Annotated in this window: 115 protein-coding genes (2 of these 115 running past the window's edge); 65 read left to right on the top strand and 50 right to left on the bottom strand. The window is 62.5% G+C overall.

Features of this window, described 5'->3' with window-relative positions; all coding sequences use genetic code 11:
* On the bottom strand, positions 1-378 hold the 5' portion of the coding sequence (locus tag NKI37_RS01745; RefSeq protein WP_023669128.1) for an alpha/beta hydrolase. Its footprint begins 297 nt before the window's first position; the window shows 378 of its 675 coding nt (coding positions 1-378); it begins with the start codon at positions 376-378; its stop codon lies beyond the left edge, outside the window.
* 255 nt (positions 379-633) lie between these two features.
* Here NKI37_RS01745 and NKI37_RS01740 point away from each other — a divergent pair, with 255 nt between their 5' ends.
* The 9 genes from NKI37_RS01740 to sufA all read left to right on the top strand — a co-directional run bounded on the left by NKI37_RS01740 (position 634) and on the right by sufA (position 8,588).
* A complete protein-coding gene (locus NKI37_RS01740; protein ID WP_027049529.1) occupies positions 634-1,797 on the top strand; it encodes a cysteine desulfurase family protein in 1,164 nt (387 codons plus the stop codon).
* A 185-nt stretch (positions 1,798-1,982) separates the two neighbouring features.
* Positions 1,983-3,500 carry a Fe-S cluster assembly protein SufB gene (gene sufB, locus NKI37_RS01735; RefSeq protein WP_023684859.1) on the top strand — a complete coding sequence of 506 codons (1,518 nt, stop codon included), beginning with the start codon at positions 1,983-1,985 and terminating at the stop codon, positions 3,498-3,500.
* A gap of 306 nt (positions 3,501-3,806) precedes the next feature.
* Positions 3,807-3,971 carry a hypothetical protein gene (locus tag NKI37_RS01730; protein WP_156033695.1) on the top strand — a complete coding sequence of 55 codons (165 nt, stop codon included), beginning with the start codon at positions 3,807-3,809 and terminating at the stop codon, positions 3,969-3,971.
* 4 nt (positions 3,972-3,975) lie between these two features.
* Entirely contained in the window at positions 3,976-4,263 is a 288-nt protein-coding gene (locus NKI37_RS01725; RefSeq protein WP_155929798.1) for a hypothetical protein, read from the top strand.
* On the top strand, positions 4,256-5,011 hold the full coding sequence (gene sufC, locus NKI37_RS01720) for a Fe-S cluster assembly ATPase SufC (RefSeq protein ID WP_023684862.1): 756 nt from the start codon (positions 4,256-4,258) through the stop codon (positions 5,009-5,011). The genes NKI37_RS01725 and sufC overlap by 8 nt, the downstream gene beginning before the upstream one ends.
* A gap of 40 nt (positions 5,012-5,051) precedes the next feature.
* The gene (gene sufD / locus NKI37_RS01715; protein ID WP_352788259.1) at positions 5,052-6,320 is read left to right on the top strand and encodes a Fe-S cluster assembly protein SufD; all 1,269 of its coding nucleotides are present in this window, start codon (positions 5,052-5,054) and stop codon (positions 6,318-6,320) included.
* 132 nt (positions 6,321-6,452) lie between these two features.
* Positions 6,453-7,694 carry a cysteine desulfurase gene (locus NKI37_RS01710; RefSeq protein ID WP_023684864.1) on the top strand — a complete coding sequence of 414 codons (1,242 nt, stop codon included), beginning with the start codon at positions 6,453-6,455 and terminating at the stop codon, positions 7,692-7,694.
* 21 nt (positions 7,695-7,715) lie between these two features.
* Positions 7,716-8,102, top strand: coding sequence for an SUF system Fe-S cluster assembly protein (locus tag NKI37_RS01705; protein WP_023684865.1), 387 nt, complete (start codon positions 7,716-7,718; stop codon positions 8,100-8,102).
* A 105-nt stretch (positions 8,103-8,207) separates the two neighbouring features.
* Positions 8,208-8,588 carry a Fe-S cluster assembly scaffold SufA gene (gene sufA / locus NKI37_RS01700; protein WP_013532156.1) on the top strand — a complete coding sequence of 127 codons (381 nt, stop codon included), beginning with the start codon at positions 8,208-8,210 and terminating at the stop codon, positions 8,586-8,588.
* 144 nt (positions 8,589-8,732) lie between these two features.
* Here the strand turns inward: sufA and NKI37_RS01695 are convergent, their stop codons facing one another.
* Entirely contained in the window at positions 8,733-9,230 is a 498-nt protein-coding gene (locus NKI37_RS01695) for a GFA family protein (protein ID WP_023669121.1), read from the bottom strand.
* 80 nt (positions 9,231-9,310) lie between these two features.
* On the opposite strand from NKI37_RS01695, the gene NKI37_RS01690 reads away from it, so the two are divergent.
* The gene (locus tag NKI37_RS01690; protein ID WP_023669120.1) at positions 9,311-9,634 is read left to right on the top strand and encodes a TfoX/Sxy family protein; all 324 of its coding nucleotides are present in this window, start codon (positions 9,311-9,313) and stop codon (positions 9,632-9,634) included.
* Positions 9,635-9,837: 203 nt separating this feature from the next.
* Here NKI37_RS01690 and NKI37_RS01685 read toward each other — a convergent pair whose 3' ends face one another.
* Complete coding sequence (locus NKI37_RS01685) at positions 9,838-10,755, bottom strand: pseudouridine-5'-phosphate glycosidase (RefSeq protein WP_023684866.1); 918 nt, start codon at positions 10,753-10,755, stop codon at positions 9,838-9,840.
* Between the two features lie 70 nt (positions 10,756-10,825).
* Positions 10,826-11,770, bottom strand: coding sequence for a carbohydrate kinase family protein (locus NKI37_RS01680; protein ID WP_023684867.1), 945 nt, complete (start codon positions 11,768-11,770; stop codon positions 10,826-10,828).
* Positions 11,771-11,956: 186 nt separating this feature from the next.
* Between NKI37_RS01680 and NKI37_RS01675 the strand changes: the two genes are divergently transcribed.
* Positions 11,957-12,832: an IS1595 family transposase gene (locus tag NKI37_RS01675; protein WP_352788264.1), complete on the top strand. Its 876-nt coding sequence runs from the start codon at positions 11,957-11,959 to the stop codon at positions 12,830-12,832.
* Between the two features lie 61 nt (positions 12,833-12,893).
* Here NKI37_RS01675 and NKI37_RS01670 read toward each other — a convergent pair whose 3' ends face one another.
* A complete protein-coding gene (locus tag NKI37_RS01670) occupies positions 12,894-13,382 on the bottom strand; it encodes a hypothetical protein (protein ID WP_352788266.1) in 489 nt (162 codons plus the stop codon).
* Positions 13,369-14,235, bottom strand: coding sequence for a DUF6731 family protein (locus NKI37_RS01665; protein ID WP_352788268.1), 867 nt, complete (start codon positions 14,233-14,235; stop codon positions 13,369-13,371). Before NKI37_RS01665 ends, NKI37_RS01670 begins: the two co-directional genes overlap by 14 nt.
* Positions 14,236-14,331: 96 nt before the next feature.
* On the opposite strand from NKI37_RS01665, the gene NKI37_RS01660 reads away from it, so the two are divergent.
* The 3 genes from NKI37_RS01660 (at position 14,332) to alaS (ending at position 18,934) form a co-directional block, all read left to right on the top strand.
* Positions 14,332-14,559 (top strand): hypothetical protein, encoded by a 228-nt coding sequence (locus NKI37_RS01660; protein ID WP_352788271.1) that lies wholly within the window; start codon positions 14,332-14,334, stop codon positions 14,557-14,559.
* Between the two features lie 333 nt (positions 14,560-14,892).
* Positions 14,893-15,996 (top strand): recombinase RecA, encoded by a 1,104-nt coding sequence (recA, locus tag NKI37_RS01655; protein WP_023684868.1) that lies wholly within the window; start codon positions 14,893-14,895, stop codon positions 15,994-15,996.
* A 271-nt stretch (positions 15,997-16,267) separates the two neighbouring features.
* Positions 16,268-18,934: an alanine--tRNA ligase gene (gene alaS, locus NKI37_RS01650; RefSeq protein WP_352511283.1), complete on the top strand. Its 2,667-nt coding sequence runs from the start codon at positions 16,268-16,270 to the stop codon at positions 18,932-18,934.
* 117 nt (positions 18,935-19,051) lie between these two features.
* On the opposite strand, the gene NKI37_RS01645 is transcribed toward alaS, so the two are convergent.
* The 4 genes from NKI37_RS01645 to NKI37_RS01630 all read right to left on the bottom strand — a co-directional run bounded on the left by NKI37_RS01645 (position 19,052) and on the right by NKI37_RS01630 (position 22,654).
* Positions 19,052-19,633 (bottom strand): demethoxyubiquinone hydroxylase family protein, encoded by a 582-nt coding sequence (locus NKI37_RS01645; RefSeq protein ID WP_023716003.1) that lies wholly within the window; start codon positions 19,631-19,633, stop codon positions 19,052-19,054.
* A 14-nt stretch (positions 19,634-19,647) separates the two neighbouring features.
* The gene (locus NKI37_RS01640; protein ID WP_023716002.1) at positions 19,648-20,262 is read right to left on the bottom strand and encodes a glutathione S-transferase family protein; all 615 of its coding nucleotides are present in this window, start codon (positions 20,260-20,262) and stop codon (positions 19,648-19,650) included.
* A gap of 10 nt (positions 20,263-20,272) precedes the next feature.
* On the bottom strand, positions 20,273-21,484 hold the full coding sequence (locus NKI37_RS01635; protein WP_023669114.1) for an NADP-dependent isocitrate dehydrogenase: 1,212 nt from the start codon (positions 21,482-21,484) through the stop codon (positions 20,273-20,275).
* A gap of 213 nt (positions 21,485-21,697) precedes the next feature.
* Positions 21,698-22,654 carry a right-handed parallel beta-helix repeat-containing protein gene (locus NKI37_RS01630; protein WP_352765001.1) on the bottom strand — a complete coding sequence of 319 codons (957 nt, stop codon included), beginning with the start codon at positions 22,652-22,654 and terminating at the stop codon, positions 21,698-21,700.
* A gap of 1,408 nt (positions 22,655-24,062) precedes the next feature.
* Between NKI37_RS01630 and NKI37_RS01625 the strand changes: the two genes are divergently transcribed.
* The 3 genes from NKI37_RS01625 (at position 24,063) to murI (ending at position 26,527) form a co-directional block, all read left to right on the top strand.
* Positions 24,063-24,902, top strand: coding sequence for an RNA methyltransferase (locus NKI37_RS01625; protein ID WP_352788273.1), 840 nt, complete (start codon positions 24,063-24,065; stop codon positions 24,900-24,902).
* An 81-nt stretch (positions 24,903-24,983) separates the two neighbouring features.
* Complete coding sequence (locus NKI37_RS01620; protein ID WP_023669112.1) at positions 24,984-25,592, top strand: DUF805 domain-containing protein; 609 nt, start codon at positions 24,984-24,986, stop codon at positions 25,590-25,592.
* Positions 25,593-25,738: 146 nt separating this feature from the next.
* The gene (murI, locus tag NKI37_RS01615; RefSeq protein ID WP_352535384.1) at positions 25,739-26,527 is read left to right on the top strand and encodes a glutamate racemase; all 789 of its coding nucleotides are present in this window, start codon (positions 25,739-25,741) and stop codon (positions 26,525-26,527) included.
* A gap of 83 nt (positions 26,528-26,610) precedes the next feature.
* Here the strand turns inward: murI and NKI37_RS01610 are convergent, their stop codons facing one another.
* On the bottom strand, positions 26,611-27,993 hold the full coding sequence (locus NKI37_RS01610; protein WP_023669110.1) for an RNB domain-containing ribonuclease: 1,383 nt from the start codon (positions 27,991-27,993) through the stop codon (positions 26,611-26,613).
* A 160-nt stretch (positions 27,994-28,153) separates the two neighbouring features.
* On the opposite strand from NKI37_RS01610, the gene NKI37_RS01605 reads away from it, so the two are divergent.
* A complete protein-coding gene (locus NKI37_RS01605; protein ID WP_023684876.1) occupies positions 28,154-28,342 on the top strand; it encodes a DUF3008 family protein in 189 nt (62 codons plus the stop codon).
* A gap of 83 nt (positions 28,343-28,425) precedes the next feature.
* On the opposite strand, the gene NKI37_RS01600 is transcribed toward NKI37_RS01605, so the two are convergent.
* Positions 28,426-28,626, bottom strand: a complete 201-nt coding sequence (locus NKI37_RS01600) for a hypothetical protein (protein ID WP_023690200.1) — start codon at positions 28,624-28,626, stop codon at positions 28,426-28,428.
* Positions 28,627-29,012: 386 nt separating this feature from the next.
* Here NKI37_RS01600 and rpsD point away from each other — a divergent pair, with 386 nt between their 5' ends.
* The 4 genes from rpsD to NKI37_RS31910 all read left to right on the top strand — a co-directional run bounded on the left by rpsD (position 29,013) and on the right by NKI37_RS31910 (position 31,937).
* Complete coding sequence (gene rpsD / locus NKI37_RS01595; RefSeq protein ID WP_023669107.1) at positions 29,013-29,630, top strand: 30S ribosomal protein S4; 618 nt, start codon at positions 29,013-29,015, stop codon at positions 29,628-29,630.
* A 106-nt stretch (positions 29,631-29,736) separates the two neighbouring features.
* The gene (ttcA, locus tag NKI37_RS01590) at positions 29,737-30,624 is read left to right on the top strand and encodes a tRNA 2-thiocytidine(32) synthetase TtcA (protein ID WP_352788278.1); all 888 of its coding nucleotides are present in this window, start codon (positions 29,737-29,739) and stop codon (positions 30,622-30,624) included.
* Positions 30,614-31,441 carry an inositol monophosphatase family protein gene (locus tag NKI37_RS01585; protein WP_023684879.1) on the top strand — a complete coding sequence of 276 codons (828 nt, stop codon included), beginning with the start codon at positions 30,614-30,616 and terminating at the stop codon, positions 31,439-31,441. Before ttcA ends, NKI37_RS01585 begins: the two co-directional genes overlap by 11 nt.
* 85 nt (positions 31,442-31,526) lie before the next feature.
* The gene (locus NKI37_RS31910) at positions 31,527-31,937 is read left to right on the top strand and encodes a UCP034077 family protein (RefSeq protein WP_023669104.1); all 411 of its coding nucleotides are present in this window, start codon (positions 31,527-31,529) and stop codon (positions 31,935-31,937) included.
* Between the two features lie 63 nt (positions 31,938-32,000).
* Here the strand turns inward: NKI37_RS31910 and NKI37_RS01575 are convergent, their stop codons facing one another.
* Together NKI37_RS01575 and grxD are read right to left on the bottom strand one after the other, a co-directional pair.
* Entirely contained in the window at positions 32,001-33,269 is a 1,269-nt protein-coding gene (locus tag NKI37_RS01575) for a multidrug effflux MFS transporter (protein WP_023684881.1), read from the bottom strand.
* 118 nt (positions 33,270-33,387) lie between these two features.
* Positions 33,388-33,723, bottom strand: coding sequence for a Grx4 family monothiol glutaredoxin (grxD, locus tag NKI37_RS01570; RefSeq protein ID WP_023669102.1), 336 nt, complete (start codon positions 33,721-33,723; stop codon positions 33,388-33,390).
* A 160-nt stretch (positions 33,724-33,883) separates the two neighbouring features.
* Here grxD and NKI37_RS01565 point away from each other — a divergent pair, with 160 nt between their 5' ends.
* On the top strand, positions 33,884-34,693 hold the full coding sequence (locus tag NKI37_RS01565; protein WP_023739391.1) for a phosphodiester glycosidase family protein: 810 nt from the start codon (positions 33,884-33,886) through the stop codon (positions 34,691-34,693).
* A 12-nt stretch (positions 34,694-34,705) separates the two neighbouring features.
* Here the strand turns inward: NKI37_RS01565 and NKI37_RS01560 are convergent, their stop codons facing one another.
* The 3 genes from NKI37_RS01560 to purL all read right to left on the bottom strand — a co-directional run bounded on the left by NKI37_RS01560 (position 34,706) and on the right by purL (position 37,791).
* Complete coding sequence (locus NKI37_RS01560; RefSeq protein WP_010909092.1) at positions 34,706-34,939, bottom strand: BolA/IbaG family iron-sulfur metabolism protein; 234 nt, start codon at positions 34,937-34,939, stop codon at positions 34,706-34,708.
* A 99-nt stretch (positions 34,940-35,038) separates the two neighbouring features.
* Positions 35,039-35,563: a hypothetical protein gene (locus NKI37_RS01555; RefSeq protein ID WP_023669100.1), complete on the bottom strand. Its 525-nt coding sequence runs from the start codon at positions 35,561-35,563 to the stop codon at positions 35,039-35,041.
* Positions 35,560-37,791, bottom strand: a complete 2,232-nt coding sequence (purL, locus tag NKI37_RS01550; RefSeq protein WP_023829948.1) for a phosphoribosylformylglycinamidine synthase subunit PurL — start codon at positions 37,789-37,791, stop codon at positions 35,560-35,562. The genes NKI37_RS01555 and purL overlap by 4 nt, the downstream gene beginning before the upstream one ends.
* Positions 37,792-37,980: 189 nt before the next feature.
* On the opposite strand from purL, the gene NKI37_RS01545 reads away from it, so the two are divergent.
* A complete protein-coding gene (locus NKI37_RS01545) occupies positions 37,981-38,145 on the top strand; it encodes a hypothetical protein (protein WP_023669098.1) in 165 nt (54 codons plus the stop codon).
* 42 nt (positions 38,146-38,187) lie between these two features.
* On the opposite strand, the gene NKI37_RS01540 is transcribed toward NKI37_RS01545, so the two are convergent.
* A complete protein-coding gene (locus tag NKI37_RS01540; protein WP_352788283.1) occupies positions 38,188-39,600 on the bottom strand; it encodes an aminotransferase-like domain-containing protein in 1,413 nt (470 codons plus the stop codon).
* 93 nt (positions 39,601-39,693) lie between these two features.
* On the opposite strand from NKI37_RS01540, the gene NKI37_RS01535 reads away from it, so the two are divergent.
* The gene (locus NKI37_RS01535) at positions 39,694-39,933 is read left to right on the top strand and encodes a DUF1127 domain-containing protein (RefSeq protein WP_023706460.1); all 240 of its coding nucleotides are present in this window, start codon (positions 39,694-39,696) and stop codon (positions 39,931-39,933) included.
* Positions 39,934-39,948: 15 nt separating this feature from the next.
* Here NKI37_RS01535 and NKI37_RS01530 read toward each other — a convergent pair whose 3' ends face one another.
* From NKI37_RS01530 to purC, 5 genes are all read right to left on the bottom strand, one after another.
* The gene (locus NKI37_RS01530) at positions 39,949-40,593 is read right to left on the bottom strand and encodes a Pr6Pr family membrane protein (protein ID WP_023669095.1); all 645 of its coding nucleotides are present in this window, start codon (positions 40,591-40,593) and stop codon (positions 39,949-39,951) included.
* Positions 40,594-40,597: 4 nt separating this feature from the next.
* On the bottom strand, positions 40,598-41,008 hold the full coding sequence (locus tag NKI37_RS01525) for a hypothetical protein (RefSeq protein ID WP_023669094.1): 411 nt from the start codon (positions 41,006-41,008) through the stop codon (positions 40,598-40,600).
* A gap of 39 nt (positions 41,009-41,047) precedes the next feature.
* Positions 41,048-41,716, bottom strand: coding sequence for a phosphoribosylformylglycinamidine synthase subunit PurQ (gene purQ / locus NKI37_RS01520; protein ID WP_023724198.1), 669 nt, complete (start codon positions 41,714-41,716; stop codon positions 41,048-41,050).
* A gap of 1 nt (position 41,717) precedes the next feature.
* Positions 41,718-41,960 (bottom strand): phosphoribosylformylglycinamidine synthase subunit PurS, encoded by a 243-nt coding sequence (gene purS / locus NKI37_RS01515; RefSeq protein ID WP_023669092.1) that lies wholly within the window; start codon positions 41,958-41,960, stop codon positions 41,718-41,720.
* Positions 41,961-42,048: 88 nt separating this feature from the next.
* Positions 42,049-42,843, bottom strand: coding sequence for a phosphoribosylaminoimidazolesuccinocarboxamide synthase (gene purC / locus NKI37_RS01510; protein WP_013532127.1), 795 nt, complete (start codon positions 42,841-42,843; stop codon positions 42,049-42,051).
* Positions 42,844-43,118: 275 nt separating this feature from the next.
* Between purC and NKI37_RS01505 the strand changes: the two genes are divergently transcribed.
* Positions 43,119-43,439, top strand: a complete 321-nt coding sequence (locus NKI37_RS01505) for a DUF1476 domain-containing protein (protein WP_023834165.1) — start codon at positions 43,119-43,121, stop codon at positions 43,437-43,439.
* A 127-nt stretch (positions 43,440-43,566) separates the two neighbouring features.
* Positions 43,567-44,340 carry an HpcH/HpaI aldolase family protein gene (locus NKI37_RS01500; RefSeq protein WP_023715987.1) on the top strand — a complete coding sequence of 258 codons (774 nt, stop codon included), beginning with the start codon at positions 43,567-43,569 and terminating at the stop codon, positions 44,338-44,340.
* A gap of 19 nt (positions 44,341-44,359) precedes the next feature.
* On the opposite strand, the gene NKI37_RS01495 is transcribed toward NKI37_RS01500, so the two are convergent.
* Positions 44,360-44,914, bottom strand: coding sequence for an RBBP9/YdeN family alpha/beta hydrolase (locus NKI37_RS01495; protein ID WP_023690188.1), 555 nt, complete (start codon positions 44,912-44,914; stop codon positions 44,360-44,362).
* A 193-nt stretch (positions 44,915-45,107) separates the two neighbouring features.
* Here NKI37_RS01495 and NKI37_RS01490 point away from each other — a divergent pair, with 193 nt between their 5' ends.
* A complete protein-coding gene (locus NKI37_RS01490; RefSeq protein ID WP_023697576.1) occupies positions 45,108-45,923 on the top strand; it encodes a VOC family protein in 816 nt (271 codons plus the stop codon).
* Positions 45,924-45,938: 15 nt separating this feature from the next.
* Here the strand turns inward: NKI37_RS01490 and NKI37_RS01485 are convergent, their stop codons facing one another.
* From NKI37_RS01485 to NKI37_RS01470, 5 genes are all read right to left on the bottom strand, one after another.
* A complete protein-coding gene (locus NKI37_RS01485) occupies positions 45,939-46,493 on the bottom strand; it encodes a metallophosphoesterase family protein (protein WP_502896327.1) in 555 nt (184 codons plus the stop codon).
* 39 nt (positions 46,494-46,532) lie between these two features.
* Complete coding sequence (locus NKI37_RS31905; protein ID WP_502896328.1) at positions 46,533-46,667, bottom strand: metallophosphoesterase family protein; 135 nt, start codon at positions 46,665-46,667, stop codon at positions 46,533-46,535.
* Positions 46,668-46,675: 8 nt separating this feature from the next.
* Positions 46,676-47,977, bottom strand: coding sequence for an adenylosuccinate lyase (gene purB / locus NKI37_RS01480; RefSeq protein ID WP_023690185.1), 1,302 nt, complete (start codon positions 47,975-47,977; stop codon positions 46,676-46,678).
* Between the two features lie 59 nt (positions 47,978-48,036).
* Positions 48,037-48,456 carry a hypothetical protein gene (locus NKI37_RS01475; RefSeq protein ID WP_245261354.1) on the bottom strand — a complete coding sequence of 140 codons (420 nt, stop codon included), beginning with the start codon at positions 48,454-48,456 and terminating at the stop codon, positions 48,037-48,039.
* Between the two features lie 101 nt (positions 48,457-48,557).
* Positions 48,558-49,283, bottom strand: a complete 726-nt coding sequence (locus tag NKI37_RS01470; RefSeq protein ID WP_023690183.1) for a DUF2259 domain-containing protein — start codon at positions 49,281-49,283, stop codon at positions 48,558-48,560.
* 137 nt (positions 49,284-49,420) lie between these two features.
* Here NKI37_RS01470 and NKI37_RS01465 point away from each other — a divergent pair, with 137 nt between their 5' ends.
* The gene (locus NKI37_RS01465; RefSeq protein ID WP_023690182.1) at positions 49,421-49,675 is read left to right on the top strand and encodes a DUF2171 domain-containing protein; all 255 of its coding nucleotides are present in this window, start codon (positions 49,421-49,423) and stop codon (positions 49,673-49,675) included.
* A 7-nt stretch (positions 49,676-49,682) separates the two neighbouring features.
* Here NKI37_RS01465 and NKI37_RS01460 read toward each other — a convergent pair whose 3' ends face one another.
* Both NKI37_RS01460 and NKI37_RS01455 read right to left on the bottom strand, forming a co-directional pair.
* The gene (locus tag NKI37_RS01460; protein ID WP_352788288.1) at positions 49,683-50,702 is read right to left on the bottom strand and encodes a P1 family peptidase; all 1,020 of its coding nucleotides are present in this window, start codon (positions 50,700-50,702) and stop codon (positions 49,683-49,685) included.
* A complete protein-coding gene (locus tag NKI37_RS01455) occupies positions 50,702-51,772 on the bottom strand; it encodes a branched-chain amino acid ABC transporter substrate-binding protein (protein WP_352788290.1) in 1,071 nt (356 codons plus the stop codon). Before NKI37_RS01455 ends, NKI37_RS01460 begins: the two co-directional genes overlap by 1 nt.
* Positions 51,773-51,952: 180 nt before the next feature.
* Here NKI37_RS01455 and NKI37_RS01450 point away from each other — a divergent pair, with 180 nt between their 5' ends.
* From NKI37_RS01450 to NKI37_RS01415, 8 genes are all read left to right on the top strand, one after another.
* Positions 51,953-52,480 carry a flavin reductase gene (locus tag NKI37_RS01450; protein ID WP_352788292.1) on the top strand — a complete coding sequence of 176 codons (528 nt, stop codon included), beginning with the start codon at positions 51,953-51,955 and terminating at the stop codon, positions 52,478-52,480.
* Positions 52,477-53,406, top strand: a complete 930-nt coding sequence (locus NKI37_RS01445; protein ID WP_023700847.1) for an AAA family ATPase — start codon at positions 52,477-52,479, stop codon at positions 53,404-53,406. Before NKI37_RS01450 ends, NKI37_RS01445 begins: the two co-directional genes overlap by 4 nt.
* A gap of 4 nt (positions 53,407-53,410) precedes the next feature.
* On the top strand, positions 53,411-54,676 hold the full coding sequence (locus tag NKI37_RS01440) for a vWA domain-containing protein (protein WP_352788294.1): 1,266 nt from the start codon (positions 53,411-53,413) through the stop codon (positions 54,674-54,676).
* A 58-nt stretch (positions 54,677-54,734) separates the two neighbouring features.
* Positions 54,735-55,073 carry an XdhC family protein gene (locus NKI37_RS01435; RefSeq protein ID WP_023734542.1) on the top strand — a complete coding sequence of 113 codons (339 nt, stop codon included), beginning with the start codon at positions 54,735-54,737 and terminating at the stop codon, positions 55,071-55,073.
* Between the two features lie 2 nt (positions 55,074-55,075).
* On the top strand, positions 55,076-55,780 hold the full coding sequence (locus NKI37_RS01430) for an XdhC family protein (RefSeq protein WP_352788296.1): 705 nt from the start codon (positions 55,076-55,078) through the stop codon (positions 55,778-55,780).
* Positions 55,777-57,387, top strand: a complete 1,611-nt coding sequence (locus tag NKI37_RS01425; RefSeq protein ID WP_352788299.1) for an NTP transferase domain-containing protein — start codon at positions 55,777-55,779, stop codon at positions 57,385-57,387. Before NKI37_RS01430 ends, NKI37_RS01425 begins: the two co-directional genes overlap by 4 nt.
* 185 nt (positions 57,388-57,572) lie before the next feature.
* Positions 57,573-58,490, top strand: coding sequence for an alpha/beta hydrolase family protein (locus NKI37_RS01420; protein ID WP_352788301.1), 918 nt, complete (start codon positions 57,573-57,575; stop codon positions 58,488-58,490).
* 74 nt (positions 58,491-58,564) lie between these two features.
* Positions 58,565-59,770: an epoxide hydrolase family protein gene (locus tag NKI37_RS01415; protein ID WP_023816550.1), complete on the top strand. Its 1,206-nt coding sequence runs from the start codon at positions 58,565-58,567 to the stop codon at positions 59,768-59,770.
* A gap of 36 nt (positions 59,771-59,806) precedes the next feature.
* Here the strand turns inward: NKI37_RS01415 and NKI37_RS01410 are convergent, their stop codons facing one another.
* Complete coding sequence (locus NKI37_RS01410; protein ID WP_023816551.1) at positions 59,807-60,865, bottom strand: DUF1176 domain-containing protein; 1,059 nt, start codon at positions 60,863-60,865, stop codon at positions 59,807-59,809.
* 124 nt (positions 60,866-60,989) lie between these two features.
* On the opposite strand from NKI37_RS01410, the gene NKI37_RS01405 reads away from it, so the two are divergent.
* On the top strand, positions 60,990-61,496 hold the full coding sequence (locus NKI37_RS01405) for a DUF1993 domain-containing protein (protein ID WP_023669071.1): 507 nt from the start codon (positions 60,990-60,992) through the stop codon (positions 61,494-61,496).
* Between the two features lie 75 nt (positions 61,497-61,571).
* On the opposite strand, the gene NKI37_RS01400 is transcribed toward NKI37_RS01405, so the two are convergent.
* On the bottom strand, positions 61,572-61,736 hold the full coding sequence (locus NKI37_RS01400) for a hypothetical protein (protein WP_023731181.1): 165 nt from the start codon (positions 61,734-61,736) through the stop codon (positions 61,572-61,574).
* A gap of 330 nt (positions 61,737-62,066) precedes the next feature.
* Between NKI37_RS01400 and NKI37_RS01395 the strand changes: the two genes are divergently transcribed.
* The 4 genes from NKI37_RS01395 (at position 62,067) to NKI37_RS01380 (ending at position 65,487) form a co-directional block, all read left to right on the top strand.
* On the top strand, positions 62,067-62,609 hold the full coding sequence (locus NKI37_RS01395; protein WP_352788304.1) for a hypothetical protein: 543 nt from the start codon (positions 62,067-62,069) through the stop codon (positions 62,607-62,609).
* Positions 62,610-62,744: 135 nt separating this feature from the next.
* The gene (locus NKI37_RS01390) at positions 62,745-62,999 is read left to right on the top strand and encodes a hypothetical protein (RefSeq protein WP_352794347.1); all 255 of its coding nucleotides are present in this window, start codon (positions 62,745-62,747) and stop codon (positions 62,997-62,999) included.
* 105 nt (positions 63,000-63,104) lie between these two features.
* Positions 63,105-64,172: an aldo/keto reductase gene (locus tag NKI37_RS01385; RefSeq protein ID WP_352788307.1), complete on the top strand. Its 1,068-nt coding sequence runs from the start codon at positions 63,105-63,107 to the stop codon at positions 64,170-64,172.
* Positions 64,173-64,224: 52 nt separating this feature from the next.
* A complete protein-coding gene (locus NKI37_RS01380; protein WP_352788310.1) occupies positions 64,225-65,487 on the top strand; it encodes a cysteine desulfurase-like protein in 1,263 nt (420 codons plus the stop codon).
* 4 nt (positions 65,488-65,491) lie between these two features.
* On the opposite strand, the gene NKI37_RS01375 is transcribed toward NKI37_RS01380, so the two are convergent.
* From NKI37_RS01375 to NKI37_RS01355, 5 genes are all read right to left on the bottom strand, one after another.
* Entirely contained in the window at positions 65,492-66,520 is a 1,029-nt protein-coding gene (locus tag NKI37_RS01375) for a histone deacetylase family protein (protein ID WP_023708623.1), read from the bottom strand.
* Entirely contained in the window at positions 66,517-67,020 is a 504-nt protein-coding gene (locus NKI37_RS01370; protein WP_031196820.1) for a GNAT family N-acetyltransferase, read from the bottom strand. The genes NKI37_RS01375 and NKI37_RS01370 overlap by 4 nt, the downstream gene beginning before the upstream one ends.
* A 209-nt stretch (positions 67,021-67,229) precedes the next feature.
* Positions 67,230-68,159 carry a 3,5-dioxohexanoate:acetyl-CoA acetone transferase gene (gene kce, locus NKI37_RS01365; RefSeq protein WP_352596322.1) on the bottom strand — a complete coding sequence of 310 codons (930 nt, stop codon included), beginning with the start codon at positions 68,157-68,159 and terminating at the stop codon, positions 67,230-67,232.
* A 10-nt stretch (positions 68,160-68,169) separates the two neighbouring features.
* Positions 68,170-69,543 (bottom strand): aminotransferase family protein, encoded by a 1,374-nt coding sequence (locus tag NKI37_RS01360; RefSeq protein WP_023690163.1) that lies wholly within the window; start codon positions 69,541-69,543, stop codon positions 68,170-68,172.
* 1 nt (position 69,544) lies between these two features.
* Entirely contained in the window at positions 69,545-71,182 is a 1,638-nt protein-coding gene (locus tag NKI37_RS01355; RefSeq protein WP_352788313.1) for a N,N-dimethylformamidase beta subunit family domain-containing protein, read from the bottom strand.
* A gap of 169 nt (positions 71,183-71,351) precedes the next feature.
* Here NKI37_RS01355 and NKI37_RS01350 point away from each other — a divergent pair, with 169 nt between their 5' ends.
* From NKI37_RS01350 to NKI37_RS01325, 6 genes are all read left to right on the top strand, one after another.
* A complete protein-coding gene (locus NKI37_RS01350; protein ID WP_008875526.1) occupies positions 71,352-71,600 on the top strand; it encodes a ParB N-terminal domain-containing protein in 249 nt (82 codons plus the stop codon).
* 118 nt (positions 71,601-71,718) lie between these two features.
* Positions 71,719-72,675 (top strand): alpha/beta fold hydrolase, encoded by a 957-nt coding sequence (locus NKI37_RS01345; protein ID WP_352596331.1) that lies wholly within the window; start codon positions 71,719-71,721, stop codon positions 72,673-72,675.
* 187 nt (positions 72,676-72,862) lie between these two features.
* Positions 72,863-73,261 (top strand): GFA family protein, encoded by a 399-nt coding sequence (locus NKI37_RS01340; protein ID WP_023743108.1) that lies wholly within the window; start codon positions 72,863-72,865, stop codon positions 73,259-73,261.
* Between the two features lie 116 nt (positions 73,262-73,377).
* Positions 73,378-73,575: a hypothetical protein gene (locus tag NKI37_RS01335; protein WP_023711466.1), complete on the top strand. Its 198-nt coding sequence runs from the start codon at positions 73,378-73,380 to the stop codon at positions 73,573-73,575.
* 355 nt (positions 73,576-73,930) lie between these two features.
* The gene (locus tag NKI37_RS01330; RefSeq protein WP_352459414.1) at positions 73,931-74,995 is read left to right on the top strand and encodes a glycoside hydrolase family 25 protein; all 1,065 of its coding nucleotides are present in this window, start codon (positions 73,931-73,933) and stop codon (positions 74,993-74,995) included.
* Between the two features lie 152 nt (positions 74,996-75,147).
* Positions 75,148-75,654: a DUF2314 domain-containing protein gene (locus NKI37_RS01325; RefSeq protein ID WP_023711464.1), complete on the top strand. Its 507-nt coding sequence runs from the start codon at positions 75,148-75,150 to the stop codon at positions 75,652-75,654.
* Here the strand turns inward: NKI37_RS01325 and NKI37_RS01320 are convergent.
* Entirely contained in the window at positions 75,644-76,603 is a 960-nt protein-coding gene (locus NKI37_RS01320) for a LysR family transcriptional regulator (protein ID WP_023711463.1), read from the bottom strand. The genes NKI37_RS01325 and NKI37_RS01320 overlap by 11 nt on opposite strands.
* A 103-nt stretch (positions 76,604-76,706) precedes the next feature.
* Here NKI37_RS01320 and NKI37_RS01315 point away from each other — a divergent pair, with 103 nt between their 5' ends.
* The 3 genes from NKI37_RS01315 to NKI37_RS01305 are packed head-to-tail and all read left to right on the top strand — an operon-like array spanning position 76,707 to position 78,233.
* Positions 76,707-76,880: a hypothetical protein gene (locus NKI37_RS01315; RefSeq protein WP_023669054.1), complete on the top strand. Its 174-nt coding sequence runs from the start codon at positions 76,707-76,709 to the stop codon at positions 76,878-76,880.
* Positions 76,881-76,908: 28 nt separating this feature from the next.
* A complete protein-coding gene (locus NKI37_RS01310) occupies positions 76,909-77,517 on the top strand; it encodes a class I SAM-dependent DNA methyltransferase (protein ID WP_023669053.1) in 609 nt (202 codons plus the stop codon).
* On the top strand, positions 77,514-78,233 hold the full coding sequence (locus tag NKI37_RS01305) for a DMT family transporter (protein ID WP_352788315.1): 720 nt from the start codon (positions 77,514-77,516) through the stop codon (positions 78,231-78,233). Before NKI37_RS01310 ends, NKI37_RS01305 begins: the two co-directional genes overlap by 4 nt.
* Before the next feature lie 184 nt (positions 78,234-78,417).
* On the opposite strand, the gene NKI37_RS01300 is transcribed toward NKI37_RS01305, so the two are convergent.
* Positions 78,418-79,359 (bottom strand): phosphoribosylaminoimidazolesuccinocarboxamide synthase, encoded by a 942-nt coding sequence (locus NKI37_RS01300; protein WP_023669051.1) that lies wholly within the window; start codon positions 79,357-79,359, stop codon positions 78,418-78,420.
* Between the two features lie 163 nt (positions 79,360-79,522).
* Here NKI37_RS01300 and NKI37_RS01295 point away from each other — a divergent pair, with 163 nt between their 5' ends.
* From NKI37_RS01295 to NKI37_RS01285, 3 genes are read left to right on the top strand one after another with little or no spacing between them, the layout of a single operon-like run.
* Positions 79,523-80,494, top strand: coding sequence for a DUF3592 domain-containing protein (locus NKI37_RS01295; protein WP_023669050.1), 972 nt, complete (start codon positions 79,523-79,525; stop codon positions 80,492-80,494).
* Between the two features lie 13 nt (positions 80,495-80,507).
* Complete coding sequence (locus NKI37_RS01290) at positions 80,508-81,023, top strand: hypothetical protein (RefSeq protein WP_245272087.1); 516 nt, start codon at positions 80,508-80,510, stop codon at positions 81,021-81,023.
* 24 nt (positions 81,024-81,047) lie between these two features.
* Complete coding sequence (locus NKI37_RS01285) at positions 81,048-81,653, top strand: hypothetical protein (RefSeq protein ID WP_245272086.1); 606 nt, start codon at positions 81,048-81,050, stop codon at positions 81,651-81,653.
* A 24-nt stretch (positions 81,654-81,677) separates the two neighbouring features.
* On the opposite strand, the gene NKI37_RS01280 is transcribed toward NKI37_RS01285, so the two are convergent.
* The 3 genes from NKI37_RS01280 to NKI37_RS01270 are packed head-to-tail and all read right to left on the bottom strand — an operon-like array spanning position 81,678 to position 85,860.
* A complete protein-coding gene (locus tag NKI37_RS01280; RefSeq protein ID WP_023669048.1) occupies positions 81,678-81,884 on the bottom strand; it encodes a type II toxin-antitoxin system HicB family antitoxin in 207 nt (68 codons plus the stop codon).
* 4 nt (positions 81,885-81,888) lie between these two features.
* Positions 81,889-82,089, bottom strand: a complete 201-nt coding sequence (locus NKI37_RS01275) for a type II toxin-antitoxin system HicA family toxin (protein WP_023669047.1) — start codon at positions 82,087-82,089, stop codon at positions 81,889-81,891.
* A gap of 6 nt (positions 82,090-82,095) precedes the next feature.
* Complete coding sequence (locus tag NKI37_RS01270; protein WP_023711452.1) at positions 82,096-85,860, bottom strand: vitamin B12-dependent ribonucleotide reductase; 3,765 nt, start codon at positions 85,858-85,860, stop codon at positions 82,096-82,098.
* Between the two features lie 730 nt (positions 85,861-86,590).
* Between NKI37_RS01270 and gltX the strand changes: the two genes are divergently transcribed.
* Positions 86,591-87,964, top strand: coding sequence for a glutamate--tRNA ligase (gene gltX, locus NKI37_RS01265; protein WP_023684934.1), 1,374 nt, complete (start codon positions 86,591-86,593; stop codon positions 87,962-87,964).
* Here the strand turns inward: gltX and NKI37_RS01260 are convergent.
* Positions 87,882-89,078, bottom strand: a complete 1,197-nt coding sequence (locus NKI37_RS01260; RefSeq protein ID WP_023711450.1) for a DUF2865 domain-containing protein — start codon at positions 89,076-89,078, stop codon at positions 87,882-87,884. The two genes, gltX and NKI37_RS01260, sit on opposite strands and share 83 nt — an antisense overlap.
* A 203-nt stretch (positions 89,079-89,281) precedes the next feature.
* Here NKI37_RS01260 and NKI37_RS01255 point away from each other — a divergent pair, with 203 nt between their 5' ends.
* Positions 89,282-89,902 (top strand): DUF1287 domain-containing protein, encoded by a 621-nt coding sequence (locus tag NKI37_RS01255; protein ID WP_023711449.1) that lies wholly within the window; start codon positions 89,282-89,284, stop codon positions 89,900-89,902.
* Positions 89,903-89,907: 5 nt separating this feature from the next.
* On the opposite strand, the gene NKI37_RS01250 is transcribed toward NKI37_RS01255, so the two are convergent.
* Together NKI37_RS01250 and NKI37_RS01245 are read right to left on the bottom strand one after the other, a co-directional pair.
* Positions 89,908-92,232 carry an NADP-dependent malic enzyme gene (locus NKI37_RS01250; protein ID WP_023694169.1) on the bottom strand — a complete coding sequence of 775 codons (2,325 nt, stop codon included), beginning with the start codon at positions 92,230-92,232 and terminating at the stop codon, positions 89,908-89,910.
* 159 nt (positions 92,233-92,391) lie between these two features.
* On the bottom strand, positions 92,392-93,171 hold the full coding sequence (locus tag NKI37_RS01245) for an SDR family oxidoreductase (protein WP_023706506.1): 780 nt from the start codon (positions 93,169-93,171) through the stop codon (positions 92,392-92,394).
* A gap of 120 nt (positions 93,172-93,291) precedes the next feature.
* Between NKI37_RS01245 and NKI37_RS01240 the strand changes: the two genes are divergently transcribed.
* The gene (locus NKI37_RS01240; protein WP_023715971.1) at positions 93,292-94,107 is read left to right on the top strand and encodes a UDP-2,3-diacylglucosamine diphosphatase; all 816 of its coding nucleotides are present in this window, start codon (positions 93,292-93,294) and stop codon (positions 94,105-94,107) included.
* A 104-nt stretch (positions 94,108-94,211) separates the two neighbouring features.
* The gene (locus NKI37_RS01235) at positions 94,212-95,426 is read left to right on the top strand and encodes an MFS transporter (protein WP_023694172.1); all 1,215 of its coding nucleotides are present in this window, start codon (positions 94,212-94,214) and stop codon (positions 95,424-95,426) included.
* On the opposite strand, the gene dgcA is transcribed toward NKI37_RS01235, so the two are convergent.
* On the bottom strand, positions 95,397-96,380 hold the full coding sequence (gene dgcA, locus NKI37_RS01230; RefSeq protein ID WP_023690143.1) for an N-acetyl-D-Glu racemase DgcA: 984 nt from the start codon (positions 96,378-96,380) through the stop codon (positions 95,397-95,399). The two genes, NKI37_RS01235 and dgcA, sit on opposite strands and share 30 nt — an antisense overlap.
* Positions 96,381-96,457: 77 nt before the next feature.
* On the opposite strand from dgcA, the gene NKI37_RS01225 reads away from it, so the two are divergent.
* Genes NKI37_RS01225 through NKI37_RS01210 form a run of 4 tightly spaced genes read left to right on the top strand, consistent with a single transcriptional unit; the run spans position 96,458 to position 100,532 of the window.
* Positions 96,458-97,645, top strand: coding sequence for an MlaE family ABC transporter permease (locus tag NKI37_RS01225; RefSeq protein ID WP_352520279.1), 1,188 nt, complete (start codon positions 96,458-96,460; stop codon positions 97,643-97,645).
* Between the two features lies 1 nt (position 97,646).
* Positions 97,647-98,465 (top strand): ABC transporter ATP-binding protein, encoded by an 819-nt coding sequence (locus tag NKI37_RS01220; protein WP_023684944.1) that lies wholly within the window; start codon positions 97,647-97,649, stop codon positions 98,463-98,465.
* A gap of 14 nt (positions 98,466-98,479) precedes the next feature.
* Complete coding sequence (locus tag NKI37_RS01215) at positions 98,480-99,853, top strand: MlaD family protein (protein ID WP_352788321.1); 1,374 nt, start codon at positions 98,480-98,482, stop codon at positions 99,851-99,853.
* 37 nt (positions 99,854-99,890) lie between these two features.
* Positions 99,891-100,532: an ABC-type transport auxiliary lipoprotein family protein gene (locus NKI37_RS01210; RefSeq protein WP_460221856.1), complete on the top strand. Its 642-nt coding sequence runs from the start codon at positions 99,891-99,893 to the stop codon at positions 100,530-100,532.
* Between the two features lie 34 nt (positions 100,533-100,566).
* On the opposite strand, the gene NKI37_RS01205 is transcribed toward NKI37_RS01210, so the two are convergent.
* Together NKI37_RS01205 and NKI37_RS01200 are read right to left on the bottom strand one after the other, a co-directional pair.
* On the bottom strand, positions 100,567-101,319 hold the full coding sequence (locus NKI37_RS01205) for an RNA ligase family protein (RefSeq protein ID WP_245260146.1): 753 nt from the start codon (positions 101,317-101,319) through the stop codon (positions 100,567-100,569).
* A gap of 6 nt (positions 101,320-101,325) precedes the next feature.
* Positions 101,326-107,535: a kinesin gene (locus tag NKI37_RS01200; protein WP_352794345.1), complete on the bottom strand. Its 6,210-nt coding sequence runs from the start codon at positions 107,533-107,535 to the stop codon at positions 101,326-101,328.
* 313 nt (positions 107,536-107,848) lie between these two features.
* Here NKI37_RS01200 and NKI37_RS01195 point away from each other — a divergent pair, with 313 nt between their 5' ends.
* From NKI37_RS01195 to NKI37_RS01185, 3 genes are all read left to right on the top strand, one after another.
* The gene (locus NKI37_RS01195; RefSeq protein WP_023688665.1) at positions 107,849-108,187 is read left to right on the top strand and encodes an Hpt domain-containing protein; all 339 of its coding nucleotides are present in this window, start codon (positions 107,849-107,851) and stop codon (positions 108,185-108,187) included.
* 157 nt (positions 108,188-108,344) lie between these two features.
* Positions 108,345-108,665 carry a 2Fe-2S iron-sulfur cluster-binding protein gene (locus NKI37_RS01190; protein WP_023673507.1) on the top strand — a complete coding sequence of 107 codons (321 nt, stop codon included), beginning with the start codon at positions 108,345-108,347 and terminating at the stop codon, positions 108,663-108,665.
* Between the two features lie 104 nt (positions 108,666-108,769).
* Complete coding sequence (locus NKI37_RS01185) at positions 108,770-109,801, top strand: NAD(P)/FAD-dependent oxidoreductase (RefSeq protein WP_352444744.1); 1,032 nt, start codon at positions 108,770-108,772, stop codon at positions 109,799-109,801.
* A 20-nt stretch (positions 109,802-109,821) separates the two neighbouring features.
* Here NKI37_RS01185 and NKI37_RS01180 read toward each other — a convergent pair whose 3' ends face one another.
* Positions 109,822-109,824 carry the end of an MDR family MFS transporter gene (locus NKI37_RS01180; RefSeq protein WP_023673505.1) on the bottom strand. It continues 1,482 nt past the right edge of the window, so 3 of the gene's 1,485 nt are visible here — the last part of the coding sequence; its start codon lies beyond the right edge, outside the window; its stop codon occupies positions 109,822-109,824.

The raw sequence follows: 109,824 nt of genomic DNA, 5'->3' as shown, positions 1-109,824 counted from the left end.
GCCCTCGATCTCGGGCCGGCGCATCAGAAGCTGCATGCCGATCCAGGAGCCGAAGGAATAACCGGCCACCCAGCAGCTCTTGGAATCCGGATGCAGCGACTGCACCCAGTCGAGCGCTGCGGCGGCATCCGACAATTCGCCGGTGCCGTGGTCGAATTCGCCCTGGCTGCGGCCGATGCCGCGGAAGTTGAAGCGAAGCGTGGTGAAATCGCGCTTCTGGAACATGTAGAAGAGGTCATAGACGATCTTGTTGTTCATCGTGCCGCCGAATTGCGGATGCGGATGCAACACGATGGCAATCGGCGCGCTCTTCTCCTTGGAAGGCTGGTAGCGGCCCTCCAGGCGGCCGGCCGGACCGGTGAAAATGACCTCAGGCATGAAATACTCCAAATGGCATACGAATGCGCGGCGCCCGGAACAATTCTTACTCCAGCCCCAGCCCTTCCGGGCCTTGACGCAGGGCAAGCGTCTTCTTAGAAGCTAGTTTAGAATTGTTCAAAACTGGATAGCCAGCCGTGACGGCCCGGCCATCCTCGCCGCAAGCCGCGTAAATAGGACGTCTTGCCTTGCAATTTCAAGGAAATAACGCGCTATCCTTGCGGAAAGGGTCTTGACGGGATCGATTGGGTGAAAATGGCCGCAGCACGCGCCTATCTCGACTACAATGCCAGCGCGCCGCTCATTGCCGAGGCGCGCGAGGCGATGATTGCCGCGCTCGATCTCGTCGCCAATCCGTCGTCGGTGCATGCCGAGGGGCGCGCGGCGCGGCGCTTGATCGACACTGCCCGGCGCGATGTGGCAGCGCTTGTCGGCGCCAAGGCCGAGCATGTCGTCTTCACCTCCGGCGCGACGGAAGCCGCATCGACGCTGCTGACACCGGATTGGCGGATGGGCCGTGGCACGGCGCGCATGAGCCGGCTCTATGTCTGCGAGGCCGACCACCCTTGCCTGTTGAACGGCGGCCGCTTCCCGGCAACACAGGTTTCGCAGATCGGCGTCGACGCCGATGGCATCGCTGACCTCGCTCAGCTGACAGCCGCTCTGGCCGCGCATGACAAGGCCGAAGGCCTGCCGTTGGTCGCGATCCATGCGGCCAACAACGAGACCGGCGTCATCCAGCCGATCGAGGCAATCGCTGCAATCGTCAAGGCGGCGGGCGGCATTCTGGTGGTCGACGCGGTGCAGGCTGCGGGCCGCGTTCCCATCGATATGTCAGCGGCTTACGCCGACTATTTGATTCTGTCTTCGCACAAGATCGGCGGCCCCAAGGGTGTCGGCGCCGTCGTTGCGGCAGCCGATCTGATGATGCCGAAGCCGCTGATCAATGGCGGCGGCCAGGAAAAGGGCCATCGCGGCGGCACCGAAAACCTGGCGGCCATCGCCGGCTTTGGCGCCGCGGCGCGGCAGGCTTTGGCTGGACTGAAAGACGTCGAAGCGATCGCGCAACGCCGCGGCGAGGTCGAGAAAACACTCAAAACGCTGGTGCCGGACGCAGAAATCTTCGGAACCGGCGCGCCAAGGCTTGCCAATACGACATTCTTCGCTATTCCCGGCATCAAGGCCGAGACGGCGCAGATCGCTTTCGATCTGGCTGGCGTTGCGCTGTCGGCGGGATCGGCCTGTTCGTCGGGCAAGGTCGGGCCGAGCCATGTGCTGATGGCCATGGGTCATGGTGACAGCCTCGGGGCTTTGCGCGTGTCCATCGGTCGCGCAACGAGCGCCGGGGACATCGAACTGTTTCGTACGGCGCTGGCCGAAATCGCCCAGCGCCGGGCGGGCAGGGAACAAGCCGCCTGAAGGCTACAAAGAATTCAGGCCTCGCGGCCTGGTAGAGCCGTGCGTTTGCAACTGGCCGGGTGAATTCCCGGCCGAGACGCACTATATGAAACTTACGCCGCCTTCGGCGCCTCATGGGCAGCCCTCGGCGATGCCATAGTTTGAAAACTGTCGGGCCTTGACCCCGGCGTGGATGGAGAACGCTTATGCCTGCTGTGCAGGACACGATCGATCGGGTCCGAAAGATCGACGTCGACCAGTACAAATACGGATTCCAGACAGAGATCGCGATGGACAAGGCCCCCAAGGGCCTGAGCGAAGACATTATTCGCTTTATCTCGGCCAAGAAGGATGAACCGTCCTGGATGCTGGAATGGCGTCTGGAAGCCTATCGGCGCTGGCTGACGCTGGAAGAGCCGACCTGGGCGCGCGTCCATTATCCGAAGATCGACTTTCAGGACCTCTATTACTACGCGGCGCCCAAGAGCACGCCCGGCCCGACCTCGCTGAGCGACGTCGATCCCGAGTTGTTGAAGGTCTACGAGAAGCTCGGCATTCCGCTGCGGGAACAAGAAATCCTCGCTGGCGTGCAGAAGACCGACGTCTCCGATCTCGAGGAGCCCAGCGACAATGTCTACAAATCGGGCCGTGTCGCGGTCGACGCGGTGTTCGATTCCGTTTCCGTCGTCACCACGTTCAAGAAGGAGCTGGCGCAGGCCGGCGTCATCTTCTGCTCGATCTCGGAAGCCATCCGCGAGCATCCGGAGCTGGTGCAGAAATATCTCGGCTCGGTCGTGCCGACCTCCGACAATTTCTACGCCACGCTGAATTCGGCTGTCTTCACCGACGGCTCGTTCGTCTTCGTGCCCAAGGGCGTGCGCTGCCCGATGGAGCTGTCGACCTATTTCCGCATGAACGAGAAGAACACCGGCCAGTTCGAGCGCACGCTGATCATCGCCGAGGAGGGGGCTTACGTCTCCTATCTCGAAGGCTGCACGGCGCCGCAGCGCGACGAGAACCAGCTGCATGCCGCCGTCGTCGAACTGGTGGCGCTCGACGATGCCGAGATCAAATATTCGACGGTGCAGAACTGGTACCCCGGCGATGCCGAGGGCAAGGGCGGCATCTACAATTTCGTCACCAAGCGCGGCGACTGCCGCGGCGACCGTTCGAAGATCTCGTGGACGCAGGTCGAGACCGGTTCAGCGATCACCTGGAAATATCCCAGCTGCATCCTGCGCGGCGACGATTCCTCCGGCGAGTTCTATTCGATCGCCGTGTCGAACGGCTACCAGCAGGTCGACAGCGGCACCAAGATGATCCATCTCGGCAAGAACACGTCGAGCCGCATCATCTCCAAGGGCATCGCCGCCGGCTTCTCGCAGAACACCTATCGCGGCCAGGTTTCGGCGCACCGCAAGGCGACCAACGCCCGCAACTTCACCAATTGCGATAGTCTCCTGATCGGCGACCAGTGCGGCGCGCACACCGTGCCCTACATGGAAGCCAAGAATTCGACGGCGCAGTTCGAGCATGAGGCGACGACGTCGAAGATTTCGGAGGACCAGAAATTCTACGTCATGCAGCGCGGCATCCCCGAGGAAGAGGCGATCGCGCTGATCGTCAACGGCTTCGTCAAGGATGTCATCCAGCAGCTGCCGATGGAGTTCGCGGTCGAAGCGCAGAAGCTTATCGGCATCAGCCTTGAGGGTAGCGTGGGGTGACAAGGGCGCGCAAACGCGAATCCGTGGAAAAACATGTCTATCTGCGGGATCGAGTGGATAACTGGGAAGCGGGCCTGGGCCTTGCGTTCTGGTTTTGCGCGATAGGGATAGTGCTGCTCGGCGCGGCCTACTCGCCGGATGGCTTTTGGCGAGGACTTTGGCAAGCCCTGACGCAGATGTAGAATAACCGGGCGTAGGCGCTCGGATAGGCAATGCGATGGACACTGGAAGGATAGCGACCCGCCAAGCGTTCAGGACCGTGCACAAGGCATGGGATTGAAACTGAACGTTTGAAAGGAAGTTGAAATGATGGATACGGTTCCGATCGTTTTTTACGCTTTGGTGTGCGGCGCGCTCTGCGCTGTCGCGCCCTCTATCCAGTCGACGCCGCGCCGGATGGCGGCGGGCGCCGTGACCGGGCTGGTCTCGGCAATTATACTGCCGTTTCTGCGCCACTTGGTTGATGGCTGAAGAGATGACCATGACGCTGTCTCGCGACGAGATCTGGTTTGCGGTTCGCTGGCGGCGGCTGTGGGCGGTTCGTCGCGAGGGCAACATCGCCACGATGAAATACGCCGCGGCCGCAGTAGCCTCGGCCCTGGTAGGCGCCGTTTTGGCGGCGTTCGTCCATCCGATGGTCGGCCTTGCGGTTTTCGCGGTGGGGTTCGGCCTGTCCTTCTGGCGGTTCAAAACCCTGCAGCGCCGGCACACCGATTACACAGTCACCTACGACGATTATTTCAGAGAAAAGAACAATGCTTGAGATCAAGAACCTGCATGCCCGCATCGTCGATGACGGCACCGAGATCATCCGCGGCCTGAACCTGACGGTGAAAAACGGCGAGGTCGCCGCCATCATGGGGCCGAACGGCTCGGGCAAATCGACGCTGTCCTACATCCTCGCCGGCCGCGAGGATTATGAGGTCACCGAAGGCGACATCCTCTATAACGGCCAGTCGATCCTCGAAATGGATCCGGCCGAGCGCGCCACCGCGGGCATTTTTCTCGCCTTCCAGTATCCGATGGAGATACCTGGGGTCGCGACCATGGAATTCCTGAAAGTGGCGATGAACGAGCAGCGCAAGGCGCGCGGCGAGGAACCGCTGAAAATTCCGGAATTCCTGAAGCGGGTGAAGGAGGCGGCAGCCTCGCTCTCGATGGACATGGCGATGCTGAAGCGGCCGCTCAATGTCGGCTTCTCCGGCGGCGAGAAGAAGCGGGCCGAGATCCTGCAGATGAAGCTGCTGGAGCCGAAACTTTGCGTGCTCGACGAGACCGATTCCGGCCTCGATATCGATGCGCTGAAGATCGTCTCGGACGGCGTCAACGCGCTGCGCTCGCCCGACCGCGCCATCATCGTCATCACTCACTACCAGCGCCTGCTCGAGCACATCGTGCCCGATAGCGTGCACGTCCTATACAAGGGCCAGGTGATCAAGTCCGGCGACAAGTCGCTGGCGCTCGATCTCGAAGCCAATGGCTATGCCGGCGTGATCGGCGAAGCCGCGTGAGATGCCAGGTCATTTTGTACCAAAAGACAGGGCCAAGCTTATGAACATGCATTCGACACCCCAGCGCACCCAGGCTGAAACGGCGTTGATCGACGCTTTCGGCGAGCGGCTGTCGCTGCTGCCGGGCGACGGTGCGGTGATGCTGAAGCGCGACGACGCCATCGAGGCGATCAAGCACGGGCTGCCGACGCGGCGCATCGAATCCTGGCATTACACTGACCTGCGCCGGCTGTTGACCGCGGTGCCGGCATTCGATCCGACGGCCGCCGCTAAGGGGCTGGCGCCCATCGTCGAAGGTTCCGCCGTGCTGGCGGTTCTGAACGGCGTCTCGAGTGCGAAATTCCCTGCCATCGAAGGCGTGACCGTCCAGCGCCTGTCGGAAAAGCTGACCGACGGCTCGATTGCGCCCGGCCTCGACCCCTATGGCAGCGATGACGCCATCGGCGCGCTGAACACTGCTTTCGTCGCCGACGGCTATTTCGTCGACATCGCCGATGGCGCAGCACTGGAGAAGCCGATCGAATTGCAGAACCTGCAAGCCGGCGGACAGACCCATGTGCGCTTTCCCGTGCGTGTCGGCGCCGGCGCCAAGGCTGCGATCGTCGAGCGTCAGGCGGGCGAGGGCGCGGCTCTGGCCAGCTCCGTCAGCCAGCTGGTGTTGGGCGAGGGCGCCGAGGTGACCTGGCTGATCATCCAGGAACAGCCGGAAACGGCCACCCATCTGGCGCAGTTCAAGGCGCATCTCGGCAAGAATTCGAAGCTGACGCTGTTCTTCATGAATGCCGGCGGCAAGCTTGTGCGCCAGGAGATCGTGGTGAAGACCACGGGCGAAGGCGCCGACTTCAAACTGCGCGGCATCAACCTGCTCGCCGGCGACACCCACACCGACGTGACCATGGTGCTCGACCATGCCGTGCCGCATACGACATCGACGGAAGTGATCCGCAATGTCGTGACCGGCAAGGCGCGCGGCGTCTTCCAGGGCCGCATCAACGTCCACCAATACGCGCAGAAGACCAACGCCAAGATGGCCTGCAACACGCTGCTTTTGTCGGATGATGGCGAGTTCTCGACCAAGCCGGAGCTGGAAATCTTCGCCGACGACGTCATCTGCGGCCACGGCGCGACCGTTACCGAGATCGACCACAACCATCTGTTCTACCTGATGGCTCGCGGCATCGACGAGAAGAGCGCCCGTGGCCTGCTGGTCAAGGCGTTCGTCGCCGAAGTGATCGAGGAACTGGACGACGAAACCATCGTCGAGGCCCTGGAAACAAGGCTGGACGACTGGTTCGTGGCGCATGGGTAGCGCCTCCCCTTCTCCCCTTGTGGGTCCGAAGGACGGGCGAGGCAAGTGACACGCCCCGGGCGGTGGCCGAGCGAAGCTCGGTCGGGTGAGGGGTGCGTGACGAAGTGAGGCGGTGCCTCAAGAGAGCTTGTAATGGACCAGAAGATCGAAACAACCCCATACGACGTCGAGGCGATCCGCCGCGACTTCCCGATCCTGTCGCGCGAAGTCTACGGCAAACCGCTGGTCTATCTCGACAATGGCGCCTCGGCGCAGAAGCCGCAGGTGGTGCTGGATACGATCCAGCACGCCTATTCCCAGGAATACGCCAACGTGCATCGCGGCCTGCATTTCCTGTCGAATGCCGCAACCGACGCTTATGAGAAGGCACGCGAGACGGTGCGCCGTTTCCTCAATGCGCCAAGCACCGACAACATCGTCTTCACCTCGAACACGACCGCGGCGATCAACACCGTGGCTTACGGCTATGGCATGCCCAATATCGGCGCGGGCGACGAGATCGTGCTGTCGATCATGGAGCACCACTCCAACATCGTGCCGTGGCATTTCATCCGGGAGCGGCAGGGCGCCAAGCTGGTCTGGGTGCCGGTCGACGATCTCGGCATCTTCCACATCGAGGAATTCGAAAAGCGGCTGACCGACAAGACCAAGCTCGTCGCCATCACGCATATGTCGAACGCGCTGGGCACGGTAACCCCGATCAAGGAGATCGTGCGCATCGCGCATTCGCGTGGAATTCCCGTACTTGTCGACGGCAGCCAGAGCGCCGTGCACATGCCGATCGACGTCCAGGACCTCGATTGCGATTTCTTCGTCTTCACCGGCCACAAGGTCTACGGGCCCTCCGGCATCGGCGTGCTCTACGGCAAGAAGGACATTCTGCAGGGCATGCGCCCCTTCATGGGCGGCGGCGAAATGATCGAGGAGGTGACTGAAGACATCGTCACCTACAACGAGCCGCCGCACCGCTTCGAGGCCGGCACGCCGCCGATCGTGCAGGCGATTGGCCTGGGTGCAGCATTGGAATACATGGAAAAGGTTGGCCGCGAGCGCATTGCCGCCCATGAGGCCGATCTCAAGACCTATGCGCATGAACGGCTGCGCGCCATCAACTCGCTGCGCATCTTCGGCGACGCGCCGGACAAGGGCGCCATCATTTCCTTCGAATTGCAGGGCATTCATGCCCATGACGTGTCGATGGTGATAGACAGGCAAGGTGTTGCCGTCCGCGCGGGCACCCATTGCGCCCAGCCGCTGTTGAAACGCTTTGGCGTAACCTCCACATGCAGGGCATCGTTCGGCATGTATAATACCAGGGCCGAAGTCGACGCTTTGGCCGATGCGCTGGAAAAAGCGCGCAAGTTCTTCGGGTGACAGGTTCTTTGGATGACGACCATGGATGATGCGAGCCACACCACCGCGCCGGAAGCGGCCGTCAATCCGGTGGTTTCCGCCTCGGCAATTCCCGCCGACGAGCTGGCGCGGCTGACCGACGACATCGTCTCGGCGCTGAAGACGGTCTATGACCCGGAAATACCGGCCGACATCTATGAGCTCGGCCTCATCTACAAGATCGACATCGAGGACAACCGCGCGGTCAAGATCGACATGACGCTGACCGCGCCCGGCTGTCCGGTGGCCGGCGAAATGCCAGGCTGGGTGGAAAACGCCGTCGGCGCCGTCGAAGGCGTCTCCGGCGTCGAGGTCAACATGACCTTCGACCCGCCCTGGTCGCCCGACCGCATGTCGGAAGAGGCGCAGGTGGCGGTGGGCTGGTACTAGGTTGACTGAGGTTGGTGCACTTGCACCAGTGGTAAAACTTCACCATTTTAGGTGAGGAATCATTCGGCAGGCCTTGAACCTGCATGGAATGGAAGAGGAAAAAGAATGGGACGCTTCGCCGTCATCACGATGACCGAAAAGGCCGCCGACCGGGTGCGCGAGATCGTCGCCACGCGCGACAATGCGCATGGCATTCGCCTCGGCATCAAGAAGGGCGGCTGCGCCGGCATGGAATACACGGTCGACCTGGTGACCGAGCCCAATACCAAGGACGACCATATCGAACGCGACGGCGCGCATGTCTATGTCGCGCCCGAGGCTGCCCTTTTCCTGTTCGGCACCGAGATGGATTTCGAGCAGACCACGCTGCGCACCGGCTTCACCTTCCACAACCCGAACCAGAGTTCGGCCTGCGGCTGCGGCGAATCCGTCGAACTGAAGCCCGCCGACCTGAAGGCGCTGGCTGAAGCGCGCGCTTCCGCCTGATCTTTCCTTCGCCCCGTTCACGGGGAGGTGAGGAATGGTCCGCGCAGCGGGCGAAAAGCCAATTGCTTGGCTTTTCGAATGACGAACGGCCCGAAGGGCCGGATGAGGGGCAGCGCTAACCATCGGAAGTCGCGCTCCGAGTCCTCACTTCACCCACATCTTCGTCCGCTTGTGCCAGTCGGCGATCGATTCCTCGGGATAGACGTCGAACGCATTGTCCTTCTTGCCGATCACCGGCTCGACCCAACTCGCCTTGTATTTCAACATCAGATGCACCTTCTCCGGCGGCTTCGGCAACTCGCTGTCGATTGCCGAGGCGAAGGGGTGGACCAGGTCCGGCCATGTCGGATCGTAGAGCCAGAGCGCCGAACCGCACTTCTTGCAGAAATTGCGCTCGCCCGTCGAAATCTCACACTTTGGATGCTCGTCGTCCGCGATCTCGGCCTGGTAGACGCCGAGATTGCGCTTGCCCTTGATTTTCAGCGTCTTGTAATCGGCGCCGAGATTGATGGCGAAGCCGCCGCCGCCCTGCTGCTTGCGGCAGATCGAGCAGTAGCACAGCATGAACGGCACCGGCGTGTTGCTCTCCACCTCGAAATGGACGGCATCGCAGCGGCAGGATCCCTTGAGCAGCAGCGGCATGACAAAACTCCGACGGATGGCTCTCAACTTGCCAGCATGGTTTTTGGTTGCAGCCATGGCAAGCCCGGTGACATTGCGGCATGGACAATGAACGCATCGAAGAGCTGTTCGAAGGCCTCGGCCCGGTCAGTATCCGAAAACTGTTCGGCGGCAAGGGTATCTATTTCGACGGCGTCATCGTCGCTATCGTGCTGCGCGGCGAATTGCTGCTCAAGGCTGACGAGCAAAGCGCGCCCGACTTCGAAGCCGCCGGCTGCAAGCAATGGACCTATACCGGCACCCGCCACGGCAAGCTGGTCGCGATGCCGTACTGGAGCATTCCCGACGACGCGTTTGATGATCCTGACGAGATGAGGGTGTGGGCGCGCCGGGCGTATGAGGCGGGGCGGCGGGCGGGGAAGTGAACCGGGACCGTCGCGTTTCTTCCCACCCCCCTCTGTCCTGCCGGACATCTCCCCCGCAAGGGGGGAGATCAGTTGTCACATTGGCCTTCGCCAATCACCATCGTTGAAAATGGGAGCCTGCGGCTAAGCTGTTAATCTCCCTCCTTGCGGGGGAGATGGCCGGCAGGCCAGAGGGGGGTGCTGTCCCGCCGACGTAGGCGATCCTACAGCGCCTTGGCAATCCTCGCCGCCAGCCGCGCATTGTTCTCGACCAGCGCGATGTTGGTCTTCAAGCTCCGGCCGCCGGTCAGTTCGAGGATTTTGCCCAACAGGAACGGCGTCACCGCCTTTCCGGTCACATTCTGCACTTCCGCCGCCTTCTGCGCGGCCTCGATATAGCCGGCCATCTCGTCGGCCGGGATTTCATCGTCCTGCGGCACCGGGTTGGCGATCAGCGTGCCGCCGACCAGGCCAAGTGCCGCCCTGGTCTTGTAGAAATGCGCGATCTCTTCCGGTCTGTGCAGGGTCAGCGGCGCGCGGAACGGCGAATGCCGCGACCAGAAGGCCGGCATCGTCTCGCAGCCATGGCCAATCACCGGCACGCCGCGCGTCTCCAGCACTTCCAGGGTCTTTTCGATGTCGAGGATCGCCTTGGCGCCGGCCGAGACGACGATGACCGGGGTGCGCGCCAACTCGTCGAGATCGGCCGAGATGTCGAAGCTTTTTTCCGCGCCCTTGTGGACGCCGCCAATGCCGCCGGTGGCGAACACCTTTATCCCGACCATGTCGGCCGCGATCATGGTGGCGGCGACCGTGGTGCCGCCGGTGCGGCCTTGCGCCACCGCAAAGCCGAGATCGGCGCGCGACAGCTTCATGGCGTCGCCGGTCATCGCCAGCGACTCGCGCTCGCCGTCGGAAAGCCCGATCTTGATGCGGCCGGCGACCACGGCGATCGTCGCTGGCACCGCGCCATTGTCCAGGATTATCTTTTCGACATTGGCGGCCATGGCGCCATTGTCGGGGTAAGGCATGCCATGGGTGATGATGGTGCTTTCCAGCGCCACGACGGGGCGGCCAGCGGCGAGCGCCTCGGCCACGGGCGCGTGGAGGTCGATGAAGGGGCGGGCGCTTTGCGGTGTCATGATGGTCTCCGATCCGGAGATCCGCGCGTCCGCTTGGACGTCGCGCTCCGGCAATGGCAATTGGCCGCCCTCATGCCATTTCCTGCGCGTCGGGCACAAGAGCCAGTGCCTCGGTGAAGGTCGCAATCGTGAAGGCCGGAACCGCGTCGGCGCTTTCAATGGCCAGCGTGGCGGCGGCAACGCCCTCGCGCAATGCCTGGCGCAGGGGCAGGCCGCGCAGCAGGGCAGCGATGGTGGCGCCGGCCAGCGCGTCGCCGGCGCCGGTGACGTCGGCGACTTTTCTCGGCGCCGGCGGCAGGATAGAGAAGGCGCCGGCTTCGTCGAATCCCAGCACCGGGCCGTCGCCCGCCGTCACCACGCCACTGGTGAGGCCGCTGCAGCGCAGTCCGTCGACGGTCTCGCGCTCGGTGGCATTGGCATCGACGCCGGCCAGCACCATGGCCTCGCGCCGGTTCATGAAGACCTGCGCGAGTTCCTTCAGCACCGGTATCAGCCGCACCACCTTGGCCGGCGAAATGGCGATGGCGAACACCGGCTTGCCGGCGGCGAGCCCCACCAGCCGCTCCAGCGCCGTTGATGGCAGATTGGCGTCGCAGAGCACCGCATCGGCCTCGGCGACCACCTCGCGCACCTTGGAGCGGCGGATCTGCTTGGGGAACGCCAAATCGTAGAGCGCCATATCGGCAAAGCCGGTGATCAGCTCGCCGTCGCGATCGATCAGCGCCGTGTAGCTCGGCGTGGTGCGGTCGAGGAACACCGCCGACAGATCGGCAATGCCGGCCTCAGTGATGGCGCGCGCAACCGTCTCGGCCGAGGCATCGCCGCCGCGCACCGACAAAAGCGAGGCCGAGACGCCGCGCCGCACGAGGCTGCGCAGCGCGTTGAAGACGCCGCCGCCGACATCCTCGCGCATCGTGCCGGGGTTGGACGCCGCCGGCACGTAAGCACCGGACACCTGACCGCGCCGGTCGATATGGGCGCCGCCCACCGCCAGTATTTTTGCTGATTTCACCATGTAGGCGATATGACCTTTGTTATTCGAACCAGACAAGCGCTAGGCTGTGCGACGGAGCTTCGCAAGCAAGCCAGCGATTCGGGCGGAGCCAAACCGCCGGAGCGCCTGGCCCAATGGTGGATACATCCGGAAACGAACGGATGTATCCCCTTGAAACATGTAAGGGCTCATGCTATATAATTCGGTATGAGCAACAAACTTCCTACTCTCCGCCAGTTCCAAGAGCGCTTCACGACCGAAGACGCATGCCTTGAACACCTCATGGTGACACGGTACGGCGAGCGTCACGAATGCGCCAAGTGCCATCGCGTTGCCAAGTTCCATCGCGTCAAGGCTCGCCGCTGCTATGAGTGCGACTTCTGCGGTGCGCAGGTCTACCCGACCGCAGGCACACCGTTTGAAGCCACGCGCACGTCATTGCGCGACTGGTTTACCGTCATGTTCATGTTCTGCGCGTCCCGCAACGGCTTATCCGCGAAGGAAGTCCAGCGCACCATCGGCGTGACCTACAAGACCGCTTGGCGCATGTGCAACCTCATTCGCCAGTACATGGGTTATGTCGATGGCGACAACCCTCTTGGCGGCAAGGATGGCGGCATCGTTGAAGCCGACGAGATGTACTTTGGCGGCGTAGACAAGCGCGGCGAAGACGACAAGGCCATTATCTTCGGCGCTATCGAGCGCGGCGGCGATGTGGTTACTCAGGTCATCCCAAGCCGCAAGGCTCGCCACATCATGCCCGCCATTTTCAAGTGGGTTAAGCAGGGTTCGCGCGTCGCAACAGACGAGCTGCTTTCATATGGCGAATTAACGGAAAACGGCTACATGCACGGCACCGTGAACCATAGCGCCGGTGAGTATGTGCGCGGTCAGGTCCACACCAACAACATCGAAGCCTTCTGGTCGCACGTCAGGCGTTCGATGGCCGGGACTTACGTTTCGGTTTCGAAGAAGTGGCTGCAGACTTACCTTTGGGAGTTCGAGTACCGGCAGAACCTTCGTCAGGAACCCCACCTGATGCTTGACCTCTTGCTGCAATCGTTCCCGCGCCCGGAACGGTGAGGGCGGGCTTGGTAGCCATCGCCTTTAGCAGGCGGTCAAAACGTTTTCTGGGGTCCACAGGTTATTTCCCCGCTGAGATGATCGTATTGAATTGCCGAATGCACCTTACAAAATTCACAACGATAAGTCCCAGGTTATAGAACCAGAACCAGATAATGCCCTGCATTATTGACCATGCGGCCACGTCCTTTGGCTGCATGATAACCAGAACGTAGGATGCGAATATCATCGCAGCCGACCATACGAGAGTAAAGCGCAACAGCCTGAGCATGGCTTTGAACGTCATTGTGTTTTGAATTTTCGCCAAGAATTCGTTCTGCCGAGCGCCAACGAACACGAAAAAGGTGGCGATAAAGCCCGTAAACACAGTCAGAAGGTCAAAAATGCCGGAATAAATCGCCAGCGAATTAATATCGCTATCGCGAGACGCCCACGTTGCCACAATGGTTCCGGCAACGGAAAACACAGCCGCTAGGGCCAACGGCCGATGCGACAAGAAGGTGGCGCTCCACCTCGAAATAGAAATACCAGCAAAATCAACCATTTCCATAAAGCCGCTCGATTGTTCTAAAGTGTGCATCAAAAGTTTGTCGTAAAAATGACCGGCGAACTTCAAAGTTAGCGTCCGCGATTGGGGGCAGGTCCAATTCTCTGCTTGCCTTAATCTGTTCAGACAGCACGTCAATTGGCTGTTCTTCTTCGAGGATCTTTATTCTTAACTTCTCGACGTGATCTCTGTTGTTTGTTGACCAACGCAACATTCTTTGAACACCCCGCCGGGATAAAGTACCATCTTGATCCCCTCGCGGCCATGAGACGCGAACCTCGACGTTCGGCCCACCAAAAGCATTGGCCAATCGCCCAAGATTCCCCTCAATATCCAACGGATCACCCTCGACAATCGCCATGTCGGCAGGCCGTGCTACCCTGAACTCAATTGCTCTTGGGGTGCCGCCTCGCAACCGTTCAAGCGCTGTCTGCGTAAGGCACGGGGAGATATGAAACCCCTTGTGCCGCCTAATTTTCTGGCTCACCAGAAGATTAATTCGTCCCGGCGTTATCGCCTCCCGGCGACTTTCCAAAAGCAGCACATTCGATCGGGGATGATAGCGAAACGCGCAACGGTGGCCTAATGGCCGATCCTGATCTTCAAGCGGGCCAATATCGGGAGCTATCGGCGGGATATTGTCGCGCTGCTGCCGGATGAATTCGCCCTCAACAAAATCGGCGTTATCGGCAGCATCCTGGTAGCGCAAGAGCCTAATTCTTATCTCGGTTGCTACCTCAGTCCATTGATCCCTGTCGGCGCTTCTCCAGATTGCTTGTAGGCAATCGAAAAACGTTCTGTCGCGAGCCTCTAGGGGTTCAACTTGATAGAATCGAGCAACAACAGTCCTGTCCATTTTTTAGTCCCCATCCCAAGACTGAGCCATCAAAGCACGGTTCGGGGAAAGTGGCGACTCAGAGTATGTGTATAACTAAGAGAGGAGAATGGATTTATGGGCGAACGAATTATTGCGCGACACAAGGCTCGCGGCGACGACGGCACAATCCACAATTTTACGGAGGTTCAAGAGTTCGAGGAACACCGCGACGTCAATGGCAAATGGATAAGAATGGATGGCTTCAAACGCCTAGAATTGGATGCCGGCGGGTTTCTGAATCGAAAGGATGCCGACACGTTTGAGATCGTCAGCACTGGCGAGATCATTCGGAAGATCGGCTAACGCCACCTTCGTGTAGTGCCTGTAGCCGTGGCGCTCGTGGGCGCTCACGATAATATGGCGCGCGTCACAGTGGTGAAATGTCGTATCCTTCGCCATGAGCCTTTTCACATGATTCTCCCCAATCCGGCTAGGCGTTAATTCCTAGCATTTAATTTACATGCCCGAAGGGGATACATCCGGAAACGAAACCATGAGACAAAAAAAGAACAAATCCGGATAAAGATTGCTTTTCAGATATTTGACCCCTCTTGCCAAACGAGAACAAAAAAGGTACAAATAGGGCAGGGATTACGGATTGTCCGGCCTTCATTGACGACCAAGGGGTGATGTATCATGGCTCAGAATACTTTGCGGCTTGTAGAGGACAAAGCGGTGGACAAATCAAAGGCTCTGGACGCGGCGCTGTCGCAAATCGAGCGCGCCTTCGGCAAGGGCTCGATCATGCGGCTGGGCGCCAACGAGCAGGTCGTCGAGATTGAAACCGTGCCGACCGGATCGCTTGGCCTCGACATCGCGCTTGGCGTCGGTGGCCTGCCGCGCGGCCGCATTGTCGAGATCTACGGGCCGGAAAGCTCGGGCAAGACGACACTGGCGCTGCACACAGTTGCCGAAGCCCAGAAGAAGGGCGGTATCTGCGCCTTCGTCGATGCCGAGCATGCGCTCGACCCGGTCTATGCCCGCAAGCTCGGCGTCGATCTGGAAAACCTCTTGATCTCGCAGCCGGACACCGGCGAGCAGGCACTGGAAATCTGCGACACGCTGGTGCGTTCCGGCGCCATCGACGTTCTGGTGGTCGATTCGGTGGCCGCCCTGACGCCGCGCGCTGAAATCGAGGGCGAGATGGGCGATTCGCTGCCCGGTCTCCAGGCTCGTCTGATGAGCCAGGCGCTGCGCAAGCTGACCGCCTCGATCTCGCGCTCCAACACCATGGTCATCTTCATCAACCAGATCCGCATGAAGATCGGCGTCATGTTCGGTTCGCCGGAAACCACGACCGGCGGCAACGCGCTGAAATTCTACGCTTCGGTGCGCCTCGACATCCGCCGCATCGGCTCGGTCAAGGACCGCGACGAGGTCGTCGGCAACCAGACCCGGGTCAAGGTGGTCAAGAACAAGCTGGCGCCGCCCTTCAAGGTGGTCGAGTTCGACATCATGTATGGCGAGGGCGTCTCCAAGACCGGCGAACTGGTCGATCTCGGCGTCAAGGCCGGCGTGGTCGAGAAGTCCGGCGCCTGGTTCTCCTACAATTCGCAGCGTCTCGGCCAAGGTCGCGAAAACGCCAAACTGTTCCTGCGCGACAATCCGGACACGGCGCGTGAGATCGAACTTGCGCTGCGGCAGAATGCCGGGCTGATCGCCGAGAAATTTCTTGAAAATGGTGGCCCCGAGCGCGGCGAAAGCGACGACGGCTTCGAGGAAGAATCCGGCGCCATGTAGGGCACGGCCAGAGTTCGGCCATAAATCCAGTCTATTATCCGATGCTTAAGTAACCGAGTTCTTTAGTATTGCGTTTCAAACCGCCGGCCTTCGCGCCGGCGGTTTTCGTTTTTGGGCAGCGTGAAGCCGGCTTGGCAGTTGCCGGATTGGCCCAATTCCGTGTTTCTGGACAGGGTGGGGCGTGCCCGCTAAAAGGCCAAGTCAATCTTCTAAAAAGCAGAGACCAGTGTCCGCCGGCCGTGCCGGCGGTTTTCGCGAAAAGGCAGCACTCATGAGTGGCGTGAACGAGATCCGGTCGACATTCCTCGACTATTTCCGCAAGGAGGGCCACGAGGTCGTGGCCTCGAGCCCGCTGGTGCCGCGCAACGACCCGACGCTGATGTTCACCAATGCCGGCATGGTGCAGTTCAAGAACGTCTTCACCGGCCTGGAGAAGCGGTCCTATTCGCGCGCCACCACTGCGCAGAAAAGCGTGCGCGCCGGCGGCAAGCACAACGACCTCGACAATGTCGGCTACACCGCGCGCCATCTGACCTTCTTCGAAATGCTCGGCAATTTCTCCTTCGGCGACTATTTCAAGGAGCGCGCCATCGAACTGGCCTGGAACCTGATCACCAAGGAGTTCGGGCTGAACAAGGACAAGCTGCTGGTCACCGTCTATCACACCGATGACGAGGCGGCCGGCTTCTGGAAGAAGATCGCCGGTTTCTCCGATGACCGCATCATCCGCATCCCGACCTCCGACAATTTCTGGGCTATGGGCGACACCGGACCGTGCGGGCCGTGCTCGGAAATCTTCATCGACCGTGGCGAGCACATCTGGGGCGGCCCTCCCGGCAGCCCGGAGGAGGATGGCGACCGCTTCCTTGAATTCTGGAACCTGGTGTTCATGCAATATGAGCAGGTCACCAAGGATGAGCGCATCGACCTGCCGCGGCCGTCGATCGACACCGGCATGGGCCTGGAGCGCATGGCCTCCATCCTGCAAGGGGTGGAGAGCGTCTTCGAGACCGACCTGTTCCGTCATCTGATCGATGCGGCCTCGTCGGCGCTCGGGCAGGGACCCGACAAGGAGACGGTTGCCTCCTTCCGCGTCATTGCCGATCATCTGCGCTCGTCCTCTTTCCTGGTTGCCGACGGCGTGCTGCCGTCGAACGAAGGCCGCGGCTATGTGCTGCGCCGCATCATGCGCCGCGCCATGCGCCATGCGCAGTTGCTCGGCGCCAAGGAGCCGTTGATGTGGAAGCTGGTGCCGGCGCTAGTGCGTGAGATGGGCCAGGCCTATCCCGAACTGCTGCGCGGCGAACAGCTGATTACCGAGACGCTGAAGCTCGAAGAGACCAGGTTCCGCAAGACGCTGGTGCGCGGCCTCGGCCTGCTCTCGGAGGCGACGGATACGCTGCACGCCGGCGATATGCTGGATGGCGAGACGGCGTTCAAGCTCTATGACACGTACGGCTTCCCGCTCGATCTGACGCAGGACGCACTGCGCCAGCGCAACATCTCGGTCGACCTTGCCGGCTTCACCCATGCGATGGAGCAGCAGAAGGCCGAAGCGCGCAAGCATTGGGCTGGCTCCGGCGACGCGGCCACCGAGACCATCTGGTTTTCTGTACGCGAGAAGGCCGGCGCCACCGAATTCCTCGGCTACGAGACCGAACAGGCGGAAGGCCTCATCCAGGCCCTGGTCAAGGACGGCAAGACAGTCGATAGCGCCGGCAAGGGCGACGTGGTGGCGGTGGTCGTCAACCAGACGCCGTTCTATGGCGAGTCGGGCGGCCAGATGGGCGACACCGGCATCATCTCCGGCGAAGGTTTCTCGATCGAGGTTTCCGACACGCAGAAAAAGGCCGACGGCCTGTTCGTGCATCTGGGCAAGGTGACGAACGGCACGGTCAAGCCAGGTGCAGCCGTCGAGCTGAAGGTTGACCATGCGCGCCGCACCCGGCTGCGTGCCAACCATTCGGCAACGCATCTGATCCATGAGGCGCTGCGCGAGGTGCTGGGCACCCATGTCGCGCAGAAAGGATCGCTGGTCGCGCCCGAGCGCCTGCGCTTCGACATCTCGCACAACAAGCCGATCTCGGCCGAAGATCTCGAAGAGGTCGAGCGCATGGCCAACGAAATCGTCGTCCAGAACAGCCCGGTGACGACGCGGCTGATGTCGGTCGACGACGCCATCGCCGAAGGCGCCATGGCGCTGTTCGGCGAAAAATACGGCGACGAGGTGCGTGTCGTCTCGATGGGCACCGGCGTGCATGGCGCCAAGGCCAATAGACCCTATTCCGTCGAACTTTGTGGCGGCACCCATGTCCGGGCGACCGGCGATATCGGCCTGGTCCGTGTCGTCTCCGACAGCGCAGTCGCCGCCGGCGTGCGCCGCATCGAGGCGCTGACCGGCGAAGCCGCACGAAAATATCTCGACGAGCAGGACAGGCGCCTGAAGGCGACGGCGGCTGTGCTGAAGATCTCGCCGGCCGACGTGCCGGCGCGTGTCGAGACGCTGCTCGAGGAGCGCAAGAAGCTCGAGAAGGAGCTGAGCGAAGCGCGCAAGAAACTCGCGCTGGGCGGTGGTGCCGCGGCCGATGCTCCGGCCACCACCGAAACCGTCGCCGGTATCGGCTTCCTCGGCAAAGCGGTTTCCGGCGTGTCGCCGAAGGATTTGAAGCCGCTGGCCGATGCCGGCAAGACTTCGCTCGGCTCAGGCGTCGTCGTCTTCGTCGGTGCGGGCGAAGACAACAAGGCAAGCGTCGTGGTCGCCGTGACGGACGATCTCGTCGGCCGCTTCAGCGCTGTCGATCTTGTGCGCGTTGCCTCGGCCGCATTGGGCGGGCAGGGCGGTGGCGGACGGCCCGACATGGCGCAAGCCGGCGGCCCGGACGCCTCGAAGGCCAATGATGCGATCGCCGCGGTGAGGGCGGCGCTGGAGGCAGCCTGAAAGCCACCCTATGCCTTATCTGGTTTTGTGTGCGGCTTTCCGGCCTTCGCCGCCGTGCTTGCCATTCTGTGGCTGATAGTGGCAAGCCGGCAATCAGCTCTTAGACGGTCCGTCTAGCTAGTTCTTTTTCGCCGCTTTCAGGGCGCGCGTCATTCTGCTGGAATCGCCCCAGGTGGACAGCCAGATCAGCACGTCCGTGGCGATCGAAATCAGCGACCGTAAAAAGTTCAGCGCCGGGCCGGACGATTTCAGCTGCTCTTCGGCGTGATGGAGATGGGCGAGCTCTTCCTCGCGGATCGCCAGGATGATGCCGTGCAAGTCGTGGTCGCGATTGGCGAGGAAAAACAGCTGATCGTCCAGATGGCGATGCACCGCCGCTTCAACCGCCGCCGTGCAGGCCCAGATGCCTTGCGGACCGAGCAGGGCGGTGACAAAACCCAGCACCCAGCCACCCCAGCTCCAGAACTGCATTACCCGGCACGGTCGCGACCGCCGCGCCGGCATGGCGGCGCGGAACGCAGCCCAATGCGTGCGCTCGTGCCCAAGCATCTCCGACAAGGATGGCACGCAATCCGGCCATAAGCGCCTGGCGACAAGAATCTGCGCCGAATAGATCCTGATCGCACCGAACTCACCGGCGTGGTTGACCCTGACAATTCTGGCGACGGTGAGCGCGTCCTGGCGAGATGGGTCAGCCATGGCCCGAACCCATATCAGCCCGCCGCCAGGCTCGGACGTTTTGCGATGCCCTCCCACCAGGCCTGGATGTCGGCGAACGCCGCAAGCAGCTTTTGCCCATCGGCGACCTTGACGAAATAGGCGATGATGGATGCCGCATGCAGGTCGACCAGCGTCAGCTGGTCGCCGAGCAGCCACGGCCCGGGAGGCTTGAGTGCGGTGAGCACCCGCAGCACCGTTTCCGCCTGGCGCAGCCCGTTGGCGACCAGTGCCTCGTCTGGCGCTTCCTTCTCAAGCCGCTCGACGGCGACGTCCCAGACCATCGATCTGTAGGCATAGGCGTCGAGCATGCCGATGATCTGGTTCATCGTTGCGCGGGTGCGGGCGTCTTTTGGCTGCAGTGCCGGGCCGTCGAACGCCTCGTCGACATAGCGGGCGATTGCGCTGGTTTCGAACAGGCGAAACCCGTCATGCTCGAAGGCCGGAATGCGGCCGAAAGGGTGATGCTCGAAGTACCAGGCGGGAGCGCCCTCGGCGGCAAAGACATCGACCGGCACAAGGTCGTAGTCGATGCCTTTTTCCGCCAGCACGAGGCGGACGATGCGCACATATACGCTGTAGTCCGCCCCGTAGACGACCGGCTTGGCCATGGCTGCCGGCTTACGCCATCGCCTTCTGCAAATTCTCGTCGATCTTGTCGAGGAAGCCGGTGGTCGACAGCCATGGTTGGTCGGGACCGATCAAGAGCGACAGGTCCTTGGTCATGAAGCCGCTCTCAACCGTCTGGATGCAGACCTTCTCCAGCGTGTCGGCAAATCGCTTCAACTCGGCATTGTCGTCGAGCTTGGCGCGGTGGGCGAGGCCGCGCGTCCAGGCGAAGATCGAGGCGATCGAATTGGTCGAGGTTTCCTCGCCCTTCTGGTGCTGGCGATAGTGGCGCGTCACGGTGCCGTGCGCGGCCTCCGCTTCCACCGTCTTGCCGTCCGGCGTCATCAGCACGGAGGTCATCAGGCCAAGCGAGCCAAAACCTTGCGCCACCGTGTCGGACTGGACGTCGCCGTCATAATTCTTGCAGGCCCAGACGTAGCCGCCAGACCATTTCAGGGCGGAGGCCACCATGTCGTCGATCAGCCGGTGCTCGTACCACAGCTTCTTCGCCTTGAACTCGGCCTCGAATTCAGCCTCGTAGACCTCCTGGAAAATGTCCTTGAAGCGGCCATCATAGGCTTTGAGGATGGTGTTCTTGGTCGAGAGATAAACCGGATAATTGCGCAGCAGGCCGTAATTCAGCGAGGCGCGGGCGAATTCGCGGATGGAGTCGTCGAGATTGTACATCGCCATGGCAACACCGGCGCCGGGTGCGTCGTACACGTCGTGCTCGATCACCTTGCCGTCCTCGCCGACGAACTTGATGGTCAGCTTGCCCTTGCCGGGGAAGCGGAAGTCGGTGGCGCGATACTGGTCGCCGAAGGCATGACGGCCGACGATGATCGGCTTGGTCCATCCCGGCACGAGACGCGGCACGTTCTTCATGATGATCGGTTCGCGGAAAATGGTACCGCCGAGAATGTTACGGATGGTGCCGTTGGGCGACTTCCACATCTTCTTCAGCTTGAATTCCTCGACGCGCTGCTCGTCGGGCGTGATCGTCGCGCATTTCACACCGACGCCCCATTTCTTGATGGCATTGGCCGAATCGATGGTCACCTGGTCGTTGGTGGCGTCGCGGTGCTCGACGCCGAGGTCGTAATATTCGAGCTTCAGGTCGAGATAAGGGTGAATCAGCTTGTCCTTGATGAACTGCCAGATGATGCGGGTCATCTCGTCGCCGTCGAGCTCGACGACCGGGTTCGCCACCTTGATCTTCGCCATGAAAAGAATGCCTCGCTTTTGGGGAACTAAACGGCCTTGCCCGCATGGCTTCGGCCGGGGATGCGGAGCGTATATCAAAGCCTATTTGGCCGCGCAAACCGACGCGTTTGCGTAGAGACATCATATGCCAATTTATAATCGGATGAGATGGGCCGCAATCGTCACCCAACGGTGCTGTGTCGCGTGGACTTTCCACGCGACACTGCCTGTCGGCTATTTCAACGCGACTGGTGTCGGCGCGACGCCTGGCGATACATTGCCGTCAATTTGGTTGTTGCCGTAAGATTGGATTTGGCCGCTGACCAATGTGTTGAGACCAGTACCGTTGCCGCTTATGACTGAGCTTCCAACGCGGACGACAGAGTTGGCATTTGCCGAACGGATGCCGCTGTCGCCGTTGTTTGCCGACGTGACCCGGTTCAACATCACCCGTAGTGCCCCGGATCCGGCAGATGCCGAGAAGCCATGGGCGCCGCCTCCAGCTACGACTGTGTCCGTAACACTAATATCGACGGAACCCGTCGTTGTGCCGGTGGAGCCAAGCAATCCGACGAGATTGTTCGACAGGACGCTGTTCTTGACCATCAGAGTAGCACCCCCGCTCCCGCCGGGTTCGATCGAGATGCCATTCCTGCTATTGCCCGTAATATATGAGTTGCTGACATGAATCTCGGTTACAAGCGCGGTGTTGTTGACGAGAATGCCATTACCGCTGCCGGCGGGCGCGGCGGCGGTGAAATCACGTATTATGCAATCTTCAACGATGAGAGATGCACCTTGCAAGAAGCGAATCCCGTTTACACCGCCATTGCTGCCGTCAATATCGAGCCCGCGAAGCACAACATCAATACCGGCACCATTAATGATTACGCCAGTTACGCCTGAAGCTAGGATGGAACCTTCGACATGCTTGCATGAAATCGTCATCGACTTGGTTATCGTCACCGTGCCGAATCCACCGGGATCGATACAATTTATGATGCCGCCTGTCGCCGTCTTGGAAATCGCGCCGGCAAACGTCTTGCAAGGCGCAGTGCGGCTGCAGGGATTGGCGTCGTCGCCAACACCGGAAACCCAAGTCCTGGTCGCTTGCGCGGAAGCTGGCGCAATCAGGAAGCCCGACGCCAGAATCAATATTGCGAATGAAAAGAAGAACCGTAACATCTTCATTTGCCCCTCCTAAAAAGATTAGCCGGGAGCCCTTGCCGGCTGGTGAACCTGTTAAACACGCTTGGGGGCGCATACAGATAGTGGTCGGATGCAGGACGCAATCCCACCGCCAAATTACCATTTGCTATACAACTTTGAACCCAAGCTTTTTGGATATTATACCTTTCTAAATTGGTTTTCCAGCGATGCGACACACGGTTGCAAATAAAAGCGTCAATCACAGGTAATATCGGCGCATAAACACCGTTGCTGGCGATATCGGGCACCGATTTGAATGGGGGCCGGATGCACCCCGCACCTGCACGTGTTTTGATTCGTTATTTAATTCCGATCACTCCAATTTGTGGCACATAGGTGTCACGATAGGGATCAGCTGTTTTTCGGGCCCCCTTCGCCCGTGATTTGCAGTCCGTTCCATGCCAGATTCCTCGTCAGGGTCCGGAGCGTAGATCACTCCGACCTGCTTCCCTTTACATTTTCACATCTCGGCTTCGGACCTGTCGGACGCTCAATGCTTACGGTCTTGGCAATTGCATTGTTTATTCTCCCTATGGCGATCCAAATGCGGCCAGATACCATTCCGCGCCATCGTACTCTACCTCGGCCCACTGATTGCCGACAAAGCTTTGTCTGCAATCGTCAGCGTGAAAGCGCCACCGCCAGTACGAGTGAGGCGGAAGCGAGGGCTTGGTAAGCATTGGTGTTTGACAGCGTAACGATGCGGTTGGCAGTCAGCGTTCCGGTGTGCTTGCGATGCTCGCCGTTAGTCAACGTGGTCAGGTGAAGTCAGCATCGGTGGCAAGCGTTTCCTGCCCGCCGTGGGTTAGGCGCTTCCAGTCAGTACCGTCTGACTCCAACATTCCCCCGCGGCCGCCACTGTGGCGGTATTGGGCGTAGATGCTTGGATAGTCATAACCGGGACCCGATTACGTCAGGTCTGTGGAAAATTTGGAACCCGTTGGTCGTCGCCGCCGTCGGTGCGGATGTCAATGACGTAAATGTTGCGTCGCCTATATCCGGCGTACCCAGGCTAAACCTGTATTTGCGACAAACTTCGTGCCGGTACCGGTTTGGCTCGCGGTCGGTTCCACGTTCGGCCTGATCGCGCCTGTCGCGGCCTGAAACAATATCAGCGCGGCGATCTCGGTAGCGGCGATCCGATGACCTTCCTTTCCATATTCCCCTCCTTAAATCGGGATCTAAGCATTTCGCTGCTGGAGACGTAAAAAGCCCCCGCACCTTGGGAGTGTGGTCAGTCAGGTCATCGGAAACGCCTCGCAGGTTTTTAACAAGCGAGACCCGCGGGTGGACCCATGGGTATTTGTCGATCGCGCGCCACAACCCTTCAAAAAGTCGTATCGATATGGCAGGACGCGCTGAGACTTCACAATGCAGCCATCTGGACCACATGTCAGGAACGGACTTTCAGCGCGCCGCCGGGCCGGCGATCATCCTGGTCGAGCCGCAGCTCGGCGAGAATATCGGCATGGTCGCGCGCGCCATGGCCAATTTCGGCCTTGCCGAACTGAGACTGGTCAACCCGCGTGACGGCTGGCCGAGCGAGAAGGCGCGCGCCGCCGCCAGCCGCGCCGACCATGTCATCGATGCCGTAACAGTGTTCGGCGACCTGGCGTCCGCCGTCGCCGACCTCAACTTCGTCTTCGCCACCACGGCGCGCGAGCGCGACGGCTTCAAACCCGTGCGTGGTCCGGTCGAGGCGGGCAGGGCGCTCAGGGCGCGTCAGATGGCCGGCCTGCGCACCGGCATCTTGTTCGGCCGCGAGCGTTTTGGGCTCTACAATGACGAGGTCGGGCTGGCCGACGAGATCGTCACCTTCCCGGTCGTTCCCGGCTTTTCGTCGCTCAACATCGCCCAGGCCGTGCTGTTGATGTCCTATGAATGGATGAAATCCGGCCTGGAGGACGAGACGGCGACCAATTTCTCCAGTCCTGAAATGAAGCCGGCGAGCAAGGAAGAGTTGCACGGCCTGTTTGCCTATCTCGAAGGCGCGCTCGAAGCGCGCGGTTATTTCCGCCCGGCGCCCAAGAAACCCAAGATGGTCGACAATCTGCGCGCCGTCTTGACGCGCGCCGGTTTCGCCGAGCCGGAACTGAAAGTGCTGCGTGGCATCATCTCGTCGCTCGACCGGTTTTCGCCGGCCATGCCGCGCGGTGACGGCTCGCCGGGAGACGATCCAAGGCGTTTGCCGGCCGCTGCGCGAAAACGCCAGGCAGACAAAGAAGATTAGAAATCGCTAAGCTTCGAACGGCTGAAGTAACCGAATTTTATTTGCCTCTCATCCATTGTTGTCAAAACGGTGGGGTGGCAAATGTTCACGTCCAAAATCGGCCGTATGCGCTTCTTCTTCTATTCGCTCGGCGTAGCCCTGCTCGAGGCCGTTCTAGCTGTGCTGTGCATCGTTGGCACGATCGGCTTTGAGGGGCTGGTCAACTCGGCGCCCGGTCCATTGCGGCAAGGGATGGCAGGCGCGGTTCTGGTCGTTTCCCTCCTGGCCGTGGTCATGCGTGCCAACATCGCCTGGCGACGCAGCCGCGACGCCAACGGCAAAGCCTGGATCCTGTGGTCCTACATCGTGTTCTGCGCCATCTACGCCTTTCTGCAGGCAGGCACGCTGCTGGTCATCGATTTCAACAATCCGGAAAGCACGTCCAGCGGTTTGAACCTGCTTGCGCTGTCGATCTTTGGCCTTTGGTGCACGATTCTGGTGGCTAAGCCGGTGGCGGGCATCAATATCGACGAACTGACATCGGTTTTCGATTTCGATGGCGATACGCCCATGCCTGCGGCATCCGGCCGGACGGCCAGCAGCACGGCACAGTCTTCCATGCGCAACGCCACACCGGCCACGCGCTCGGTGCCGTCCGCCCAGCCTCTGGGCCGTCCGCGGCCCGCCGGGTTCGGCAAGCGCGGGCTCTAGAACAACCGAGGCAAGGTCGTCTTCGCCGGCTTTGCATGGAAGTTGCTAACATTCGCCACTTCAAGGCCATGATGGTTGCAGATAGAACGGCATTGGCCAATGACCGCCAAGCCTTCTGATCCAGCCTCTTTCATGGTCCGATATCAATGAGCCACCGTCCGATACTGATGTTCGATTCCGGCGTTGGAGGATTGACCGTGCTGCGCGAAGCGCGCGTGCTGATGCCTGACCGGCGCTTCGTCTACGTCGCCGATGACAAGGCCTTTCCCTACGGCGCCTGGGAAGAGCCGGCGCTGCAGGCCCATATAGTCGAGCTCTTCGCCAAGCTGCTCGACCGTTTTGATCCGGAAATTTCGGTCGTCGCCTGCAATACCGCTTCGACGCTGGTGATCGATGCGTTGCGGGAAAAATTCCCTGGCCATCCCTTTGTCGGCACCGTGCCGGCAATCAAGCCGGCGGCCGAGCGCACCCGGTCCGGGCTGGTCTCGGTGCTGGCGACGCCGGGCACGGTGAAGCGCCAGTACACGCGCGACCTGATCGGCAAATGGGCGCAGAAATGCCATGTGCGGCTGGTCGGCAGCAACAATCTCGCCGGACTGGCCGAGGCCTACATGCGCGAGGGCTTTGTCGACGAGGAGGCCGTGCGTGCCGAGATCGCACCGTGTTTCGTCCAGCATGACGATTTGCGCACGGACATCGTCGTGCTCGCCTGCACGCACTATCCGTTCCTGGCCAATCGCATGCGCAAGACCGCGCCCTGGCCGGTCGACTGGATCGACCCGGCCGAGGCGATTGCGCGGCGCGCTCTGTCGCTGCTTCCGGCTGTCGCCGGGCCATTGCCGCAAAGCGAGCCCGACATCGCCGTCTTTACCTCGGGAAAGGCGGACTTCGCCATCAGCCGGCTGATGCAGGGTTTTGGATTGAGCGCGCGCTAATGCATGTCGCCCAAAAGTGCGCAGCGGTTTTGGGACAAGGACATGCACAAAACGAAAAAACTAAAGCGCGTCGCCGACGCGCTTTAGGCAGGCTCGAAGACAATGACGCGCCGATCCGGATCGGCCGAAACAAGCCTTAGCGTCAGGCCATCGCCCTGCCTGAACCCAGAGGCCTTCACATTCGCAACGACAGGCATGTCCGAGAGCTGAACGCGCACACGCTGATCACCGACGTCGGTGACGACGGCCTTGAATGTTTCACCCATGCGCCCCCTCAGCATCACCGCCTCGGCAAGGTCGATGGCCGCGTGGTTGATCTGCGAGGCGCGGGCGCCTGCGCGGCCCATCACCTTCGGCAGTCTGGAAAACGCCTCGGTAACGGCTTGCGGCACCGGCTGGCCGTTGACGATGGCCAGCACGCAGCGCACGACATAGCGATCGGCCAGCCGCCTCAGGGGCGCGGTGGCGTGGGCATAGGTCGCGGCCATCGCCTCGTGCCAGGGGACAACGCCTTCTTCATAGGGTTGGTAGGACGCACCGGAGCCGGCGCGGCGGATTTCCAGCATCAGCGCTGCCTGGTGCATGTTGGTCGGATCGAGGGTTCGCTGATAGTCGGACAGGCTGGTCGAAGGAGGCCAGGACAGGCCTAAGGCCCGTGCCGCGCTGCGCAGTCTTTGTACTTTGGAAGCATCGGGCGGCGCCATCACCCGGAACAAGCCGGTCCGGTGTGCCAGCATGGCGTCGGCAATCGCCATGTTGGCGGCCAGCGAAAGTGCTGCGTTGTCTTGCTCGGATTGCAGCAGCGGTCTGAACGCAAGCTGGAACGTGCCATCGGCAAGCTGTTCCACCTCCTGCTCGGGCGGGTCGACGCGCGAAGCGCCGCGACGGTCTTCGGCCGCCGCCATGCGTCGCGCGATTTCGGCGAAGCCGACTGGGACGTCGGCGGCCTGCACGCTGTCATAGGCGAGCTTGGCGCGGCTTTGAATGATTGCCCGCTCCGCGCCATCCAGCCTTACCGCTCCGTCGTCGACGATCCGGACCGTGAAGATGACAGCCGGACGCGGACCGCTGGGCAGCAAGCTCGCGGCGCCCTCGGCAAGCACCCGGGGATAGAGCCCGGCCTTGCCGTCCGGCAAATACAGGGTTTCGCCCCGCGCCCAGGCTTCGCGATCCACCGCGTCGCCGTCCGCGACGAACCAGGCTACGTCGGCAATCGCATAGTGCAACAGAAGGTCGCTACCGCTCGCTTCGATCGAAAACGCTTGGTCAAGATCGGTGGAAGCCGCGGGATCGAGCGTCACGAAGGGCATCGCCGTGCGGTCGGCATGCTGGTCGGGCACGCGCCTGGCCGCCGTCTGTGCCATGGCCATTACATCAGGGGGAAATGCCTCCGGCACATGGAACTCGGTGCGGATTTTCGCGAGGCCGGTAGCGAGTGCCTGCGAGGGATCGTTCAACGATTTCATGGCGCCGTCCTACACCGGCGTTGCGGGCACGGGAAGGTGGTTTTGCCGGCAGTTGGCCGACCATGGGCAGGCATGAGCGCGGAACGGAAGTTGACCGCCAGCGCTGGAACCGTCGCCGGAGCGCAACGTTTCTTCCTCTGTCAGCAAAGGAGGTGCCGATATGCCTGCAACCTCAAAAGCACAGCAAAAGGCCGCTGGAGCAGCCCTGTCGGCCAAGCGCGGCGAGACCAGGAAGAGCGAACTTCAAGGCGCGTCGAAGTCGATGTACAATTCGATGAGCGAAAAACAGCTCGAGGAATTCGCAGAGACCAAGCGCAAAGGCCTGCCGGAGAAGAAATCGGCAGACTGAAACCTTGAACCGAGTCGATAAACAAAGCCCGTGGCCGAAACCACGGGCTTCTTCGGTTCAGGCCAAGCCCGAAACCCCTGACGTCACCAGCAGCGCTTCACCTTGTAGCGGATGACCTTCTTGTGGCCATGCCGCCAGATGACCTTCTTCTTCACCACGACATGGCAGGTCTGACGATGCTTGTGGCCCTGCCAATGCTTGGCCATCGCTGGCTCGGGCACGGCGATCGACATCGTCCCGGCCAGGACGGCTGCACCGACCAACGAGAGGAAAAACTTCTTCATGCGACTTCGGGCTCCTTTGGCTCCAGTCCCTTCCTAAATGCCGTCGGCGCAACAACCTCCCGCCGCATCCGGCACGGCACTCAACGCCAAAGACGTGATATGGTTGCCGGGCCCAGCGCCAGCGACGCGCTTGACTCTGCTCAAATCTCCGTTTAACGAGCGCACCAACACCGGGCCGCAATGCCCGGTTGTTTCTTTTGCATGGCAAGCCCGGGAAAGCAGGTTTATCGTTTCCTGGGTTTTGTCTAGACTGACGTGTCCCGTGGGTTTTCCGCCGCGTTGCGTGGGAAAACCCTGTCAGGCCTCGAAAACGGAGGCCAGAGGAGGGCGCGTTTCCTTCACCCGGACCATGAGGTTCCGGGTGGTTTGTTTTGAAAGGGAATGCGATGAGCAAGCGCGAATCCGCGAAGTACAAGATCGACCGCCGTCTCGGCGAAAACATCTGGGGCCGCCCGAAGTCCCCGGTCAACAAGCGTGAATACGGCCCCGGCCAGCACGGCCAGCGCCGCAAGGGCAAGCTTTCCGATTTCGGCCTGCAGCTGCGCGCCAAGCAGAAGCTGAAGGGTCACTATGGTGATGTCTCCGAAAAGCAGTTCCGCAAAGTCTATGAAGAGGCTGATCGCCGCAAGGGCGACACCTCCGAGAACCTGATCGGCCTGCTCGAGTCGCGTCTCGACGCGGTCGTCTACCGCTCCAAGTTCGTGCCCACCATTTTCGCGGCTCGCCAGTTCGTCAACCACGGCCACGTCAACGTCAACGGCAAGCGCGTCAACATCGGCTCGTACCGTTGCAAGCCGGGCGACGTCGTCGAAGTGCGCGAAAAGTCGAAGCAGCTGGTCATCGTGCTGGAAGCGGTCGGCCTCGCCGAGCGCGACGTGCCGGACTATATCGAAGTCGATCACAACAAGATGGTCGCGACCTTCTCGCGCATCCCCGGCCTGGCCGACGTACCGTTCGCCGTGCAGATGGAGCCGAACCTGGTCGTCGAATTCTATTCGCGCTAAGCGATCGCTTTCTGCGATACCGGAAAGGGCCGCCCGTCGAGGCGGCCTTTTCTTTGTCGGCCATGTCCGCTAATCCGGCACTCTCGGCTATGGAAAGCGACAAGCCATGAACATGCTGGCAGACATCGAAACAGTTGAACCGATTGCTGAAGGCGGCTTCCACCCGCTGTTTGCCGACGTGCCGTCTTCGGTCGAGTTCAACAAACTGCGTAAGCGGCTGTTGCGGTTGACCCGCCAGGCGATCGACGATTTCGCCATGGCGAGGCCCGGCGACCGCTGGCTGGTGGCCTTGTCCGGCGGCAAGGATTCCTACGGCCTGCTGGCCGTGCTGCTCGATCTCAAATGGCGCGGGCTGCTGCCGGTCGAGCTGCTGGCCTGCAATCTCGACCAGGGCCAGCCGAATTTCCCGAAGCACATTTTGCCCGATTACCTCGATGCGCATCGCATTCCCCATCGCATCGAGTATCAGGACACCTATTCGGTGGTCACCGACAAGCTGCCTCAGGGCAGCACCTACTGTTCGCTGTGCTCGCGGCTGCGGCGCGGCCATCTCTATCGCATCGCGCGCGAGGAGGGCTGTTCGGCGCTGGTCCTCGGCCACCACCGCGAGGACATTCTCGAAACCTTCTTCATGAATCTATTTCATGGCGGCCGCCTTGCCGCCATGCCGCCAAAGCTGCTCAATGACGACGGCGACGTCATGGTGCTGCGGCCGCTGAGTTACTGCGCCGAGGTCGATCTGGAGAAATTCGCCGCCGCGATGAAATTCCCGATCATTCCCTGCGATCTCTGCGGCAGCCAGGAAGGCCTGCAGCGCAACGCCATGAAGGCGATGCTGGACGACATGGAAAAGCGCATGCCGGGCCGCAAGGACACGATGCTGCGCGCGCTGTCCAACACCAGGCCCTCGCATCTGCTCGACAGAAAGCTGTTCGACTTTGCCGCCCTCAATGGCAGCCTCAGCACAGGACAAGACATTTCCGATGATATTTGACGACCAAGCGATCGACTGGCTGGCCGAGCTTCTCGCCGATGCAGCCAGGGCCGAAATCATGCCGCGCTTCCGCCGGCTGGGTGAGGGCGACATCAGGCAGAAGACCTCGGCCGCCGATCTGGTGACCGAGGCCGACATCAACGCCGAGCGGCTGATCACGGCCAGGCTGCGCGAGCGCTATCCCACGGCGATGATCGTCGGCGAGGAAGCCTGTTCCGACAATCCGGCGCTGCTTCAGGGGCTCGGTGATGCCGACCTCGCCTTCGTCGTCGACCCGGTCGACGGCACCTTCAACTTCGCCTCCGGCGTGCCGCTCTTCGGCGTCATGCTGAGCGTCGTCGTCAAGGGCGAAACCGTCGCCGGTATCATCCATGACCCCGTAGGCCGGGACTGGCTGATCGGCGCCAAGGGCGCCGGCAGCCATATCCGCCATGCGCATGGCGCGCTGGAGACGGTGCATGTCGCCGATGCCGTGCCGATCTCGCAGATGACCGGCTCCGTCTCCTGGCAATATCTGGCGGAACCGCAACGCTCGCTCTTGGCGCGCAACCAGACCAAGACCCTATCGCAGTTCGGCTATCGCTGCGCGGCACATGAATACCGTCTTCTGGCCAGCGGCCATGCCCATTTCGTCGTCTACAACAAACTGATGCCGTGGGACCATCTGGTCGGTGTGCTGATCCACGCCGAGGCCGGCGGCTACACCGCGCGGATCGACGGCAGCGCCTATCTGCCCTCGCATATCGACGGCGGCATTCTTGTCGCCCCGGACAAGGAAAGCTGGCAGGAGTTGCGCAGGGAACTCTGGGCGCAATAATCGGTCCAACTGCTGGTAGAGGCTTTCGTCAAGTATATTGGCTCTGTTATAGTGTCCAATCTCTCGCGAAGTCGGAAGCTGCGAAATGAAACATCGGTCCGCAATTGTTGCAACGGCGCTTGCACTTGCCTTGGCCGCCGCTGGCGCCACTGAGGCAAGATCGCAGGAACGCGCGTGCGGCAGTCGCGATCCCGTCGATACCATAGACGAGATGTTTTCCGCGATCTTTGCCTGTTGGCAGCCGCCGCCTGGAAGTGCTGGCATGACCCTGACGCTGAGTTTCTCAATTCGCAAAAACGGCACGCTGATGGGCAAACCGCGCGCCACTTTCTCCCATATGGGAGATGATGCCTCGCTCAACCGGGTCTTTGTGTCATCCGTGCTCGAAGCTCTCGACAAGGCTCTGCCGATGCCTCTTTCGGACAGCATGGGTGGCGCCATCGCAGGGCGCCCGCTGTTCCCTCGTTTCACGGCAGTGATTGGCGGCGCATCCTGAAACGCGTCGCTTGAAGGTGGCTGCGGTCTGAGACAAATAAAACTCGTAGCGCAGAACAGTTGCTCAATGCAGGTCGGTGACGTGCCCTGAAATGGGTGGGTTGTGCGGCTGGAACATCTTGCCGCGCTCGGCGATCAGGATCATCAGCAGGGCCGCGACCGAGACGCTGCAGAAGCCGGCGGCAAGCGGCGTCACCGTGCCGTTGAAGGCCTGGCCGATCAGCGTGCCGAGGATGCCGCCGAGAAAAGTCTGCATGAAGCCCAGGATGGACGACGCGGTGCCCGCCAGTTGGCCGAGCGGCTCCATCGCGAGCGCGTTGAAATTGGCGCCGAGCGCGCCGAACGGGAGCATCGCGCTGGCGAAGAAGGTGATGAACAGCCAGAGTGGCATCTTCATTTGAAGCGAAACGGTGAGCCAGGCAAGGCTGATCACCAGGAACAACAGCAGTGCGCTCTGCGACAGGCGGCGCATGCCGATGCGGCCGACCAGGCGCGAGTTGAGGTAGTTCGAAAAAGCGAGAACGCCGGCGACACCCGCGAAGATGACAGGAAACAATTCGCCGACATGAAAAATGTCGACATAGATCTGCTGTGCGGAGGCGATGAAGCCGAACATGGCGGCGAAAATGAAGGTGCTGGCAAAGGCGTAGCAAAGCGCCATGCGGTTGGTGAGCACGATGCGGAAACCACCGACGACGGATGAGACTGTCAGCGGCCGGCGGTACTCCGGATGCAGCGTCTCCGGCAGCCGCAGCAGCGACCACGCCGACACGATCAGCGCTCCGACGGCCATGGTGACGAAGATCCAGTGCCATGTTGCGAACAGCATGATGAACTGGCCGATCCCAGGCGCGATCACCGGGATGGCCATGAACACCATGAAGATCAGAGACATCACCTCGGCCATGCGCCGACCGTCGAACGTGTCGCGCACGATCGAGACGGCGATGACGCGGGTCGCCGCCGCACCGATGCCTTGCACCAGCCGGCACAGCAGTAGGACGGCGAATGACGGGGCGATGGCGGCAGCTGCCGCCGCCACGACATAAATCGCCAGCCCGGCAACGAGCGGCGCGCGGCGCCCGAACCGGTCCGAGATCGGTCCGAAGAAAAGCTGTCCGCCACCGAAGCCCAATATATAGGCGGTGATCACATACTGGCGGTGGTTTTCATTCTCAACGCCAAGCGTGGCGCCGATTTGCTGCAGTGCCGGCAGCATGATGTCGATGGCCAGCGAGTTCAACGCCATCAGTGCCGCGCACAGCGCGATGAATTCCCAGCGCGGAATAGGCAATTTGCGTGCCTGTTGCGGCGCTTTTGCTGGCTGGTCCACGGCGGGTCCGATCTTCAAAACGAATATGCGCCGGCATGCCGGCGCATAACTTCGTCCTCACTCCGATAGGGGGAGGTAACATTTTGCCGGGGCGGGGCTGCCCCGTCTCAACTCAGAATCAGGCTGTCGCTTTGACGCTGACGCCCTTGTCGACGAGCAACGTCTGCAGCTCGCCCGCCTGGAACATTTCGCGGATGATGTCGCAGCCGCCGACGAATTCGCCCTTGACGTAAAGCTGCGGGATCGTCGGCCAGTTCGAATATTCCTTGATGCCTTGGCGCAGTTCGGCCGAGGTCAGCACGTCGACGCCCTTATAGTCGGCTCCGATGTAATCGAGGATCTGGACGACCTGGCCGGAAAAGCCGCACTGCGGAAAACCGGGCGTGCCCTTCATGAAAAGGACGACGTCGTTGCCCTTCACTTCGCTGTCGATGTAGTCGTTGATGCCGCTCATGAGATATCCTTTCACGCCTGTGGGAGTCAGGCTCGAAGCATAGCCATCAAATAAACCCATAGATGGGCCGAAACAAGATGTTTGCGCCGCCGTCGCGGAAATGGCGCAAAGGATCGCCTGTCTTGGGCCAAGCATCCGACCCGATTGCAGCCTTCGGAACATGATGAGAAGACGATATGGCGCCGCCCTTCCGATCGCCATCCTGCTGGCGGCGATTGCCGTTGTGTGGTGGCCGAGACGCCCGGAGCCGCCGCCGCTGGTCATTGGCGGTGACCTGCCCGCGCCTTGCCGGAATGTCGCCTTCGAGGCGGTGACCTATGTCGTCTGCGAGATCGATCTTCGCGCCGACAGCATCGGTGTTTTCCACGCCGGCGCCGATGGCAAGCCTTTTGGTTCGCTCGAAGCCTTCGACAAGGCGGTTGCGGGCGAGGGGAGGCCGGTGCTGCTCGCCATGAATGGCGGCATGTATCACGAGGATTTGTCGCCGGTCGGCCTGCTGGTCGAGAACGGCAGCGAAAAGTCGCCGCTCAACCTTGCCGATAGCGAAGGTAATTTCTTCCTGAAGCCGAACGGCGTCTTTCTGGTCGGCAAGGACGGCAAGGCGGCTGTCATGGAAAGCAACGCCTATGCCGCCGCCAAACCCGATGTCGCCTTCGCCACGCAGTCGGGCCCGATGCTGGTGATCGATGGCCAGATTCATCCACGCTTCGAGCCGAACGGAACCTCGCGCTACGTCCGCAACGGCGTCGGCGTGCGCGATGAAAACACCGTTTTGCTGGCGATCTCGCGGTCTGAGGTAAGTTTCGGCAGCTTTGCGCGGCTGTTTCGCGACGCGCTACAATGCCGCAACGCGCTGTTCCTCGACGGCGCGGTCTCCGCGCTGTCGGATGGCGACAGGATGATTGTCGGCGGAAGATATCCGGCAGGGCCGATCATTGCCGTGTTGGCAAGCCAGCCGCCGACGCGCTAGGCCAGTCTGGCTTCAGTCCGGCACGCTGGTCTGCAGGGCCAGCGCGTGCAGCACGCCGCCCATATTGCCCTTCAGCGCATCATAGACCATTTGGTGCTGCTGGACGCGGCTCTTTCCGCGGAAGCTTTCGGCCACCACTTCGGCTGCATAGTGATCGCCGTCACCGGCGAGGTCGCGGATCGTCACCTTGGCGTCCGGAATGCCGTCCTTGATCAGTTTTTCGATGTCGTGGGCATCCATTGCCATGGCAAAATCCTGTTCTGGGCGGCTAGGCACGAGTGACTCGGACGGCAGCCTAAAGCCTTTCTGGTCCGGGTTGAAGCCGTTCTGTCGGCGACGCAGTGTCTAAGGGCCATCCTGCCGCGGGTGAACCACACCATCTTCGGTAATGTCGTCGCGGGTCGAGAACCCCCGGCCAAGGCTGAACACCAGGACATAGAGCGGGATGTTGAGCGCCAGGTTGATAATCGGGAGATAGCTGGTCATCTGCCACAAGGGCGAAAAGAATGGTTGGCCATAGCCGTCGCAGATCAGCGATGACCCGTATTCCCACAGCGCGCCGGTAATGACCGCAATGGCAAAGAGCTTGATGCAGGTGGCGACATGCCTTGCGCGCGCCGGGTTCGGCAAAAGGCGGCTCCACAGCACCAGGCAGACGATGGGGATCGCATAGATCAGACTTTGCAAGGCCAGCATCTGCAGTGTGCCATTGGCCGCCTCAATGAACTGGTCACGCCTTTCCAGCAGCGGACAGACCTCGCTCGAGGTCGTCGACAGCAGGAAAAAGACGAACGGCCCGAGGAACCAGAAGAAGAACAGCGACGGCCAGAAGACGACTGCGATCAGCGTCCGGGCTGCCAGGCTGGTCAAATGGACTTGTCCATGAAGTTCGGGAACCAGCCTTCGTGGGCGGCGGTCAATTCGCTGACCGGGATCGCCCTGGCATCGCCGAGCTTCAGTTCGTTTCCACCGGTCGAGCCGATCCATGGCGCAAAGATGCCGAGCCTGCTCTGTTCCTCGCGGATGGCGTCCCATTCCTTGCTCTGCGGATCGACGGACAGCGTCAGGAGGTAGCGGCCCTGGTCTTCGCCGAACCAGACCGGGATCGGGTCGGTGCCGGCGAGCCCCGGAATTGTGGCGCCGATGCCGGACGCCGTCGCCATCTCGGCCAGGGCCACCGCAAGGCCGCCATCGGAAAGGTCATGCGCCGCGGTGACGACACCCGACGCGATCAGCGCGCGCACGTGGTCGCCGACGCGCTTTTCATGGGCGAGGTCGACGGATGGCGGCGGCCCGTCGGTACGGCCATGGATGTCCCTGAAATAGGCGGACTGGCCGAGATGGCTGCCCCAGCTTGCGGGTGCGCCGACCAGCAGGATCATCTGGCCCTCGGCGGCAAAGCCGATACGGGTCATCTTCGACCAGTCGGCAATCAGCCCGACGCCGCCGATGGTCGGCGTCGGCAGGATGCCCTGGCCGTTGGTTTCATTGTAGAGCGAGACATTGCCCGACACGATCGGGAAGCCGAGCGCGCGGCAGGCATCGCCAATGCCTTTCACCGCGCCGACCAGTTGGCCCATGATCTCGGGCCGTTCCGGATTGCCGAAATTGAGGTTGTCCGTCGCCGCCAGCGGCAGCGCGCCGGTGGCGGTAAGGTTGCGCCAGCATTCGGCCACCGCCTGCTTGCCGCCTTCATACGGGTCGGCCTCGCAATAGCGCGGCGTCACGTCGGAGGAGAAGGCGAGCGCCTTGGTCGGATGGCCTTCGACGCGCACCACGCCGGCGTCGCCGCCCGGAAGCTGCAGCGAATTGCCCTGGATCAGCGTGTCGTATTGCTCCCACACCCATCGCCGCGACGACAGGTCCGGCCCGCCGAGCAGTTTCAGCAGCGCGTCGGCGACATCGGCCTTCGGCGCATCGCCGGCGGCAAGCGCCGCAGGTTTCTTCGGCTCGACCCAGGGGCGGTCGTATTCCGGCGCCTTGTCGCCAAGGTCCTTGATCGGCAGGTTGGCGACCTCGTCGCCCTGGTGAATGACGCGGAAGCGCAGATCGTCGGTGGTCTTGCCGACAATGGCGAAGTCGAGGCCCCATTTGTGGAAGATCGCCTCGGCTTCCTTTTCCTTCTCGGGGCGCAGCACCATCAGCATGCGCTCCTGGCTCTCCGACAGCATCATCTCATAGGCGCTCATGCGCTCTTCGCGCACCGGCACCTGGTCGAGGTGAAGCTCGATGCCGAGGTCGCCCTTGGCACCCATCTCGACCGCCGAACAGGTGAGGCCGGCCGCACCCATGTCCTGGATGGCGATGACGGCGCCGGACGCCATCAGCTCAAGGCAGGCTTCGAGCAGGCATTTTTCCGTGAAGGGATCGCCGACCTGCACGGTCGGGCGCTTCTCGTCGATCTTGTCGTCGAACTCGGCCGAGGCCATCGTGGCGCCGCCGACGCCGTCGCGGCCGGTCTTGGCGCCGAGATAGACGACCGGCAGGCCGACGCCCTTGGCTTCCGACAGGAAGATCGCATCTGTCTTGGCGAGGCCGGCGGCAAAGGCGTTGACCAGGATGTTGCCGTTGTAGCGGGCGTCGAAATTGACCTCGCCGCCGACGGTCGGCACGCCAAAGGCGTTGCCGTATCCTCCGACGCCGGAAACCACGCCGCTGACCAGGTGCCTGGTCTTGGGATGGTCCGGTGCGCCGAAGCGCAAAGCGTTCATCGCCGCAATCGGCCGCGCGCCCATGGTGAAGACGTCGCGCAATATGCCGCCGACGCCGGTCGCCGCACCCTGGTAGGGCTCGATGTAGGAGGGATGGTTGTGGCTCTCCATCTTGAAGACGACGCAGTCGCCGTCGCCGATATCGACCACGCCGGCGTTCTCGCCCGGACCCTGGATGACCTGCGGCCCGGTGGTCGGCAGCGTGCGCAGCCATTTCTTCGAGGATTTGTAGGAGCAGTGCTCATTCCACATCGCCGAGAAGATGCCGAGTTCGGTAAAGCTCGGTTCGCGCCCGACCAGGTCGAGGATGCGCTGGTATTCGTCGGGCTTCAGCCCATGCGCGGCGATGAGTTCCGGGGTGATCGGCACGGAATTGGAAATGGTCATGGGCGGCGATTGATGTCCATGGGAGAGGGGAATTTGAGTCCCCCTCATATCGCAAGCTTTGGCGTGATACACCCCATTGGATGACGAAAAACGCCGGAAAACCACAGGGCGACGATGGTAGCGGGGAGCCGCTGGGGAACGCTATGGCATCCCGGCCGTTAGGCCTCAAACCAACCAGGAGATTTCGACATGGCCACCAAGCAAGGCAAGAAAGACAATCGCCTCTCCGACAAGGAGGCCATGCATATTGCCGAGACCACCGACGTTTCGCCCAAGCAAGCCAAGGACCTGGCCGAGAAGCACGGCAAGGACAAGGGCGCGAAGGAAGCCAAAAACTTCAAGGCAGAAGGCTGAACCTGAGATCGGTACGCAGGGGCACGGTTTGGCGCCAACGATTCAGGACGAACTGTCGTAGCCGGCGCGGCCTTCCTCCAGCAGCCGCCGGATCACCGCGACGCCGCCGGTGATGTCCTCGCGCCGCCTTGGCTGCGAGACGCCGAAACGCACGCCGTGAAAAACCTGCTCGGAACGCCCCGCCTTGAACTCGTCCTCGTCGTCGAGGAGCACGCCATTTTCGAGGCATGCGCTCCTGAACGTGCCGGACAGCCAGGGATCGGGCAGCGTCAGCCAGACGAAGGGCACGCTGCCGTGTGACTTGAAGGCGAAACCCGCCAGTGTCTCGCGCACGATGGCGATGCGGGCGGCAATTTCGGCAATGCTGCGTTTGCGGATATCGCCAGCCTGCCCAGACAGCACCAGCCGCGCATTCACCTCCGCCAGCAGGAACGGCATCCCGCCGGTCATCATCTTGTGGGCGACGCGGATGCGATGGCGATAGGCGGGCGGGCAGGAGAGCCAGCCGCCGCGAACACCTGCCGCGACCGATTTCGACAGACCGCCGGCGACAATGGTGCGCTCGGGTGCATATTCGGCGATGAGCGGCGTCGGATCTTCGGTCAGGCCGCCATAGAGATCGTCCTCGATGACGATGACATTGTACGCGCGCGCGACACGAGCGATCGCCTCGCGGCGCGAAACCGACAGGATCGCCAGCGTCGGGTTCTGCACCGTCGGCATCAGGAAGATCATCTTCGGGTGCTTTTGCGCGCAGACGCGTTCGAAATCCTCGGGATCGAGGCCTTCTTCGTCCGATGCCACCAGTGCTATGCGCCGCCCGATCAGCCCGGCGCTGCGGGCGATCTGCGAATAGGTGAGGTGCTCGAAGGCGACATAGTCGCCCGGTGTGGTCAGTGCCGAAATCGCCGCCATCACCGCGGCATGTGTGCCAAGCGTGGGAACGATGGTGTCGGCCGCCGGACGGAACGAATTGCGCGACAGCCAGCGGGCGCCGGCCTCGAACCAGCGCTCCGGAAAATCCCTGGTGTAGCTCGAAATCTCGTGCGGGTGATCCTGCACCGTGCGCGAGAGCATGTCAGCGACAATGGCGCCCTGGCCGATGTCGGGCGCGGCAGTGCTGTCGAAACGCAGCTTGCCGGGCGGTGCATCGACATAGCGCGTGCCTTGCACGGCCGGCTCGGCGAATTCGGGTGACGCCGCTTCCGATTGCTGCGCCAGCACATAGGTCCCGCGTCCGACTTCGCCGCTCACCAGCCCGCGTTCGCGCAGCAGCTGATAGGCCCGGCCGATCGTGCCGACCGTCGTGCCGATGTCATAGGCGAGATCGCGCTGCGGCGGCAATTTTGCCCCGGCATCGATGACGCCCTTGTCGATGTCCGACTCGATGCTGTCGGCAAGGCGCTGGTAAAGCGGGCCGGAACCGATGGTGAGGTCAGGGAGCCAATTTGTCATGGTGACAATTCTGTATATTGCACCAGATCGGGTGTCAATGCATATCAGAACCGTACCAAGATGGGTACAATTTGCAAGGTTGGCAGAAAAACAATGGATACAATCGAGACAATCCGCTGCGCGGGCATTGAATTGGTCGGGCCGTCCAGCCGGCGAGGCTTTGTCGGCCGGATCGTGCATGTGGTCAGATCGCTGGCGCGATGGATCGAAGCGTTGATCGAGCGCCGTCGCGGCCGCCTGGCCTTGCTGGAAATGACCGACGAGCAGCTCAGGGATATCGGTGTTTCGCGTGGCGACGCCTACCGTGAAGGAATCCGACGGCTCTGGGACTGACCCGGAGCCGGTTCGTCAACGACGGGTGCGCGGAGCCCTGAGGCGTGAGACGCCCCTATCGGCAAGCACGGCGAGGATGCACAGCACCAGGAAAACACCGGTGACGGCCAGCGCCGCAAGGGCGACGCTGGCCGCGCCGTTTTTCGCAACGTCGAGGAACGGGTAGGGCACTTCGCCTGCGATCGGTGCGCGCGCCAGCGCATAGGCGAGATAGGCGATCGGAAAGGCCATCCACCACGAAATGTCGCTCCAGCGTGTCCTGCCGTCAGCGCCTGCAACAAGCCACCACAGCACGAACAGCACCGGCGTCACATAGTGCAGCAGCACGTCACAGAGCAGGAACAGCCCCTGCGGCTGCCAGAGCTGCGCCAGAACTGTCGCGTAGACGATGAAGACCAGGGCGATGGAAGCCGCCACGCCCGCCCGCATCCGCGGCCCGGCAAAGGCCGGCAGCCAGGCGTAGCCCGAAGGCGACAGCAGCGAGACATGGACCAGCACTGCACCGATGTTGGTCAGGATGGTGAAGAAGCTGAACAGAAAGACGATGGAGCCGAGAAAACTGCGGCCGGCTTCCATCGATGCCGGGATGGTGATGCACGCTTGCAGGACAAGCCCGGCCAGACCGATGATCAATCCCGCAAACTGCAGGAAGCGGCCCATGGCGTCAGGCGGCCGCGTTGCAGGAGGGGTTGCCCGTTTGCCAGCGCGCAATGTCGGATCCGATGCGCGCGCCGAGCGGATCGTCCATCAGCGGACCGAACACGTCGACGCGGCTGGAATTGCCTTGCGCCTGGACGACCAGCAGCGGCTTGCCGCCATAATGCTTGGCCGGCACCAGCAGGAAGCGGGGCGTGCCGCTGAACGAATTCAGCTCATTGGCCATCTGATAGGATTTGAAGGCGGGATCCTTGCTGGCGATCCAGCATTTGTGGGCCGATATCGCTACCTGTTCCATGGCCAGCAGCGAAGCGCTCTTGCCCGTGGGGACCGGCGCGCTCTTCGGGCTGGACTGGCAGGACGCCAACGCCAAGCCGGCAGCAGCCAGGGGACCTAGGCGAACAATCGTCAGTCTCATGGTCAACCGCCCCCGCGTTTTGAAAGGTTCGAAGAGATATCAGGCGGCGATGCCGAGTGCGCCTTCGAACAGCGCCCGGCCGTCACTGCCGCCATGCGCGGCCTCGATCAGGTTTTCCGGATGCGGCATCAGGCCGAGCACATTGCCCTTCTCGCTGACGATACCGGCAATGTCGTTCATCGAGCCATTGGGATTGCTGCCCTCGGCATAGCGAAACACCACCTGTCCTTCGCCTTCGAGGCGCGCAAGCGTGTCGGTATCGGCGAAATAATTGCCGTCATGATGCGCAACCGGCGTGCGGATGATTTGGCCCGGCTGATAGCGGCGGGTGAACATGGTGTTGGCGTTGGCGATTTCGAGCTTCACCTCTCGGCAGACGAATTTCAGCGAGGCATTGCGCATCAGCGCGCCAGGCAAAAGGCCGGCTTCCACCAGAATCTGGAACCCGTTGCAGACGCCGATGACCATGACGCCCTTGGCCGCCTTTTCCGCCACCGCCCGCATGACCGGCATGCGCGCGGCAATGGCGCCGCAACGCAGATAGTCGCCGAACGAGAAGCCGCCGGGAATGGCGATCAGGTCCACATCAGGGATTTCGGTGTCGGTCTGCCAGACGGTCGCCGGCGCCTGCCCGGAAATCTTGGTCAGCGCCGCAATCATGTCGCGGTCGCGGTTGAGGCCGGGGAGAAGAACGACAGCTGATTTCATATCAAGCGATCTCCACCGCGTAATTCTCGATCACTGTGTTCGCCAGCAGCTTGTCGCACATGGCTTTCAGATCGGCTTCGGCCTTGGCCTTGTCGGTCTCTGAGAGCTCGAGGTCGAAGACCTTGCCCTGCCGCACCTGGCCGACGCCGCCGAACCCCAGTCCGGACAGAGCGTGCTCTATGGCTTTTCCCTGCGGGTCGAGCACGCCGTTCTTGAGGGTGACGGTGATGCGGGCCTTGATCATGCTGGACAGGTTCCTGTTCGAAGACTTAGCAATTCCAGGAAAAGTCTGAAGCGGTTTTTCGTCCGGAATCGCGTCAAGAAATGAAGACTTAGTGCGGCTTGCCTTTGAGGCCATCGGTCGAGGCGACGAGCACCGGGCCGGTCGGGCGCGGCGGCTCGTTCTCGTTCATGATGCCGAGGCGGCGGGCAACTTCCTGATAGGCTTCGACGAGGCCGCCCATATCGCGGCGGAAACGGTCCTTGTCGAGCTTGTCCTGCGTTGCCACGTCCCACAGCCGGCACGAATCCGGCGAGATCTCGTCGGCAACGACGATGCGCATCATGTCGCCCTCGAACAGGCGGCCGCATTCGATCTTGAAATCCACGAGCTGGATGCCGACACCCATGAACAGGCCGGAGAGGAAGTCGTTGACGCGGATGGCCAGCGCCATGACGTCGTCGATCTCCTGCGGGCTTGCCCAGCCGAAAGCGGTGATGTGCTCTTCCGACACCATCGGATCGTCGAGCGCATCGGCCTTATAATAGAATTCGATGATCGAGCGCGGCAGAACGGTGCCTTCCTCGATGCCGAGGCGCTTGGACAGCGAGCCGGCGGCGACATTGCGCACCACCACTTCGAGCGGAATGATCTCGACTTCCTTGATCAACTGCTCGCGCATGTTGAGCCGGCGGATGAAGTGGGTCGGAATGCCCATGCGGTTCAGATGGTTGAAGATGTACTCGGAAATGCGGTTGTTGAGCACACCCTTGCCGTCGATGACCTCATGTTTCTTCTTGTTGAATGCGGTCGCATCATCCTTGAAGAACTGGATAAGTGTGCCCGGTTCCGGTCCCTCATAGAGGATCTTGGCCTTGCCTTCATAAATGCGGCGGCGATTTTTCATCTGATTTTTCTCTGGATTTGCGGGCAGGCGGCAAGCGACCAGTTCCTGTCCGTCTGCCTAAATTGGTGCGGCGACGGGTGGGGTTCAATGCCGGGTCTATCCCAATCACAGCGTTTGCTCAATCGGCAAATCCTTTCCATCGACCGCTTTCAGGAATGAAATGCCGCAGCGCAGCAAGCGATGTAGCATATTGACCGGCCCGCGCCCTTTTGGTTTGTGCTGCGGCAGCACACATATCCATCACCAACGCGAATCGATTTCATCGGAGGGAAGCCATGAGCAGCATGAAAGACCGCGAAGAGGGTTTTGAGCGCAAATTCGCCTTCGACGAAGAACTTCGCTTCAAGGCTTCCGCACGCCGCAACAAGGCGCTCGGTCTGTGGGCCGCCGAAAAGCTGGGCAAATCCGGCACTGACGCCGACGCCTATGCCAAGGAAGTTGTGGTTTCCGACATCGAGGAAGCCGGCGATCACGACGTATTCCGCAAGATCCGCAAGGATTTCGACGCCGCCGGCGTCGACCAGACGGATCACCAGATCCGCCGCACCATGGACGAACTGATGGCGCAGGCGATCGAGCAGATCAAGAACACCTAGAGCGAGTAGCGCTGGACCAATCGACCGCCCGGTCCAGCCGGGCGGTTTTTCTTTGCCTTTTCAGCCTTTTCCGGCTGAAACTGTGCGTAGGCCTGTTACAAGGCTCTACCCAACGAGGAAAGCACCCATGTCCCTGAAGTCACGCCTGGCGGCGGATGAAACGCTGTTCACCGCCTGGTCCGGCGTTCCGGACGCTTTGACGGTCGAAATCATCGCCAAGCAGGGTTTTGACGCCGTCACCCTGGATATGCAGCATGGCGGACACCACGAAGACTCGGTCTTGCGCGGCCTGGTGCCGGTGCTGGCCGCCAACAAGCCGGCGCTGGTGCGCATTCCGGTCGGCCGCTTCGACATGGCCAGCCGCGCCCTCGATTTCGGTGCCGAGGCGGTGATTGCACCGATGGTGAATTCGGTGGCCGATGCAAAACTCTTTGCCGCGGCGATGAAATATCCGCCGATGGGCGAGCGCTCCTGGGGCCCGACCTATGCTTTTCCGCGCCATGGCAAAGGCGACCACGCCGAATGGCTGCGCGACACCAATCAACGCACCATGGCCTTTGCCATGGTCGAAACGCGCGCCGCACTCGATGCGCTGGACGGCATCCTCGACACGCCGGGCATTGACGGCATCTTCCTCGGCCCATCGGATTTCTCCATCGCATGGTCGAACGGCGCGACCGTCAATTCGACGCTGGAAAGCATGATGGAAACCGTCGCCTCCATCGCCGAGCGGACGCGCAAGGCGGGCAAGCATGCGGCGATCTACGTCGTTGAGCCGGCGATTGCCGGCCGCGTCGTGGCGATGGGCTACCGGCTGCTGGCGATGGGCTCGGACCATGCGCTGATTTCGCTCGGCGCAAAGACACTCATCAAAAGCATGAACGATTCGATCAAGGGCTGAGGCGTGGTGCCTTGCCCGGTCAGGCCTTGAGGTCGGTCAGGAACTTGGCGAAGGTCATCGACCCTTCCGGCCACGGGCCGAAGCCGGCATCCTCATTGAGGTGACCGGTTTCGCCGGCATCGATGAACAGCGAACCCCAGGCAGCGGCAATGTCCTCGGCAACCTCGAAGGCGCAGAACGGATCGTTGCGGCTGGCGATGACGATGGACGGGAAGGGCAGCGGTTCGCGCGCATAGGGACCAAAGGTCATCAGGTGACGCGGCCTTATCTCCGGGTTGGCGACGTCGGGCGGCGCGACAAAAAACGCGCCGGCGACCGGCTTCCTGAACTGCGGAATGGCCTGCACCGCGGCCGCCACACCGAGGGAATGGGCAACGATCACCACCGGCCGCTCGGCCTCGTTGACAGCGTTCGCCACGCTCGTCGTCCAGTCCTCGCGCACCGGCTTCGACCACTCCGCCTGTTCGACCCGACGCGCTGTCGACAGTTTCGACTGCCAGCGTGTCTGCCAGTGTTCAGGGCCGGAATTGGTGTAGCCCGGCACGATCAGAATATCTGCGTCTTTGACTTTCATGGCGCTGAGATAGCGAGCGGCCGTGTCTCGTGCAACCCGCGCTGACGCATGCGGTGCATCACAATTGTGAACAACCTGTTCGATTCTTTCCATCTTGTGTGAACGATCAGGATCGACGATTTGAGGCAGGAAGAGATGGACAACAGAATAGACTGGTGGCGCGGCCTGGGATAATGCGCTGAACGGAGGTTTTATGAGCGAACTGCCTTTTGCCGCGACGACCCCCGTCAGCGTGTCACGCGTGGGCCTGAAGGCGCGCGACGCCGAAGGACTTGCCGATTACTACCGGGCTGTTGTCGGCCTGCAGGAATTGAGCCGCGCCGATGGCGCCATCACGCTGGGCGCTGCCGAGCGCCCGCTGCTGGTCATCGAGCCTGACGCAGCGGCCAAGCCCGACGATCCGCGCAGCGCCGGCCTGTTCCACACCGCTTTCCTGCTGCCCAGCCGCGCCGATCTCGGCCGCTGGATAAACCACGCCGCCGCCAACAAGATCCGCATCGAGGGCGCCTCCGACCATCTGGTCAGCGAGGCTCTCTACCTGACCGACCCCGAAGGCAACGGCATTGAAATCTATAGGGACCGTCTGCCGCAGGAGTGGAAGTGGAACGGCGACAAGATCGCCATGGCGACCGAGCGGCTGAACCTGGCTGCCGTGGTTGGCAGCGTGCCGGCCGGTGACGCCGGCTGGCAGGGCGCGCCGCAAAACAGCATTGTCGGCCATGTCCATCTGCGCGTCGGCCGGCCGGAAGATGCCGAGGCCTGGTGGCACGACGAATTTGGCTTCGACACGGTCGCTAAGTATGGAGGGCAGGCGGTGTTCCTGTCGTCGGGAGGCTACCACCATCATATCGGTGGCAATTCGTGGCACAGCGCCGGCGCCGGGCGCCGCGATCCGTCCCGCTCAGGGCTGGCCTGGGTCGAGATGCGCTCGGACAAGGCAACCGAGGAAACGAGCCGTGAAGATCCGTGGGGCACGGTTATCCGCACCGTGCCGGGCACCGCAGGCTGAGCGGCGGTTCGGGTCCTACACCGAGCCGGCGGCGTAGCCCGTCAGCAGCCCGTGCGCCCAGTTGTCGAATCCGGTCGCCGTGGCGCGGCCGGATGCTTCGGTCCAGTCATAATTGACCACGTGATGGCTGAACGACCATTGTCCGTCCTTGCGCGTAGCGAGGGCGTAGCGGGCATGCGGACTGCCGGTCACGGTCAGGCCGGGGAATGTCTGGACGCCGACGCTGCCGGGATTGAGGATTGTCCGGTTGTCCGACAAGCGCACAACGCGCGGCGTATGTGTATGGCCGCACAAGGTCAGCCCGGCGCCGGCGCTGCCCAGCTTGTGCCTGATCTGCTTTTCATTGGACGGGTGGAAGTGGCTGCCTCCGTCTTCCTCGAGCAGGAACACGTCGTCGTCACTGGGGCTGCCATGGCAAAGCAGGATGTCCTGGGCAGGCGACAGGGTGACCGGCAATGCCGAGAGCCAGGTCAATGACGCCTGGGACAGGCATTGGTGGGTGAAAGCATCGACGTCTTCCAACCCGGAAGCAGGCGGCTCGACCAGCACACGGTCGTGATTGCCGCGCACGGTCGGCCAATTCTGTGCAATCAGATATTGCGCGGTTTCTTAAGGCCATAGCGGCCCGGAGAGACAATCGCCCAGATTGACGATTATGTCGGGAGAAGCGTCTTTGATCTGCGCATGAACCGCCTCAAGCGCGCGCAGGTTCCCATGGATGTCGGAAAGGACAGCCAGCCGCATGGAAGATCCTATCCGAAAACCCGCTTGAAGATCGTGTCGACATGCTTGGTGTGATAGCCCAGGTCGAATTTCTCGCGGATCTCGGCTTCGGGCAGCGCTGCGGTGACTTCCTTGTCGGCCAACAATTCCTCAAGGAAATCAGCGCCATGTTCCCATACCTTCATGGCGTTGCGCTGCACCAGGCGGTAGGCGTCCTCGCGGCTGACGCCGGCTTGCGTCAGCGCCAAAAGCACGCGCTGCGAATGCACAAGGCCACGGAACTTGTTCATGTTCTTCAGCATGTTGTCGGGATAGACCAGCAATTTGTCGATGACGCCGGTCAACCGCGACAGCGCGAAATCGAGTGTTATCGTGGCGTCCGGGCCGACCATGCGCTCGACCGAGGAATGCGAAATGTCGCGCTCGTGCCAGAGCGCCACATTCTCCATCGCCGGCAGCGCCATGGAGCGCACCATGCGGGCAAGGCCGGTGAGGTTTTCGGTCAGCACCGGGTTGCGCTTGTGCGGCATTGCCGACGAGCCCTTCTGGCCCGGCGAAAAATACTCTTCCGCTTCCAGCACCTCGGTGCGCTGCAGATGGCGGATCTCAGTCGCCAGCCGCTCGACCGACGAGGCGATGACGCCGAGCGTGGCAAAGAACATGGCATGGCGGTCGCGAGGGATGACCTGCGTCGACACCGGCTCCGGCTTCAGCCCAAGCTTTTTCGCCACATGTTCTTCGACATAGGGATCGATGTTGGCGAAGGTGCCGATCGCGCCCGATATGGCGCAGGTGGCAATATCCTCCCGCGCGTGCACCAGCCGCTCGCGGCAGCGTGAGAACTCGGCATAGGCCTGCGCCAGCTTGACGCCGAACGTGGTCGGCTCGGCATGAATGCCGTGGCTGCGGCCGATGGTGATGGTGTCCTTGTGCTCGAAGGCCCGGCGTTTCAGCGCGGCGAGCAGGCCGTCGAGGTCGGCCAGCAGGATATCGCTGGCGCGGCTGAGCTGCACCGCAAGGCAGGTGTCGAGAACATCCGATGAGGTCATGCCCTGGTGGATGAAACGCGCATCCGGCCCGACGAATTCGGCCAGATGGGTGAGGAAGGCGATGACGTCGTGCTTGGTCACGGCCTCGATCTCGTCGATCTTGCCGACGTCGAATTGGGCGGCGCCGCCTTTTTCCCAGATGGTTTTGGCGGCTTCCCTGGGAATGACGCCGAGCTCGGCCAGCGCATCGCAGGCATGGGCCTCGATCTCGAACCAGATGCGGAAGCGGGTTTCCGGGGACCAGATGGCGACCATTTCCGGCCGGGAATAGCGAGGGATCATCCGTCAGTCCTGATGTGTCCGTGGTTAAGTGCGCGTCCTAACAGAGGCGGACCGAATGCTCAACGCTGCTGGCGCGCAAACCACACGCTGGCGGCGGCAAGCGCGATGAATCCGAGCGGAAAATAGAGCCTGATACCCAGCACCACGAATTGGTAGAGCGCCGTCAGCGAGGTGAAGACCAGTTCGAACGCCCACCGGGCGGTGAAGGCCTCCGCGTGCCATTCGGCATAGTAGGAGCGGTATTGCAGCGCAAACAACCCGCCGGTGAAGGCGAGCGTCGTGGCAAGCAGGCAGACGAAGGCGGCGGCGAACGCCACCTCCCAATGCCGGTCGAGCGAGACCAGCCGCGCCGCGAACAACCCGACGGGAAAGGCCAATGCCGCGCCGGTCGCAAACAGCAGGGCGACGAAGCGGATCTTTTCCGGGGTCTCCCAATTGTCGAGCCAAAGACCGGTCAGCGCGCTGGCGCCCATGGCCATCGCCCACAGCAAGGCGCCGACAAGCGCCGTGCCCGTCGATGGTACGGCGCGGCTGACGCGATTTCCGGCGCGCTTGCGCCAACTGGATTGATCGAGCGATGTCACAGGCGTCCGGTCACGGCGATCCAGCGAAAATCCGGCCCTTCGAAGCCGTATTGGCGCACCGCGATCAGCACCGCATAGGCGCTGATGCTGTCCATCGAGAACGTCTGCACCGCGCCGATCCTGTAGCCGTTGGGGCAGCCACGGCTTTTCGGGATCGATTTATCCTCATGCAGCAGATGGGTCCGGCCGCCATCCCTGGCCTCGATCCGCAGCAGGCGAAAACCGTTGACCTCGCCCTGGCTCTGGCAGCTTTCGGTGTCATTCATGCCGATCTCGTCCAGCCGGAATTCCAGCGGCGGGTCGACCGGCGAAAAGATCGGCCGTGGGTTGACCACCATGCGGAACGGGTCGGCCGACAATTCGGTCACCGGGTTGAAGCCGGCGGTGATGCCGCGGTTGGCGGTAAGCTCGGCCTGGGCAATGATTGCTTCGCCTTTTTGCCTGGCTTGCTGACGGGCCGTCTCGAGCGAGGCGGTCTCATCCTCCAGCCGGACCCGGATTGGCGTGCCCTTCAGGAACGTGTCGTCGGCGGTGTTGATGTAGTAGCGATTGGCATAGGGAAAGCCCGAACCGTCTGCCACACCATATTCCTCGAAGGTGAAGACGCTGCCATCCTTGCTGAAGCCGAGGATTTCAAGCTCGGCGACATCGCCCGCTCGGGCGGCCATGGCGGATGCGAGATGGACCAGCAGGCAAACGCCAATCAGGACGAGATTTCGCATCGGGGTTCCGCTCCGCCTGCCGTGGTTCGATCGTTCCCTATCACGAGACAGTCAAAACATCGTGCTATTCGAAAGGCGATGCATCCAATTTCGCCTCTGTTTGTTATCGTCGATCGTTTTCAAAAGGAGAACACCCCATGACTGAGGCCAGCAAGATTCGCGAGCATATGGAAGTGGTCGGCGCCGACGGCGTTCACATCGGCACCGTCGACAGGGTCGATGGCGAGCGGATCAAGTTGACCAAGGCCGACAGCGGCGAGGGCACCCATCAGGGGCATCACCACTACATTCCCTTGAGCCTGCTTGCCGAGGTCGAGGGCCAGAAAGTCTGGCTGTCGGCGAATTCGGATGTCGCGGTCAGCTTCGAGGAAGAGGAGTCCGACCCGACCTGACTGAAAGTCAGCGCGACGACCACACCGGAAACAGATCGCCATCGGCCGGCGTCGCGGCATGGATGCCGCGGCTGATGGCGCGCGCCATGGTGGCGCCGGCGGCGGCAAAGAAATCGACGGCATCGTCGGCGCTGAGTTCTATGCCGCTCTTGCCCGTCGCCAGCGCGAACACCAGATCGCCGTCGGCCGGCGTGTGCACCGGCCAGATGGCGCGCACGAAGCCGTCATGCGCTGAAATGGCCAGCCGCTTGGCTGCCGCCTTGGTCAGCACGGCATCGGTGGCGATGACGGCGATGGTGGTGTTGCCACCGGCCTCGACTTGTCCACCGACACGCTTGTCGCGGTATTTCAACAGGATCCGCCTGGCGTCGTCCGGCATCGGCGAGGGATAGCCGAGGCCTCCGAACTCATCGCCGATCTCGAAGGGTGCCGCCCAGAAATAGCGTGTACGCGCAATCGTCACCGAGCCGGTCGGGTTGGCGGCGGCGAGCGCGCCGATGGTGATGCCGCTGTCGAGCGCGGTCGAGGCCGAGCCGAGGCCGCCCTTCAGCCCGGAGCTTAGCGCGCCGGTGCCGGCGCCGATTGTGCCGAGCGGAAAGTCGACTGTTGCCGCCTGGGCGGCTTCGTAGCCGAGGTCGCGGTAGGGAGGATAACGGCCCCAATCCTTGTCGCCGCCATTGCGCAGGTCAAACAGGATCGCCGCCGGCACGACCGGCACCCGAAAGCCGCCGACATCGACGCCAATGCCTTTTTCACGCAACGCCGCCTGCACGCCCGACGCGGCGTCGAGGCCGAAGGCCGAACCGCCCGAAAGCACGACGGCATGAACCGCCTCGATGGAATTGTGCGGTTCGAGCAAATCGGTCTCGCGCGTGCCCGGCGCGCCGCCGAGGATCTGCACGCCACCGACCGCCGGTTCGTCGCACAATACGGTGGTGACGCCCGATTTCAGCTTGGCGTCCGACGCGTTGCCGACGCGCAGGCCGGCGACATCGGTGATCAGATTGCGCGGCCCGGTGCGAAACATCAGTTCGTCTCCGCCGGCACGAAACGCGTCCCGTCGAAGCGGAAGGCGCGATAGAGGTTTTGGCTCAGATCGCCTTTGTCGTCGAACCGCAGCGGGCCGATCGCGGTGGTGAAATCGTGCCCGGTTAGCGCGTCGGCCAGCCCCTTGCCCGAGGTCTCGGGCGCGGCCGAGGCCGCCTTGGCAATCTCCACCGCCGCATAGGCCGGCAAGGCATAGCCATCCGGCGCGATGTTTTTGGCCGTAAACGCCGCCAGCACCTTGGGATCGGCGACATCGGCCCATTCCGGCGGCGCGATCATCAGCGTGCCGACGGCGTAAGGCACATCGCCGGGTGGCGTGCGCAAATTCTCGCCGCCGGCAAAGACAATGCCGGCCTCGAGCTGGCCGGCGTCGCGGCCCATAATGGCGATGTCGTCGCCGTCGCCACCGGCAAAGACATGCGTGGCGCCCGCCTTCTTCAGCCGGCCGATCAGCCCGATCTGGTTGTCGAGCTGGGGCCGGAACGTGTCTGTGAAGACCGGCTTCAGCGCTGCCTGCTCCGCTGCGGCGCGCAGCGTCTCGGCGATTTCGCGGCCATAGATTGTGCCGTCATCGACGATGGCGAACAATTCGCTCTGCCACAGCCGGGTCAGGATGGCGGCCACCGCATTGCGCTCGTCATCGCCGCGCGGCCCCAGCCGATAGGCCGGCCAGCCGGTTTTGGCGCGGCGATCGGTCAGGCTTTCGGTGCGCACGCCAACGGTGATGACCGGTATGTCAGCGTCCTTGAGGATCGGCAGCGCCGCCTGGATCGCCTCGGTGCAGAGGAAGCCGACGACGACCTTGACCTTCGCCGCCGCGAACTCCCTCGCGGCGGCGGCGCCGCCATCGGCTGTGCAGGCATCGTCGACCGTCTTGATCTCGGCGCCGTTGGCTTCTGCTGCCAGGGCAGCACCCGCCTCGATCTGCTTGCCCAGGATCGCCGACGGACCGGACAGGGGTGCGGCGACGCCGACAAGCAAAGTCTGCGCGCCGGCGCTTGCCGGCAGCAGCCAGAGCAGTGCCGCTATTACAGCTGTTAGGGGTCGCATTCTGACGACGAATTCCTCCGTGCCGGTCGCATGCTTCCAGCGTCTCTTCCGCCAAGACCTAAAGGCTGCCCGCCCCAGGCGCAACACGGGAATTTGCGGATTGGCGTCAAGCACTTCGCTTGTGGCCTATTGTGTGCCGCCATATATAACGCTTGGATTCCCGCTTATGGAAAATCATCGGTGTTGAAGTTGAACGACATAGGGCCCCAGGCCTATCGCGACGCGATGGCGCATTTTGCCGGCCATGTCCATGTGGTGACCACCGACGGGGCCGCCGGCAAACGCGGCACGACGGTGATTGCCGCCTGTTCGGTGTCGGACACGCCGCCGACGGTTCTCGTCTGTCTGAACCGCGAGAATGCCAAGAACGAGCTGTTCATGCAAAACGGCCGGTTTGCGCTGAACACGCTGGCTTCGCACCAGCAGCCCCTATCGGTGGCGTTTTCAGGCCTGACCGGGCTGTCGGCCGATGAGCGTTTCGCGCTTGGCGAGTGGGATGTCATATCGACGGGCGCGCCTACCCTGAAGGGCGCTCTTGCGGTTTTCGACTGCGAATTGATCGACACCAAGGATCTCGCCACCCATCGTGTGCTTTTTGGCAAGGTGACAGGCCTGCGCATGGGCGATAATTTGCGGCCGCTGATCTACCACGCCCGCGACTACCACGTGCTGCAGAGCGGAGCAGAGGCGGCAACGGAGAAAGAATGACCGAGCTGAAACCGCGCCCCGCGCCGCGGACGATCGACGAAACGCTCGATCTCCTGACCGGCGCGGACTACGTCGCGGACCGCTCGCTGGCAACGGTGCTGTTCCTGTCCCTGCGCATGCAGCGGCCGCTGTTCCTTGAAGGGGAGGCCGGTGTCGGCAAGACCGAGATCGCCAAGGTGCTGGCGCAGGCACTCGGCCGCCGGCTGATCCGCCTGCAATGCTATGAAGGGCTTGACGTCTCGTCCGCTGTCTATGAGTGGAATTACGCCGCGCAGATGATAGAGATCCGCATGGAGGAGGCGGCAGGCTCGGTCGACCGCTCCGACATGGAGCGCAATGTCTTTTCCGAAAAATACCTGATCCGCCGCCCGGTGCTCGATGCGCTGACCGGCAAGGCGGGTGCGGCCCCGGTGTTCCTGATCGATGAGCTCGACCGCACCGACGAGGCTTTCGAAGCATTCCTGCTCGAAATCCTGTCCGATTTCCAGGTGACGGTGCCTGAGCTCGGCACCATCAAGGCGGAGGAGCCGCCGATCGTCATCATCACCACCAACCGCACCCGCGAAATCCACGACGCGCTGAAGCGGCGCTGCCTCTATCACTGGGTCGACTATCCCAATGCCGAGCGCGAGCTGGAGATCGTGCGCCGCAAGGTGCCGCAGGCCAACAGCCGACTTTCCGCGGAAGTGGTGTCGTTCATCCAGAAGCTGCGCCGGGTCGAGCTGTTCAAGGCGCCGGGTGTCGCCGAAACCATCGACTGGGCCGGCGCGCTGACCGAACTCGACAAGGTGGCGCTCGATCCCGAAACCGTCTCCGACACGATCGGCGTTTTGTTGAAATACCAGGACGACATTGCCCGCATCGGCGCGGGCGAGGGCCGGCGCATCCTCGATGAGGTCAAGGCCGAACTGGCGGCGGCGGAGTAGGGCAGTGAAGGCGCCGGGTGCTTACCCCAAAGAGACCGACCCCAGAGAGGCGACGGAAGACGGGCGCATCGCCGACAACATCGTCTATTTCGCCCGCACCTTGCGCAAATCCGGCATGCGGGTCGGGCCGGCTTCGGTCAAGGATGGGATCGAGGCGGTGCTGGCAGCCGGCATCGGTTCGCGCGACGATTTCTACTGGACGCTGCATGCCGTGCTGGTGTCGCGGCACGAGGATCACCCTGTTTTCGACGAAGCCTTCCGGCTATTCTGGAAATCGCGCGAGCTGATCGAGAAACTTCTGGCGATGTTCTCGCCGGTGGCGCCCGACACCAGGGAGAAGCAAAAGCCGCGCACGGCAGAAAACCGCGTCAGCCAGGCCATGTTCGAAGGCCACGAGAAGAATCGGCCGGTCAGGGAAATCCCGGAGATTGAAGTCGACGCCCGGCTAACCTTCTCTGGGAATGAAGTGCTGCGCGGCAAGGACTTTGCCCAGATGAATGCCGACGAGATGGCAGACGCCAAGAAGGCGATTGCCCGGCTGCGGCTGCCGTTCGACATGGTCCGTACCCGACGCTTCAAGGCAGACCTGCATGGCCGCCGTATCGATCCACGCGCCATGATGCGCTCGGCCGCGCGCACCGGCGGCGAACTGATCCTGCCGAAATTCCGCTCAGCCCGCGAAGTGCATCCGCCGCTGGTGGTTCTCGCCGATATCTCCGGTTCGATGAGCCAATACACGCGCATCTTCCTGCACTTTCTGCATGCGCTGACCGAAAAACGGCGGCGCGTGCACACCTTCGTCTTCGGCACGCGGCTGACCAATCTCACGCGGCAGATGCGCCATCGCGACCCCGATGCCGCCCTTGCCGACTGCTCGGCGGCGGTCAAGGACTGGTCGGGCGGCACCCGCATCGGCGATACGCTGGCGGAATTCAACAAGCACTGGTCACGCCGCGTGCTCGGGCAGGGCGCGGTGGTGCTTTTAATCACCGACGGTTTGGAGCGCGACGATGTTTCCGGCCTGTCGCAAGAAATGGATCGCCTGCACAAATCCTGCCGGCGGCTGATCTGGCTCAACCCGCTTCTGCGCTTTGGCGGCTTCGAGGCGCGGGCCCGCGGCGTCAGAGCGATGCTGCCTCATGTCGACGAGTTCCGCTCGGTACACAATCTCGATGCGCTGGCCGACCTCTGCGCCTCGCTGGACAAGAAATCCGCCGCTTCGGTCGATCCGCGTCGCTGGCTGGACGCTGGTGTCAGGCGCGCCGCATAGCCATATTGGATTCCGAAAACAGGCTCCCAGAGAAAAACAGACTTTGAGGCAAGCGATCATGGACAACAGCATCTATCTCGATGAAGCCCGCGATCCGCTGATCATCGCGGAGGGCTGGATGAAGGACGGCAAGGATGTCGCCATCGCCACTGTGGTCGAGACCTGGGGTTCGGCGCCGAGGCCGGTCGGCAGTCATCTGGTCATCGACGCCGAAGGCAATTTCCACGGCTCGGTCTCGGGCGGCTGCGTCGAGGGCGCCGTGGTAAGCGAGGCGATCGACGTCATCGACAGCGGCAAGGCCAAAATGCTGGAGTTCGGCGTTGCCGACGAGACCGCCTGGCAGGTCGGCCTATCCTGCGGCGGCCGCATCAAGGTCTATGTGGAGCGGCTCGGTTAGGCATGGATCCCTACGCTCTCAAAGCCCTCAATGCCGAACGCCGTGCCCGCCGTGCGGCGATCCTGGTGACCGATCTCGGCGACGGCCGCGACCGCATCGTGCGAGAAGGCGACCAGGTTGCCGGCGATCTCGGGCAAGCGATCGCCAAGGCTTTCCGCACCGGCAATTCGGGTTCGGTCGAGGCTGAAGGGCGCACCTTCTTCCTCAACGCGCATTTGCCGCAGCCGCGCCTGGTGGTAGTCGGCGCCGTCCATATCAGTCAGGCGCTGGCGCCGATGGCCAGGATCGCCGGCTATCCCCTGGAGATCGCCGATCCGCGCACCGCCTTCGCCACCCCGGACCGTTTTCCCGATGTAGCACTCCATGCCGAATGGCCGGAGGATGTGCTGAAACGCCAGCCGCTCGACAGCTATACGGCGCTCGCCGCCGTCACCCATGATCCGAAGATCGACGATTTCGCACTGAAGGCCGCGCTCGACGCCAACTGTTTCTATGTCGGCGCACTCGGCAGCCGCAAAACACACGCCAGGCGCGTCGAGCGCCTGCTGGCGCTCGGCGCCAGCGCCGACCAGATCGCCCGCATCCACGCACCGATCGGTATCGACATTGGCGCGGCGAGCCCGGCCGAGATCGCCGTCGCCATCCTGGCGCAGACGATCCACGCCTTTCGCTCGCGCGGGCTGGAATCGAAAGGCGCTGCGGCGTGAGATTCGGTCCGGTTCCAATCGACCAGGCGCAAGGCGCGGTGCTGGCGCATGCCACGACGGCGGGCGAGCGGCGTTTCCGCAAGGCGCACAGGCTGAGCACGCAGGACGTGGCGGTGCTGAAGGCGGCCGGCATTACCGAGATCGTCGTGGCGGTGCTTGCCGCCGATGACCTCAGCGAGGATGCGGCGGCCGAAAAGATTGCTGCCAGCATGGCCCACCGCAACATCGAGGCAAAACCTGCCGCGACCGGCCGCGTCAACCTCCATGCCAAGGCCGCCGGTCTCTTCACCGTCGATGCCGCCATGATCGACGCCATCAATGCGGTCGACCCGACCATCACCATCGCCACGCTGGCGCAGCACGCGCCGGTCGAGACGGGGCAAATGGTGGCGACGGTCAAGATCATCCCGTTCGCCGTTGCCTCGGCCCTTGTCGATGCGGTGACAAAGATCTGCGCCGGCGGCGAGATCTTCGCCGTCAACGCCTACCATCCGGTGCGCATCGGCGTCATTCAGACGATGCTGCCCGGCATCAAGCCCAGCGTGCTCGACAAGACGCTGCGCGTCACCGAGGCCCGGCTGGCACGCTCCGGCGGTCGGCTGACGACGGAGCGCCGCACGCCGCACGAGATCGCGCCTGTAGCCGAGGCAGCGGCCGCGCTGGCGCGCGACAACGACATGGTGGTGATCTTCGGCGCCTCGGCAATGAGCGATTTCAACGATGTCGTTCCGGCGGCGATCGAGGCAGCAGGTGGCACGGTGATCCGCGCGGGCATGCCCGTCGATCCCGGCAATCTGCTGGTGCTGGGCACGCTCGACGGCAAGCGCGTCATCGGCGCGCCCGGTTGCGCCCGCAGCCCCAAGGAGAACGGTTTCGATTGGGTGCTCGACAGGCTGATCGCCGGCCTCGACGTCACCGCCAAGGACATCGCCGGCATGGGCGTTGGCGGCCTCTTGATGGAAATCCCGACCCGGCCGCAGCCGCGCGAGCCGCTGCCGGCGAGAGCCGGGCTGAAGGTCGAGATCGTGCTTCTGGCCGCCGGTCGCTCCAGCCGCATGGGCGGGCCGAACAAGCTTCTGGCGCTGTTCGACGGCAAACCGCTGGTGCGCCGGACAGTCGAGCGCGCACTGGCCTCGAAGGCAACCAGCACCGTTGTCGTCACCGGCCACCAGCGTGAGCGGGTGCACCAAGCCTTGACCGGCCTCGACGTGATCTTCGCCGACAATCCGGAGTTTGCTGACGGCCTGTCCTCGTCTCTAAAAGCCGGCATTGCCCGCGTTGGAGCCGAGGCGGCCGGCGCCATGATCGTCCTCGGCGACATGCCGGGTATCTCATCGGCCGATCTCGACCGGTTGATCGAGGCCTTCCGTAGGGACGGCGGCCGCTCAGTGGTGCGTGCCGCCCATGACGGCCGCCGCGGCAATCCGGTGCTGCTGCCACGCGCGCTGTTTGGAGGCATCGCTCACCTCGAGGGCGACACCGGCGCCCGCCATCTGGTCGAGGCCGAGGGACTGGATGTCATCGACGTCGAGATCGGCGACGGCGCGTCGATCGATATCGACACCCGCGAGGCGCTGGAAGACGCCGGCGGCGTGCTGCAGGATTGACAAAGTGAAGCCGAAAAACGCATGCCTTTAGCATGGCTCTCTCTTTACTTGCCTCAGCGCTTCTACCCCCCTCTGGCCTACCGGCCATCTCCCCCTCAAGGGGGGAGATCAGCAGCCTCGATGGCGGCGTCTATCCTGCAGCTTTGAAGATTGGCGGAAGGCGGCGTGATATCCAATCTCCCCCCTTGAGGGGCAGATGGCCGGCAGGCCAGAGGGGGGCGGCCGCGCTCCATAGCCTTCTGATTTCGCTCTTTTTCCTGTTCTCTGCCGCCCACGCCGACGCGCTCGAACTAAAACCCTACAAGGATGACCTCTTCGCCTATCCGGCGACGCTCTCGTCCACGGACAAAGGCGCCTACACCGTCATCGACTATCGCGAGATGCGCGACATCAACGACCGCGACGAAGTGCCGGAAAAGCGCGTGCATGCGCAGTATACCGACACCGGCGTGCGCAAGGTGCAGCAGGATTTGATGCTGAAAACCGATGCCGGCGATGTCAGGCATGTCGCTGTCGGCAAGACCGATGGCGCCGGCATCATCGTGCTTTACCTGCACGGGCAGGGCGGCAGCCGCAAGCAGGGTGTCGACGACTTCACCTTCGGCGGCAATTTCAACCGCATCAAGAACCTGATGGCCGGCAATGGCGGCCTCTACCTCTCACCGGATTTCACCGATTTCGGCGACAAGGGCGCGGCGCAGATCGCAGCCCTGATCGGCCACTATGCCGAGGCCTCGCCGGACGCGAAGATTTTCGTCGCCTGCGGCTCGATGGGTGGTGCGCTGTGCTGGAAACTTGCCGGCCGCGACGATACCGGACGGCGCATCAGCGGGCTGCTGCTGCTCGGCTCGCTATGGGATGACAGCTTCCTTTCGAGCCCGGCTTACAGGCGTCACGTGCCGGTGTTTTTCGGCCAGGGCAGCAAGGACCCGGTCTTTCCCGTGGAGAAACAGGAAGCCTTCTTCCGCTCCATCATCGCGAAGTCGAAGGCCTATCCCTATCCGACACACTTCGTCCGTTTTGAAACGGGCACCCACGGCACGCCGATCCGCATGGTGGACTGGCGCCAAACGTTGAACTGGATGCTGTCAAAAGCGCCCTGAGGCATATGGCCCAGAGGTGCCCGTTGGTTTTGGCGATCATGGTTCGGCCGATATCCTTACTGGTGTAGGCTGATATGATCCAACAGATCGGAAGCACAGCGATGGACGCTCACCCCTTCAAGATCCAAATTCCGAACGAACAACTTGAAGATCTCCAGCGCCGGCTTAGCGCAACACGATGGCCAATTCCGCTAAGCGAAGCGGGCTGGAGCGATGGGGCCGAGCTGCCGTTCATCAAGCGTCTTGCGGATTACTGGCGAGACCGCTTCGACTGGAGAGCGCAAGAGGCGCGGCTGAACCGGCTGCCGCAATATCTGACGAGGCTGAACAACCTAGATGTCCACTTTGTCCACCAGCCAGGCAACGGACCGGCGCCGCTGCCGCTGATCATAACGCATGGCTGGCCCGGCTCGTTCATCGAAATGGAACACGTCATTCCATTGCTGGCAGACCCAGCTGCCCATGGTGGTGACCCGGCCGACGCTTTCCACGTGGTAGTTCCCTCTTTGCCCGGATACGGCTTTTCCCAGGCGCCGACGGAACCAGGCTTCCATTCCGGCCGCATCGCGGAGTTATGGGTACAGTTGATGCGCGGGCTCGGCTACGACCGCTTCGCTTCCCAAGGAGGCGACATCGGCGCGGGCGTTTCCGCCTGGATGGCACGGCTCCATTCCGAAAGCGTGCTTGGCGTCCACGTCAATTACATTCCCGGGAGCTATCGGCCACCCTTGGGTGCAGGTCTGCCATCTGTCACCGTTGAGGAGCAGGCCTTTCTGGAAAAGGCCGCGGCCTGGACGGCAACGGAGGGCGCCTATGCCCATCTGCAGGGCACGAAGCCTCAGACGCTTGCTTATGCTCTGACAGACTCGCCGATCGGTCTCGCAGCCTGGATGATCGAGAAGTTCCGTAGCTGGAGCGATTGCGACGGTGACGTGGAGCGCACCTTCGGCATGGACACGCTCCTTACGGATGTTTCGCTCTATTGGTTCAGCAACGCGCTCACCTCGTCCTTGCGGCTCTACAAGGAGAATCGACTGTTCCCTCTTGCGTTCGAGACGCTGGAACGCGTTTCGCCGCCATTTGGGGTAGCGCTTTTCCCTCGCGAGTTGCCGATGCCGCCTCGATCCTGGGTGGCGCGGGTCTTTGACGTTCAGCGATGGACATCGATGCCGCGAGGCGGCCATTTCGCTGCGCTGGAGGAACCGAGTCTTCTGGTCGAGGACATTCGCGCCTTCTTCCGGCCGATGCGTTCCCGGCCTGAAACGAGAAGGCGAATGTGAAGGACTGCTTGAGCGCGGCGGTTCCTGGTAAGATCCCTACGGCGCGGTGTTGTAGTCGACCACCGTCTGCGGGTTCTCCTCGCCATCGTAAGACGCGTCCACATCATATTGGACGAGGGAAAAATCGCCGTTACGGAACAGGTATATCCCCTTGTCCGAGGCGTCGCCGATGCCGCGCCATTTGTTGAACGTGGTCAGCGTCTTGGCGTCTTCGTCATATTCGGAGTTGGCCGCCCAGCCGGTCGTGCGGAAGCCGATGATATCCATGCCCAGCAGTTTGCCGTCGCTGTCATTGTTCTCGTAACGGATATCCATTTCGGGCTCGGTGAACTGCAACTGCCGCACGCCCGATACTTCGTCGGTCATGTAGTAGACCGAACTTGCGTTATAGGCTGCCGCTTGGCAGTAGAACTCGAAAAGCCGCGTTTCCTTGTCGGGATCGCTGGCAGCCGCGTCCTTTGCCTTGTATTTGATCGAAAAGATGTTCGGCTCCTCGCCGAGAAACTGCTTGTCACACTGATCGCCATAATCGGCGGCGAACAGTTTCTTCACGTGCTCGAGTGCGGTGTCCTTCTTCGGCGGCGGCGGCCCGTCACCACAGCTTGGCGGCAGCGCCTCCTCGAAATCGGCCTTGGACGGCTTCAGCGCGCCCTTGTCGATAAAGATCGGTCGGAACGGCGGGGCCTGGATCTGAGCGCTGACCTGGCGCAGCGTGTAGCAGCCGGCGAAGACCGCTTCATTGCCGTCCTTGTCGGTGGCGCGGATGGCGACAGGAACGCTGTAATAGATGCTGCCGGCCGCACCTTCATCGGAAATGGCGCCGGTTTCGACGTCGACCTTGTCGGTGCCGTCATAGCCCTTGACGAAGGTATCAAAATCCTTTGCCGGCTTGGTATCGCCGTAGTAAGCCCAGGCGCGGGCGAATTCGTGCCGGTTGATGGCGCTGTAGAGCGAGCGGATGACGGCTGCGGCGTCCGACCTGTCATCGACGTAAGGGGCTTGGCCATCGGCTGCCGGTTCATCGTCGGCGAACACAGCCTGGCCGGATGCGGCAAGGGAGCAAAAGGCGGCCGCTGCCAGAAAGACGCGTCTCATCGGAGAATCTCCACCACGAAGGAGTCTATCATAGAGATTGCGGCGACGTGGTGACGCTTGAAAAATCCTCCGGGAAGGCGCTACGTCCCGCCGTCGGCGCTTCAGCCGCAATGGAGATTTGAACGTGACACTATCGATGTATGAAGCCTCGGTGCCGGTGTTTTCGGCCAGGCTGAAGGCGCTGTCCGGCGTGCTGTCGGCGGCCGAACAGAATGCAACCGAGCGCAAGATCGACCCGCAGGTGTTTTTGACCGCGAGGTTGGCGCCCGACATGTACGCGCTGGTCAGGCAGGTGCAGGTCGCCACCGACCACGCCAAGGGCGCGCCATCACGGCTGGCCCGTCGCGAGGTGCCGAAATACGAAGACAATGAAGCGACCTTCGCCGAGCTTCAGGCGCGCCTGACCAAGACGCTCGATCTGCTGGCGTCATTCTCGGCCGCCGAATTCGATGGTTCGGATGAAAGGGTGGTCGAATTGAAGTTTGGCCAGCGCGAGGCTTCGATGCCCGGCATGCAGTATCTGCTGCATGTCGCCATGCCCAACTTCTATTTCCACGTGACCACCGCCTACGACATCCTGCGCCACAATGGCGTGCCGCTGACCAAGGGCGCCTATCTCGGTAATCGTTGACGAATTGCGCGTTGCGAGGTTTCCCGGCCGCTACCGGGAAACTTCGTATGACGCTGGTTCAGCGCCAAGGCTTACTCAACGCAGTGACATTTCGCGCGCGATGCGTGGGAAATCGGCCGGCTTGACGCCGATGTCGGCGCGGTCGGCATTGCTCATCGAGTGCAGCAGTGCCAGGGCGGAACGATAACGCTGATGCTCCTGCGGACGCGGACGGGCAAACGTTTCAGTGAAGAACCCCATGATTCGGCCCCTTGTTGATCCTCCACGGCGCCGAATATAGGAAAATTGTGAAGATTGTGCAGTGCAGCATTTGCATGGCAGCCATGCCAAGCGAATTTTTTTCGGCACAATTGCCGCGTGCGCTGAAACTTGTGGCGCATCCCCACCGTATGCATAGACGCTGGCACATGGCCGGCTTTTCCTCGCCACTCCTGGCGAATTTCCGGACTGCATGCAAATGCAGTCCGGCTTTTTGTTGGGTCTTGCACATCGCCAACCGGGCCCGCGCAAGCCTCGCAAACGCCTAAACTGGTTAAGATCAGCGGCATTCATTTTTAACGAGCCGGTTCTATGCTGCGACCGGCTCTGTTCGCACGCTTAAACGAGGGGGAGGCTGACATCGGCGCCAAGCGGGATTTCGCTTCCTTGCTCGACGATCTGTTCGTTGCCTCCGACAAGGATGAGGGGGCGGAAGAGACGAGCGCCCGGCCGTCGATCCCGTTCGACTATCTCTCCGTGGCCGACGAGCTTCATTCCGGCCGCATCAAGGTCTCGGGCGAAACATTCGCCGCCGAATACCGCGAGGCGGGAGCCGATCTGGCCGCAGAATTCGCGGCCCTTCTCGATCATGCCAAGCTGGCGCTGGCCGGCGAGGAGGCAAAGCCCGAGGAAAAGCTGCCGCCGATCGACCCTGACGCGATCGCCGTCGAGCTCGGCCTCGATCATCCCGTCAAGAACGCCGATCTCGGCCGCATGCGCCGCAGCTTCGCCTTCGCCAACCACCCCGACCGCGTCGCGCCGCATCTGCGCCAGCGCGCCATGATCCGCATGCAGGTGGCCAATATGCTGATCGATGAGGCCAAGCGGCGGGCTTTGGCTGGGGCACGCCGTTAGAGCACTCTCACAATTCACGCAAAGGTTGGAGCCGAGTAGTGTATCAGCCTGGTCGATGAAAGAGCGTTGCGAGAAGATGGACGCGCGTTGCGCCAAAGCCGGAAAAGCGCGGACCTTGCAAAAAAAGCGACTGGGATGAGCACTGTACTCAAAACGATCTATCGAGATGATCGGCTTGCACGGGCCAATATCGTCAGATTTGAAGTAGGTGAAGCTTCTTATTACACGTTCCGTGAGGACGCTTGGTACGAAGGCGAACACGGTCTCGACGAGAGATATGCTTACTGGGCACCCTCCGAAAACAGCTTCGGAGGAGGATTTTACGAGACCGCTGAGGCGGCTGAGAGTGAATGCCGTGCGACTATCCCGTGGCTCAGGAATTCAAACTGAGGCACCACCCGGAGCCGGCAGGGGGTTGGAGAAGCCGCAGCCTTTGCTTTATGCTGGAATCTCCTCCCCGCGCCGTCCGCGCAAACCTCCCGCCGGAGAAACCCCATGCACAAACGCCGTCTCGGTCGGACCGATCTTCTTGTTACCCAGATCTGCCTGGGGTCGATGACCTGGGGCCAGCAGAACACCGAGGCCGATGGCCATGCGCAGATGGATCTGGCCTTTGCGCGCGGGGTCAATTTCATCGACACGGCCGAGCTCTACCCGATACCGCCCAAGGAGGAGACGCAGGGGCGGACGGAGAAGTTCATCGGCAGCTGGATGAAGGCCAAGGGCAATCGCGACAAGGTCATCCTGGCCTCGAAAGTGGTCGGCCGCACCGCCAACCGCTGGTTTCGTGGCGACCGGCCGTCAAAACTGGTGCGCGCCGACATCTTTGACGCCATCGACAAATCGCTTGCCAAGCTCGGCACCGACTATCTCGACCTCTACCAGATCCACTGGCCGGAGCGCGACATCCCCTGGGGCGCCAACCCGACCCGCGTGGGTGCTGTGCCGCGCCGTGCCGATGCCGTTGGCGCGCCGCCCGGCGAGACGCCGATCGCCGAGACACTCGCAGTCTTCGAGGAGCTGGTGAAGGCGGGAAAGATCCGCCATCTCGGCCTGTCGAACGAAAGCTCCTGGGGCGTCATGCGCTTCATCGCCGAGGCCGACAAGGGCGTCGGCCCGCGCGTCGTTTCGCTGCAGAACGCCTACAATCTGGTCAACCGCACGTTCGAGGTGAACCTCGCCGAGGCCTGCGAACGCGAGGATGTCGGCTTTCTCGCATATTCGCCGCTGGCGCAGGGCTATCTCACCGGCAAATACGACCATGGCGCACGGCCGCAGGGTTCGCGCTCGCAGCTCTTCAACCGCGGCCAGCGCTACGAGACGCCGAATGCGGCGGAGGCACAGCTCGAATACAATGAGCTGGCGCGCTCCTTCGGCCTCGAGCCGGCGCTGTTTGCCAACGCCTATGTCGCCAGCCGGCCTTTCGTCACGTCCAGCATCATCGGCGCGACGACCATTGCCCAGCTTGAGATGGCGCTGTCGTCAGCCGATGTGACCTGGACCGACGAGATGCAGAAGGGCGTGGATGCGATCCACCAGCGCGTCGGCAATCCGTGCCCATAAGCAGACCGTTTGGCCGGAATTGCCGAGCAAAGACAAGGGGAAGGGGACAGCCATGGATTTTCCGATCGAGGCCGTCAGGGGAAAATTTCCGGCGCTGGACCTGACCGACAAGGGCCGCCGGCGCATCTATCTCGACAATCCGGCCGGCACGCAGGTGCCGCAAGCGGTTGCCGACGCGGTGGCGCGCTGCCTCCTCACCACCAACGCCAATCTCGGCGGCTATTTCGAAACCACGCTTGCCGCGCAAAAGGTGTTCGACGACGCCCATGAGGCGATGGCCGATTTCCTGGGTGCAGCGAGCGCGGAGGAAATAATCATCGGCGCCAACATGACGACGCTGACCTATCAGATGTCGCGCACGCTCGGCCGCGGCTTCAAGCCGGGCGACGAGATCATCGTCACCCGCATGGATCATGAGGGCAATGTCTCGCCCTGGCTGCAACTGGCCGAAGATCTTGGCCTCTTGGTGCGCTTCCTGCCTTTCGACGAGAACAGCTGGCAGGTCGAGGAGGCGGCGCTCAGCGCTCTGCTTACCGACAGGACAAAACTCGTTGCGCTGAACTATGCCTCGAACCTCACCGGCTCGATCAATCGGGTGAAAGCGCTGACGGCCATCGCCAAACAGGCCGGCGCGGTGGTCTATGTCGACGCCGTGCAGTTCGCGCCGCATGGGCTGGTCGACGTGCAGGATCTCGGCTGCGACTTCCTGATCTGCTCGGCCTACAAATTCTTCGGCCCGCATATGGGCATATTGTGGGGACGCCGCGACATCATCGATGCGCTGCAACCCTACAAATGCCGTTGCTCTTCCAATGGCCTGCCGGAGCGCTTCGAACTCGGCACGCCGCAGATCGAACTGATGGCCGGGCTTACCGCAGCGGTCGATTACTTCGCCGAACTCGGTGCTGCGGCCGGCGAGGGCGGTTCGCGAAGGCAAAAGATCGCAAAGGCATACGAAGTGTCGATCGCCTACGAAAACCCGCTGGCGCTGAGGCTGATCGATGGGCTGTCCGCCATTGAGGGCCTGACCATCCGCGGCATCACCGATCAGAAGCGTGTCATTGAGCGCGTGCCGACCGTGTCCTTCACCGTCGACGGCATCGTGCCAGAGACGATCGTGCGGCAGATGAATGCCGAGAACATTTTTCTATGGTCGGGTCACAACTACGCCTGGGAGATCGTCCACCATCTCGGCATTCCGGCCGAGCAGGGCGTCGTGCGCATCGGTATTGCGCACTACAACACGGCGGCAGAGATCGACGAGACGTTGGAAAGCGTGCACCGGGTGATCGCCATGCTGAGGCAGCAGCGCTAGTCAGCTATCGCTGTTTGCCGCCGAAACCGGTGAGGAACGCCGTGAGATTGTCGCCGAGCGCGTCGCAAAGATAGCCGCCTTCCTGGACGATAACCGTCGGCAGGCCGAGCTTGGCAATTGCCTCGCCGATCCGCGAGAAACCGGGCGTGGTCACCGAAAGCCCGCCGAACGGATCGCCCTCGAACGCATCGAGACCGAGCGCCACGACCAGCGCGTCCGGCGAAAAGGCGCGGATACGCTGGAACGCCACTTCGAGGGCCTCCAGAAACGCCGCGTCGGCTGATTTGCGCGGCAATGGCAGGTTGAAATTATAGCCGAGGCCCGGACCTTCGCCGCGCTCGTCGGCATGGCCCCAGAAGAACGGATAGAAGCGCACCGGATCGGCGTGCAGCGACACCGTCAGGACGTCGGAACGCGTATAAAAGATGCCTTGCGTGCCATTGCCGTGATGCAGGTCGACATCGAGGATCACCACCCGCGCTGCCTGCTTGCGCAACACCTGGGCCGCGACCGCTGAATTGTTGATGAAGCAGAAGCCGCCGGCGACATCGGCAAAGGCATGGTGCCCGGGTGGCCGGCAGAGCGCATAGGCGGCGGGCGCGCCAGCCATGACGGTTTCAGCCGCCTCGACCGCGCTCCAGGCGCTCCACAGCGCGCTCTGCCAGGTCTCAGCCGAAATCGGGCAAGCGGTGTCGGCCATGTGGTAGCCGGCCTGGCCGACCGCCGAGGCCGGATAGGACCCTGTGCGGGCCAGTGGATGGATGTTGGGGATGACTTCCGCGGATGCGCTCTCGATGCGCTGCCAGCGCGCAAAAATGTGTTCGAGGAAGGCGAGATACTCCGGCGTATGCACGGCCGCCACCGGGCCTAGGCCATGTTCCCTGGGCCGCTCGATCATCAATCCGGCGGATTTTGCGCCGGCTAACAATCGCTCTACCCGCTCCGGCTGTTCGGGATTGGGCTGCGGCGTACCGCTGGACAGAAAGGCCTTCGGGTCGTGGCGTTTCTGCTCCTCGGCAAAGAAGGCTTTCATTCCGCGTCCCCATCCTGCGCTGCATCGGCAAAGGCGAAAAAGGCATCGCCAACAATCTTCTGCGTCTGCTCGTAGCTCGACCAGGCGATGCCCAGCCGCTCATAAAAAGCCTTGGCGCCGTCATTGTCGGTGTCGACGGACAGCCTGAGATAGGCGCCGCCATCCCGGCGGCAGTCGCGCGCGACCCGGCGCAGCAGTCTTTCGCCGATCTTGCGGCCGCGAAACCGGTCCTCGACATAGAGGTCCTGGATATAGACGCCGGGCCGCCCCATCCATGTCGAGAAGATCGGGAAATGCAGGCAGAGCCCCGCAAAATCGCCGCCGATCTCGGCGATCAGGGTGGAGAAGGCGGGTTTGTCGCCAAAGCCGTAGCGGCGGAGATCGTCGGCAGTGGACGTGATCTCCTGATGCGCGCCGATATGGGTGCCGAGCTTGAGCAGCGCGGCATGGATGGTGTCGACGTCGTCGATGGTGCCGGGGCGGAGGGTGACTGTACTCACGATAGGCAAGGCGCCCAGGCACCCCCCGCTGTCCTGCCGGACATCTCACCCTCAAGGGGGGAGATTGGCAGCTTTGGCGCTGCCATCCATTTTGCAACGATTGAGATTGGCGAAGGCCGCAGTGACATCCGATCTCCCCACTTGAGGGTGAGATGGCCGGCAGGCCAGAGGGGGGTGTGCCAGAACGCCATCATCGCAGATCAATCATCTCAAAACGCCACCCTATCGCCACCCTTCAGCGCCAGCATCTCGCGCGCCTCGGTCGGCGTTGCGACTTCCAGCGACAACCCGTCGAGAATGGCGCGTATCCTGCGCACCTGATCGGCATTGGATTTCGCCAATTGCCGTCCATCGTAGAGACTGTCCTCCAGCCCGACGCGGACATTGCCGCCCATCGCCGCCGCGATCGAGATCAGGGGCATCTGATGGCGGCCGGCGGCGAGCACCGAGAACTGGTAGCTGTCGCCGAACAGCTTGTCGGCGATGCGCTTCATATGGATGAGATTGTCGGGATCGGCGCCGATGCCGCCGAGAATGCCGAGCACGAACTGGATGAACAGCGGCCCCGACACCAGCCCGCGGTCGCGAAAATGCGCCAGCGAATAGAGATGGCCGACATCGTAGCATTCGAACTCAAAGCGCGTGCCGCAGCCCTTGCCGAGCCTTTCGAGCACGCCTTCCATATCGGCAAAGGTGTTCTTGAAGATGGTGTCGCGCGTGGCTTCGAGCAGCTTTGGTTCCCACTCGTGCTGCCACTCCCTTGGCTTGTCGAGCATCGGGAACAGCGCGAAATTCATCGAGCCCATGTTGAGCGAGCACATTTCCGGCTCGGCCCGCAGTGGTGCCGCCAGCCGCTGGTCGAGCGTCATCAGCGACGAACCGCCGGTGGTGATGTTGATCACCGCATCGGTCGCTTGCTTGATGCGCGGCAGGAACTGCATGAACACCTCAGGATCGGCGGTCGGCCGGCCGTCTTTGGGATCGCGGGCGTGGAGATGCAGGATTGAGGCGCCAGCCTCGGCCGCCGCGATGGCGCCGGTCGCGATCTGGTCCGGCGTCACCGGCAGATAGGGCGACATGGACGGGGTGTGCACCGAGCCAGTGACCGCGCAGGTGATGATGACTTTCCTCGGCGCCATTCTTTAGCCCTCAGCCTTCGACCGGCAGGTCGAGTTCGGCGGCCAGAACTTCCAGCGAATCGCCGATGATGGAAATGATCTCGCCGACCTCTTCAGCCGTGACGATCATCGGCGGCGCCACCATGAAATTGTCGCCGTCTACACCGCCCTTGACCCTGCGGCCGTAGATGATCAGCCCGCGCTCGTAGGCGAGGTCGAGCAGGCGCTGCGTGGCTTTCTTGCCCTGTTCGATCGGCCGTAGAGTTTCGGGATCGGCAACCATCTCGGCGCCGGTGAGCAGGCCTTTGCCTCGGACATCGGCGATGAACGGAAAACGCTTCGCCAGCCCTTTCAGCCCGTCCATCAGCACGTCGCCCATCGCGGCGGCATTGGCGATCAGGTCGAGGCGGTCCATTTCGCCGAGCACGGCGAGCCCGGCCGCGCAGGCGAGCGGATTGCCAGCATAGGTGTGGCCATGCTGGAAGCCGCCCGACGCCAGCAGCGGCTCGACCAGCCGCATCGGGGCGGCCAGCGCGCCGAGCGGCGCATAGCCGGAGCCAAGCCCCTTCGACAGCGCGACGATGTCGGGCTTGCAGTTCCAATGGTCGCCGCCAAGGAATTTTCCGGTGCGGCCGGCGCCGCTCATCACTTCATCATGGATGAGCAGGATGCCGTAGCGGTCGCAGATCTCGCGTATACGCGGATAATAGCTGTCCGGTGCGACGAGGGCCGAAGTCGCCGCACCGCCGATCGGCTCCATGATGAAGGCGAGCACGCTGTCCGGGCCCTCGGCCTGGATCTTCTCCTCCAGCATGTCGGCATAGCGGACGCCGCGCTGCTCCATCGAAAGATTGTCGCGGTCGCGCCATGCCGTCGGCGCCGGCACGGTCGGCATCACCCGCATCATCGGTGTGAACGTTTCGGCCAGCGCATCGTCGCCGGTTATCGAAAGCGAACCCAGCGTGCCGCCATGATAGGAGGGAAAACGCGTGATAACCTTCCAGCGCTTCGGCTGGCCGGTCGCGACCGCCCATTGCCGCGCCAGCTTGATGCAGGATTCCGTCGCCTCCGAACCGCCGGAGACGAAGAAGATTCGGTCCATGCCCTCCGGCAGTTTGCCGGCGAGCTCCCGCGCCAGTTCTTCCGCCGGCTCGTTCTCGAAATGCAGGCGGTAGGCGAAGGTGGCGCGGTCCATCTGCCGCTTCATGGCGTCCAGCACATTGCGGTTGGAGTGACCGATATTGGCGACCATCGGCCCGCTCGATCCGTCGATGAAGCGGCGGCCGTCCTGCGTCCACATATAGATGCCTTCGGCGCGGTCGATCAGCGGCCGGCGCAGGCTGGAGAGGTAGAACAGGTGCGATGGCGCGCGCGTTTCTGAACCAGTTGATGAGGGCTTCTGCATGTCAGGTCTTTCCGAGATAGCGGTCGATTACATTCCTGGTCACGCGCCCGACCATCGGATCCTGCCTGAGCAGGCCGGCCACCCATTCGCAGCTTCCGGCGTGGAAAACCTCGCCCTTGCCGCGCGGGAAATTGACGATCATGCCGTTGCCGCGTTTGACCTTTTCCAGATTGGCGTCGGTCGCCTCGCCAAACAGCGTTTCGGCCGTAAAGCGGCCATCCTCGTCGGTGAGAAACTGGTCCTCGATCGGGATGTCGGCGCTTTCCTCGACCTGGCTCGCCATGCCGACGGCCAGCACCTGCAGCCCGTCAGGCGCACCGCTGTCCGGTGTCGGATAGGGCAGGCCGCCGCGGATCTCGAAATCGAGCCCGTCGACCTCATAGCCATAGACATGGCTGTCGGCGCCGAGCAGGTCGCCATAGTACATGCCGGTGCCGGCAAAGGCCCAGTGCTCGGGCCGATAGACCGGAAAGCCGCGCACGCCGCGCGGTGCGCATCCGCCCCAGCCGGCATAGACGCCCCTCGTTGCGTTAAGGCCGAAGGTCAGAGCGCCGGGACGGCCGATCTCCGGCGCTTCCCAGGAGTTGGTGGCGCGGGTGACGTCGCCGCCATAGGCCGGGTCTTCGGCCCGCGCGCGGTATTTGTAACAGACCTGCCGGCGGCCTTCGTCCTCGAGCCTTGTCTGCCACATGAAATTGCCGGCAAAGCGCGCCGCATGGCCGCCGCGCTCGACGTAGCTGTCGACGGCGTCCCGCATCTCCCAGGTCCAGTACTCGTCATGGCCGACGAAGACCACACAGTCATAACCATCGAGGATTTCGGGCGAGAAGTGCAAATCGTGCTGGCTGGCGAGATCGACGCCATAGCCGGCGCGCTCGGCAAAGCGGAAGAAGTGGCTGTCATAGCTCGCCCAGCCGGAGGAGGTGTATTTCTTCGAATGTCCGGTGGCGTACGCCCATTCCATGTGCGGATAGCGCGGCACGGTTTTCGGCGGCACCGCGACCTCTAGGGGCACGCGCGGCGCGTCCTTGGGCAGCACGACAAAGCCGCGGCACCACGGCCGCTGCGTCGACACCATGCGCGCATATTGGCCGCGGCCAGGTCCGGTGATACCCTGATAGGCGTTGGAGCCGCCCCAGGTGTTGTAGGACAGCCAGGTGCCCGTCGCCGCCACCTGCAGCACGCGACCGGGCTTTTTGCCGGGCAGGGGCGCGACGATGATGAGGTGGTGGCAGTGGATCGGCTTGCCATCGCCGCCGTCCGCCGTCAGCGTTAGCCGGTAGGCGCCGGACGGCCAATCCTTGCCGATGCTGAATTGAAACGACGCCTCCCAGCCGCAGCCCTCGACCGAGCACTGGTCCGGCGTATCCTGCCAGCGCGCCGAAAGCCCCGTTTGCTCGAAGACTTTTGTCTCGCTGCCGCCGTCGCGGACAATGACAATGCTGAAGCGCGGCACTGTCGAACTGACATGCAGCGTCACGGTATCGCCGGCGCGGTAGGAAAAGCGGTTGGAATAACACCAGATCTCGCCGCGCTCGCCGTCCATTCCTGGCCATTCATAGTAATGGCCGCGCACTGCCTCGCGGCGCTGCTCGGGCGTCAGTCCGAAATCGGGAAATTCGGTCGGCAGTTGGGTCATGAACACCGGAAAAGTGACAGGCCGCCATTTCGGCCATCTGCCGGCCAAGCGTCAAATGGAAACGATCGGGCCAGCAATTGCATACGACACAATTGCTTGGCCGCTCTTGGCCGCACCTGGCAAACCGACTATCTCAGGCGAGGCGGCATTTTCCGCCTCGGGAGCCGGTATGCTGAGAGTGCAGAAGGTCAAGGTCGATGACATCTACGTGCCGACGGCGCGCAAGAAGACGCTTCATCCCGAAACGGTCCGGCACCTGGCCGAAGACATACTGGAAAACGGCATGAAGACGCCGATCCAGGTTCGCCATGACGGCAAGCGCCACATCCTGGTCGAGGGCCTGCACCGGCTGGAAGCCGCCAAATGGCTCGGCGAGACCGAGATCGACGCCTATCTGGTGCAGGCCAAGCGCCACTGAGGCGCGCGACCCGATCGACAAACAGCCAAACCGGTCATTCCTCCGCGGATTTTTTCGCAGGGCATGTCGGCACGCGGCGTGCTTGCTCGTCCTTGGGGCGGAACCCGAGGAGACCGACATGTCCAGACCAATCTATTTCGCCATTCTTGCCTCGGTCGCTGCCTTGTTCGTAGCGCCCGGCCCAGCCAATGCAGAGGAGACCAAGCCCGCCATGACCACCGAAGCAACAGCCATGCCGAAGCCGGAAAAGTCCGGCCTGCTGCCGATCGACGGCCTGAATTACTACTATGCCGTCTACGGCAAGGGCGAACCGCTGCTTCTGCTGCATGGCGGCCTTGGCACGTCCGACATGTTCGCGCCGTTGCTGCCTAGACTGGCGGAAAACCGCACCATCATTGCCGTCGACCTGCAGGGCCATGGCCGCACCGCGCTCGGCGAGCGACCCTTCAGCCTGGAGGGGATGGGCGACGACATGGCTGGTATCGTCAAGGCGCTCGGCTATGACAAGGTCGACGTGCTTGGCTATTCGCTGGGCGGCGGCGTCGCCTTCCGCATGGCCGTTCAGCATCCCGAGACGGTGAGACGTCTGGTCCTGGTCTCGACCGGCTTCGCCGCCAATGGCTTCTATGACGAGATGCGCGGCCAGCAGGCGCAGGTCAGCGCGGCCGCCGCCGATTTCATGAAGGACACGCCGATGTACAAATCCTACGTCGCCGTCGCCCCACGTCCCGACGATTTCCCTAAACTGCTCGATGCGCTGGGCAATTTCATGCGGAAGAATTACGACTATTCCGCCGATGTGGCGAAGCTGAAGATGCCAGTCATGCTGGCCTATGGCGACAGCGACATGTACAAGCCCGAGCACGAGATCAGGTTCTACCAGATGCTCGGCGGCGGGCTGAAGGATGCCGGCTGGATGCGTGAGAACCTGTCGCAGAACCGGCTGGCCATCATTCCCAATCGCACCCACTACGACGTATTCTTCGCACCGGAGCTGACGGCCGCGGCACTGCCCTTCCTCAATGGCGAAACCAAGGTGAAGACCTGGGACGAAGTCCTCAGCGAAACGAAATAGCTTGCCTGAAAATACATGCCGGCCGTCTCGAAGAGGCGGCCGGCTTTTTTGTGCCTGCGAAACCACGAAGCCCTGGCGCAGCCATTAGTCCTATCGGCGCAATCGATGGCGCCATCAGGGCTTTTCAATTGACCGAAAGGTACCTGTCGATATCATCAAGAGACCTTCAGTGTGATGGGTTCGAATGATGACGAAATACCAGGGCGGATGCCATTGCGGGGCAGTGCGCTACGGCACCGAGGCGGCGCCGCTCAACCAGCGCGTCTGCCACTGCCGGCGCTGCCAGAAGGTCATAGGCGCGGCGTTCAACGCCCGCCTTTTGTTTCGCATCGACGATGTCACGGTCGAGGGGCAGGTGGCGACGGTCAACACCTCTCCGGACCTCAAGCGCGGCTTTTGCGCCGCTTGCGGCACCACGCTGTTTTCCCGACGCGACTCCGCCGGCATCGTCGGCATCACCACCGGCTCGCTCGACGATCCCTCGCTGTTCAAGCCGGAAATGCATATGTGGACCGCCTCGAAGCAGCCCTGGCTGCAGCTCGATGACGGCCTGCCGCACCATGAAGGCGCGCCGCCTCCGAACTGACGCCGGCCTTACCGGAAATTAATCCCGAAACCACGACATAGCCGGCAAAGCGTCATTGGCGGGCCATGATTGCCTGCCTATCTGTCGTCTGCGGGCCGGTATCGAGGAGACGACCGATGAGCGACAGAATCAGCACTCTGGACGAGCTTTTGAGCGATCCGATGGTCCTCCTCGTGATGGAGCGTGACCGCGTGCGCCCCGAACAGGTTCGCCTGCTGCTCGAACGTGCCCGCCGCCCGGCCGCCGACGAACCGTCGGTGCCGCCGGCGCATGTGGTGGCCAAGACCTGTTTGCAGCAATGGCTGGGAAGGTAAGGCTATGATCCTTCGTCGTCCTCGGGCTTGACCCGAGGATCCACGCCGTGACGTCGGCCGAAGTATGTCGCGGTCGAGAATGGCTTCCTTGCTCGACCCGTTTCGCCCAAACTCAATCTTGAACCGTCTTCATGCCATGGATGCAACGGCATGGATTCCAGGGTCTGCCCGACGTCGCTTCGCGACTGCTTCGCCCTAGAATGACGAAGGTAGGTTATGGCCGCCGAACATACCCCGGCCAATTCCTAACAACTTGATTCAAACTTTGTTGGTAATTTCTCGTTAGTAATCGAGGCCGGTTTGTCCGGCGGCGTCTGTTTGCCTTCGGTCTGTTGTGTTTTGCGTACAGGTCCAGATGCGGATTTCAGGCGTCGTCAGTTTCGTGTTGGCATCGCTGTGGCTTGCCGGCTGTTCGTCCACAGCGGGCGTCGATGGCTTGCAGCCGTCGAACGAGACGACCAGTTCGGTAGTGCGTCCGAGCGCGCCGGTCACAGCGGCTCCGGCGGAGACCGCCGACCTCGCGCCGATGCGGTCCGACATGGTGGCCGACAACGCTGTGGCCGACAATGCGCCGCCCTTTTCCATGGTCGAGGAAGAAGAGGCCATCGTCGCGGGCACGCCGCAGGGGAGCACCAGACCACAGCTCGAGCCCGCCGCTCTGATGTCTGCGCCGAAGCGGTTGACGCGCGCTGCGCCGGCCATGCTGGCCTCGCCGGTCACCCGCTACGGTTTTCGCGACGCCAAGCCGATCAATTTCGGCAAGGCTTCGCCACGCTACCTTGCCGTCCACGGCGTCGACGTCTCGCGCTGGCAGGGCAATGTCAACTGGGGCAAGCTGCGCGCCCAGGGCGCCAACTTCGCCTATATCAAGGCGACCGATGGCGGCGACCATCTCGACCCGATGTTCATGAAGAACTGGCGCAATGCCGACGCCGCCGGGCTGAAGCGCGGCGCCTATCATTTCTTCTACTGGTGCCGCACCGCGGGCGAGCAGGCCGACTGGTTCATCCGCAATGTGCCGAGGGTCGAAGGCGCGCTGCCACCGGTAATCGATGTCGAGTGGAACGGCGAATCTTCCTGCAAGCGGCGGCCGTCGCGGGCCACCGTGCTGGAAAAGATGAAGGTGTTCATGGACAAGCTGGAGCGCCATTACGGCCAGCGGCCCATCATCTACACCGCACCGGATTTCTATCGCGACAATCTCAAGGGTGCGTTTCTCGATTATCCGTTCTGGCTGCGCGCCGTGGCGCGGCATCCCTCAAAAGTCTATCCCGGCCGCAAATGGCTGTTCTGGCAGTACTCCGGCTCCGGCCTGTCGCACGGCGTGACCGGCCGCATCGACCTCAACGTCTTCCATGGCGACGAGCGCGCCTGGCGGGCATGGGCAGGCGGGCAGACGACCGTCGCCGACGCCGACTGAACGTCAGGCCGGTGCCGGTGCGCCTGCGCTGCCTGCCGCTGCGCCTTGGGTTGAATTTTCAGAGTCTCGCTAACGATCCGCTCACTGTGTCCTTTAGCGGTATCGCAACAGCCTTCCGGTAACGTGCCCGTGATCGGGTTTCGGAGGGGTCCATGCGCAATCCAGTTGTGGCTGTCGCTCTTGCCGCCGCTGTCGGCTACGGGTTTTTCAGCTCGCTCGGCCACATGCCGGGCGGAAGTGGCACTTCGCTGGCCGAGTCGAAGCAGAACGTCGTGTCCTATTCCACCGAGGACAATGCGATGCAGGCCGCCAAGGACAGCGGCCGCTCGACCCTCAAGCGCTTCCACGAACTGATGGACGCCGGCACACCCGGCACCTACACGGTAAAATTCCCGCTGACCCAGAACGGCGCCACCGAGCATATCTGGCTGCAGCTGGTCGGCTACAGCGACGGCTCCTATATCGGCCTGCTCGCCGACGTCCCGGTCAATGGCAACAAGTACAAGATGGGCGACAGGATGACGGTGACCGAGGCCGACGTCGAGGACTGGATGATCAAGAACGGCAAGGTGATCTATGGCGGCTACACCACGCGCCAGGCGCTTGCGGATATGCCGAAGGAACAGGTTGCAAGATACGGGTTGACCTTCAAGGACTGAGGGTTGAGGCGGGGGCGAGTTTTATCGCGGTGCCTAGAGGGCTGTCGCGCTTTTCGCGTTCGCGTATCTCTGCCGTCTGCGCCAGCACCCAGTCGCGAAACACCTTGATTTTGGGCGCGTTGCGGCGGCTCTCCAGATGCACCAGCCAATAGCCGTCGCCGTCCGATCCAAGCACGCCGAATGGCTGTATCAACTGGCCCTTTTCCAACAGGGCGCTGTAAAGGTTTTTGGTCAGGATCGCGGCGCCCTTGTCGGTCAGCGCCGCCATCGCATCATAGGCCTGCGTACCCAGTTTCGGGCCAGCGATGACGCGATCGGGCTCGAACGGCACGCCGGCAGCCTTGAACCAGATTTCCCACCAGGGATCGTCGGCACAGCATAGCGGCAGTTGGTAGAGATCCTCGGGGCGGTGGATGCCGCCGACGCTTTCGGCGAGTCTCGGGCTGAGCATCGGCGTATAGTCCGCCTTGAACAGATAGTGAGCCGTCAGGCCCGGCCATTTTCCACTGCCGGTGCGAATGCCGACATCCATGTCGCCGCGCGTGAAATCGACCAGCCCGTGCGATGTATTCACCTTCACGGCAAGATCGGGATGCATCAGCTGGAATGTTCCAAGCCATACGGCCAGCCAGTTCGATGCGAAGGTTTCCATGGTCGTCACCGACAGCACGCCGGTCGCTCCACCCTTGGTGGCGACCCATGCGTCGGCCAGGGTCGAGAACGCGCCTGTTGCGTGCGGCGCCAGCTGCTGTCCGGCCTCGGTCAGCGCGATCTGCCTTGTTTTTCTTATGAAAAGCGGCGTTCCGGCACGTTCTTCCAGCACCTTTATCTGATAGCTGGCAGCTGATTGGGTCATGCCGAGTTCTTCGGCTGCCTTGGTGAAACTGCCCAGCCGGGCCGCGGCTTCAAAGACCCTGATGGCTCCTAATGGTGGTAGTTCCCAGCTCATGACGCATCAATCCCGCTGATGCATACTACGCGACGTTCGATTGGAAACCAAGCCCGGAAAACGGCATGCTGCATTCATCGGATCAAACCCTGAGGATACGGCAATGACCACCACCATCGCTCTCTACAACACGCTTCGCCGCCCGGTGCTCGACCTCTTCACCGCGCCGTTCAGGCCTCGCAAGCGCGGCTTGCTCGACCGCCGCTCGCTGTCGGATCATTTCCTCAGGGATATCGGTATGCTTGACGGACGCGTGCCTCCCGGCACCATTGGCTAAGCAAGCTCTTTGACCAGGGGAGGGAAAGATGACTGTGCCATCCGAGGATCTGGCGAAGAGCCGCCAAACGATCAACGCCTATGAGGACTATGCCGAACGCTACGACGCTCTGGTGCGGCACGTTCCGAACCAAAGAGAACAGAAATGGCTGAAGCGCCTGGTGAAGATCGCCGGCAAAGGTGGCCGGATTCTGGAAGTCGGTTCGGGGCCCGGATACGATGCGGACTTCGTCGAAGGGCTCGGTGTCCAGGTTCGGCGCACAGACGCAACGAAGCGGTTTCTCGAGTTGCAGGCCGCACGCGGCAAGCATGGTGAGTTTCTCGATCTCATCACCGACGATCTCGGCGGCCCCTACGACGCGGTGCTCGCATTGTGCGTCCTGATCCACGTGCCGCGCGAGCAGGCCGACCAGGTGCTTGCCAAGATTGCCGGGTCGTTGCGGCCGGGCGGCGCCTTCCTCGTCTCGATGCGCATTGGCGATGGCGAGAAGAGCGGCGAATATCATACGGTCTACTGGCGCAGGGACGACTTCGCGGCCCGCCTTGAAAACGCCGGGCTGGTTCTTGTCGGAGACGAATTCAACGTCGGCCGCGATCGCGAAGAGTGGACCACCTTTCTGGCTGTGAGGCCGTCATGACGCGCCGCGGACTGTTTTTGTTCGTGCTGCTCAGCCTCCTGTGGGGCATTCCCTATTTGTTGATCAAGCTGGCGGTTGCCGAGGTGTCGGTGCCCTTCCTGGTCTTTGCCCGAACAGCCGTCGGCGCCCTGGCGCTGCTGCCCTTCGTCCTTGTCCAGCGCAGTTTCGGATGGCTGAAGACACATTGGCCGGCGGTCGCCGCATTCTGTCAGGTCGAGATGATCCTGCCATGGGGCCTGATCACCCATGGCGAAGTCAGCATCGACAGTTCCACCGCCGGACTGCTGATTGCCATGACGCCGGCGGTAACCGTCGCGCTCTCAAAGCTGATGGGCTCGGATGAGCGGCTGGGGATACGCCGCTGGACCGGTCTTTTCCTCGGTTTTGCCGGTGTCTTCGTGCTGGCGCTGCCGACCTTGGGTGGCGGATTTCTCGCGGTCGTCGAGATTCTCATGGCCGCGGCCTGCTATGCCTCGGGTTCGATCATCGCGTCGCGCTGGCTGAACGATGTGCCGGCAACCTCGCTGACGGCAGTCTGTCTGGCAGGGGCCGCGCTGATCTACGCCGTGCCGGCGGCGTTGGCCTGGCCGGCGGCCATGCCGTCGACAACGGTGGTTGGCGCAATCCTCGGTCTTGGCGTGTTTTGCACGGCGATCGCCTTCGCCACCTATTTCTGCTGGTGCGGGAGATCGGCCCCGAACGGGCGGTCGTCATAACCTATGTGGCGCCCGCCGTCTCCGTGGCAGCCGGCGTGCTCGTCCTTTCAGAGCCGCTCGATATCGGCATTGTAGCGGCTTTCGCGCTCATCCTGTGCGGATCATATCTCGGCACGTGGCGCGCTCCGCCAGAACCGTCCGTGTCCGCGACCTCGGCAAGTTGACCGGCGGCCGCCAGCCGCCGTCAGAAATAAGGTCGCAGGTTCTCGCGAATGCGGTCCAGCACCGTCTTTCCCGAGATATCGGCGGTGAAGGTCTTGCCGGTGATGGTCTCAAAGGCCTGCGTGTAAACCCGCGATGTCTGCTCGATGAGCTCGGCGGGGATTTTCGGAATACGATCCTTGTAGGGATCGCAGCGCGCGGTCACCCAGGCGCGAATAAAGTCCTTGTCGAAACTTTGCGGCCGCTCGCCTGCCTTGAAACGCTCTTCATAGGTTGCCGCAAGCCAGTAGCGGCTTGAGTCGGGCGTATGGATTTCATCGGCAAGGATGATGGTGCCATCCTTGTTCGTGCCGAACTCATATTTGGTGTCGACCAGGATCAGGCCGCGCTTCGCGGCCAACGCTTTGCCGCGCGCAAACAGCGCCAGCGCATAGCGCGAGACTGTGTCCCATTGCTCTTCCGATAACAGGCCGCGCGTCAGGATCTCGTCGCGCGTCAAGGGCTCGTCATGACCGCCATCGAGCGCCTTGCTGGTCGGCGTGATGATGGCCTGCGGCAGCTTCTCATTGTCGCGCAGCCCGTCCGGCAGGCGGATGCCGTACATATCGCGTTCGCCGTTCTTGTATTTCGTCAGCACCGAAGTGCTGGTGGTGCCGGCGAGATAGTCGCGAACAACGATTTCCACCGGCAGAATGTCGAGCCTGGTGCCGACAACGACATTGGGGTCGGGATAATCGAGCACATGGTTTTGGCAGATGTCCGCCGTTTCCTCGAACCAGTAGCGCGCCGTCTGCGTCAGCAGCTCTCCCTTGAGAGGTATTGCGGTCAGGATCACATCGAAGGCGCTCAGCCGGTCGGTGGCGATGATGATGCGGCGGCCATCCGGCAGATCGTAATTCTCGCGGACCTTGCCTTTGTAGTGGTTCGGGAGTTCCGGAATGAAGGCATCCGAGAGAACGCGCAGTGCTGTCATCCTGGTCTCATGGCTCCTAACAGTTTGGGCGACTCTTAACAAAGTTGAGGGGGCTTCGATACCCGAGGAAGGGCGGTTCGTCCTTCGCGAATAATCAAGACATTGCCTTCGCCGTGCTATCTATTCGCAGCTTCCGACACTCCTGGGGGACGCGGTGGACGTAGAGCTCAAATTTCTGATTGTCGGATTTGCCTGCGCGATCGCGGGCGGTCTGTCGTTCATCACTTTCGTCAAATGGCGCGAGGTGCAGGCGATGAGCCACTGGCTGCCGGCGCCGGGCAAGATCATCTCGTCGCGCGTCGAGGCGCGTGAAGTCAGAAGGTCGGGCGTCGGCTCGGACAGCAGCGACACCACCGAGATGCGCAATTTTCCGGCGATCACCTTCGAATACAAGGTCGGTAAAAAGAAATTTCAAAGCTCGCGCTACAGCGTGAAGGAGAATCTGGGGAATTTCGAAGTCACCGAAACCCTGGCGCAGTTTCCCACCGGCGCTGAAGTGACCGTCTTCTACAATCCGGCCGATCCGGGCAAGGCCGTGATCGAACGCACCCTGCCGGACGGCGCCTTCAAGTTCATGGTCAAGCTCTCGGCCGGGCTGGTGATCGGCACGGTGGTGCTGGTGTTTTCGCTCGGTGGCGTGCTGGAGGCGATCCGGCCGCACCTGCCCAAGCCGCAGAACCTCGGCGCCGGAGCGCTGCTGCTGTTCATGGGCCTGATGATCCTGCGCATGGCCTTCGTCCAGAAGTCGCTTGCCGAGCAGGCGGCAAAATGGCCGGTCGCGCCCGGCCGCATCGATTCCTCCGGTCTGCAGGCGCTACGAAACTACAGCGGCCACCGACGCTGGAGCACCGTTTTCAAATCCCGCATCGTGTACAGCTACGGCGTCGCAGGCCAGCACTACACCTCAGACCGCGTCACCTTCGGCGCCACGGTCACCGCTTCAATGCCCGGCCTCGTCAGCAGCCAGGCGCGCAGCTATGCCGAGGGCGGCAAGGTCGACGTGCATTACGACCCAGCCAACCCCGCCTCGGCAGTGCTCGAATGCAGGGTGCGCGGGCTTTGGCTGCTGTGGGTCTGTTCGGCCGCGTTTCTGGGCGGCGCGGCTTGGCTGGTCGGTTTTATCTGAGGCGCCCACTTTCATGACAAGACATCCAATGATCGTCCGCAGGCTGGCCGTCGTTTGCCTGGCTCTGCTCGGCGCCGTGCAGGCAGCGAGCGCAAAAGAATGTCTGCTCAGCCATGCCACCTACCGCGAGCCGCGTTCGGGCGCGGTGATGCAATTCCGGCCGCTGAACAATGAGCCGGCGGCACTGACGGCCGAAGTGTTTTCGGTGACCGTGCCCAACACCGACACGCGCTTGCCGGCCGACATCACCTGGACCAATGGCAAAAATTCGTTTCCGCTCGGCACCATCCGCCATGCCTGCACCGACGACGACCGCGAAGCGGGGCTGGAGGACGGCAGCGGGATGTGCCGGATATGGACTGGCCAGGTCTATGCCTTGACCGGAGGCGGAGCCGAGCAGCTGAATTCACGCGAAGCGACACCGGCGCCGAAAGGCTGTTGCTGCCCGATTTCGGCGCGGGCTTCACCGAATTTGCCGATTTCGCCAATGCCAATCCGGACGGCTCGGCGTGGGACGCCTTCACATTGACAGGATGCAGCGATGAATAGCGCCATGAGACCGATTGTCTGGATATGCACGCTGTTTGCCTCGGCGACGATATCAGCCGCAGCGCGGGCGGACGAGCCGGCGCCATCCCGCCCGCCGATCGACAAATGCGTCTGGGAAAAGCTGGCCGACAAGACGATTGGGCTGGCCGCCTGGGTGCAGCGCTGCGATTTCGGCTTCCGCCAGATCCATTTCGAATTCGTCGACAACGCACTCGCCATCAAATACAGCGATGGCAGCGCGCCCGATCCGCTGATCGAGGTGTTCGACATCAAATCAGGCGAAACCGCCGAGGCCGCGGTGTTGCGCCTGTTGCTGGAAAAGACCGACAAATCAGTCAGCGCCCGCTGCGTGCTGACGCCCTACACCGAGGGCACCGTGCCCACCGGCGTCAAACGCTACACATTCAGCCCCGACGCCGCCTATTCCAAAGAGCTGAAAGCGCTTGCCAATGACGAAGTTCCCGAACCGCCCTGCGGCGACTGGGGCGAAATGCCGGATGGTATTCAGTATTTCGAGGCGCCGGCGGGTGAGGGGCGGAGGGTGCTGTTCGTTCGGGCGGGGCAGGACGAGCCGCTGTTCGACGATCAAACGCTGCGGGTGCCGGGATAGGATGTTGTCCTGAAGGGCTACCGCTTATGCCTCTACGTATTCCGCGAGACTGATTCCTTTGGGCACCTCCAGCCCATCGGCACGCAAGCCCTCGATGTGAAAGCGTATAGCGTCGCGAATTTCGATTTCTACTTCTGGCACGGTAGCACCAGTTGCGATGCAGCCGGGTAGGTCCGGCACATAGGCAGAGAAATTGTTGCCTGCTTTTTCAATCACCACCGCGTAACGCATATAGTCACTCCTTCAAACCGGACTGCTTGAGGATGCTGTTCAGTGTTCCTGGCGCAACCTCTTCAGACGGTTTGCCGGCCACGGTGACGCGGCCGGCTTTGGTTTTGTGCTTATATTGGCGATGGCTGCCCTTGGTTGCAACCAGATACCAACCGTCGGTCTCCAGCAGGCGAATGACTTCGCGGACTGTAAGCCGAGGCGGCATGAGTTCTCAGCTGCACCCGCTCGTCGATCCACAAGTATCGCACTTCTCGCAGGTTCCGTTCCGCACCATGGTGAAGTTGTGGCATTCCGAGCATTCGTTGCCGGTGTAGCCTTGCATCAAGGATTGCTGACGCCGCGTGGAGGCAAGCGCCTTTGCCTCGGCCGCTTCTTTCGCTGCTTCGTCGGTGAACAAACCGGTGGGGTCGGCTGCCTCCTCGGAAACAATATCTTCGACCAATTCCTTGGCTCGCTCCTCATAGTCGCGCTTGTAGGCGATGGCTTCGTCGCTTGCTGGTTTAAGCGCCAGCACATTGGAGCCTGAGAACGCAGTTGGGGTGACCCGGGCAGGGGCCGCGGCAGGTGATCCGGCAAAACCCTTGGGTTCGCCACCTAGGCCAGACACCAACTTGACCGGCGAGGCGCCGCGGGTAAGGCCCTTCGAGAACGGCGTCGCCTTGCCTTCGTTGATGCCGCGTCCGAGCGCCGTCTTGTCGAAATCCGACTGGTCGACATGGGCGAGGTCGTGGCGGCCGAGGTAGGACACGGCGAGTTCGCGGAACACGTAGTCGAGGATCGACGTCGCATTCTTGATCGCGTCGTTGCCCTGCACCATGCCGGCCGGCTCGAATTTGGTGAAGGTGAAGGCCTCGACAAATTCCTCGAGCGGCACGCCATATTGCAAGCCAAGCGAGATGGCGATGGCGAAGTTGTTCATCATCGCCCGGAAAGCGGCGCCTTCTTTGTGCATGTCGATGAAGATCTCGCCGATGCGGCCGTCGTCGAATTCGCCCGTGCGCAGGTAGACCTTGTGGCCGCCGACGACTGCCTTCTGGGTGTAGCCCTTGCGGCGATTCGGCAGTTTTTCACGATCGCGGTAGAGGCGTTCGATGACGCGCTCGACGATCTTCTCGGTGACCTGCACGGCACGCTGTGAAGCGGGCGCCGCGATCAACTGCTCGACCGCATCGTCCTCGTCGTCCTCGCTGTCGGCGAGCAGCGACGAATTGAGCGGCTGCGACAGCTTCGAGCCGTCGCGATAGAGCGCGTTGGCCTTCAGCGCCAGCTTCCACGACAGCATGTAGGCGCCCTTGGCGTCTTCCACCGTCGCATCGTTGGGCATGTTGATGGTCTTGGAGATGGCGCCGGAGATGAAAGGCTGTGCCGCCGCCATCATCTGGATGTGGCTGTTGATGGACAGCGAGCGCTTGCCGATCTTGCCGCACGGGCTGGCGCAGTCGAACACCGCGAGATGCTCGGCCTTGAGGAAGGGCGCGCCTTCCAGCGTCATCGCACCGCAGACATGGATGTTGGCGGCTTCGATGTCCTTCCTGGAGAAGCCGAGCGCCGGCAGCATCTCGAACGAGAAGTCGTTGAGCTGCTCGTCGGTGAAGCCGAACGTCTCCTTCACCCAGTCGGCGCCGAGCGTCCACTGGTTGAAGACGAACTTGATGTCGAAGGCCGACTTCAGTGCTGCATTGAGCGCCGCGATCTTGTCGTCGGTGAAGCCCTTCGCCTTGAGCGAGCCGGGGTTGACCGCCGGCGCCTGGTTCATGTTGCCGTGACCGACCGCATAGGCCTCGATCTCGGCGATCTGGCTTTCTGAGTAACCCAGTGTGCGCAGCGCTTCCGGCACGGCGCGGTTGATGATCTTGAAATAGCCGCCGCCGGCAAGCTTCTTGAACTTCACCAGCGCGAAGTCGGGCTCGATGCCGGTGGTATCGCAATCCATGACGAGACCGATCGTGCCGGTCGGCGCAATCACGGTCGCCTGCGCGTTGCGGTAGCCATGCTCCTCGCCGAGTTCGATGGCGCGGTCCCAGGCAGCCTTGGCGTGCGCGGCCAGTTCCTGCTGCTTCAGGTCGGACGCGACCAGCGGCACCGGATTGACGGCGAGCTTCTCGTAGCCCTGCTTTTCGCCATAGGCGGCACGGCGATGGTTGCGCATGACGCGCAGCATGTTCTGCGCATTGCGGTCGTAATCGGCGAAGGCGCCGAGCTCGCCGGCCATCTCGGCCGAGGTGGCATAGGCAGTGCCGGTCATGATGGCGGTGAGCGCTGCGCAGATGGCGCGGCCCTCGTCGGAATCATAGGGGATGCCGGACGTCATCAGCAGGCCGCCAATGTTGGCATAGCCGAGGCCGAGCGTGCGGTATTCGTAGGACTGCTTGGCGATCTCCTTCGACGGGAACTGCGCCATCATCACCGAGATTTCGAGGACGACGGTCCACAGCCGCACCGTGTGCTCATAGGCGGCGATGTCGATCGTGCCGTCGGCATTGCGGTAAGGCAGCAGGTTGATCGAGGCCAGGTTGCAGGCCGTGTCGTCGAGGAACATGTATTCCGAGCACGGGTTGGAGGCCCGGATCGCACCGGCCGAAGCGCAGGTGTGCCAGTCGTTCATCGTCGTGTTGAAATGCAGGCCCGGATCGGCCGAAGCCCAGGCGGCGTAGCCGATCTTTTCCCAGAGGTCGCGTGCCTTCAGCGTCTTCAGCACCTTGCCGTCCTTGCGGGCGGTCAGATGCCAGTCGGCGTCGTCCTCGACGGCGCGCAGGAAGTTGTCCTTCAGCGACACCGAATTGTTGGAGTTCTGGCCGGAAACGGTGAGGTAGGCGTCGGAATCCCAGTCGGTGTCGTAGGTCTTGAACGACATCGCGGTGTAGCCCTGCTTGGCGAACTGGATGACGCGGTAGATGTAGTTCTCCGGCACGGCCGACTTCTTGGCCGCCTTGATCTCGCGCTTCAGCGCGGTGTTGATCGACGGGTCGAAGCAATCGTCATCATGGCCTTCGCAATTGATGCAGGCCTTCATGATCGCTTCGAGATGTTTTTTCACGATCTTGGAGCCGGTGACCAGCGACGCCACCTTCTGCTCTTCATTGACCTTCCAGTCGATGAATTCCTCGATATCGGGATGGTCGGCGTCGACAATGACCATCTTGGCCGCACGACGCGTGGTGCCGCCCGACTTGATTGCGCCCGCCGCGCGGTCGCCGATCTTGAGGAAGCTCATCAGGCCGGACGAACGGCCGCCGCCCGACAGCTTTTCGCCTTCGCCGCGCAGCATGGAGAAATTGGAGCCGGTGCCCGAGCCGTATTTGAACAGGCGCGCTTCGCGCACCCACAGGTCCATGATGCCGCCTTCGTTGACGAGATCGTCCTGCACGCCCTGGATGAAACAGGCATGCGGCTGCGGATGCTCGTAGGAGGACTTCGACTTGGTCAGCTTGCCGGTAAACGGGTCGACATAATAGTGGCCCTGGCTCGGACCATCGATGCCGTAGGCCCAGTGCAGACCGGTGTTGAACCATTGCGGCGAGTTCGGCGCAACGCGCTGGGTGGCGAGCATATAGGCGAGTTCGTCGCGGAAGGCGCTCGCGTCTTCTTCCGACTTGAAGTAGCCGCCCTTGTAGCCCCAATAGGTCCAGGTGCCGGCCAGCCGGTCGAAGACCTGGCGGGCGTCGATTTCGGAACCGTAGCGCTCGGCTTCCGGCAGCTTGGCAAGCTCGGCCTCGTCGGCGACGGAGCGCCACAGGAAGGAGGGGACGTCGTTCTCCTCGACCTTCTTCAGGCGCGCGGGCACGCCGGCCTTGCGGAAATACTTCTGCGCCAGGATGTCGGCGGCAACCTGCGAGAACTGCGCCGGCACATCGATATTGTCCAAGCGGAACACCACCGAGCCGTCCGGATTCTTGATCTCCGAAAGCGCCTTGCGGAATTCGATCTCCGCGTAAGCTGATTGGCCTGGCTTGGTGAAACGACGCTCGATGCGCATTGGTCCGGTCCCTTTTGTCTATATATAGCGCTTTTCCCCGGGGATTTCTGCCCCCAATGCGAAACGCGCATGTCCGCCGTCTGCCGGCGTTCGAAAACACCGGCTCTCCTTGTGGCAGTCTTCGTCGCCTTGCTGGTCGAGCTTCTTACGATGCCGCTGTTCCAACTCTGCGCCGAACCCTGCGGGTCCCTCAAAACTGAATTTTTCCTCGATTCCCTCGACCGAGGAAATTCACACTATCTAGCGTCGAACCTGCCTGCAAACACTAAATATAGTGTTAACAGACAATTTATTCCAGTCCGACAAATCTCCCTTTTCGCTCCCGAAGCCCCCACGATCCAACGCTTCCGCCAGCCTCGTAAACAGGCGGAAATCATGGCCAAAACGCACAAAATCCGGGAAAATGACCGGGCTCGAAACTCTCCGGTCGCGCCCTCAACAAGAGCACATGGCACATAAAAGGCGACTCGGTTTGCGTCGTCAAGGATTCGTTTGCGTAGCTTTTGTGACCCCAACATCTTGTGTGTCACATATGTGGATAACGGGGACAAAAAGCGGCTGAGGAAAGCCCGATTCTGCCGGCGTGGACCGCTGGTGAGCGGTTCACCCGAGACAGGCCCGGCCGGATTCTGGCTCACAGCCTTTTCATTTTAGCTGGCGTGCATTATGTCTTTGGCGTCGCGCGGGGGCGCGTCTTGTCAATTCCAAGAGCATCCGTTACGCCCCGCCCATGACAGTTACCGTCCGTTTTGCCCCCTCACCAACCGGCCGCATTCATATCGGCAATGCCCGCACCGCCTTGTTCAACTGGCTGTTTGCCATGAACAACAAGGGCCGTTTCATTCAGCGCTTCGACGACACAGACATTGCCCGCTCGAGGCAGGAATTTTCCGACGCCATCCTCTACGACCTGCACTGGCTGGGGATTTTTCCCGACGCCACCGAATACCAGTCGCGGCGCTTCGAAACTTACGACGCGGCGGTGGAGCGGCTGCAGAGAGCCGGCGTTGTCTATCCCTGCTACGAGACCCCCGAAGAACTCGACCTGCGCCGCAAGGTGCGCCGCACGCGCGGCCTGCCGCCGGTCTATGGCCGCGAGGCGCTGGCGCTTTCGCAGCAGCAGATCGCCGAATACCGCTCCGATGGCCGCCGGCCGCACTGGCGCTTTCTGCTGCCGAATTTCACCAGCGATCCGCTGCAGCCCGAACGCACCGAAGTGCACTGGAACGATCTGGTGCGCGGCGAGGAAACCGTCGATCTGGCCTCACTGTCCGATCCGGTGCTGCGGCGCGAGGACGGCACTTATCTCTACACGCTGCCTTCGGTCGTCGACGACATCGAGATGGGGGTCAGTCATGTCATCCGCGGCGACGACCACGTCACCAACACCGGCGTGCAGATCGCGCTGTTCAAGGCATTGGGCGCCGAGCCGCCTGTCTTCGGCCACCACAATCTCTTGACCACGGCCTCGGGCGAGGGCCTGTCGAAGCGCAGCGGTGCGCTGTCGATCGAAAGCCTGCGCGAGGAGGGCATCGAACCGATGGCTGTGGCTTCGCTGGCCGTCCTTGTCGGCACCTCGGAAAATGTCGCAGCGGTGCATGACATGCCGGCACTGGCCGCGCGCTTCGATCCCGCCGCCACGTCGAAATCGGCGGCCAAATTCGACCCGGACGAGCTGTTCGTGCTCAATCGTGCGCTCATGCACCACATGCCGTTTTCCGAGGCGCGGGATCGGCTGATCGTGCTCGGCATCTCCGGCGACAAGGCCGAGCCGTTCTGGCTGGCGGTGCGCGGCAATCTCGACCGGCTGAGCGACGCGGTCGGCTGGTGGCGCATCCTTGCCGACGGCCCGCAGCCCGCGCCGGAATTTTCCGACGAGGATCGCGACTTCCTGCAGCAGGCCTTCGACCTGTTGCCGGAAGAGCCGTGGACCGGTACGGTCTGGAAAGACTGGACGGCCAGGATCAGGGAAGCCAGCGGCCGCAAGGGCAAGGCGCTGTTCATGCCGCTCAGGCTGGCGCTTACCGGACTTGCTTCCGGGCCGGAGCTTGCAGATCTATTGCCGCTGCTGGGTCGGGAAGGAACGCTGGCCCGACGACCCTGACCTTGCGCTGGTCCGGCGGGATCAGCGACACCGGCGACACCACCGGCTTGACGGCAAGGCGCTTGATGGCGGCGCGGTCGAGCCCGCCTTGTACGTTCGCCAGCGTCTCCGGATCCGCGCCCGGATCGGGTTTGGCCGCCGGCACCGGAATGAACGGCGTGGTCTCAATATCGGGCTGAAACTGCTCGGGCGGTGGCGGGTTACCGCCGATGATCTTGAAATTTCCGGCCTGCGCGTTGCAGCCACATGCCTGCGGCCGCGACTGGTTGGGTTGTTTGTAGAGATAAGCGGTAGGCAACTCGCTGTAGGGCCTCCCGGTCACCGACGACGTCATGTTGGCCGAATCGTCTTCCATGCCGCGCGAATAGAACACCTGCATTTCGGTGCCGGGGCAGCTCGATTCGCAATTCTTCTGGTCGCGCTCGAAATCGCCGAGCGAAGCCGAGTTCGACATCGGGAAGAAATAGCCGTCGCAGGTGCGCACGCAGCTCGTATGGAACTCGCCGCCGACCGTCGGGAAATCCGGCACGCCGGGCTGATTGAGCACCCGGCGCACATTGCGCTCCTCGCCGGGATCATCGGGCTGATCGAGCGTGTCGATCTGCCGGTTGCCGCCGAAAAGCTGGTCGAACAGATTGCCGTCGTCGGGTTCGCGGCTGGCTTCCTGCAGCGGCTCCCGGCGCGGCGCGGGCTCGTCACGGCAGCCATTGGCGTCGAGCGCGGCCAGGATGCGGCCGCGGTCGCGCCGCGAGCCGCCGCCGGCAAGCTGCGCGCGCTTGGCTTGCAACGCATCGAGATTGGCGTTCATGCGATCGATGCTGCTGTTCAGCGCAGCACATTGGCTGACATTGCGCGAAAACAGCGAAAACCCGCAATTCGCATCGCTCGCACGACCGCGCACCTTTGATAGCTGTTCGAACTGGCGGGAGATGGCCTTGTCATACTTCCGCACCATGCTGGAATTGCCGCCGCCATTCGATGAAGAAGCAAGCTCGGCTTCCAGTTGACGGCAAACGCGGGAGGCGGCCTGCGGTTCAGTGGTGGCGACGGCCGAAAGCACAAGCGCTCCGAGCAGCGCAGCCAGGTGCTTCAGCCTCCATCGTCCGCCCGTCATTGCCCGAACCCCGCTTGCCTGCCTGTCTACCGGATTCGCCGTTAACCGTTCCCTCAATCTACAACCAAAGATGGTCTTAGCCCATAGACGCGTTGCAGGAGGCGTTTGGATAGGGCGGCAACTGTGCGATCTCACCGCTGCATGAAAAAGGCGCAATCGCCCCGGAATTATCCCACGATCCAGCAATGCCCCGGGGAGCTGGCATGATCGCGATTACCCGTCGAACCGCGCTGCAGTTCGGTCTGTTGTGCCTGGCGGCGCCCGCCGTCCGGGCGCAGGAAAATCCAGCCGCTCCGGACTGGCGCAGCAAATTGGTCGAAGCCGGGCGTGAGCAGATCGGCGTCACCACCTTCTACGACCCGGCCTATGTCCGCCTCGGCTATCCCGGCGGCGACGTCGCGCCGGATAGGGGCGTGTGCACGGATGTCATTGTGCGCGCCTATCGCCGCGCCTTCAATCTCGACCTGCAGAAACTGGTGCATGAGGATATGGCCGCCAATTTCGCCGCCTATCCCAAGACCTGGGGTCTGAAAGCGACCGACCGCAACATCGATCACCGACGGGTCGGCAACCTTGCCGCCTTTTTCGGGCGCAAGGGTGCTTCCTTGGCCGTAAGCGAGGATCCTGCCGACTTTCAGCCGGGCGATCTTGTCACCCAGATGCTGCCCGGCAACCTGCCGCACATCGTCATCGTCTCATCCGAACGCTCGGCGGACGTGCCGGGAAGGCCGCTGGTCATCCACAATATCGGGTCGGGCGCCCGCGAGGAGGACACGCTGTTCGCCTTCAAGCAGACCGGGCATTACCGTTTCGTGCCTGCCTGACGGCGTCAGTTGAAATGAACCACCGCCTGTGCCTTGTGCGCCGCCTCGACCACCGCAAGCGCCGTCATGTTGACGACGCCGCGCGAGGTCACCGACGGCGTCAAAATATGCGCCGGCTTGTCGGTGCCAAGCAGGATCGGCCCGACATGCAGCGCGTCCATCATCGTGCGCAGCGCGGTCAGCGTGATGTTGGCGGAGTCGAGGTTGGGGAACACCAGGAGATTGGCTTCGCCCTTCAGCCGCGAATGCGGATAGACGCGCTGGCGCAGATGCTCCGACAGGGCTGAATCGGCATGCATCTCGCCGTCGCATTGCAGGTCGGGCGCAACGCGCGCCAGGATCGCCGCCGCCTGCCGCATCTTCAGCGCGCTGGGGGAATCGCGCGAGCCGAAATCCGAATGCGACAGCAGCGCTGCCTTCGGCTCGATGCCGAACCGCTGGATTTCCTCCGCCGCCAGAATGGTCATTTCGGCGATCTCCTCGGCCGTCGGGTCGACCGAGACATGGGTGTCGGTGAGGAAGATGATGCCGCGTTGCGAGATCAGCATCGACAGCGTCGACAGGTCGCGGTCCTTGACGCCTGCGCGTGGTCCGATGACCAGCGTCACATTGCGCAGATGCCGCTCGAAACGGCCCTCGAGGCCGCAGATCATGGCGTCGGCATCGCCGCGCTTCAGCGCCAGCGCGGCAATCACCGTATTGTCGGTGCGCACCATCGTGCGCGCGGCCTCCGTCGTCACGCCGCGCCGGCCGGCAAGCTCGATCAACAGGTCGACATAATGGCGGTAGCGCGGATCGTCTTCCGGGTTGATCAGGCCGAAATCGACGCCCGGCTTGATACGCAGGCCGTAGCGCTTCAGCCTGACCTCGATGACATGCGGGCGGCCGATCAGGATCGGCTCGGCAATGCCTTCCTCCAGCACCACCTGGGCTGCGCGCAGCACGCGCTCGTCCTCGCCGTCGGCATAGATGACGCGCTTGGCGGTCGACGCCTTGGCCGACGAAAACACCGGCTTCATCACCAGGCCGGAGCGGAAGACGAAGCGGTTGAGCTGGTCGATATAGGCGGCGAAGTCGGTGATCGGCCGGGTCGCGACGCCGGTGTCGCAGGCAGCCTTGGCCACCGCCGGCGCGATGCGCAGGATCAGGCGGGGATCGAAGGGCGAGGGGATAAGGAAGTCGGGTCCGAAGATCGGCGTCTCGCCGGAATAGGCGCGGGCGGCGACGTCGGATGGTTCTTCGCGGGCCAGCGCGGCGATCGCCCGGACCGCGGCCATCTTCATCTCCTCGTTGATGGCGCTGGCGCCGCAATCCAGCGCACCGCGGAAGATGTAAGGAAAACAAAGCACGTTGTTGACCTGATTGGGGAAATCGGAACGGCCGGTGCAGATCATCGCGTCGGGACGAGCGGCGCGCGCGACCTCCGGCATGATCTCGGGATTGGGGTTGGCCAGCGCCAGGATCAACGGCTTAGGCGCCATATGATCAAGCAATTCCGGCTTCAGCACGCCGGCGGCCGACAGGCCGAGAAAAACGTCGGCGCCAGGGATCACATCGGCCAGCGTGCGCGCCTCGGTGTCCTTCACATATGGGTCTTTCCAGCGATCCATCTCGTCGGTGCGGCCCTTGTAGGCGACGCCGAAGCGGTCGGTGACCCAGATATTCTCTACCTTGGCGCCAAGCGAGACCAACAGGTTGAGGCAGGCGAGCGCTGCCGCACCGGCGCCTGAGGTGACGATCTTGATGTCGGAAATGGTCTTGCCGGCGAATTCCAGCCCGTTGAGCACGGCGGCGGCGACGATGATGGCGGTGCCATGCTGGTCGTCATGGAAGACGGGAATGCCCATGCGGGCCTTCAACTGCGCCTCGACCTCGAAGCATTCGGGCGCCTTGATGTCCTCGAGATTGATGCCGCCGAAAGTCGGCTCCAGCGCCGAGATCGTCTCGACCATGCGCTCTATGCCCGGCGCGTCGATCTCGATGTCGAAGACGTCGATGCCGGCGAATTTCTTGAACAGCACCGCCTTGCCTTCCATCACCGGCTTGGAGGCGAGCGGGCCGATATTGCCGAGCCCGAGCACGGCCGAGCCGTTGGAGACGACGCCGACCAGATTGGCGCGCGCTGTATAATCGGCCGCGGTTGCCGGATTGTCGCGGATTTCGAGGCAGGGCGCGGCAACACCCGGCGAATAGGCCAACGCCAGGTCGCGCTGGTTGCCGAGCGGCTTGGTCGCCTGAATCTCGAGCTTTCCCGGCCTTGGATGCTTATGGAAGTAGAGGGCGGCTTCGTCGAGGTCCGAACGTGCCGTTTTCTTGTTCTCGCCTTCCATGCGGCCGCTCCCTCAAACCTGCTTTGCAGCCTTTTAGCACGCAAAAATGTTTTTTCGCGACGCCAAATAACGCAAGGGCGGCTAAAACAACCGGGGCCGGAAATATCGACCTATTTCAAATAATTGCGCTGAAATCCTGCCGATAATCCATCGAGCCTTTTAGAACGCGCTGACATAGAGGCCGCCATCGACCGGGATGTTCTGGCCGGTGAGATAGCCGGCATGGACCGAGCACAGAAAGGCGCAGATCTGGCCGAACTCTTCCGGCGTGCCGAGCCGCTTGGCCGGAACGTCGGCGCTGATGCGGGTCTTGCGCGCTGCGGCCGCTGCCGGGTCTTCCATCGTGCCGGCCTCATGCGGGCCGCGCAGCCGGTCGGTGTCGAGCTTGCCCGGCAGCAGGCTGTTGATGGTGACGTTGCGGTCGATCACCGTGCGCGCCACGCCGGCCAGGAACGAAGTCAGCCCGGCGCGCGCGCCGGACGACAGATCGAGGCCGGGGATCGGGACGTAGACCGACAGCGAGGTGATGTTGACGATGCGGCCGAAGCCGCGCTTGGCCATGCCGTCGATCACGGCCTGCACCAGTTCGATCGGCGTCACCATGTTCTGCGTCACGCCCTCGAGAATCTTTGCGCGGTCGAGCTCGCGGAAATCGCGCAAGGGCGGGCCGCCATTGTTGTTGACCAGGATATCCGGGTCGGGGCAGGCGGCAAGGAGCGCGTGCTGCACGTCGGGTTTCGAGACGTCGCCGACGATCTCGGTCACCTTCACGCCGTAGCGTTCGCGCAGTTCGGCTGCGGTTTTTGCCAGCAGCTCGGCATTGCGGCCGTTGACGACGAGATCGCAGCCGGCCTCGGCCAGCGCCATGGCGCAGCCGCGGCCCAGCCCTTTGCTCGATGCGCAGACGATGGCTTTCTTGCCCTTGATGCCAAGATCCATGACGATTTTCTCCTGTGAATGGCGCGGCACGCTAGCCCTTTGGCTGGCCCAATCGCAACCGTCATACGGTTGTTGCATGAATCGGGGCATAGCCTGCGCGAAAGCAACGGTGACGATCTGATGTCCGGTACAGAAACCCGCACTTTCCGCAGCATGTTCATATCCGACCTGCATCTCGGATCGAAGGCGGCCAAGGCCGAGTTCCTGATCGATTTCCTGCGGTATCACGACGCCGATATCATCTATCTCGTCGGAGACATCGTCGACGGCTGGCGTCTGCGGCGCAGCTGGCATTGGCCGCAGAGCCACAATGACGTCGTCCAGAAACTGCTGCGCAAGGCGCGCAAGGGCACCTCGATCACCTATATCGCCGGCAATCACGACGAATTCGCGCGCCAGTTCCAAGGCGTGCATTTCGGCGGCATCGTCGTTGCCGACCGCGCCATCCACGAAACCGCCGATGGCAGGCGCCTGCTGGTCATCCACGGCGACCAGTTCGACACCGTCGTCCACAATGCACGCTGGCTGGCCTATCTCGGCGACTACGCCTATGACGCGGCGATGCTGGTCAACCGCGCGGTGACGAGGCTGCGCCACCTGCTTGGGCTTCCCTACTGGTCGTTCTCGTCCTGGGCCAAGGTCAAGGTCAAGAAGGCGGTCAACTTCATCGGCTCGTTCCAGACCGTGCTGACTGAGGAGGCCCGCCGCTCGCACGTCGACGGCGTCATCTGCGGCCACATCCATCACGCCGCGATCGAGACTTATGAGGATGTGCAGTACATCAACACCGGCGACTGGGTGGAGAGCTGCACGGCGGTGGTCGAACATTTCGACGGCAAGATGGAGATCATCCACTGGGCGCTGGTGCTGCCCGAAGCACCGGACGAGCCGTTCATCCCGCTGCTCATCGAAGACAGGGTCGTCGAAGCGGCATAACCCTCCTGTTAATCGACTGGTCCAGGCAGTTTCGGACCGCTTTCGCGCATGTTAAGGGATCGATCTGCGTTGCAGCCCTTTGTGCAGCGTAATTGGATCGATTCATGTCGCTGCCGCCGCTCTCGCCCGAACAACTCGTCAAGCCGCGCCATTTCGAACTGCGCATGAGTCTGATCTTCGCGACATTATTCGTGTCGCTGGGAACGCATGTGCCTTATTTCCCGCTGTGGCTGCATGCCCAGGGTTTCCACGCCGAGCAGATCGCCATCATCCTGGCGGCGCCGATGTTCCTGCGCGTGGTGACAACACCCCTGCTGACCGCGCTGGCCGACCGGGCGAAGGACAGGGCGGATGTCTATATTGCGCTGGTGGCCGCGACGATGGTGCTTTCCGCCGGCTATTTCCTCAACCCGACCTACGCCATGGTGCTTGCCGTATCGCTGGCGCTGACGGTGGTGTGGACGCCGCATTCGCCGATCGCCGATTCGCTCGCGCTGTCGGGTGTGCGCCGCTTTGGCTCGAACTACACCGCGATGCGCAAATGGGGCTCGATATCCTATCTCTGCGCCAATGTCGCAGGCGGCTTTATCCTCGCCTGGACGAGCCCGCAGGCCGTGCCGGTAATCATCTTTGCGGCATTGTCTGCCGCGCTCGTCGCCGGATTGCTGGCGCCGCGGCTTGGCCGCCCGCGCCGGGCTTCGCCGCTATCTGCCGCCGACATCCAGCATCAGGCGCCGAGCCTTCTCAATCCGTATTTCCTGTATTTCACCCTCGGCGTCGGCATCATCACCGCCAGCCATGCCTTCCTCTACGGCTTTGTCTCAATCTACTGGAAGTCGGTCGGCATCAGCGATTCCGTCGTTGGCCTGCTGTGGGCCTGGGGCGTGGTGGCCGAGGTCTGCATGTTCGTGTTTTTCAACCGTATTTTTGCCTCCGTCTCAGTCGTCAAGGTGATGCTGATCGCCGGCGTCGGCTCCATCGTGCGCTGGATCGCCTTTCCGTTGATCTGGCCACTCGGGCTTGGCGTTGCCGGTTTCTTCGGCGTCCAGACCCTGCATTCGGTGTCGGTGGCGATGGTGTTGATCGGCCTGCAGAAGATGATCGGCGAAACGGTTTCGGAAGAACGCACGGGTGCGGCGCAAGGCATTGCCTATTTCTTCAACGGCTTCTTCATGGCGGCGGTGACGCTGGCGTCCGGCCCGCTTTATGAGCGCTACGGCGTCGACGGCTTCCTGGCGATGATCCCGATCGCCATCATCGGCCTGGCGCTGATCGGGCTCGCCGCGCGTTCAGCCCCACAGCATCCTGTCAGGCGGTGACACCAGCGACCCCTGGTACACGAGGCCGGGCTGGCGGTCGCGGGCAAGCAGCAGCGGACCGTCGAGGTCGACGAAGTCGGCGCCTTGCGCCAAAAGCACTGCCGGCGCCATCGCCAGCGACGTGCCGACCATGCAGCCGACCATCACGCCGAATCCCAGCTCCCGGGCGCGGTTGCGAAGGGTAAGGGCGGCGGTCAGGCCGCCGGATTTGTCGAGCTTGATGTTGACGGCGTCATAGAGGCCGACAAGCGTTTCGAGGTCCTTCGCCTCGTGGACGCTTTCGTCTGCGCAGATCGGCACCGGATGCGCGATGTGGCGCAGGATGGCATCATGGCCGGCGGGAAGCGGCTGTTCGATCAGGGCTATGCCATGTTCGGCGGCGAAAGCGAGATTCTCGATGATGTTGGCATCGATCCAGCCTTCATTGGCGTCGAGGATGATGCGGCTGTCGGGCGCCGCTTCGGTCACGGCGCGGATGCGGGCCATGTCGTTGTCGCCGCCAATCTTGACCTTGAGCAGCGGCCGCCCGGCATTGGCGCGGGCTTGCGCCGCCATTGCCTCCGGCTCGCCCAGCGACAGCGTGTAGGCCGTCTCCAGCGCCGACAAGGGCACAACGTGGATGGCGTCCGCGACCGCAACGCCGCTGATCTTGGCCTCCAGGTCCCACAAGGCGCAATCGATGGCGTTGCGGGCAGCACCCGCCGGCATCGCATCGAGCAGTTCCTTGCGGCTGATGCCGCCTTCTATCTGCCGGCGCATGGCCTCGATGGCGTCGCGCACCCCCTCCATGGTCTCGCCATAGCGCTTGTAGGGGACGCATTCGCCCCATCCGCGATTGTCCCCATCACTGATCGTGCAGGTAATGACTTCGGCTTCGGTCTTCGACCCGCGCGAGATGGTGAAGGTGCCGGCAATGGGAAAACGCTCGGCCTCAACCGAAATGACACGCGCCATAATTTTCTGCTCCGGCTATGCGACAACGCGTCGTCGGCAAATCGACAGGTACGACCCGTCAGGCTAAACAGGACGCCATGTTGACCATCGGCAAACGCGACGCAAGCGGCAACGCCGCCAAGGAGGCCGACCACCAGCCCCGCGTTGCGGTCGGCGAGGAGGGCGGCGTCCTCCGCTGCGCTTTCTCCGGCATCTGGACGACGACGACAGTGGCGCTGATCGACGCCGAGATGCGCAAGATCGAGCAGCGCAAAGGCTTCCAGACGCTCGCTTTGGATCTTTCCCACATCGAGAAGATGGACACCGCCGGCGCCTGGCTGATCGATCGCCTGGTCAGTGTCTTCGAAAAGAAGGGTGTCGAGATCAAGATGCAGGGGCAAAGCGATGTCGCCTCGATCCTGCTCGGCGCCGTTGGCGAAGCTGTCCGGCGCGAGCCCGAATCGCGCGGCGTCCGGCGCCCCAACATCATCCTCCGCGGGCTGGAGGCGGTCGGCCGCCGCATCTATGAGATGCGCGACGACTTCCTCGCCTCGATGAACATCCTCGGCGCCACCATCGGCGGCGCCCAGATGAAGCTCGGGCGCGGCCATGCCATCAATCCGGCGGCGATCTTCAACCAGATCGATCGCATGGGGGTCGGCGCCATCCCCGTGGTGGTGCTGATGTCGGCGATCGTCGGCGCCATCGTCGCCCAGCAGGGCGCCTACCAGCTCAATTATTTCGGCGCCAACATTTTCGTTGTCGATCTGGTCGGCGTGCTGATCCTGCGCGAACTCGGCGTGCTGATGACCGCCATCATGATCGCCGGCCGCTCCGGCAGCGCCATCACCGCCGAGATCGGCTCGATGAAGATGCGCGAGGAGGTCGACGCGCTGAAGGTCATCGGCCTCAACCCGATCGGCGTGCTGGTGTTTCCGCGCCTGGTGGCGCTGGTGATCGCGCTGCCCTGTCTCACCATCGTCGCCAATTTTGCCGCTCTTGGCGGCGGCATCCTAGCCGCCTGGCTTTATTCCGGTATTGCGCCGACGGCCTTCATCGACCGGCTGCGCGGGGCAATCGATATCAGCACCATCTTCGCCGGGCTGATCAAGGCGCCGTTCATGGCCATGATCATCGGCACCATTGCTTCCGTAGAAGGCATGAAGGTCGGCGGCAGCGCCGAATCGCTGGGTCTGCACGTCACCGCCTCGGTTGTGAAATCGATCTTCGTCGTCATCATCCTCGATGGCCTTTTTGCCATCTTCTACGCATCGATCGAGTTCTGACATGATGCGCAGAAACTCAAAGGCGACCAAGGCTGTGCAGGGAATGGAAGAAGACGATATCGTGCTGTCGGTGCGCGATATCACCGTTGCCCTGGACGACAAGCTGATCCTCGACAAACTGGCGCTCGACATCAAGCGCGGCGAAATCCTCGGTTTCGTCGGCGCCTCGGGCGCCGGCAAATCGGTGCTGCTGCGCACGATTCTCGGCCTGCTGCACAAGCAGTCCGGCACGATCAAGCTGTTTGGTCTCGACCTCGAAAAGGCCAGCGACATCGAGCGGTTGCGCATCGACATGCGCCTTGGCGTGCTTTTCCAGCACGGCGCCCTGTTTTCGGCGTTGACCGTGCAGGAAAACGTGCAGGTGCCGATGCGCGAATATCTCGATCTGCCGAAGAAACTGATGGACGAGCTGGCCTTGCTCAAGATCGAACTGGTCGGCCTGCCGCCGGACGCCGCGCAAAAATTTCCCTCGGAGCTTTCGGGCGGCATGATCAAGCGCGCCGCCCTGGCGCGGGCGCTGGCGCTCGACCCCGACATCGTCTTCCTCGACGAGCCGACGTCCGGCCTCGACCCGATCAGCGCGTCCGAATTCGACGAATTGGTGGTGAAGTTGCGCGATACGATGGATCTGACGGTCTATATGGTGACGCACGATCTCGACACGCTGTTTACCGCTTGCGACCGCGTGGCGGTGCTCGGCAACAAGAAAATCCTGGTCGAAGGCACGATCGACGACATGCTGAAAAGCGAAGAACCGTGGGTCAAATCCTATTTCCGCGGAAAACGCGCTCGGCAACTTGATCTTGCCGCGCGCGCATAGACATAAGTGGGGCAATGGAAACCAGAGCCAACTACGTAATTGTCGGCATTTTCACCTTGGCTGCGATCCTGGCGGCGTTCGGGTTCGTCTATTGGACCGCCCAGATCGGTGATCGCGGCGAGACGGCGGAGCTGCGCGTGCGCATTCAGGGTTCGGCCTCCGGCCTCGGCCCCGGCAGTCTGGTGCTGTTCAACGGCGTCAAGGTCGGGGTGGTCAAGCGCGTCTATTTCGACCGCAATGACCCCAATGCCGCCATTGCTACGACCGAGATCGACCAGACAACGCCGCTCACCAAATCGACGCAGGCCGATATCGGCATCGCCAGCCTTGCCGGCCAGGTCAACATCGAATTGAAGGGCGCCGATCCCAAGGAACCTAACCTGCTGGAAGAGGCGGCAAAGGAAGGCAGGACGGCCGAGATCATCGCCAATCCGTCAGCGGTCACCAACCTGCTGCAGACGGCGCAGAACATCTTCACCCGCGCCGACAAGGTGCTTTCCGACCTAGAAGGTTTCACCAGGGATGTGCGCGGGCCGCTGACCCAGACCGTCAAGAACGCCCAGACATTTTCCGATGCGCTGGCCAGGAATGCCGACGGCATCGACAAGTTCCTGACCGCCGTCAGCGAGCTGTCGGATGAGCTGAAGGGTGTTTCCGGCAAGCTCGACGGCACGCTGAAGGCTGCCGAAGGCCTGCTCAATGCCGTCGACAAGGACAAGATCAAGAGCATCGTCGCCAATGTGGACGCCGTCACCGCCAATCTGAAGGAGACCAGCGGACAGCTCGACGGAGTGATCAAGAACGTCGATACCGCGGTCGGCTCGGTCAACGATTTCGCCACGCGCACGCAAGGCACGCTGGCAAAGGTCGACAATGTGCTCGACGGCATCGATCCGGCGCAGGTGCGCGTGGCGCTCGCCAACATTCAGAAGGCCAGCGAAAATGCCAACAAGGCCGCCGCCGACATCGCCAAGGTGACCGACAAGTTCGCCGACCGGGCCGACGACATCGACGAGACGATCAAGGACGCCAAACAGCTTGCGTCGCGCCTCAACGATGCCTCGGTGCGCGTCGACGGCATCCTGAAAAGGGTCGATACGCTGCTCGGTTCGGGCCAAGCCGACGGCGTCATGGCCGATGCCAGGGACACGCTGAAGTCGTTCAAGCAGGTCGCCGACACGCTGAACGCCCGGCTTGGCACGATCACCGACAACATCGCGCGCTTCTCGGGCCAGGGCCTGTCGAATGTCGAGGCGCTGGTCCAGGACAGCCGGCGTTCGATCAGTCGCATCGAAGAGGCGGTGACCGATCTCAGCCGCAACCCGCAGCGCATCCTGTCGGGCGGCGACGGCGAGGTCCGGCAGTTCGATGGCAGGGCACGGCGTTGACTTCCGTGCCCGCCCGCAGCAATTACATGGACCGCGGATGCGGATTCATCATACGATCCGGGGACAGTGGGGATCACGCGTGACGTTCGGGTTGGGTGGGTATAAATCGGCGGCCGTTTTGCTTGGCCTGACGCTGGCTGGTTGCGCGGCATTGGGAGGCAAGCCGGCGCCACTCGATACGTTCGAGCTGTCCGCCCCGTCGATCGACGCCCATGGCCACAGCCGCCGCCAGATCCTGATCGCCCAGCCATCCGCGCTCAAGGCGCTGGACAGCCAGAACATCGTCATCAAGCCGTCAGATCGCTCGATCCAGTATCTCAAGGGCGCGCAATGGGCCGACCGGCTGCCGCTGATCGTGCAGGCGAGGCTCGCCGAAACCTTCCAGCGCTCCGGCAGCTTTGCCGGCGTCGGCAAGCCGGGCGAGGGGCTGGCGATCGACTACCAAATTATCGTCGAGATCCGCTCCTTCGAAGTCCGCGTCAATGGTGGCGAGCATGCCGAGGTCAATCTCTTCGTACGCATCCTGAACGACCGCAACGGCGAGGTGCGCGCCTCGAAGAGCTTTACCGCATCCGCTCCCGTCTCCGGCAGCGGCAATCCGGCCTATGTCAACGCGCTCGACAGCGCCTTCGGCGAGGCGGCGAAGGATATTGTGGGCTGGACGGATTCGGTTATCTGAGCGAACCCGGCGAGGCGCTTGAGACCCAGGAACCTTAGCCGCCTGCCAGACGGTTGGTGACCAGTTCTGCCTTCATCCAGTGGGTTTCACTCTGGACATGTCCTGCCCGTACATATTTGCCCATGCGAATGGGCATGTCTGCCTCAGCAAATGCTTCGGCAACCCTAGCCACAAAGCCTTCTTGCTTGGCCTTATCCAGGGACGCAGCCAGATTATCGAAGAGGTTGGGGCTGAAAGGCCCACGATAGAGCGTGGGAACAGGAGTGATGCCCAGTTCCTCAAACCGGGCCAGGGTCAAATCCCACGGTTGAATCTCGGTCCCGATGATCCATGCAAAGCCAAGAAAAAATGACGGCAGCGCATCATACGCAACCGAATGTCGGGCATAGAGGTTCTCGCCCACAATCCGTTCATCGTCAGCAAGTTGCGGTGAAACATTTGCTGCAAATGCCTTCAGCCAGTCTCGGGATGGATGATAACGGCTATCGGGACTGCGCGCGTGAGAGCCATCGCGATGAAGGGTTGTGTTCTCTCCATCCATCTTCTCGGTGACCACAAGATCAGCCACCCTTAGTCCTTCAAGCGACGCCATGACCTTGTCGTCGCTGGTGGCTCCGACCGATATCGGCAGATGAAAGGTGCGACCGTATTTCCTCATGCTGGAGGCATAGCTTGCAGCCCATCGCGCCAGCAAGGGCAGCCTGAGTTCTTTGCGCTCGTCATTGTTCGATCCATGACAAACGAAAAAGGCGGGAAATTTCCCGCCTTTTTCATTTTGATGCAGCAATCGTAGCTAGTGCAAACGGCCGCTCGCATGGGCCAGCATGGTGTAGACCTTGCCGGTGTCCGACGTCAGGTAGGTCTGCGCCATGATGTTGTCGCGGTCGTTGCGCGAGACGTCCTTGAGCAGCTTCTCGAAATCGTCGCAGTAGCGGTCGACGGCGGCGCGGAACTCCGCCTCGGCCTGATATTTGCGGCGGATTTCGTCAAAGGTCTGCTGGCCCTTGAGTGTGTAGAGGCGGCGCGTGAACACGTCACGCTCGCCGCGCCGGTAGCGGTTCCACAGCTCGATCGAGGCGTCGTGGTCGATCGCCCGGGCAATATCGACCGAGAGCGAGTTGAGCGACTCCATGACATGCAGCGGCGAGCGCTGGGCGGGAGTTGCGCGCGGTGCTTCCGCGGGCGCTGCCGGCCTGGCGACTTCCTCCTCGCGCGATGCCCCGGTCAGGAGATCGCGCACCCAGCCGCCTTGCGGCGTGCGGGCGTTGGCGTCGCGCTGGCGCGGTGCTTCGGCAGGGCGTTCGATATCGAGCGTGCCACGCAGGCCGCCGACCGGCGCCTGCGGAGCAGGGCGCTCCGGCTGTGGCGCCGGCGGCGGGCGGCGTACCGGCTCGGCCGGGCGCTGCACTGGCGCCTGCGGCGCCGGGCGCAGGGCGCGCGGTTCGGCATTGTCGCCGCCGCGTCCCGATTTCGCAACGATATCCGAAAGTTCCTTGAGCGCGTTGATCTGCTCGGCAACGGCACGGCGGATCGCCGAGGTCGATTCCTTGGCCTCTTCCGGCATCTCGATGACGCCCTTCTTGAGCTCGGCGCGGGTGAGGTCGAGCTCGCTCTTGATCGAGCTTGCGGTGCGCCGCATCTCCTCGGTCGCATCGGCGAACCGGCTGGTTGCCGAATCGACCACTTCCGTTATGGCGATGCGGATCTTGTCGGCTGATGCCAGCGTCTTGCCTTCGGCATTCTGCATCGTCTGGCCGACAAGGTTTTCGAACGAACGCATCACCTTCTCGAGGTCTTCCGACTTCTTGACCAGGCCGACGGCGAGATCTTCGAGCGACGATTGCCGCTCAAGCGTGTGCTCCAGATTGCTCTGCGCCGAGCTCAACAGATCCGAAGCCGAGGACAGCAAGCGGCTGTGCTCGTCGAACTTGGTGGCGATCGAGGCCACTTCGCGCAGGGTCGACGACGACAGTTCGGTAAGCCGCGTCGTGTTCGAATCGACCAGGCGTGCCGAGCTGGCGAAGGTCTGCGCGGCCTTTTCGGTGGTTGCCGCGAAGCTTTGCGTGCTGCCGCTCAGACGTTCGTCAACCTGGCCGAGGTTGATCGCCGCCTGTTCGATCAGCTCACCAAGCTGCGAGCTGGAGACGCTCATGCGGCCGATGAGGTCGGCGACGCTATCGGCGAGCGACGAGCGCGCGCCTTCGACGGCCGACAGCGTTTCGGCGGTGCGGCTGGCGAGCGCGTTGACGAGGGCGGCATTTTCGCTGCGCAGCTTCTCGGTCGCGCGTTCGGTGACCTGTTCCATGCTCTTTTGCAGTTCCGAGCCGCCCTGGGCGAAGCGCTCGACCAGCGGCCGCGCGGTTTCGTCCAGGATCTTCGCCATCTCGGCCGAACGCGCCGCCAGCATCGTGTTGAGCTCGCGGGTATTGGTGCCGATTGTCTTGGCAGCGTCGTTGGTGCTTTGGCCGATGTGCTGGCCGACCGCGGTAAAAGTCTCCGCAATCGTGTTGGCGCGCGAGATCAGCTGAGCTTCTGCGCTGGAAACCTGCTCGTTGAGCTTCTGGCCCATCGTCTCCGTCGTATAAAGAAGGCGGTTCTCGACGTTGGCGACCTGTTCCTCGACGCGCGAAGCTGCGGACGCAACGCTCGCGGCCAGCCGCTCATCGGCGCCGGCAAGAGCCTGCTCCATCTCGCGGGCGTGGACGGCAAGTTCCTGGCCGGTCTGGCGTGCACGTTCGGCAACACGCTGCTCGGTGCTGGCGAAGGCGCCGACGATGTTGTCGGCATGCTCGCCGATCGTCGAAGTGGAGTCGGCGATGCGCGACACCAGGCGGTGATCGGCCTCGTCGAAGATGCGGCTGATCTCGGTGGCGCGGGCTGACAGCGCGTCCGAACCCTCGGCGATGCGCGAGATCAGCTGTTGGTCGGCGGCGTCGAAGATGCGGCCAAGGTCCGAGGCGCGGGCGGCCAGCGCTTCGGCGGATTCGCCGATGCGCATGCTCAGCCGCTGGTCGGCACCCTCGAAGTTACGCAGGATGTCGCCGGCGCGGTCGGCCAGCGACTGCGCCGTCTCGACCGCGCGGGCGACCAGCTTCTTGTCGGCGGCGTCGAACGTGCCGGCGATCTCGCCGGCGCGGGCAGCCAGCCGTCCGGCCGTTTCTTCGGCGCGGGCGAGCAGCGAGTTCGACGTCTCGTCATGCCGGGCAAGCAGCACGCTCGTCGTGTCTTCGGCGCGAGCAAGCAAGGCATTCGTCGTATCCTCGGCGCGAGCAAGCAGGGCGCTCGATGTGTCCTCGGCACGGGCGTGCAGACGGCGATCCGCGTCCTCGAAGGTCCGGGCGATGTCCTCGGCCCGGGCCAAAAGGGCGGCCGAGGTCTGCTCGGCACGCTCGGCGATCTTGCGGTCGGCATCACTGAAGGCAGCACCGGCCTGTTCGTGCAGCGCGCTGGTGACTTCCATCACCTTCTCACGGAGCGCGCCGGCAACGAAGACGGCGCTCTTTTCAAGCACGCTGCGGACATTGTCGACACCCACCGACAACGCGCGCTCCATGGTTCCGGCGCGCTCTTCGATGATGCCGGTCTGCTTGCTGAAGGCCTGCTCGATTTTCTCGACATCGGCAGCGATTGCCGCCGAGATATCGGTGCTTCTGCCGGCAATCTGGTCGATATGGCCCGACAGAGAGCGGTCGACGTCCTTGCGTATGTCGGCGAGCTTTGCCAGATCGTCTTCCAGCGCCTGGGTCAACATGTTGCGGCCTTCGGCCAGCTTGCCGACATGGCCGGCGATGATGTCGTCAACCTCACCGCGGCTTGCCGACAGCTTCTGCAGGTCGGCTTCCAGCGCACGTTTCAGGATGTCTCGGCCCTCGGCCAGCTTCTCGACCTGGCCTGCGACCAGTCCGTCGATGCTCGACCGGCTCTCGGCCAGCTTGGCGAGGTCGTCCTCGAGAGCCTTCGACAGCGTCGCGCGATCCCGGACGAGCTTGTCGCTGTGGCCCTCGATCAGGCTGTTGACATTTTCCAAATCCGCTTCCAGCACCCGTGCGAACTCGCCACGGTTTTCGCTCAGCTTCTGCGACTGGTCGGCAATGGCGCTCCTGATCGCATTGAGATCGGCTTCGAGCGCCCGTGTGAGGATGTCGCGGCCCTCGGCGAGCTTCTCGACCTGTCCGGCGACCAGCCCATCGATGCTGGAGCGGCTCTCCGCCAGTTTGGCGATGTCGTCTTCCAGTGCCTTTGAGAGCGCCGAACGGTCCTGGACGAGCCTGTTTTGATGATCGGCCATGATGCCGCTGACATTGTGCAGATCGTCCTGAAGCGCCTGGGATAGCGTCGAACGATCCTGGACAAGCCGGCTCGAGTGGTCGGTGATCAGGCTGTTAACATTCTGAAGGTCATCCTTAAGCGCCTGGGATAGCGTCGAACGATCCTGGACAAGCCGGTTCGAGTGGTCGGCGATCAGGCTGTTCACATTCTGCAGGTCGGCCTCCAGTGCCCTGGAAAGCTGACCGCGCTCTTCCGCCACCTTGTCGGAATGACCCGCGATGGCGCCCTTGATGGTGTTGAGGTCGGCTTCGAGCGCGCGCTTGAGGATATCGCGCCCCTCGGCCAGCTTCTCGACCTGGCCGGCGACCAGCCCGTCGATGCTCGACCGGCTCTCGGCGAGCTTGGCGAGGTCGGCCTCGAGCGTCTGTGACAACAGGCCACGATCGTCGGCAAGCCGGCTCGAATGGTCGGAGAGCAGGCCCCTGATGCCGGATAGGTCGTTCTCCAGCGCCTTGCTGAGTTCGGTGCGGTCCTCGGCCAGTTTCGCCGAGTGGTTCTCGATCACGCCCTTGATGCCGATAATGTCGTTTTCGAGCGCCTTGGTCAGGATGGCGCGGCCTTCGGCGATCTTTTCAACCTGGCCGGCGACCAGCCCGTCAATCGAGGCGCGGCTGTCGGCGAGCTTGCCGAGATCGGCTTCCAGGGCGCGCGACAGAATGTTGCGGCCTTCGGCCAGTTTACCGACATGTCCGGCGACCATTTCGTCAATGATCGTACGGGCTTGCACAAGTTTTCCGGAGTCTTCATGCAAAGCCTGGTTGAGCCGGTTGCGGCCTTCTTCAAGCCGCTCGAGATGGCTGCCCAGCGACGCGTCGATGGCGGCGCGCGACTCGTTGACCTTGCGCAGATCCTCTTCCAGGGCGCGCGAGATCAGGTTGCGGCCTTCGGCCAACTTCTGCACCTGGTTGGTTACGGCCGCATCGATGCCGGCACGGCCCTCGGCGAACTTCGCCAGGTCCGCCTGCATGGCAGCCGCCATGCGTTCGCGGCTTTCGGACAGCTTGCGGCTGTGGTTTTCGACGGCGTCCTCGATGCCGACGCGGGCATCGGCAAGACGCTGGATATCGGTGTCGAATGAGCGCGACACGACATGGCGGGCCGCTTCCATGCGGCCGGCGAAATCGCTGGCGCGGGCTTCGAGCATCGACGAGGTCGACGAGACGATGTCGGCCATGTCGGCGCCGATCTGGGTCTTGCCCTGATCGATCATGGCCGACAAATGATCCTTGCTCTCGGCAAAGGTGTGGGCGATCTCGCGGGCGCGCTCGACCAGCGTTTCGTTGATCTGGCGGGCGCGCGCCTCGAGCGCGGCGTTGAGCTTCTGCGTGCCGGTATCGAGTGCTTCGGCGCGGGTCTGAAATTCGCTGATCAGCGCCTGGCCGCGCTCGGCCAGCGTCCGCTCGATGCCGTTCAGGCTGGACTCGAATTCCGAGCTCAGGGTGCGGGCGGCGCCGCCGAGCAGCGACACCATGCCGGTGGTGCGGTCGTCGAGCAGGTCGGTCAGCGACCGGGTCAGGCCGTCTGTGGTGTCCGTCAGCTTGGCGATGCGGGTGTCGAGCAGCGAAGCAAAGGCTTCGCCCGATGTCGACAGCCTGTCGGTGATTGAATCCAGCCGGGTTTCGACGGAATCGAAGATCGACATCGAGCTTTCATTGATGCGGTCGATCAGCGTGTCGCCGGAATTCGTGATCGTCATCGACAGCTTGGTCGACGCGTTGAGGATAGAGTCGCGAATAATGTCGGAGGCGGCGCCGATCTCGTCCTTCAGCGTTTCATGCGCGCCGGTGATCGAGGCGCGCACGCGCTCGGCATGAGTGACGACGGCTTCGCGCTCGCTGCCCAGCCCGTCGACCAGCGACCGGATGCGCGATTCATTCTCCGAATAGGAGCGTTCGATCTGGTTGACCTCGCTGTGGACCAGAGTTTCGAGCTCGACGGCGCGCGCCAGCGTGCGCTCGATGCCTTCGCCCATCGCCGCCACTTCACGGCGAACGGCCTGGCCGATCATCATCACGCGGTCTTGGGCGAGGTTTTCCGGCTCCGCCAAGCGGAAAGCCACCTCCGTCATCGATTGCGCGGCAATGCGCATTTCCTGCGCGCGGCGGATCATCGCCGCGAAGGCCCAAAACAGGACGACCGGTATGATTGCCGCGATCGCCAGGCCGATCAGTTCAGGGTGGGCCAGGATTTGATCGAACGTACGAATTTTCCAGATGCTGGGGCCAAACAGCAGATTGGCGAGGCCGCCGGCGCCGGCGATCCAGGCCAGCGACACGAACGCCACGACCCAATAGATCGTGCTAGACGCGCGCCGGTTGAGGCTGTGCAGCAGCGTCTTGTAATCTTTCTGGCGGTCATCGTTTGCCGGCTTGAAGCCGGCTGGCTGCGCGCTGTTGCGCGATTCGACCGGGCGCAGCTCGGCGGGCTTGGCTGCCGGCTTCGCACTCTGGTTTTGTTGGACGGGCGCGTTTTGAGCGGGGGCGGGCTTCTGGGGGCGGCCTTCGCGCGCCAGTTCGTCCGCGGCCTGCGATATCTGCGCTTCCAGATCTTCCATCGACGCCGCGATATCGAGATCGCCGCTGCCGTCTCCGCTGAGATCGAGGTCTAGTGCCTTTTCGAGTTCCCTGGCTACGTCGCTGTCGAGAGTTCTGGTCGTCGTTGGTTTCTTCGCCATGCCTTCGCTACCCTGTACTAGCTGCCGAGGGACTTCTTATTTTTGCCTGATTCTGGCTCGTCTTATCCCACGCAGGAGGCTGAAAATGGACCTTCGTATCGTAATGACACACAGGGGTAAAGAAAACATGCATTCCGCGAGATACGTAAAACTTTAAATATAAGGTTAACGACAACGTGATCTAACCGCCTCAACGGCAACAATTTTCCAGCCCATTCATTAACGCGTTGGCGACGGAAATCGCCTAGTTTTTTCGGCGATCGGCACAAGGAGTTTCAAATTGGTACGCGGTGAAAGCGGCATTGCCTTCTCAATGCCGGGCGGCGATGCGTCGGGACCGGCCCGTTCGCGCCCAGTGGATCTGGCCCATCTGGCCCGTCAGACTATGGGCGATCGCGCCCTCGAACAGGAGGTATTGGCGCTGTTCGTACAGCAGGCGCTTTCCGTCCGCGACAGAATAGTCGATGCCGATGTCAGGGAGCGACTGCTACTGGCGCATGGGCTGAAAGGTTCGGCGCGCGGGGTCGGCGCCTTTGCCATCGCCGACTGCGCCACCTCGATCGAACAGCAGCCGGAAGATGCGCGCATCCTCAAGCGCCTCGGCACCCTGATCGAGGAAGTGCGCGATTTCATCGCCGCCATCAGCCGGTAATGGCTGCCGCTCGGCAGCGGCCACCGGGATGAATCGACGGGGCCAGGGCGTGCTTTGGCCAGCTTTCCGAAAAAACGTCACAAAGCGGCGCTTTCGCGCCGCAGTTGACTTGTCCGGTGGAGTGATTATCTCGGCTGGGACTCCCTTCAGGTGATAAATGACCAAGCTGACCTTCATTGCCCATGACGGCACTCCTTTCGATGTCGAGGCCGAAAACGGCTCGACCGTCATGGAGAATGCGATCCGTAGCGCGGTGCCGGGCATCGAGGCAGAATGCGGCGGCGCCTGCGCCTGCGCGACCTGCCATGTCTATGTCGACGAAGCCTGGACGGCCGAGGTCGGCGAGCCGGAGGCGATGGAAGAGGACATGCTGGACTTTGCCTATGACGTCCAGCCGAACTCGCGCCTGTCCTGCCAGATCAAGGTGCGCGACGCGCTTGACGGCCTCGTCGTGCGCGTGCCGGCTCGCCAGGGTTGATCTCCCGTACCATGTGATTTTTCCCGCCGCCGCTTGGCAGCGGGCCAATGCTCATGCAGTCTCGCGCCAGTTTCGCCCCAGCTTGACAATGAGGCTCGCCTGGCATGACCGATGTAATCAAGACGGACGCACTCATTGTCGGGGCGGGGCCGGTCGGCCTGTTCGCCGTGTTCGAACTCGGCCTCTTCGACATGAAGTGCCATCTGATCGATATCCTCGACCGGCCGGGCGGCCAATGCGCCGAACTCTATCCGGAAAAGCCGATCTACGACATTCCAGGCTGGCCCTCGATCTCGGCGCAAGGGCTGGTCGACAAACTGCTCGAGCAAATTCACCCGTTCAAGCCGGTTTTTACCTTCAACCGCATGGTCTCCAGCCTGGAAAAGCTGGACGACGGCTCATTTCGGGTCACCACCGACGAGAACGAGGTGTTCGAAGCCAAGGTGGTGGTGATCGCCGCCGGTGGCGGCTCGTTCCAGCCCAAACGGCCGCCCATTCCCGGCATCGAGGCCTATGAGGGCAGGAGCGTCTTCTATTCGGTGCGCCGTATGGAGGAATTCCGCGGCCACGACCTCGTCATCGTCGGCGGCGGCGATTCCGCACTCGACTGGACGCTGAACCTGCAGCCGGTGGCAAAAAGCGTGACACTGGTCCACCGGCGCGCGGAATTCAGGGCGGCGCCCGACAGCGTCAACAAGATGTATGCCATGCAGGAGATGAAGCAGCTGGAGTTCCGGGTCGGCCAGGTGAGCGGCCTGACCGGCGCCGACGGCGAGCTGGCCTCTGCTACCATCAAGGGCGGGCCTGACGGCGACATCGAGGTGCCGTGCACGCGCATGCTGCCGTTCTTCGGCCTGACCATGAAGCTCGGCCCGATCGCCGAATGGGGGCTCAACCTTCATGAGAACCTCATTCCGGTCGATACCGAGAAATTCCAGACTTCGGTGCCAGGCATCTTTGCCGTCGGCGACATCAACTGGTACCCAGGCAAGCTGAAGCTGATCCTGTCGGGTTTTCACGAGGTGGCGCTGATGGCGCAGGCCGCCAAGCGCATCATCAGCCCCGGTGAGCGCATCGTCTTCCAGTACACGACGTCGTCGACCAGCCTGCAGAAGAAGCTCGGCGTCGTGGAGTAGGTCCTACAGGGCTTTCCGGATCA

The organism is Mesorhizobium sp. M0626, assembly GCF_040320665.1.
GTDB lineage: Bacteria > Pseudomonadota > Alphaproteobacteria > Rhizobiales > Rhizobiaceae > Mesorhizobium.
The sequence above is the reverse complement of the archived record's forward strand: the minus strand, read 5'-3'. Positions and strand labels throughout refer to the sequence as shown.

What these genes read in the sequence shown, in the direction of transcription:
- NKI37_RS01740 (WP_027049529.1), top strand. Translation starts at nt 634, where the DNA reads ATGGCCGCAGCACGCGCCTATCTCGACTACAATGCCAGCGCGCCGCTC.
- sufB (WP_023684859.1), top strand. Translation starts at nt 1,983, where the DNA reads ATGCCTGCTGTGCAGGACACGATCGATCGGGTCCGAAAGATCGACGTC.
- NKI37_RS01730 (WP_156033695.1), top strand. Translation starts at nt 3,807, where the DNA reads ATGATGGATACGGTTCCGATCGTTTTTTACGCTTTGGTGTGCGGCGCG.
- NKI37_RS01725 (WP_155929798.1), top strand. Translation starts at nt 3,976, where the DNA reads ATGACCATGACGCTGTCTCGCGACGAGATCTGGTTTGCGGTTCGCTGG.
- sufC (WP_023684862.1), top strand. Translation starts at nt 4,256, where the DNA reads ATGCTTGAGATCAAGAACCTGCATGCCCGCATCGTCGATGACGGCACC.
- sufD (WP_352788259.1), top strand. Translation starts at nt 5,052, where the DNA reads ATGAACATGCATTCGACACCCCAGCGCACCCAGGCTGAAACGGCGTTG.
- NKI37_RS01710 (WP_023684864.1), top strand. Translation starts at nt 6,453, where the DNA reads ATGGACCAGAAGATCGAAACAACCCCATACGACGTCGAGGCGATCCGC.
- NKI37_RS01705 (WP_023684865.1), top strand. Translation starts at nt 7,716, where the DNA reads ATGGATGATGCGAGCCACACCACCGCGCCGGAAGCGGCCGTCAATCCG.
- sufA (WP_013532156.1), top strand. Translation starts at nt 8,208, where the DNA reads ATGGGACGCTTCGCCGTCATCACGATGACCGAAAAGGCCGCCGACCGG.
- NKI37_RS01695 (WP_023669121.1), bottom strand. Translation starts at nt 9,230, where the DNA reads ATGCCGCTGCTGCTCAAGGGATCCTGCCGCTGCGATGCCGTCCATTTC.
- NKI37_RS01690 (WP_023669120.1), top strand. Translation starts at nt 9,311, where the DNA reads ATGGACAATGAACGCATCGAAGAGCTGTTCGAAGGCCTCGGCCCGGTC.
- NKI37_RS01685 (WP_023684866.1), bottom strand. Translation starts at nt 10,755, where the DNA reads ATGACACCGCAAAGCGCCCGCCCCTTCATCGACCTCCACGCGCCCGTG.
- NKI37_RS01680 (WP_023684867.1), bottom strand. Translation starts at nt 11,770, where the DNA reads ATGGTGAAATCAGCAAAAATACTGGCGGTGGGCGGCGCCCATATCGAC.
- NKI37_RS01675 (WP_352788264.1), top strand. Translation starts at nt 11,957, where the DNA reads ATGAGCAACAAACTTCCTACTCTCCGCCAGTTCCAAGAGCGCTTCACG.
- NKI37_RS01670 (WP_352788266.1), bottom strand. Translation starts at nt 13,382, where the DNA reads ATGGAAATGGTTGATTTTGCTGGTATTTCTATTTCGAGGTGGAGCGCC.
- NKI37_RS01665 (WP_352788268.1), bottom strand. Translation starts at nt 14,235, where the DNA reads ATGGACAGGACTGTTGTTGCTCGATTCTATCAAGTTGAACCCCTAGAG.
- NKI37_RS01660 (WP_352788271.1), top strand. Translation starts at nt 14,332, where the DNA reads ATGGGCGAACGAATTATTGCGCGACACAAGGCTCGCGGCGACGACGGC.
- recA (WP_023684868.1), top strand. Translation starts at nt 14,893, where the DNA reads ATGGCTCAGAATACTTTGCGGCTTGTAGAGGACAAAGCGGTGGACAAA.
- alaS (WP_352511283.1), top strand. Translation starts at nt 16,268, where the DNA reads ATGAGTGGCGTGAACGAGATCCGGTCGACATTCCTCGACTATTTCCGC.
- NKI37_RS01645 (WP_023716003.1), bottom strand. Translation starts at nt 19,633, where the DNA reads ATGGCTGACCCATCTCGCCAGGACGCGCTCACCGTCGCCAGAATTGTC.
- NKI37_RS01640 (WP_023716002.1), bottom strand. Translation starts at nt 20,262, where the DNA reads ATGGCCAAGCCGGTCGTCTACGGGGCGGACTACAGCGTATATGTGCGC.
- NKI37_RS01635 (WP_023669114.1), bottom strand. Translation starts at nt 21,484, where the DNA reads ATGGCGAAGATCAAGGTGGCGAACCCGGTCGTCGAGCTCGACGGCGAC.
- NKI37_RS01630 (WP_352765001.1), bottom strand. Translation starts at nt 22,654, where the DNA reads ATGAAGATGTTACGGTTCTTCTTTTCATTCGCAATATTGATTCTGGCG.
- NKI37_RS01625 (WP_352788273.1), top strand. Translation starts at nt 24,063, where the DNA reads ATGTCAGGAACGGACTTTCAGCGCGCCGCCGGGCCGGCGATCATCCTG.
- NKI37_RS01620 (WP_023669112.1), top strand. Translation starts at nt 24,984, where the DNA reads ATGTTCACGTCCAAAATCGGCCGTATGCGCTTCTTCTTCTATTCGCTC.
- murI (WP_352535384.1), top strand. Translation starts at nt 25,739, where the DNA reads ATGAGCCACCGTCCGATACTGATGTTCGATTCCGGCGTTGGAGGATTG.
- NKI37_RS01610 (WP_023669110.1), bottom strand. Translation starts at nt 27,993, where the DNA reads ATGAAATCGTTGAACGATCCCTCGCAGGCACTCGCTACCGGCCTCGCG.
- NKI37_RS01605 (WP_023684876.1), top strand. Translation starts at nt 28,154, where the DNA reads ATGCCTGCAACCTCAAAAGCACAGCAAAAGGCCGCTGGAGCAGCCCTG.
- NKI37_RS01600 (WP_023690200.1), bottom strand. Translation starts at nt 28,626, where the DNA reads ATGAAGAAGTTTTTCCTCTCGTTGGTCGGTGCAGCCGTCCTGGCCGGG.
- rpsD (WP_023669107.1), top strand. Translation starts at nt 29,013, where the DNA reads ATGAGCAAGCGCGAATCCGCGAAGTACAAGATCGACCGCCGTCTCGGC.
- ttcA (WP_352788278.1), top strand. Translation starts at nt 29,737, where the DNA reads ATGAACATGCTGGCAGACATCGAAACAGTTGAACCGATTGCTGAAGGC.
- NKI37_RS01585 (WP_023684879.1), top strand. Translation starts at nt 30,614, where the DNA reads ATGATATTTGACGACCAAGCGATCGACTGGCTGGCCGAGCTTCTCGCC.
- NKI37_RS31910 (WP_023669104.1), top strand. Translation starts at nt 31,527, where the DNA reads ATGAAACATCGGTCCGCAATTGTTGCAACGGCGCTTGCACTTGCCTTG.
- grxD (WP_023669102.1), bottom strand. Translation starts at nt 33,723, where the DNA reads ATGAGCGGCATCAACGACTACATCGACAGCGAAGTGAAGGGCAACGAC.
- NKI37_RS01565 (WP_023739391.1), top strand. Translation starts at nt 33,884, where the DNA reads ATGATGAGAAGACGATATGGCGCCGCCCTTCCGATCGCCATCCTGCTG.
- NKI37_RS01560 (WP_010909092.1), bottom strand. Translation starts at nt 34,939, where the DNA reads ATGGCAATGGATGCCCACGACATCGAAAAACTGATCAAGGACGGCATT.
- purL (WP_023829948.1), bottom strand. Translation starts at nt 37,791, where the DNA reads ATGACCATTTCCAATTCCGTGCCGATCACCCCGGAACTCATCGCCGCG.
- NKI37_RS01545 (WP_023669098.1), top strand. Translation starts at nt 37,981, where the DNA reads ATGGCCACCAAGCAAGGCAAGAAAGACAATCGCCTCTCCGACAAGGAG.
- NKI37_RS01540 (WP_352788283.1), bottom strand. Translation starts at nt 39,600, where the DNA reads ATGACAAATTGGCTCCCTGACCTCACCATCGGTTCCGGCCCGCTTTAC.
- NKI37_RS01535 (WP_023706460.1), top strand. Translation starts at nt 39,694, where the DNA reads ATGGATACAATCGAGACAATCCGCTGCGCGGGCATTGAATTGGTCGGG.
- NKI37_RS01530 (WP_023669095.1), bottom strand. Translation starts at nt 40,593, where the DNA reads ATGGGCCGCTTCCTGCAGTTTGCGGGATTGATCATCGGTCTGGCCGGG.
- NKI37_RS01525 (WP_023669094.1), bottom strand. Translation starts at nt 41,008, where the DNA reads ATGAGACTGACGATTGTTCGCCTAGGTCCCCTGGCTGCTGCCGGCTTG.
- purQ (WP_023724198.1), bottom strand. Translation starts at nt 41,716, where the DNA reads ATGAAATCAGCTGTCGTTCTTCTCCCCGGCCTCAACCGCGACCGCGAC.
- purS (WP_023669092.1), bottom strand. Translation starts at nt 41,960, where the DNA reads ATGATCAAGGCCCGCATCACCGTCACCCTCAAGAACGGCGTGCTCGAC.
- purC (WP_013532127.1), bottom strand. Translation starts at nt 42,843, where the DNA reads ATGAAAAATCGCCGCCGCATTTATGAAGGCAAGGCCAAGATCCTCTAT.
- NKI37_RS01505 (WP_023834165.1), top strand. Translation starts at nt 43,119, where the DNA reads ATGAGCAGCATGAAAGACCGCGAAGAGGGTTTTGAGCGCAAATTCGCC.
- NKI37_RS01500 (WP_023715987.1), top strand. Translation starts at nt 43,567, where the DNA reads ATGTCCCTGAAGTCACGCCTGGCGGCGGATGAAACGCTGTTCACCGCC.
- NKI37_RS01495 (WP_023690188.1), bottom strand. Translation starts at nt 44,914, where the DNA reads ATGAAAGTCAAAGACGCAGATATTCTGATCGTGCCGGGCTACACCAAT.
- NKI37_RS01490 (WP_023697576.1), top strand. Translation starts at nt 45,108, where the DNA reads ATGAGCGAACTGCCTTTTGCCGCGACGACCCCCGTCAGCGTGTCACGC.
- NKI37_RS31905 (WP_502896328.1), bottom strand. Translation starts at nt 46,667, where the DNA reads ATGCGGCTGGCTGTCCTTTCCGACATCCATGGGAACCTGCGCGCGCTT.
- purB (WP_023690185.1), bottom strand. Translation starts at nt 47,977, where the DNA reads ATGATCCCTCGCTATTCCCGGCCGGAAATGGTCGCCATCTGGTCCCCG.
- NKI37_RS01475 (WP_245261354.1), bottom strand. Translation starts at nt 48,456, where the DNA reads ATGGCCATGGGCGCCAGCGCGCTGACCGGTCTTTGGCTCGACAATTGG.
- NKI37_RS01470 (WP_023690183.1), bottom strand. Translation starts at nt 49,283, where the DNA reads ATGCGAAATCTCGTCCTGATTGGCGTTTGCCTGCTGGTCCATCTCGCA.
- NKI37_RS01465 (WP_023690182.1), top strand. Translation starts at nt 49,421, where the DNA reads ATGACTGAGGCCAGCAAGATTCGCGAGCATATGGAAGTGGTCGGCGCC.
- NKI37_RS01460 (WP_352788288.1), bottom strand. Translation starts at nt 50,702, where the DNA reads ATGTTTCGCACCGGGCCGCGCAATCTGATCACCGATGTCGCCGGCCTG.
- NKI37_RS01455 (WP_352788290.1), bottom strand. Translation starts at nt 51,772, where the DNA reads ATGCGACCCCTAACAGCTGTAATAGCGGCACTGCTCTGGCTGCTGCCG.
- NKI37_RS01445 (WP_023700847.1), top strand. Translation starts at nt 52,477, where the DNA reads ATGACCGAGCTGAAACCGCGCCCCGCGCCGCGGACGATCGACGAAACG.
- NKI37_RS01435 (WP_023734542.1), top strand. Translation starts at nt 54,735, where the DNA reads ATGGACAACAGCATCTATCTCGATGAAGCCCGCGATCCGCTGATCATC.
- NKI37_RS01430 (WP_352788296.1), top strand. Translation starts at nt 55,076, where the DNA reads ATGGATCCCTACGCTCTCAAAGCCCTCAATGCCGAACGCCGTGCCCGC.
- NKI37_RS01415 (WP_023816550.1), top strand. Translation starts at nt 58,565, where the DNA reads ATGATCCAACAGATCGGAAGCACAGCGATGGACGCTCACCCCTTCAAG.
- NKI37_RS01410 (WP_023816551.1), bottom strand. Translation starts at nt 60,865, where the DNA reads ATGAGACGCGTCTTTCTGGCAGCGGCCGCCTTTTGCTCCCTTGCCGCA.
- NKI37_RS01400 (WP_023731181.1), bottom strand. Translation starts at nt 61,736, where the DNA reads ATGGGGTTCTTCACTGAAACGTTTGCCCGTCCGCGTCCGCAGGAGCAT.
- NKI37_RS01395 (WP_352788304.1), top strand. Translation starts at nt 62,067, where the DNA reads ATGCTGCGACCGGCTCTGTTCGCACGCTTAAACGAGGGGGAGGCTGAC.
- NKI37_RS01390 (WP_352794347.1), top strand. Translation starts at nt 62,745, where the DNA reads ATGAGCACTGTACTCAAAACGATCTATCGAGATGATCGGCTTGCACGG.
- NKI37_RS01385 (WP_352788307.1), top strand. Translation starts at nt 63,105, where the DNA reads ATGCACAAACGCCGTCTCGGTCGGACCGATCTTCTTGTTACCCAGATC.
- NKI37_RS01380 (WP_352788310.1), top strand. Translation starts at nt 64,225, where the DNA reads ATGGATTTTCCGATCGAGGCCGTCAGGGGAAAATTTCCGGCGCTGGAC.
- NKI37_RS01375 (WP_023708623.1), bottom strand. Translation starts at nt 66,520, where the DNA reads ATGAAAGCCTTCTTTGCCGAGGAGCAGAAACGCCACGACCCGAAGGCC.
- kce (WP_352596322.1), bottom strand. Translation starts at nt 68,159, where the DNA reads ATGGCGCCGAGGAAAGTCATCATCACCTGCGCGGTCACTGGCTCGGTG.
- NKI37_RS01360 (WP_023690163.1), bottom strand. Translation starts at nt 69,543, where the DNA reads ATGCAGAAGCCCTCATCAACTGGTTCAGAAACGCGCGCGCCATCGCAC.
- NKI37_RS01355 (WP_352788313.1), bottom strand. Translation starts at nt 71,182, where the DNA reads ATGACCCAACTGCCGACCGAATTTCCCGATTTCGGACTGACGCCCGAG.
- NKI37_RS01350 (WP_008875526.1), top strand. Translation starts at nt 71,352, where the DNA reads ATGCTGAGAGTGCAGAAGGTCAAGGTCGATGACATCTACGTGCCGACG.
- NKI37_RS01345 (WP_352596331.1), top strand. Translation starts at nt 71,719, where the DNA reads ATGTCCAGACCAATCTATTTCGCCATTCTTGCCTCGGTCGCTGCCTTG.
- NKI37_RS01340 (WP_023743108.1), top strand. Translation starts at nt 72,863, where the DNA reads ATGACGAAATACCAGGGCGGATGCCATTGCGGGGCAGTGCGCTACGGC.
- NKI37_RS01335 (WP_023711466.1), top strand. Translation starts at nt 73,378, where the DNA reads ATGAGCGACAGAATCAGCACTCTGGACGAGCTTTTGAGCGATCCGATG.
- NKI37_RS01330 (WP_352459414.1), top strand. Translation starts at nt 73,931, where the DNA reads ATGCGGATTTCAGGCGTCGTCAGTTTCGTGTTGGCATCGCTGTGGCTT.
- NKI37_RS01325 (WP_023711464.1), top strand. Translation starts at nt 75,148, where the DNA reads ATGCGCAATCCAGTTGTGGCTGTCGCTCTTGCCGCCGCTGTCGGCTAC.
- NKI37_RS01320 (WP_023711463.1), bottom strand. Translation starts at nt 76,603, where the DNA reads ATGAGCTGGGAACTACCACCATTAGGAGCCATCAGGGTCTTTGAAGCC.
- NKI37_RS01315 (WP_023669054.1), top strand. Translation starts at nt 76,707, where the DNA reads ATGACCACCACCATCGCTCTCTACAACACGCTTCGCCGCCCGGTGCTC.
- NKI37_RS01310 (WP_023669053.1), top strand. Translation starts at nt 76,909, where the DNA reads ATGACTGTGCCATCCGAGGATCTGGCGAAGAGCCGCCAAACGATCAAC.
- NKI37_RS01305 (WP_352788315.1), top strand. Translation starts at nt 77,514, where the DNA reads ATGACGCGCCGCGGACTGTTTTTGTTCGTGCTGCTCAGCCTCCTGTGG.
- NKI37_RS01290 (WP_245272087.1), top strand. Translation starts at nt 80,508, where the DNA reads ATGACAAGACATCCAATGATCGTCCGCAGGCTGGCCGTCGTTTGCCTG.
- NKI37_RS01285 (WP_245272086.1), top strand. Translation starts at nt 81,048, where the DNA reads ATGAGACCGATTGTCTGGATATGCACGCTGTTTGCCTCGGCGACGATA.
- NKI37_RS01280 (WP_023669048.1), bottom strand. Translation starts at nt 81,884, where the DNA reads ATGCGTTACGCGGTGGTGATTGAAAAAGCAGGCAACAATTTCTCTGCC.
- NKI37_RS01275 (WP_023669047.1), bottom strand. Translation starts at nt 82,089, where the DNA reads ATGCCGCCTCGGCTTACAGTCCGCGAAGTCATTCGCCTGCTGGAGACC.
- NKI37_RS01270 (WP_023711452.1), bottom strand. Translation starts at nt 85,860, where the DNA reads ATGCGCATCGAGCGTCGTTTCACCAAGCCAGGCCAATCAGCTTACGCG.
- gltX (WP_023684934.1), top strand. Translation starts at nt 86,591, where the DNA reads ATGACAGTTACCGTCCGTTTTGCCCCCTCACCAACCGGCCGCATTCAT.
- NKI37_RS01260 (WP_023711450.1), bottom strand. Translation starts at nt 89,078, where the DNA reads ATGACGGGCGGACGATGGAGGCTGAAGCACCTGGCTGCGCTGCTCGGA.
- NKI37_RS01255 (WP_023711449.1), top strand. Translation starts at nt 89,282, where the DNA reads ATGATCGCGATTACCCGTCGAACCGCGCTGCAGTTCGGTCTGTTGTGC.
- NKI37_RS01250 (WP_023694169.1), bottom strand. Translation starts at nt 92,232, where the DNA reads ATGGAAGGCGAGAACAAGAAAACGGCACGTTCGGACCTCGACGAAGCC.
- NKI37_RS01245 (WP_023706506.1), bottom strand. Translation starts at nt 93,171, where the DNA reads ATGGATCTTGGCATCAAGGGCAAGAAAGCCATCGTCTGCGCATCGAGC.
- NKI37_RS01240 (WP_023715971.1), top strand. Translation starts at nt 93,292, where the DNA reads ATGTCCGGTACAGAAACCCGCACTTTCCGCAGCATGTTCATATCCGAC.
- NKI37_RS01235 (WP_023694172.1), top strand. Translation starts at nt 94,212, where the DNA reads ATGTCGCTGCCGCCGCTCTCGCCCGAACAACTCGTCAAGCCGCGCCAT.
- dgcA (WP_023690143.1), bottom strand. Translation starts at nt 96,380, where the DNA reads ATGGCGCGTGTCATTTCGGTTGAGGCCGAGCGTTTTCCCATTGCCGGC.
- NKI37_RS01225 (WP_352520279.1), top strand. Translation starts at nt 96,458, where the DNA reads ATGTTGACCATCGGCAAACGCGACGCAAGCGGCAACGCCGCCAAGGAG.
- NKI37_RS01220 (WP_023684944.1), top strand. Translation starts at nt 97,647, where the DNA reads ATGATGCGCAGAAACTCAAAGGCGACCAAGGCTGTGCAGGGAATGGAA.
- NKI37_RS01215 (WP_352788321.1), top strand. Translation starts at nt 98,480, where the DNA reads ATGGAAACCAGAGCCAACTACGTAATTGTCGGCATTTTCACCTTGGCT.
- NKI37_RS01210 (WP_460221856.1), top strand. Translation starts at nt 99,891, where the DNA reads ATGCGGATTCATCATACGATCCGGGGACAGTGGGGATCACGCGTGACG.
- NKI37_RS01200 (WP_352794345.1), bottom strand. Translation starts at nt 107,535, where the DNA reads ATGGCGAAGAAACCAACGACGACCAGAACTCTCGACAGCGACGTAGCC.
- NKI37_RS01195 (WP_023688665.1), top strand. Translation starts at nt 107,849, where the DNA reads ATGCCGGGCGGCGATGCGTCGGGACCGGCCCGTTCGCGCCCAGTGGAT.
- NKI37_RS01190 (WP_023673507.1), top strand. Translation starts at nt 108,345, where the DNA reads ATGACCAAGCTGACCTTCATTGCCCATGACGGCACTCCTTTCGATGTC.
- NKI37_RS01185 (WP_352444744.1), top strand. Translation starts at nt 108,770, where the DNA reads ATGACCGATGTAATCAAGACGGACGCACTCATTGTCGGGGCGGGGCCG.